Source organism: Capilliphycus salinus ALCB114379, from assembly GCF_047276495.1.
GTDB classification, from domain to species: Bacteria; Cyanobacteriota; Cyanobacteriia; order Cyanobacteriales; family Microcoleaceae; genus Capilliphycus; species Capilliphycus salinus.
Window position 1 is genome coordinate 5,174,083 of sequence record NZ_CP178543.1, and the last position, 115,343, is coordinate 5,289,425.

Below are 115,343 nucleotides of genomic sequence, written 5' to 3' on the forward strand. Positions count from 1 at the left end.
ATTTGAAGCCACGGAGAGCGCTTTTCACGTAGAAGGCTACGAAAAAATCGAATTCAGTTTAGTTTACGTTGACGGTGCTTTCGACATCAAAAACCCTCAACTGGCTGAAACCTACCAAAAATTCGGACGCTGTTTGGCGGTTGTGGATGCAAATATTAACCGTCTGTATGGCGAACAGATGCAGGCTTACTTCCAACACTACAATATCGATCTTCGCATCTTCCCGGTATCCATCCCCGAACCTGCCAAAACTATACAAACCTTTGAAACCATCATCGACGCCTTCGCCGACTTTGGCTTAGTTCGCAAAGAACCCGTTTTAGTCATCGGTGGCGGTTTAACTACCGACGTTGCGGGTTTCGCTTGTTCAACCTATCGTCGCAGCAGCAACTACATTCGCATCCCCACAACCTTAATTGGTTTAATTGATGCCAGCGTCGCCATCAAAGTTGCCGTTAACCACAAAAAACTGAAAAACCGTCTCGGCGCCTACCACGCCTCCAAACAAGTTCTCCTCGACTTCTCCTTCCTGCGTACCTTACCTGTGGCCCAAATTCGCAACGGAATGGCTGAACTCGTGAAAATTGCCGTTGTTTCCGAAGCCGAAGTATTTAAAATGCTTGAAGAACACGGCGAACAACTGTTATACAGCCATTTTGGGTTCGCTGACGGTACGCCAGAACTCCAAGAAATTGGTCATCGCCTCAACTATAAAGCGATCAAACGGATGCTAGAGTTGGAAGTTCCCAACCTCCACGAACTCGATCTCGATCGCGTTATCGCCTACGGACACACCTGGAGTCCGACGTTGGAACTCGCCCCCGAAATTCCTTTGTATCACGGTCACGCGGTTAATATTGACATGGCATTATCGGCCACGTTAGCCGCCAAACGGGGTTATATCAGCAACGAAGATCGCGATCGCATTCTCAGCTTGATGAGTCGTTTGGGACTGTCTCTGGATCACCCCCTGATGGAAGCGGACTTGATGTGGAAAGCCACCGAGTCGATCATTCAAACCCGTGACGGTAAACTGCGGGCTGCCGTACCTCGCCCCATCGGAACCTGCCACTTTATCAACGATCTCACCTACGAAGAACTCGAAGAAGCGATCGCGGATCACAAGCGCTTATGTGTTGATTATCCCCGTTCTGGCGACGGTTTGGACGCCTACATTCAAGTGGAAACCGAAAAACCTGCTTTGGCTGCAACTCGTTAGTTGATCCCCCCTTCCCCCCTTAAAAAGGGGGGTTGAGGAAGTTGGGGGAGAGGTTCAAACATCTGTTTTCTGATCACCCCCACCAACCTCCCCCTAAAAGCAGGGAAGAATTATCCGTTTTCTTTCTCCCCTCGCCTTACCCCCCCCTTTCAAAGGGGGATCAAGGGGGGATAGAGAGGGGTTGGGGGAGAGGTCGAAAAACCCCCCTCAGTCCCCCCTAAAAGGAGGGAAGAATTATCCGTTTTCTTTCTCCCCTCGCCTCGTAGGAGAGGGGTTGGGGGAGAGGTCGAAAAACCCCCACCAACCTCCCCCTAAAAGGAGGAGGCTAAAAACTTCTCTTTTCTACAACTCCCCTCGCCTCGTAGGAGAGGGGTTGGGGGAGAGGTCGAAAACCCCCCACCAACCTCCCCCTAAAAGGAGGAGGCTAAAAACTTCTCTTTTCTACAACTCCCCTCGCCTTACCCCCCCCTTTCAAAGGGGGGATCAAGGGGGGATAGAGAGGGGTTGGGGGAGAGGTCGAAAAACCCCCACCAACCTCCCCCTAAAAGGAGGAGGCTAAAAACTTCTCTTTTCTACAACTCCCCTCGCCTTACCCCCCCCTTTGAAAGGGGGGATCAAGGGGGGATAGAGAGGGGTTGGGGGAGAGGTTAGAACTCCTTTTGTAACACTATCAAACTATCAAAATGACCAGTATTTTAGACCTTCCCAAAGCCAGACCGGTTACACCTTTAGGAATATTAGCCGAAAAACTCGAACAGGCGGTTAAACTTATTGAAAAAGCGGATATTTCCCCCGAAATTGCCGAGACGGTTCAACAGGCTTATCAACTCGCTTCCGGTTTAGATCCTTACTTAGAAGACTGTACAACTCCCGAGTCGGAAGCTTTAGCAAATTTGGCGGAAAAAACCCAAAAAGAACCCTGGAATTTGCGCTTTTCCGATGGCGAAACGGTTCGTCAGTTGGAACAGGAAATGTTATCGGGACACATCGAAGGACAAACGTTAAAACTGTTTGTTCACATGATGAACGCCAAACGCATTTTAGAGGTGGGAATGTTCACCGGATATTCGGCTTTGGCGATGGCGGAAGCGTTACCCGATGATGGGGAAATTATCGCCTGCGAAGTTGATGAATATGTGGCAAATTTTGCCCGAGATTGTTTTAATGCTTCTCCCGATGGCAATAAAATTAAAATCGAAGTCGCCCCCGCTTTGGAAACGATGCAAAAATTGGCTGATGCGGGTGAGTCTTTTGATTTGGTTTTTATTGATGCGGATAAAAAGGAATATGTTGATTATTTTAATCTGCTGTTAGACCGAAATTTATTAGCCGAAAATGGCATAATTTGTGTTGATAATAGTCTGTTGCAAGGACAGCCTTATTTACCCGAAAATCAACGCACGCCCAACGGACAGGCGATCGCGGAGTTTAATCAAGTTGTGGCAAATGATAGCCGGGTTGAACAGGTTTTGTTACCCTTGCGGGATGGGTTAACGGTGATTCGACGCAAGTAGAATTTAAGAAAAACCTCTCCTTAACCCTTTTTGATCCCCCCCAACCCCCCTTAAAAAGGGGGGAGAGTCGGAAAAATAACCCTTCTTAGAAAGGGGGAAAGTCGGAAAAATAACCCTTCTTAGAAAGGGGGAAAGTCGGAAAAATAACCCTTTTTAGAAAGGGGGAGAATTAGAAAAGGATGTTCAAAAACAACCTCTTTTTTAAGCAGGAGGTGAAGTTTTTATTCATCCCCCCCTTGGAAAGATTTATCCCCCCCAACCCCCCTTAAAAAGGGGGGAAAGTCGGAAAAATAACCCTTTTTAGAAAGGGGGAGAATTAGAAAAGGATGTTCAAAAACACGCCCCTTTTTAAGAAGGATATTCAAAAACACACCCCTTTTTAAGAAGGATATTCAAAAACACCCCCCTTTTTAAGGGGGGAAGGGGGGATCGGGGGAGAGGTAAAAAATTGATCGCGATTAATTAATAGGTTTAGAATATGTCACAAGTTTTGTTTATTCAACCGAAACGGACATCTGCTTTTTTTCAAAATATCGGAACGCTGCTGTTATTATTGTTTGCTTTTCCGTTTAATTTAACGGTCGTTTTGATTGCTTTTTTGGTAAATTTCATTCAAAAACCTTTTCAGAAAAAAGTGATCGCCCAAAACCCAAAAAGGATTTTAATCACGGGCGGAAAAATGACCAAGGCGTTGCAACTCGCCCGGTGTTTTCATGCTGCGGGACATACGGTTTTTTTGGTGGAAACTCACAAATATTGGCTGTCCGGACATCGGTTTTCTAACGCGGTTAAAGGGTTTTATACCGTTCCCGCACCCAAACAAGATAAAGAGGGTTTTATACAGGGGTTGGTTGATCTTGTTAAACGGAAAAACATTGATGTATTTATTCCGGTAACAAGTCCGGTGGAAAGTTACTATTGTTCTCTGGCTAAACCCTTACTTTCACCCCATTGTGAGGTGATTCATTTTGATGCCAATATTACCGAAATGTTGGATAATAAGTTTAGCTTTATCGACAAAGCCAGAGAATTTGGCTTATCGGTTCCCAAGTCTTTTTTAATTACCAAACCGGAACAAGTTCTCGAATTTGACTTTGCCAAAGATGGAAGCCAATATATCCTCAAAAGTATTCCCTATGATTCGGTTCATCGTTTAGATTTAACGAAATTACCGATGAATTCTCATGCAGAATTAGAGAAATTTGTTAAAGGATTACCCATCAGCGAAGATAAACCCTGGATCATGCAGGAGTTTATTCGCGGACAAGAATTCTGCACGCACAGCACGGTTAGAAAGGGTAAAATTCGATTACATTGTTGTTCAAAATCTTCGCCCTTTCAGGTCAACTACGAACAGGTAGAAAACCCGGAAATATTGGCTTGGGTGCAAACGTTTGTTCAAGCGTTAAACCTTACCGGACAAGTTTCTTTTGACTTTATTCAAGCCCCGGATGGTAAAGTTTATCCCCTAGAATGTAACCCGAGAATTCATTCGGCAATTACCATGTTTTACAATCATCCCGGTGTTGCGGATGCCTATCTTACCGACAGTCAAAACGATAACGAACCGCCCATTACACCCTTAGCCGAGAGTAAGCCAACTTATTGGTTATACCACGAACTCTGGCGGCTGTCGGAGGTGGACTCCGGGGAAAAACTCCAAGCCTGGATCGGAAAAATTACTCAGGGAACCGACGCCATTTTCCAAGTCAAGGACCCGCTACCCTTTTTGATGGTACATCACTGGCAAATTCCCCTGCTGTTGCTGGACAACTTACGCAAACTAAAAGGCTGGATTCGTATTGACTTTAATATTGGAAAGTTGGTAGAATCAGGAGGTGATTAACATTTCTTAAAACAATCACCCTAACCCCTCAAATGTTTTACAGAGTTAGACTGCGCCAACAGTGGTCTGCACCAGTAGAGCTTGGAGTTATTCTCTCACTCGTTATTGGTCTAGTTGCCATCTCGTTTTCTCCGATTTTCATCCGTTTAAGTGAAGGGGAAATCAGTCCCTATTCCACGATTTTTAATCGCTTTTGGATAGCAACAGTTGCTTTGGGACTGTGGAACGGAATCTCAACAAAACGCCCTGAAGATTCTGTTTCTTTTTTAAAAAAGCAACCGGTTTATTCGGTTCAAACCCTCGGGCTATTATTGGGCTTGGGAACCCTCTTGTCAACATCATTAATCGTCTGGGCTTGGTCTTTAACTGAAACCAGTGTAGCCAACTCAGCGATTATTCACAGTTTAACTCCCATATTTACCGCTTTATGGGGATGGTTATTCCTAAAGCGGCAAATTGATGGTAAGTTTTTAATGGGAATGGCGATCGCAGTGGGTGGAACCTTGGTGATTGGATTCCACGATCTTTCCCACAGCGATAGCCGTATTCAAGGGGATTTGGCGGCGCTATTTTCCGCCCTATTACTGGGAGGATATCCCCTGATTGTCGAACAGCTTAAAAGTCGAATTTCTCCAAAAGAAATTATCAAAGGCTGTTCTATCGTGGGAATGTTGATCACGTTACCGGTTGTTATTCTCACCGGAGAACAACTGTTTCCTCACACAATTCATGGCTGGTTTGCTGTGATTTCCCTGGCTGTAATTTGTCAAATTATCGGCTTGGGATTAGAAGCAGTTTCCTTGAAACGATTTTCGCCAGAATTCATCTCAACTTGCCATTTAGTCACCCCAATTTTGGGTTCAATTGCAGCTTGGGGAATTTTTGGAGAAATCTTAAGCCCCGATAACTGGATCGGTTTTACCTGCGTATTACTCGGGATTTATGTCACCCTATTGAGTCGATCCGCAGTCAAACCCCAGGATGCTGTCAATCCTTTACCATTGGATTAACAATCTGAGATTTTGGCGATCGCCAAAAATTTACCCATCAATTAAAAGTGATCGCCATCAAAAATCACCCAAAAATCAACAAAATAATTTTTTTAAATCAAAATCATCTCTAACCCCGACCCCGTAAAGGATTCCCCAGTGTTTTTTCACTCTTATTTTATCAAGATTAACTCCAAAAATTTGGTGAAAATTTCATTTGCTGGTATACTCTCAACATTAGAGACTTAAACTTCATCAGTTTATGGCCGATCAAGTTTTAATTGCAATAACATTCGTTTTATTCCTGCTGTTATTTACCGGCATCGGGATTTATTCCGCCACTCAAAAACAAAGTACAACCTCAGATTACTTGTTAGCGAGTCGCAGTGTTAACCCCTGGTTTACAGCCCTTTCAGCAATGGCAACGGGTCAAAGCGGACTGTTATTTATCGGACAGGTGGGGTTTGCTTATACGGCGGGAATCTCTGCGTTGTGGTTAACCTTCGGTTGGGCGGTGGGAGACTATATGGCTTGGCTGTTATTCTTCCGCAAACTCAGAGAAATGTCGGAAGAAAGCAACAACGAAACGGTTTCCGCATTCTTGGGTCAAAACAGAAAAAATAGAGGAATTACGATCGCCTCTGCATTAATTACATTAGCATTTTTAGGGTCTTATGCGGCCGCCCAACTCGTCGCCGGAAGTAAAGCCCTCAATGCCGTTTTTGGCTGGAATTACAACTTAGGAATTATCGTCGGTGCGGTTGTGGTTGTCATTTACTGTTTTTCCGGGGGAATTAGGGCTTCCATTTGGACCGATGCGGTGCAAGCCACAATTATGATCGGCTCTCTAATTTTACTCTTTATTATAGCAATTTTCAACTGCGGAGGTTTTGGCGAACTTTGGACCCAATTAGAAGCCATCGATCCCAATTTAGTCAGTTGGAGTCCGTCTGAATTACAGTTTGGTTTATTGCCGTTTTTATTGGGTTGGGTGGTTGCCGGCTTTGGCGTTGTCGGTCAACCCCATATTATGGTCCGGGCGATGGCTTTAAACTCCCCCGCCAATATGGGAAAAACCCGCAATATTAAGATTACTTTTGGGTTAACAAATTCTTGTTGTGCGATTGGAATTGGACTGGCTGCTAGGGTTTTACTCCCCAACTTGCTAACCGAAAGCGACCCCGAATTAGCCCTACCTTTCTTGGCTTTAGAATTATTACCCGTTGTCTTGGTTGGGTTAATGTTGGCGGGATTATTTTCGGCAACAATTTCTACAGCAGACTCTCAAATTTTATCCTGTTCTGCCGCTTTAACTCAAGATTTATTTCCCGCCGCCGCCAAGTCCTATCGTTGGGCAAAAGTAGGAACATTGACGGTAACGGCGATTATTTTGGCGATCGCATTAAGCGGAAATGATAGTGTATTTGCGTTAGTAACCTTTTCTTGGTCGGCGTTGGCGTCGAGTTTGGGACCGTTATTTTTAGTGCGAGTATTACAAAAACCGATCACAACTCCCGTTGCAATTGTTATGATGATTGTCGGGATTTTAGCCGCTTTAATTTGGAATGTCGGACTGAAACTTTCCGGTGCAGTTTACGAAGTATTACCCGGAATGTTGGCGGGAATTTTAGTTTACATCATCTCTCAATTTTTTATATCCAACCATCCCGAAAGCGATCAAATTTCTTAACTGAATCAAATCCAAGCGACCCGCGAGTTAAAAAGATGGATTAAAAACCCGTTTTCTCTGAGAAAGCGGGGTCTTGGGATGGCAATCATTAAAAGTAAAAATTATTTTTAATTTAATCCTTTGAAAACGGTGAAAACATGATATAATCGTAACAGAATTTACAAAAACAGAATTGATTTTATTCAATTTGATTCAAATTGCAGATGTTTTTTGAATCCCGTTTTTGCTGCGAAAAACTTCTGCGCTTCCGGCTTTCAAATTGATGTCAAATCAGCAAATTAATACAAAGTAATACCCGATGAAATTAGAAACAATAGATCACAGTCAACCCTTATCTTCGGCCCCAATATCCAAATTGCGAGTCTTGCATCTGGCGGGTTCGAGTGTCTCAGACTTTTATTACAACCTATCATTAATCTATGCCAAAGAAGTCGTCCAACCCGTCGGCGTCAGTAGCTACTACGCCGTCGTTCACCCCGACGGTTTTTGGCAGTTGGGAACATCCTTAGACGCCCTCTCCGAAAAAATGTCACTTCAGGAGATGATTTTCCGCCTCCCCGAAGTCGATGTGGTCGTCCCCCATATGTTTTGTTTCCCCGGAATGACCAGTTACCGGGCGTTTTTCGAGGATATCCTGGGTTTACCCGTCGTCGGTTCGCCGTCCCATTGTACGGCCCTGGCCACCAACAAAGCCCAAACCCGAAGCGTCGTGTCTGCATCCGGCGTGCGTGTCGCCAAAGCCCAACAACTCCGCCAGGGGGACACCCTAACAATGGAACCCCCATTTATCGTGAAACCCAACTCCGAAGACAACTCTTTAGGCGTAACATTAGTTTCCCATCCCGATGAAATAGGACCTGCTTTGCGGGTTGGTTTTGAACTCGACGACACGCTATTAGTCGAAGAATACATTCCGGGACGGGAACTGCGGGTCGCCGTGGTCGAACGGGGCGGAGTATTGGAGGTGCTGCCGATGATAGAATATTTGTTTACCTCTGACCACCCGATCAGAACGGTACAGGATAAATTACAATTGCAATCAAACGGAATGCCCGAAAAGCAACCGGAAAAACCCGTCGCCAAACCCGTGTGTCCGGCTACTGTTGACCCGGAACTGTTTGAGAAACTCGCCGACGCCGCAAAACTGGCTCATGTGGCTTTGGGTTGTCGGGATTATTCATTGTATGATTTTCGGGTACACGCCGAAACCAACGAACCCTATCTGTTGGAGGCGGGTTTGTTTTGGGCTTTTAGCAACATTAGCATGATTTCCCGAATGCTCATCGCCGACGGACAAAACTTAGAAGAAGTGACCTTGGAGTTGTGGCGGACAGCAGCAAGACGGACTCGTGTGGCTTGCGGTTCGCTGTTTAAGTATTCTACAACTCAACAGTAACCCGTTAGCAGTGAACAGGTGTCAGGTGTCAGGTTTCGGGTGTCGGGTTTGTAGGGGCGGGTTCTGACTTAATTTATCATTCTTCGCAATAACTGATATAAACCCGCCCCAGAGTCTAGAGAAGTCACAAGTCGTGATGTCAGTCGTCAGAAGTCGGGGAAAAACTGATCACTGACAACTTTAATAAGTAGGTGGGCGGAATTAAACGAACAATGCTAAACGCTGTAAGTCTCTTGTTGCAAAGGATGCGCGGTTTTCGGATTTAACGTCTATTTATCACCACCTACCTAACTGGTGACTGGTGACTCTCTTGCAAACTTTGCTCTCTTGCGAACTTCGCTCTCTTGCGAACTTTGCTCTCTTGCGAACTTTGCTCTCTTGCGAACTGTGCTTCTGACGGAAACCGCAGGGCCGCAAGGAGCGCGCTGGTGACTGGTTAAGGCGGGTTTATAGAGGTTGTCGGCAAGGACATGATAAATTAAGTCAGAACCCGCCCCTACATCACCGTTGCCGACCATCAGTTCTCAAAATCTTCCCTTTGGGAATACCTTACCCCTGTCCTGGCCGACTATGATTAAGGCTGACAGAATGACCGCAGTTTAGCAATAGATGTTACCAATCAGCAACAGCACTTTTGAAAGCAAATCTTCCTTTAATTCTCCTACTCTGGGTATAATCGGTTGTGGCAATATCGGAGGACGACAGGCCGCTAATTTTCTCGCTCACGGCTACTCCGTTTATATCTATGATATCAATCGCGATCGCATGGCCGAGTTGCAGTCTTTAGGCGCTCACATCACCGAAAGTTGTGCCGAACTTGCTACCCATTGCGACATCATCTTTACCGCCCTCCCGACACCAAACGACGTGATCGAAGCGGTACTCGCAGGAGAACAAAACCTCACTCAAGGCCTGCGACCGGGCAGTATTTATATCGATATTACCACCAACTCTCCCGAAACCGTACTCAGACTTCACCAAGCCATCACACCGCTTGGGGTTGAGATGTTGGACGCCCCTTTTAATGATTGTCCAGAAGGGGCAAAAAGTCAGGGGGGAATGGGTTTGGCGGTTTTGGCGAGCGGTTCCAAAGAAACCTTTGAGCAAGTTCTGCCTATTTTACAACTGATGGCCGATCATGTTCTCTACTGCGGAGATATTGGTTGTGGAACTCGATGTAAACTGATTCATAATGCAGTTAATGCCGTCGCCGTTCAAGCCGTCAGCGAAGGAATTACCTTGGGTTTGGCTGAGGATATTCCCCTAGAAATTATTTGGGATGCGCTGCGTTTTGGGTCGTTTGGACAGAACCCCGGAGACATTCACGGTTTACCCTACTATTGGTTTTCGCGGCGCTGCGATGACCTGTCCCAACCCCCCGCTTTTACTGTTAAACTACTCCATAAGGATTTGCGAATAGCCCTAGAAATGGCGACTGAGCAGAACATTTCCGTTCCCCATCTCAGCTTGACCGTCCAAGACTATCAAGAAGCCGAACAACGGGGTTTATCTGACTATGCTGCCACCAAAGTTCGCTCTCTGCAAGAAGAACGAGCAGGCGTCATCGCTAAAGCCACTCAACCGATAATTTCTAGTTCTAACCGCTCTACTCCCAAACCGACAGCAAAATCGGTTAGCAAGAAAAGTCAATTTTCTCTGTATGTTGTGTTGATGCTGGTGTTAGTTAGCAACCTATTTGTATTTGGATTAAACTGGCTTTTCCGCAGTCATCATGTATTTTGAAACCGTTATACCGTTTCTCTTTAATCATGCAACTTTTTTCATCCCTCCAGGCGCCACCCCCCTTTTTAAGGGGGGCTGGGGGGGATTAAAGGGGGGCTGGGGGGGATTAATTAGATACAACTTCATAAAGAAATGGTATTACAAGTCAAACCGTTATCGAGTTTAGCGTTAAACAATAAGCCGAGAAAATTCAGGGTAATTTGATCGCTTCCCCGTTTTTGAAAATCAACGGTTCATCGAATAATAACGGCTGTATACCGACGATAAACTGAGTTTTTTTATCGGTTCTTCTGGCTCGGGGTGCGGCTAAATTTTTATCGAATCGACTCGCATTTATACATGATTTTTGCTATCTTAAATAATGAAATTGAAACTCATGCCATCAGTTGAGCCGGGGTGCAAACCTTTTCGGGTGATTTTTTATGGTTGTTACGGTGATATGTCTTAATGTATTAATCTCAATAGTCTGCCTGTATGTGGCTCGTCGAGTTTGGCAACTGCGTAGAGGATTAGCCCGAATCGATCGCATATTTACCCGCCTCGAACATCGGGCGAATATGTTACTCTATAGAACCCGCACCTTTGTAGAACGGGGAAACTCAGCCAGTTCTCAACTCAAACAGAGCTATAATTCCCTACAAGAAAAAATACAAAAACTTGAGAAACTTCTCGCCATTGTTCGCCTAACTCAATTCATTCTGTGGCGACAGAGATATCGAACCAAGAAACAGTAACTCGCGATCGCACGGGGTTAAACTCTACTTAGCGCCAAAATTCCTATAAATTTCAGGAAACAGCTTGTGCAAATCTGTCTACAATAATTGTAGGGGATATTCAATTCTAGTTTATGTCAAATAATCGCTCTGGATCGTTTGTTGGAGGTTTGATACTCGGATCGGCTGTGGGGACAGTGCTAGGTTTGTTAGTTGCCCCCCGCTCCGGTAAGGAAACTCGACAAGTCTTGAAAAAGTCTGCCCAAGCCCTTCCCGAGTTGGTTGAAGATCTCTCCACCAGCGTACAACTGCAAGCCGATCGACTCTCAGAGTCCGCCTTGCGAAACTGGGAAGATACTTTAATCAGACTCAAAGAAGCGGTGGCGGCGGGCTTAGAAGCCAGTCAGCAGGAACGTCAAGTTCTCTCGGAAAAGGTACAAAATACGGACTCATCCTATCCGCTTGGCGATCGCAATTAGTTCAGGGTTCGAGTCGGGTGGGTGAGGAGATGTTAACACCACTCCGGTTAACCTACCCCGACCTGAAACTCAAAGACCAATTCAGAGCATTTTCGGGCCGATTCTCTGAGATTTGTAAGACTGACCTTAGGGATGAAATTTAACCCCGATTCCCTACAGAAGGCATTTAATTAAGCATGATAGAATAATAACGCCATCTGTTTTGCAGTTGTGGCTAATATCCAGCTTTTTGGGGTTCGCGATCGCCACCTCAAAACTAGAAAGAGTAAATTGTTCTCAACTGCTCAACTCCGTCTGATTAACCTCTTGCATCCTGGATTTTATTCCCGTGACCGACCCCGTGTTTTGGCTTGGCTTGTCTATCCTACTGGTTGCGGCCAGTCTGAGCGCCGTATTAATTGCGGCTTTACCGGCTTTGCAAGCTTTAGCCCGAGCCGCTCGCAGTCTCGAAAAGCTTGCAGATACGTTATCTCGGGAATTTCCCCCGACTTTAGAAGCCATTCGGATGACCGGACTCGAAATTAGCGAACTCACCGATGATGTCAGTGAGGGTGTCCAGAGTGCGGGTCAAGTCGTCAAACAAGTTGATCGCAGCATAGACAACGCCAAAAAACAGGCTCAGAAAGTACAAAGCACGACCGGCAGTATTTTCACCGGGTTTAAAGTGGCCTGGAACACGTTTCGCCGCTTAGATCGCCGTCAAGTCGATCAACTTCCGCCCCCTGCCAACCCCGTTTCTGAGATCGAAAACCACTCCAACTCCGATTTAGAATCATCCTACAATTATCCTAACCCAGAAGATTTTTATCAGGAATCGGGCAGGGAACCGCAAACACCGCCCTACCCCCAACCCGAATATAAAACCCTCAACTCTAACCGTCGCGAAAGTTAGCCAATTTTAAGATAAAAACTCCGAAGCCACTAACATCGTCCCAATCCCCGCATCGGTGAAAATTTCTTGCAGTAACGCATGAGGCGTGCGACCATCAATAATATGAGCCGCCCGCACCCCTTGAGCTAAACTGCGAACACAACAGTTCACCTTGGGAATCATTCCCCCGGCAACAATTCCCTTTTCAATCAAAGATCGGGCTTCTTGAATATCGAGTTTGGCAATCAACGTTTCCGGCTTGTGATAATCTTCCAAAATTCCCGCCGTATCCGTCATCAAAATCAGCTTTTCAGCGCCCAACGCCGCCGCAATTTCCCCGGCCGCCGTATCCGCATTAATATTATAAGCCTGTCCGCTATCATCGGCCGCCACACTGGAAACCACCGGAATATAGCCGCTATCAACCAAAGACTCTACAAGCTTGGTATTAACACTGTTCACCTCTCCGACAAAACCAATTTCTTGTTCAGTTTGAGGTCTAGCCACAATTAAGTTAGAATCTTTTCCACACAGCCCCACCGCCGAACCGCCGGCTTGGTTGATCAAAGCCACAATTTCTTTATTGACCCGACCCACCAAAACCATTTCGACGACATCCATCGTCGCCGCATCCGTCACCCGCAAACCGTTTTTAAATTGGGGTTCAATGCCCATTTTTCCTAACCAAGTGTTAATCTCCGGGCCACCCCCATGAACCACCACCGGACGAATACCGACGCAAGAAAGCAACACAATATCTCTGATCACCTGCTGCTTTAAGTGACTTTCCTTCATGGCCGCCCCCCCATATTTAACCACAATGGTACGGTTGGCAAACTTTTGGATGTAGGGAAGGGCTTCGCTGAGAACTTTTACCCGGCTGACTTCATCAGTTTTGTCAAAATCACTCTGTTTGAGCATAACGAATCTGTTCTCTAAACTCAAAGATCAAATTTTAGCAATTTCTGTCAAAATTTCCCGATTTTAAAGAGTATTTTAACGTCTTGAGTGAGCGATTATAGAAATTCTCGGATTGGTGAGGTACAACACTTTATGAAGCACGGCAGGAGGAAAGATTAAAAATCTGTACATTCCAAAAGCCCGGTCTCTCAATAGAAACCGAGTTTTTAATCAAAAAATAAGTATAAATTTACTGTAACATATTCCTTCTGCCTTTTCCCCTCTAGCCCCGCCTTTTTTAATCAAAATAATTGATTGAATTGGAGGGTTTCATCAATTCCCACCAGCGATTTAGGGGCAAGTAAAGAACCGGTGCCCACAAACTGCTTAAAATCGCCGAAGATAGGGCGACCTGTTGTTGATAAACCCACAAATCCACTAAAGTATTATCGCCCATTTTACTAAACTGCAACGCTCGAATCGTCTCGACTAAAATCGCCATTCCAAACACAATTAAAGCCACAGAAACAAAGTCTTCCTGCATCTTTTTTAAAATTTTATTGTAAATCAAAACCGTGAGAATTCCCACCGACATAAACGAGAAAATATGAGTCGGATCGGAAGCCGTTAATCCATCTAAAATTAATCCACAAACCAACCCGGCAACTGCGGCAGATAATAGACTTCGCTTCAAACTCCAAACCACCAACCAAATTAACAACCAATTCGGTTTAATGCCAAACAAAGCCAGACCCGGTATCGGTGCCAACACCAGCAAAACACAAATAATGATAGAAATAACAGTAACAATACAGTTAAGAATTTGACGAGTCAACACAGGCATCACTCCGATACAATCAAAGATCAATCAATTTCGGGGAAGCAATAGCCACTCTTGCCAAAGGGAAAAGCTTAGAGAGAAAAGTGTTTCAGAGTTTTTATCTGTTTTTCTATCTTTGACAAATCATTAACAACTGCTAGAATACAATGTCCTAATTTCCTACGGTTTGAACCGTTTTCGGATTCGGATAAACCACAACCCATTCTAGCGATCCCAAAGGCACAAAAAACTCAATCACCGCTTCGGGTGCCGGGGCTTTGTTGAGATCGACCGAAACCACCTTACCCACCGGCCAACCCGCCGGAAAAATTTGGCTAAACGCCGAAGTCACGACCACATCATCGGGCTTCACCTTGGGAACATTATCAAAAAACTCCATCACCCCTTGATTATTCCCTTGACCCTTGAGATACCCCATTTGACGGGTGCGACTCACCGCAATTCCAACTCGACTGGTGGGATCGCTCAACAGTAACACCTGACTGGTATGGGGCGTAACGCTGACAATTCGACCGACAACCCCTCCGGGTCCCATCACCAAATCATCGGCTTTGATGCCATCTTTGCTTCCCCGTCCCAAAGTCACCTGTTGCCACCAATGTTCGGCACTGCGGGCAATGACCGGAGCCACAACCCCTTGATCATTGGGTTTAGAGGAAACATAACCTAACAACTTTTGCAGGTTTTGATTTTGGCTTTCGAGATCCTCAATTTTCGCTTCCAATCCCTCAACCTTAGCATTCAAAACCCTCGCCTGTTCGTGAACCACCAGCGCCTGTTCCTCAGACTGATGAAACGGGCGACTCACCCAATAATAAATTTCAAACAAAGCCGCTCCCTGAGTTTGTCGCACCAGCCAAGCTGTAACCACCGCCAAACCCAACAGGGTCAATTGCGATCCGTGTCGATTCCACCAACTCCTTGTATTCATCCTAGATTCTCCCAAATCTCAGCCACTATTGTCTAATCTTTAAAACAGATATCAATCACCATTCAACCGATCAACTCAACAATCCTTTTTTCTGTCATCATCCCTCAAGTAGAGATCTCACGAGCGTCTCTCTACTTGAAGCCTCGATCAATTACACATTACGCGATCGCGCCGTAAATACCCGTTCAAGCTGCTTGGGATTTTCCAAAACCCGTCCGGTACCCAAAACCACACAGGAAAGCGGATCGGCGGCAATATGAGTCACAATGCCGGTTTCGTGACTAATTAAAGTATCGATCCCCTTCATTAAAGCGCCACCCCCTGCCAACATAATTCCGCGATCGACAATATCGGCCGCCAATTCCGGTGGAGTGCGTTCTAGCGTTCGTTTAATCGCGTCTAAAATAATCGAAAGGGGTTCTGACATACTTTCGCGAACTTCCGGGGCTTTAATCGTCACCGTGCGGGGTAAACCCGATAACAGATGAATTCCCCGCACCTCCATGATGCTTTCATCATCCTCATAGGTTGGATAAGCCGAACCCATATTAATCTTAATTTCCTCGGCGGTTTGTTCCCCAATCACCAAATTATGAACCTTTTTCATATACTGGATAATCGCCTGATTGAGTTCATCTCCGGCAATCCGAACCGATTCACTCAGCACCGTTCCCTGTAAACTGATAATGGCGACTTCTGTCGTCCCGCCGCCGATATCAACGATCATGTTTCCGGTGGGATCGGCCACCGGCAATCCCGCACCAATAGCCGCCGCTATGGGTTCATCTATCAGGCGGACATCTCGGGCGCCGGCTTGTAAAGCGGCTTCCATCACCGCCCGACGTTCAACCCCCGTGACACCGCTCGGAATGCCAATGATAATTCGAGGCGCGATCAAGGTTTTACCCTGATGCACCCGCCGAATAAAATATTTCAACATTTGTTCGGCATAGTCGAAGTCGGCGATCACGCCATCGCGCAAAGGTCGCAGGGCGATCACGTTATTGGGGGTGCGCCCGAGCATTTTTTTGGCATCCGTTCCCACCGCCAAAGGAATTTTTTCCTCCTGATCGACAGCCACCACAGAGGGTTCTTGTAAAACAATACCCTGGCCGGAAACATAAACTAAAGTGTTCGCAGTCCCGAGATCGATACCCATGTCCCGCGATAAAGAAAAGCGATTTAGAAGACCCACCGTTTTTTTGCCCCTCTAGTTAATATCAATAAAATTTTCTACAGACCCAACTCTCGACTCGATCTCAGCCCACCACAACCGATCATGGCGAATGCGGTCGCGTGATCTCAACCGCAACAGATGCTGGCACGCGGATGTGGGTTGGATCAAAAATAAACGAGCTTCACCCCAACTGCCTAACGGAATTCCCTTGACTTGCAGAGTGCGATCGCTTTTTCTGCCATCTAAGTTTCTACTTCTGTGGTCGCTCTGGCGATACCGGAAGCTAACAACACAACTTGAGGGAATCGATGTGGATTGTATTATGTTTTGCAGTTGCAGTCTAGTCCCTCCGAAAGGAGTACCACCCAAGCGGACTGATGCCGGAAAAACAGCGATCGCGATCTTTGGCAGACAACTTCAGTAAAATAGATCTACAATCATCAAATGTCGAAAAATTCAAGTTAAAATCCAATTGTCAAATGAGTCTGAATATTGTTACCCTTGTGGGTCGAGTCGGTGGAGATCCCGATGTTAAATATTTTGAGTCGGGTGCTGTGGTTTGTAAACTCACCTTAGCCGTCAACCGTCGTACTCGCCGCACCGATGAACCGGACTGGTTCAATTTGGAGATTTGGGACAAAACCGCAGAGATCGCCGCGAATTACGTTCGTAAAGGCAATTTAATCGGGGTTAAAGGTGCGCTAAAGTTTGAATATTGGGAAGATCGCAACACGGGCGTCAGACGCTCTAAACCCGTGATTCGCGTTTATGAACTGGAGTTACTCGGTTCCAAACGGGATAACGAATCTATGGCAGAAAGCGGTTATGAAGAATTTTAACTCAAAATACGGGAAGTTGGGAGTTTGACCGACCATCCCAATCTCTTGGGTAAAAATTGTCTTTGTTGCTCAATGTATTGATTATTGGCGTGAGTGTAGATCCCTTAGAACAAATTCAAACAGAGTACCGATCCGGTCGCAGTGCCTTTGAACGAGGGCGTTATCGTCAGTCTGTCCAGCATTTTGAGACCGCTCGCGATTTGGTCGAAAAAAACACCCGTTTGGGTGGAGAAGTCCAAATTTGGCTGGCAACCGCTTATCAGGCTGTCGGTCAACCGCAAAATGCGATCGCCCTTTGCAGACAATTAATTCATCATCCCAGTTGGGAGACCCGCAAGCAATCCCGGCGTTTGCTGGAAATTCTGCAAGCACCAGAATTAAAAAGTAATCTGGAGGGATTGATCGAAATTCCCGATATGAGCGGGATCGAAGACAACGATCGCCCGATGAAAGTGGTGCAACCGACTCGTTCTTCAACTTCCCGTAAACCCTCGAAAGTCGAGTCGTTACCCGAACCCATTGATCTGACTCAGGTGAACACTCAAGACAACGGCTTTCTGTGGATCAGCTTAATTGCGATCGCGGCGATCGTCGGTGGATTATTCTTTTTCTATTAAAATCGCCCGGATACAGAATCAGCATGGAACTGGGATAGACTTAATTAGTATTTGAATCGTCACGTCAGTATCAATGGAACGTGAAACTCCAGACCTAGAGACTATCAAGCGCCAGCTAATGAGTCTAAATCGACCGAAAAAACCGAAAATGCTGGTCGTCGATGATGAGCCAGATAATTTAGATTTGCTCTATCGTACTTTTAGACGGAACTTTAACGTCTTTAAAGCAGAAAGTGGCATTCGCGCCCTAGAAATTTTAGAAGCTGAGGGCGAAGTGGCTGTGATCATCTCCGATCAAAGAATGCCGGAAATGAAGGGGACAGAATTTCTGAGCAAAACCGTCCGCTCGTTTCCGAACACGGTGCGAATTATTCTTACAGGGTTTACCGATATCGAAGATCTCGTTGATGCGATCAACTCCGGCCAAGTCTACAAATACATTACCAAGCCTTGGGACCCGAACGAACTAAAAACCGTTGTCCAACGAGCCGCAGAAACCTATGAACTGTTAAACCAACGCACCGCCGAATTACAACAAGCCCAAGAACAAACCCGACTCTTGGGAACAATTATGCAAGTCGCCCAACAGTCCCAAAGTTTAGAAGCCAGTCTGAGATCCATAGCAACGGCGATCGGCGAGAATTTTCACGCTGATGTGTGTATTCTCCAACAGGCGAGCGAAAACACCTTAACGACGGTTGAGGGAAGCTATAGCCCCAGTGGAAGCGGGGAAAATTGGTTGGCTGATGACCCTCTGGTGAGGGAAGCGTTATCGACCCAAACGGTACAAGCTTCTCTCAATGTTCCCAAAGATCCCGCAGTCGCCGAGGTGCAACATTACCAAACCTCAGAAATTCAAGCCCATATCTGTGTTCCGGTGAGTTTTCGAGAAAAAAATGTCGCCCTGGTTTCCCTCCAGTGGAAACAACCCTGTCAACTGACTCCCGAAGATCTCGATACCCTGCATTGGGTAGCCGGGGCGATCGCTTTGGTGATCGTCAGCATGGAAGCTTGAGGGGAAAATGGTAGTTGTGATGATTGAGTAGCCAAGCAGAAACAGATGATGGATCAAAAAGAGCGGATACAAACCATTTTTAACCGCATCGCTCCGGTTTACGATCGCATGAACGACGAGTTCAGTTGGGGAATTCACCGCATTTGGAAAAAAATGGCTCTCGACTGGAGTCAGGCTCAACCGGGACAGACCGGGTTAGACTTATGTTGTGGGAGTGGAGATCTGGCTTTTCTGCTGGCCCAACGTCTGGGAAGCCAAGGTCAGGTGTTTGGGGTCGATTTTTCTCCCGAACAACTGGCTCTAGCCCAACGCCGAAAAAAACCCTTTACCTTTCCTTTGGCTCCTATCGCTTGGATAGAAGCAGACGCCCTGCATTTACCCTTTGCAGACGAGACTTTTGACTGTGCGACGATGGGCTACGGTTTGCGAAACGTCACCGATATTCCCCGCAGTCTACAACAACTGTATCGGGTTCTCAAACCGGGCGCAACTGCGGCAATTTTGGACATGAACCGTCCCGGCGATGGGGGGCTGAGAAGTTTCCAGCAGTGGTACTTAAATACGGTGGTGGTCCCCACAGCAGAACGTATGGGTTTTAAGGAAGAATACGCTTATATTAATCCCAGTCTCGATCAATTTCCCACAGGTCGCCAACAAGTCGCCTTGGCTCAAGCAGCCGGCTTTGGGCGAGCCACCCATTATGCGATCGCAGGCGGTATGATGGGAGTATTGGTGGTCACAAAAACAGTTATCACCTCAGCAGTAATCAGTTAGTTGTATCACTTTTATGAAGCAAATAACCGATCGCTGATCGCGGATAACTGATAGCGAATATGGCAAACTCGTTTGAACTCTGGGTTTTAATTGCTCCGCCCGTTTTAGGCGGAATTATTGGCTATTTCACGAATGATTTAGCCATCAAAATGTTATTTCGTCCCTATCGCCCCATTCGAGTGGGGGGACGGACGCTTCCTTTTACACCGGGTTTAATTCCCCGAAACCAAGAACGGTTAGCCAAACGAGTTTCAGATACAATTATGAGTTCTCTCCTCACCCCGGAGGAGTTACAAAATTTAGCCCGTCGCTTGTTACAACTCGAACGAATGCAAGCGGCGATTAATTGGTTATTACGGTTAGCTTTAGATCAAGTTAAAGCAGATACCGAACAAAAAACCGCCAAAATTTTAGCGGGTGTTTTACATGATTTATTGGGGGAATCTTTTCCTCGGGTGTTGAAAGCTTGGGCGAGACGAGAAGATTTTCTCGAACCCCAACTCAATCAAATTTTCGATCAAATTTTACTCGAATTTCAGCTAACAGACAAACAAGCCCGTCAGCTTTCCGACTGGTTATTAGAAGTTGTCATTCCCCCGGAAGTCATCCGACAGGCTTTAATTGATTTTCTCACCGATCGCAATATTGCCATTATTGATGAAGGCTTCCGAGAACGCAGCAGCGGCACCTATTGGGTGGTTGCAAATTTATTCGGTCTGCGAAATACTTTAACCCGTTTGCGGACGTTTTGTTTGGATGAAAGAGAGGAAACAAATCGTCGGTTAACGGAATTAATTATCGCCTTGGGAATGCGAGAACGCTTGCAAGAATGGTTGCAAAATTTATCGCTGCAAAATTTACCGGTTTCGACGGTACGCCAACTACGCAAAACGTTGCGAGATTCAGTTCGCCATTATTTACAAGATCGAGGAATTGATGTTATTCAAGGTTTAAGTTTATCGATTGATTGGGAAAATGTTTCCAGTTTAATTTTAAAGCGACTCCAAACCTCTCCGGTTGTTAGTAATTCTTTGGACGTGGTGAGTAAAGAACTGGCTCTTGTATTAGAACGTTATCTCGAACGAGATTTAGAAAAAATTGTCGCCCAAGTGATTCCAATTTTAAATATCGATCAGGTGATTATTGATCGGGTGATGGCGACTTCTCCGGCTGAATTAGAAGTTGCGGTGAATGGGATTGTTAAAAGCGAGTTACAAGGCATTGTTAATTTGGGGGGAATTTTAGGGTTAATTATTGGGTGTTTGCAAACGGTATTGTTATTAGTTCGCTAAACGGAAATGCTAGAAAAAACCGATAAATTTAATCCCAGAGATGATCTCAGTTCCTCACACCTAAACAAGCGAATTTGAAACAACTTTAACTGAGTCACCCCGAGGAAATAAACAGCTTAATCCCTTGAAATTCAGTTAGAACTTTTGAGAACTTTTGCTGTTGCGAGAACGGTTGATTTCAAAATCTTCAACCTCCGAATAACGAACATATTCCGGTTGGGGTTTCTCTTGATAAGAAGTGACTTGAGAAGGATATTTTTTAGAATCACTTTTCTCAAAACCCCGATCATCTCGTTGAGAAGAGGGAGAAGATTCATTTTCAGTCCAGATTAAAACAAGCGCGAGGATCAGATAAACTAAAATCACTTCCATGCTCACCGTTTCTCCTTGTATGTGTGAGGTCTTGAGGTTTCATCCAAAAGTATTACTTTTAGAATACTTAACTGTTGCTTATCCTACTCCGTATGATGAAAGTGATAATGAGTGCTACTCTACAGAAATTTAAGTTTAATTGTAGTAAGCTGTTCTCAACTTAAATAAACCTTAAAAAAAACGGGTTTTTGTTTTTTGTTCGTTATCCTGTTGAACGTTATAAATTAAAAATTTAATAATATTTCAAGACAAATTCTCATTTTTTTCTGTATCATTGGTGCTATGAATCTCACCAAGCTTCCCGATAAATACTTAAGTAAATTTACGGGTGTATCGAATGGCGTCTATTTTACCAAAGAGTTGACCCCGGGTTACTCAATGCCATAAACATGAAGACCACCAACTATTTTGATAATTTTGCTTCTCAAAAGCATCCTGAAGTCCAGCGAGAATGGATAGGGCGTGTATTAGCCGATCCGGTTAAAAAAGAAGTGCAAACCAACAATCGCATCTCTTACTGGGGTAATATTGAAGAAGCAGAAGGTCGAGTTTTACGAGTAATTACCTTAGAGGATGGGGAAACTGTTCACAATGCTTTCTTCGATCGTAACTTTTATAAACGACAACAACGAGGGGAAGAACCACAATGAAGATTCAATATTTTTCTGATACTGATACATTGGCGATCGAGCTAACCAACAAACCCGTCGTTTCTACCGATCCAATTACAGACGATCTGATCGTAGATTATGACGACGAAGGTAAAGTTGTTGCCATTACAATAGATAACTGTTCAAAAAATGTAGATTCTCTCAATCTTCAGCCTCTCAATTTACCCGTTTTAAGTCTATAATTTTCAAATATTAGGTAAATGATGAATGGTAATAATTGTGACGGGATTGAGAGGAGAAAAACGGGTTAAATTGCTAATGGGAACCGAACGGGATAACTGAACTTGCAACAACTGATAACGCCAAGTGGGTTCAACTTTAATTCGTTCTTGTAGCCAACTAAAAGCCAAATTCAAATGTTCTAAAGTCGCCAACGCCAACACAATAACACCCCCGGAAATTAACCGCAAACTACACAGCCCTAAAATCTCCTCTAAATTCCCCCCGCTTCCTCCAATAAAAATCCGATGAGGGGAGCGCAAATGATGCAAAATAGCGGGTGCTTCCCCGTGAATTGAAATCACATTATGCGCCTGAAATCTCTCCCGATTCTGCTCAATTAACGCCGTACCCGCAGCCGTTTTTTCCACCGCATATAGCGTAGAATCGGGAAATAAACGGGCAATTTCGATAGAAACCGAACCCGTACCCGCCCCAATATCCCAAATAATTTGTTGGGGTTGTAACGCCAATTCTCCTAACACTAACGTCCGCACTTCCCGCTTGGTCATCAGTCCCGGGCGATCGCTAAAACTACAAAACAAAGAGTCCGGTATTCCCAAAAACGGAACTTGAGATAAATCCAAACTCGGAGAAAAATTAGACTCTTTTAACAAAATAACCACGTTTAACGGGGCGAATTTCTGAGTCGAAACATCCGCAATAGACCAGTGTTGAACCCGCTCATCCGTTCCCCCCAAATTTTCACAAACCCAAAACTGATAAGCCGTCGCCAAATCCAAAGAAGACAGTAGACAAGCGATCGCATTTGGGGTATGATAAGTAGTATCAGTTAGAATGGCGATTTTGTCTGCACCTTGCTGAAGGGCTTGAGTGAGTTGGTCGAAAGAACGGCCGTGCGTGCTGATAATTCGAGCATCCTGCCAGGGAACTTTTACCCGATTAAACGCCAATTGAATCGAACTCACATGAGGATGAAACGTCAATTTGTCGGGGGGAAACTTCGCCAACAGTAACCGTCCAAACCCAAAAAACAACGGATCACCCGAAACCAAAACAACAACCGCAGGATCGACATTCGGCTTATTCGTTTCAAACGCAAGTAAATATTGCTGAATATCAACCAAAGTTTCCGTTAAATCCCGTAAAATAATCCGAGATGCGGGATGATTAGGGAAATAACCCAGATGGCGATCGCTTCCCACCAAAACCGTTGCTTGATCGACAATATGTCGCACAGACTCACCCAGTCCCGCTTCTCCATCCAAACCAATACCAACTACCTGTATCGTCAATTTATCTCACTTAATCGGGTTTACAAAAACGGTTTAATTTCTGTTAATTTATTCTGCGAAGGGGGGGCGGGTTTAGTTAGATTTATGTTATGATATTATAGATATTGCATAACCCGACCCTACAGAGTAATTTCATCAGTTTCCGAAATACAAAAACCCCACTGGTAACGGATTCAATTGTGGTGGAGACTGGTAACGGATTCAATTGTGGTAGAGATAACTAAAATAACGCTAAGATTAAAACGGATAGATAATCTGAAACCACCCAAAGCCATCCATTTCCATATCCGTTTCCAAAAGCATAAATCCAAAAAACCCACAATTAACTCATCCGTTTCCATATCCGTTTCCAAAAAGCATCAACCTCAAAAACCCACAATTAACCCATCCGTTACCATATCCGTTTCCAAAAAGCATCAACCTCAAAAACCCACAATTAACTCATCCATTACAAAACGCCAACACCATTAAAGCATTTAAAATAGCCGCAGCCACAGCAGAACCCCCTTTTCTTCCCTCAATTCTAATTTGAGGGATAGGAGTTTGAGCGAGAAGCATCTTTGATTCTACAACAGAAACAAACCCCACAGGAACCCCAATAACTAACGAAGGTTGAACCAAACCTTGACCGACTTGTGAACACAACGATAATAAAGCAGTCGGAGCATTACCAATCACAAAAATTCCATCGGGAAATTCTTCGGCTACCTTCAACAGTCCGGTTTCGGTGCGAGTTTTGCCGGGGAGGGGGGTAGAAGCGTGTTCGATAGCGCAAATGAGGGGGTTTTGAAAGGTTTTGGCGATCATTGTTGCAACCCCTTGCTTAACCATACCCACATCTGTAATAATAGGTTTACGATTAGCTATGCTGGCGATTCCCTGCTCAATTGCACCCGGACTGAAGCGAATCAGTTGGGCGAGTTCAAAATCTGCGGTGGCGTGAATGGCTCTACGAACGATCGCGTATTCCTCGGCTGTAAAGGAATGTTTCCCGATTTCACTATCTATTATTTCAAAGGATTTTTGAGTTATTATTCCATCGAGTTGTTCAACCATAGTTCAGTTAAATATTCAGTAGGGGCGGGTTCCGACCAAAGTTATGTCTCCAACAAATAACATTGATAAACCCGCCCCACCCATTACCAGTGACCTATAATCTAGGGGGCGGGTTCGGCAAAATTTATAATATCACTATGTTTATAATATCACTATGTAGGGGCGGGTTCGGCAAAATTTATAATATCATCTCAAAGATTGAACTCAACCCGCCCCCTCACCGTAAAAATCTACAAGATCACAACATTAATTGAACTCAACCCATCCCCCGAATCGAATTCATTTATAATATCATATGATCTTCGGTTGATCAATTCTATTGGCGGTGCGGGTTTATCTAAATCTTTCAGTAATCGTTAAAAATCTTTTAGAACCCGCCCCTACGCTTGGAATTATTGATGGGTTGGATCTGATATGATGTCCGGTTGATTAATACGTGTTATGGGGGCGGGGCGGGTTTACCTTAATCTCGGAGTTGTAGTAAAGATCGTAGGCGTAACCCGCCCCTACAGAAAGAATGATGATTGATTAGCCGGACATGATATGAGATCAGAAATTCATCTAAACCCATCCCCCGAATCGAATTCATTTATAATATCATATGATCTTCGGTTGATTAATTCTGTTGGTGGGGCGGGGCGGGTTGATCTAAATCTTTGAGTAGTCGTTAAAAATCTTTTAGAACCCGCCCCTACGCTTGGAATTATTGATGGGTTGGATAGGAGATCATTTTTCAAGTTTAGATAACTCTAACTGACTGTTTTCTAGAGAATCAATTATACATTTTCCCACAAATTCAGCCAATTTAACCGGAACAGCATTTCCGATCATTTGTTCGATATCGGTTTTGGAACCCTCAAAAATAAAAGATTCGGGGAAAGTCTGAATATAGCTTCTTTCTATCGTGGTTAACGGACGAATATTCGGGGTAATTTCTACCGGATCATTGGGATGTTTTTGATAGGTTTTCGGAATAGGACGGTTAACCCCCCTAACGGTTGGACTGGGTTCGTCGATGCTAAAAATTCCCCGACGCTGATAACTTCGGGGATGTCTGTAATAATAGTTTAATCCCAATTTATCGCCCAAATAATCTCGAACTGTTGTTGGTTTTGAGGATAATTTTGATTCAAAATCACTCAAAAAGCGGTCATCTTTTCCGCGAAGTTCTCCCACCCAAAAAAACCGCTTTCGTTTTTGGGGAACCCCGCACAAACTCGCATCAAAAACCTTTTCGGTGAGTCCGTAACCCGACTGTTTAAATAATGCTTTGGCTTGGGTATATTGGCGGCTTTTTTTGAATAAGGCTACATTTTCGAGGATAAACCATTGGGGTTGAATTGTGGTAATAATATCAGTAAAAGCGAGAGTCAAATCACCCCGTCCTAAATTTTCGTCCCGCTTTCCCGCACTGGAAAAATCTTGACAGGGAGGCCCGCCAACAATTATATTAGGGGTAAAGGGTTTAATTAAATTAATCGCAACTTCCACATTTTGAAGATCGCAAGCCAAGATGGGATGGGCGAAATTTTGTTGATAAACTTTAATCGCACTTTCCCAATTTTCAAAAGCGGCGACAACATTAAAACCTGCTTGTTGTAAGCCGAGTGATAGACCCCCACACCCGGCGAATAAATCAACGACTCTCATTAAAAATCATCTGGGCTTTAAAACTCTAAAACCGGCCAATTTTCCTCCCGATAATAGCGAGTCATATCATCAAACTTGCGAAGTTCAGCCCGTTTGATCACCAATTCTTCGGGTGAATCTATCCATTGAGAATTAAAATCGGATAAAATCCCGCTGAGATGGTTTCGATCCAAATCCGATGGAATTGTACCAAAATAGCCAAAAGTAATATGAGCGGTAAAATGATATTGTTGCTCAATACCCAAAGCCATAAAACTGGGATTTTGATAAATAGCCCGTCGAAATTGTACAATTTCCTCGTAGGACTCTTGATCTCTGGGGACCAAACAAACAGCGATCGCCCGAGTCATCACAATCATACCGAAAACTTGCCAACGAATGGGCTGATCGATTAAATTCCCTTTAAAAGCGGAAAAAGATTCAGCGATCGCGGCTTGTAACTTTTGTTCAAACTCAGGATCTTGACAAGCATCCCGATAGGCATCATTCCAGATCAAATCGGCCAAAGTCAAGTGTAGACTATCGGGGGGAACCGGAACCCAAAACTGGGGATCTAATTTTTCCCCGAGTTGCTGCTGACAAGCTTGTAAATTGGCGTAAAAATCGCCATTGTCAGGATCATCAGGGACAGGAGGTGCAATAATGCTATAACCGGGAAACCGAACCGCTTGACGTCCGCCCTCAGGAAGTGGTTTATACTTAGGAGACTCCTGGATGTGATCTAACTGAGAATTATAGGTTTCTGGCAGCGTCATACGCGCCACCCGATTCACGTAAACTTGGTAAGTATCGTCCAATCTATTTCGCCTCTTTTTCGGAAACCGTCACCAATGCCAGTTTACCTCTACTGGGGAGATGATGAATTTTCTCTTGCCAAAGCTGTTGATGCTCTGCGCGAGTCCATTCTCGATCCTAGCTGGTCTACCTTCAATTTTGACAAAATTATGCCGGATTCGCCAAATCCTGTGATTTCCGGCCTAAATCAGGCCATGACCCCCCCGTTTGGGTTGGGAAACCGTTTGGTCTGGTTGGTCAATACGCCCGTGACTCAACAGTGTTCACAGGAGTTGTACCAGGAATTAGAACGAACCCTTCCGGTAATACCAGAAACCACAACCCTGTTACTGACAACGGCGAACAAACCCGACGGTCGTCTCAAGTCTACCAAATTACTGCAACAGCACGCCACCGTCAAAGAATTTTCGCGGATTCCCCCCTGGAACACCGACCAACTCGAACAGCGAGTCAAACAAGTCGCCCGAGAAGTCGGAGTCAACCTCAGCTTACCCGGAGTGCAACGGATTGCAGAAGCCGTCGGCAACGATACCCAACAACTATACAGCGAATTAGAAAAATTAAAACTCTACGCCGGCAACGACCCAAAACCGCTAAAATTAGAAGCGATCGCCAGCTTAGTGCAATCAAATACTCAAAACAGCCTAAAACTCGCTTCTGCGATCAAAGCCGGAAATACCCATCAGGCCTTAGAATTGATCGCAGCATTGATCGATCACAACGAACCTTCGCTGAGAATTGTCGCCACATTGGTGGGTCAATTTCGCACCTGGTTATGGGTAAAACTGATGATAGATCGACAAGTCAAAGATGAGCGAGAAATCGCCAAAGCCGCAGAAATTAATAATCCTAAGCGGATTTATTATCTGCGTCAAGAGGTGCAATCGCTTTCGGTTCAACAACTGCAACGAACCCTACCGCTATTGTTAGAGTTAGAAACCCAACTCAAACGGGGTTCCGATCAAATCTCAACCTTACAAACCCACGTCATTGCCCTTTGTAACCTGTTTCAATCTTCTCATCCCAGGAGAGGTTAAATCCTAAAGTCCGGTTGACGTTTCCCGAAGGATTCAATCCCCAGAGCATCTTGCCAAATTAGGTTACACAGCTTGCAAAAACAGATAGTATCATTGAATTGCCAGTTACCCCAACAAGGGGGTTAGCCATGCCAGAAGAAAACCAACGCGATCTCGCTAAACAACTCGCCAAACAAGGTGATCCTAAAGCGATCGCCAGTGCGATCAACCATTCCCTCAAACCGAAAGGCATTAACGCAGATGTCATGCGGGATAATGGCTGTCTTCATGTCATGCTTGAAGGCGAACAAGTCCCCCATCATCAAAAACCCCTAGTCAATTTTATTGAGAACGGGATGAAAAGGCTTGAGATCGAGTCAATTTATACCGTCAAAATTTACGGGCGAGACTTTGGGGATGACCTAGCGGTATGGGAAGATGAAATTATTCTCAAAAGCCCTCCCGAAGATTCCTTCGACTTTGAACAAGAACCCCTTTCTCCAATGCCGGAGTTTGAAGTCGATGACCATGACGACGAGATGGGCGACGATGATATTCCCGAAGAAGTGCTTCCCGACTACGCGATCGTTTCCGATGAGGACGCCGAAGAGTACGACTTTGATGATGATGAGAGTATTGACGAAGATGACATCGACGACGATATACCCGCCGACTACAACCCCGAAGAAGACGACGACTTAGAAGAAGAAACCGAAGCGGTCAAGCAAGACAACAAAGCTAAAATACTGCTGTTTGTGGTGTTGCTGATTCTCTTGGCGATCGCAGCGGTGGCCGGTTTACACTTTAGCGGGATTTTGACCCTTCCGTTTCTCAGTGGCGGCACTTCTGACCCCGAAAATGTCGAACCCTTAACCGACGAAACAACCCCCGAAACCGCAGGAGAAACGCCCGCAGAACAAGCGCCCGCCGATCCCTGGGCCGAAGCGGTTCGGACTGCAATTAGTGCGGCGAACCTCGCTCAAACGGCCCAATCTCGAACCGAGTGGGAGAATGTCGCCAGCCAATGGAGACAAGCCTCGGAACTGATGGGACAAGTTCCTGAGTCGAGTGAGAACTATCAAACCGCCCAACAAAAAGCGACGGAATACCAAGCCAACCGTGAAATTGCCCTTCAACGCGCCGCCAGTGCGCCCCAATAGGGCTTTGTGGACAAGTGAACCTCGAAACCCTACTTAAACTCAATCGTGTCATTCGGGTAATTGGTTTTGATGATGCTCCCTTTAACCGTCATAGCGGCGAACCGGTTTCCGTCGCCGGGGTGGTTTGTGGCGGAACTCGCGATCGAGGGGATGGTTTGGGGTCAAGTGCAACCGGATGGGTGGGATGCGACGGATACGCTTTGTAATTTGCTGATCGGGAATAAGTTCTTACCCCAGTTGCACCTGGTTTTGATTGATGGGATCGGCTTTGGCGGGTTTAATTTGGTCGATTTACCCGAGTTGGCGGCGAGACTGGAAAGGCCTTGTGTCGCCGTGATGCGCCGTCTGCCTAATTTCGATAAAATTGAACGGGCGTTACAACGTTTACCGGATGCGGAAAAACGCCTGGAAATTCTCCGCCGTGCGGGTCAAATTCATGCTTATCCGCCCTTTTTTTTTCAGGTTTGCGGTGAAGAACCGATATTGATCGCGATGGCTTTAGATCGGCTCACAGATTGTGGTAAAGTTCCCGAAGCTTTGCGTTTGGCTCATTTAATTGGGGCGGCGGTGATCAAAGGAGAAAGTGGCCGTCAAGCTTAAATATACTTTCGCACATATTGCCAGTGCTGTTCTCCGCAATGGGCTTTCAACATTTCTCGGGTTTTTAAATCAATCACTAATTCTCCTTCGGGTGTATAAGAAAAGTCTACGCCTTCTGAAATACTCTCATCGGGGGTTTGCTTCAAATCACTTAAAGTCCGGGCGACACAAGCCAAGGAATGATGTTCCTGTATCCAGTCGTAGGGATCGGGAATTTCATCGGATGGGGATGGACTCTCGTAGGTCTGATCTCTGGGAGAAGATGGGGAAAACATTGGAATTATTAACCTCAGATCTGCAACCGAAGTTGCAATTGACAATAGGATATCTATTGCTCATAATGACTAAAATCAGAGGAAATCATCCGTGATTTATCCCCCCTTCTCGATTGATCTCAACTTGAGTTTTTGCCGATCGAGATCACAATTTTTCAGGAGATTTTGACTAACTACGTCCGAAACTCGGATTTTCCCACTGGTAATAATTGGGAAAAACAAAGTTGGTAAATGACACGGAAATACTGATATCTAATGCCCTGACATGGTGCCACCAACCGACGGGAATAAAAATCACTTCTCCGGGTTCTAAAATGACTTCTATCGGTTTAATGTTTTGATAAAGCGGATATTTATTATAGTCGGGATTTTCCGGGTCAACTTTGCTGAAAACCCCCACGTGATTGTAGAGGTATGGTGTTTGACGGGGCGGTATTAATAAAATTCGTTTCCGACCGAAAACTTGAGCTAACATTAAGTTAACCGGATCGTGATGTAATGGCGTAATTGTTCCGGCCGAACCCAACCAGAAAAACACTCGCCTTGATGTATCTTCCGGGTTGAGATATTCCGGGAAAACTTCTAAATCATTCATTAACCCTTTCATTTCTTCTCGGTCTAAATTCTTGTTATTGGCGACCATATAACAGTCATTGCTTTCGCCTTTTTCAACGATCCAATCTACATAGTCTTTCATTAACACGCTTTGACGGTGTTTTTCGACATTCAATTCATATTCGGTATCGCTGTTGCGATTGGCTTGAATTTCTACGGTTGCCGTCCCATAATGCTGTTTGATATACTGGGGATTCCACAGATTTAAGGCTTTCCAGTTGTTCATTACTCCCGTTAAAACAACGGGTTTATTTTGAGAATAATATCCTTCTAAAAATTCGCTTCTCGACAGATTAACTTGACGTTCAACCGTATCAGATTGACTCGAAAGCAGGGAAAGTTGCTGTTGAATTTGAAGAATCGACTCCAATTTTCGCAACTGTTGAACAAATTGATCGGCCGCTTGATAATAGGGATTATTTTGAATTTTGGTGACTTCTTCTAGGGCTAATTTCACATCAACGCCTTTTTCAACCATCCGCTGAACCAAAATATTATCCGCTTGTTTCAATAATTTATTAACCGCCACCCAAGTTTTCCAAGACTCAGAAAGTTCGGGTTGAGGTTGAGGCGGTAAATTCAATTGTTCGGCCAACCATTGAAGACTAACTTGTTGTTCATCTTCCAATGTAATCTGTAAAGGGGGGAGCGTAATCCGCAGGGGTTTAGAATCTGTCATTTTGGCTAAAAAATTAGAACTTGAAAACCGATAAACGGGATGGATTGGTTAAAATTAAAGTACAATAACTGTTCGTCTATTTCGGGATAGATCGATGAATTTTAAGAAACTGTATAACTCAAGTCTTTTTAGATTATACTCGCAGACACCCGAGCAAACAAGTCTTAAAAAATTTTAAACCAACGGGTCAAATCATTGCATCCACTGACGAGTTCCAAAAGATTGACAAGAACGGCCGGCAATTTCAGCAGCAGCCGTTAACGCATTGACAAAGGAACTTTGTAAGATAAAATGACAAAACGCCCCGTGAAACACATCACCCGCCCCCAACGTATCGACAGCGTTAATGGGTGGAATTGAAATTTCTCCTTCGCGGTTGGGGCTGCGATATTGAATGGGTCGATCACCTTGAGTGCGGGCGATATATAAAATATCCATGTCGTAGAGATAGGCAAAAATATCGGCCTGATTTTGACAGTGGGGAGGATAAAAATTTGCCGAACAAATGGCATAATCAATATAGGGTAAAACCGTTTCTAAGCCCGGTTTCCAACTTCCTCCATCCAAAACAACCGTGATTTCCTGTTCTCGGGCGAGTTTGGCTAGGTGTTGACTGATGGGGATTTGATGGCCGTCAATTAAGATAATATCAACCCCATCTAAACAATTTTCGGGTAAACTTTCTACAGATGCTTGGGATTTAACGGCGTTAATGGAAACCACCGTGCGATCGCCCGTTTTTGGAGTCACTAAAATCGAAGAAACCGCAGGAGGTTCGAGGCGGGTGGGGTCTAAATCGGTTAAAATAACATTTTGTTGGGTTAAATCAGCCCGAATTAATTCAGTAACCGGATGATGACCAACCACTCCCAAGAGTTTAGCCTGATTTTGAAGATAACTAAAAGTAACTGCCGCATTAGTTGCAGGCCCGCCTGCGGCTACCGTATAATCAGAAGCGACAACTTTTTGGTTTTTAGCCGGATATTCACTCACCCCATAGAGGAAGTCTAGCGTTACTAATCCAACAAATAGTCCGTTGTGAGTCATATTAACACCCCAAAATATTTTCCCTATGTCAGTGTTTAGCACTTTTGTAGAAATTTAGCTGTTTATTTGTTACGAATTTTGATTAATTTTTAATTATGGATGTAAAACCGGGAACGCTGTATGTGGTGGGGACACCAATTGGAAATTTGGGCGATCTGACTTTTCGAGCGGTTCAAACCCTAAAAATGGTTGATTTAATCGCCGCAGAAGATACCCGACACACGGGTAAACTTTTACAACATTTTCAAATCGAAACCCCACAAATTAGTTACTATGAACACAATCAACATCGTCGCATTCCCGAAGTGTTAGAAAAGTTGCGTCAGGGAAAAGCGATCGCCATTGTTACCGATGCGGGAATACCGGGAATTTCCGATCCGGGATACGAATTGGTAAAAGCTTGTATTGAAGCGGGAATTTCGGTGATTCCCATTCCGGGGGTGAGTGCGAGTTTGACGGCGTTGAGTGTTTCCGGGTTGCCAACGGATCGGTTTGTATTTGAGGGATTTTTACCGACAAAAAATAAACTTAGACAGGAACGTTTGCAAGCATTGCGATCGCAATCTCACACGATGATTTTATACGAATCGCCCCATCGATTGCGCCAAACGTTACAAGATTTAGCAGAAACTTTAGGAAGCGATCGCGATATTGTCTTAGGCAGAGAGTTAACCAAACTTCACGAAGAATTTTGGCGGGGAAGCCTGAAAGAAGCGGTGGAATACTATCAAAATAATGAACCGAAAGGGGAATTTACCCTCGTTGTAGCCGGAAAAATTCAAGAAACCCCAAATCTTTCAGAAAGTGCAATTAAAGCCGAATTAGAGGCATTATTGCGCCAGGGATTAACGCGATCGCAAGCAAGCCGTCAACTGGCTGAAAACACCTCCCTTTCCCGACGGGAAATTTATCAACTCGCACTGACGTTAGACGAAGTGGGAAGGTAGGGAGTCGGGTGTCGGGTGTCGGGTGTCGGGTGTCGGGTGTAGGGGCGGGTTCGGTCTTAATTTATCATTCCCCGCAGACAACGGATATAAACCCGCCCCGGAGTCGGGAGTCACCGAAAAACTGTTAACTGACAACTGAAAACACTCTATGCGCGAACCCGAAGGGTGACTGATAACTGCCTATTCCCTATTTCTATAATTTTTCGGTGATATATAAACTATATTTGGTATATTTGAAGATAATTATCCGGCGATAAAAATAAAAAAATTTAGTTTAATTTTCTTGATGATTATGTTTATAAAGACGAGGCAATCGCACAATTTCGACCTTTATTTTTAGCTTGATAAAGGTTTTCATCGGCGGCTCGAATGAGAGTCTGTACGGAAAGTTCTAGATGAGGAATCGTCGTCGCCACCCCCAAACTAACCGTCACATAAGAATCGACAGTAGACTGGACGTGAGGAATTTGGAGTTTTTGAATTTCCTCGCGAATTAAATTAGCAACTTTTAAACCTCCCATGAGACTCGTATTCGGTAAAATAATCACAAATTCTTCGCCTCCATAACGGGCGACCAAATCCGCCGGACGCCGTGCGGATCGAGAAATCGCTTCAGCAATTTCTTTTAAACAGCAATCACCCGCTTGGTGTCCGTAACAATCGTTATAGAGTTTGAAACAATCTACATCGCACAAAATGACAGATAAAGGTTGTTTTTCCCGAGCGAGTCGTTTCCATTCTCGTTCTAAATATTCCTCGAAATAGCGACGATTAGCAATTTGAGTGAGACTATCAAGTTTTGCTAAACGTTCCAATTCGACATAGGCTTCTCTGAGGGCTTCTTCGGCTTTTTTATGTACCATTAACGCCCCCAATTGATTGGCAACTCCGGTGACTAATTCGATCACGTGATCGTTGGGTGAGAGGGCTTGTTTTTTGAAAAAGACTAAAACCGCCAAAATGCGATCGCTAAAAATAATCGGGACTGCTAAAGCGGCTTTTAATCCCGTTTCTTGAGCCTGTTTATAGCGGACAAGTTTTTCTTCGGATTCTAAGGAAATATCCTCAATCCATTCGGTTTTTTGAGACAGCCAAACTCGCCCAACCAATCCCACATTTGGGGGAAACTCTAACTGGGTACTATAATGATAGAAATCTTTCACCAACAAGTCTGGACAACAATCGATTTGACTGGCTTTGTGAACCATGACAGAATCATTAGGAATCCAAGCCTCTCCGTAGTCCCAATCAATCGCGTGACAGACTTCACATAGGGTCACTTCTAAAGCGGTTTCAAAGTCCCAAGCTTCGCCGATGGCTTGTGTCATTTTCAGCAATAATCGAATTTCCGCTTCGGCTTGTTGGCGATCGCGAATTTCTTGTAAAAGCTGTTGATTCTGCTCGATTAAAAGTTGTTTTTGTCGTAGAATTGTCAGTTGATTTTCGACTCGAATTAGCACTTCATCCATCTCAAAAGGCTTGGTAATGTAATCGCTTCCTCCGACTTGAAAGCCTTTGACTTTATCAAAAGTGCCATCGAGCGCACTGATAAAAATCACAGGAATTTCACAGCTTTCGGGTCGGGCTTTCAATTGACGACAAACCTCATAACCGCTCATATCAGGCATTTTGATATCGAGAATAATCAAATCCGGCAAACAGACCTTAACGGTTTCTAATGCAATATGCCCGCTTCGTGCTTTTCTGACTTGATATCCTTTTTCGGTAAGTAAAGCAGATAGCACTCTGAGATTATCAAGATGATCGTCAATGATCAGAATATTTACTGAATATTTGGACATATTTTTGTTTTATTTATACCTAAAAGAAAGAGTCTCTTATCAATATTTTCTCAAACAATCTCCTTTTGTTCACACCCAGCAGAACCATTACCCCTCGTTCGCCAAGTTTGATGAGTTTTGCTGATTCTACCGTTGAGAGATGATGATTGATCCAATTTTCTTTAAAATGTTAAGTAAGGTTAAGATACCCTGTAAACAGAGAGTTAAGACTTATGGGACTATTCGGATTTAACAAAAAAGTTGCTATGCCCAAGCCGGAAGAGGCTCTACCGGGACGTTCGGAGGCGATGCCGGTACCGGAGAATCACTTTGTCAATGGCAACCCCCTGCAACCGCCTTATCCCGAAAATATGGAAAAGGCAATGTTTGGGATGGGTTGCTTCTGGGGCGCCGAACGCAAATTTTGGCAGCAACCCGGGGTTTATATCACCGCTGTCGGTTATGCGGCCGGATATACCCCCAACCCGACTTACCAAGAGGTTTGCACGGGTTTAACGGGTCATAATGAAGTTGTGTTTGTGGTTTATGATCCGAAAGTAATCAGTTATGAAAAGTTGCTGAAAGTGTTCTGGGAAAGTCACGATCCGACTCAAGGAATGCGTCAAGGAAATGATGTCGGCACTCAGTATCGTTCGGGAATTTATATTTATTCCGACGAACAACGCAGCGCCGCTGAAGCTTCACGGGATGCCTATCAACCGCAGCTTTCTCAGGCGGGATACGGAAAAATTACCACTGAAATTATTCCGGCACCCGAGTTTTATTTTGCTGAAAGTTATCATCAGCAATACTTGGCAAAAAATCCCAATGGATATTGTGGTTTGGGGGGAACAAAAGTTCAGTTACCTGAGAGACAGTTTACAGTGACCAGTGACCAGTGACCAGTGTTTTCAGTGAACAGTTATCAGTTATCAGCGCGCTCCTTGCGACGGGGGCGGAATAGTCGGTAGCAAAGTTTGTAAGAGAGTAACCAGTGTTTTCAGTTATCAGTAACCAGTTGTTTAAGCGATCGCTTGTAAACTGTTCACTGTAACCTCTTAACTGTTCACTGCTAACTGTTCACTGGTCACTGTAAACTGCTAACTGTAAATGATGGGTTAGGAAACAGGCTAACCCATCCTACAAATTCCGTACAAATTAAGCACAAGTTAACGCCGCAGATAAATTAAATTATCGTTATTAAAATCATCATCATCGTCATCATCGTCGTTGAAATGGTGGTGTTCGGGAATATGAACCGCTCGCAAAAATTCTGCACTTTCTTCGGGTAAAGCGGTATTAATATACATTCCACTGCCCAATTCAAAGCCGGCGGAAAGGGAAATTCGCGGGACAACGGCAATATACCAATGAAAATAATCGGCGTATTTATCAGAAGTGGGAATGGAACGAATGGTATAGTTATAATCGGGATTTTGCAACCCATAATAAAGTTTAGCTAAAACGACTTTTAAAGTCAAGGCTAAGTCGGTAATTTCTCCATTGGTAATTTCATCAAAAGAGGAGGAATGACGGCGGGGAAAAATCCAAATATGAAAGGGAGAAAGAGCGGCGTAGGGAATAAAGGCAACAAAATGTTTGCTCTCGAAAATAATCCGTTCTTGGGCGTTTAGTTCCTCTTCTAACGTGCGGCAAAAAATACATTCTCCGGTATCATCGTAGTAGCGAATTGCTTCTTGAGTGCGATCGCGCCATTGAAAAGGTACTATGGGTAAAGCGGCAATTTGAGAGTGAGGATGTTCGAGAGATGTACCCGCACCTCGCCCATGATTTTTAAATATTACAATGGTTTCGATGCGCGGATCTTGACGTAAATCCGAGTATCTTTTTCGATAAACTCTCAGAATATTTGAAAGGTCTTCTACCGTCATTAAAGCGGTGGTTAAATCGTGGCGAGAATGTTCGATAACAACTTCGTGAAATCCCACACCTGATAAGGATCGAAAAATGCCGTCAAGATTTCTAATTCGTTCTCCGGTTTGGGATAAAGCGGGATATTTATTACCAACAACTCTCACTTTCCATTCACTTCCTATTCCTTCACAAAGTCGCAAAGATTCAGGCGTTCCGGTTAGATGTTCGTTACCCAAACAAAAGGGACAATCTGGACGATACACCGGAATTTTAACGGTGGGAATTTCATTTTGAGCAAATTCATGGGGACGTTTTGCCCGTTCGGTTGCAATAATCACCCAATCCCTCGTAATCAGATTTTGTCTTAACTCAGTCATAAAATTACAGAGATAAAAAAGTCTTTAAATTTTAATTCTGCGAGCGAGCTTGAGTTTCAGAATTATTTTAAAATATTAATTTTTGTGCATCGATAATCCTCGCTTTGTCATTAGATAAACGGCAAAACTTCCCAGCCAATGACTGCCACTGTAGTCAACCGCAGAGACTAAATTTAAACCCTTTTCTCGATGCACCAAGGCGACAGCTTCTAGGGCGGGTATACGAGAATCATTATGAGGTAATTTGGAAATGATACCTTCTAACATCCAAGCCCGACTCAAGTTTAAACCATCAAAATGAGATTGGGCATAATCTTGAGGATTTTCTACAGAAACAGGCTGCAACCAATCTGTTTGTTTTTCTGTGGGAAGTTTCGGCAAAAATTGAGTTAACCAAGGGGCAAAGTCTTCGGGAGAAAGAAGGCGCCGCATTAAGTCCGCTTCGGCCAATGTGGGCGAAAGAAAATCATATCCCCAGGGTTCTAAATGGAGGGGATGGTTACAATCATTGAGATAAAATTGACGGATTTTTTCTTCTATTTCTGGGGTTAAAGTCGGATGATGGGCGATGGCATAATCCCAAATTAAACCCAAAGCAAAGGCGGTTTGAGAATGGCTACCTGTCCGGTTGGGATAGGATATATTTTGCCACCATTGTTGTAGATTTTGAACGGCAACGGCTTCTAACGGTTGGAGAATTTCCAGCCATTTTTTTGCTTGAATATCTTCCCATTCTCTTAATTCCCCGGTCAGTTGCAAAAGCCATGCTAAACCGTAGGGACATTCAAACCGAGGTTGAGATTGCAAATGAACAACTTCGGCGCTAATATTTTCACAAGTAATATTTTGGCTAATGACTTCTCGGGCTGTATTGTTAAATGAAGCATGACAGAATAAGCGCATTAACCGCACCAGCATCCAATGGTTATGAACCGCAGAATGCCAGTCTAAACAGCCATAAAATGCCGGAGTGAGTTGACGAGGTGGGATGAAATCTTCGCCCTTCTCCAACCAGTAGAATTGAACGTGTGGATATTCTCGCAAGACACATCCCAGGGCTAACTGGGAAAATTGGCTCGCCATTTTGAGGTCAAGTTGATCGGGTTTCACAGCAGAAAATTTTGTAACTTAATTTGTAACTTGAACTGAGAAACAAAAAATTAGAGGATTTAAGTTTAAATCCTAACCTAAAATTTCCAAATCACAAACAATTGTCACACTTCTTTTCAAAAATCAACCCTTAATTTAAAGGATTCGCTGCTTTCGCGGCTTTGGCTTGTTCGACATTCACACCCGCTAAAATGATTAATCCCAGGATAAAAAAGACAATTAAAGATAAAATTGAAGTGCGGGCGGTTCCCGTAAATTGACGAATTAACGCAAAAACTAACGGCCCAATAATTGCCGATCCTTTGTTGAAAACCGAGTAAAATCCATAAAATTCTGCCGAGGCATGAACGGGAATTATCGAAGCATAAAAAGAACGACTCAGCGATTGAGAACCGCCCTGAACTAATCCCACAATTCCCCCCAAGATAAAGTATTCGGTTGGGGTGGTTAAAAAGTAGGCATAAATCACAACAAACGACCACCCCAATAAACTCACCATTAGGGCTTTTTTGGCTGAGATTTTCTCGGCCAACTTACTAAACGCCAAAGCACCCGCCACACTCACAAACTGAATCACCAACAATGTGATCATCAAAACATTGGTTGAAAAGTTTAATTCTTCTGTTCCATAAATGGTTGCCATTGTAATCACGGTTTGAATGCCGTTATTGTAAATCATGTAGGCAATTAAAAAGTATAATAACTGTTTAAAGGCTTGTAATTTTCGCAAGGTGATCACTGTTCTAATCAAGCCGACTTTTAGATAAGCCAGCCCGGAAGGAAGATGGCGATATTCTGCGGGTAATGTCTCCACTGTTGGGGCTTCTTTGAGATACAAAAGTGTAAAAATAGAAAACCCTCCCCACCAGAATCCCGCCATTAAAATCGCTAATCTTGCCGCAAGTTCGGCGGAAATTCCTAACCCTTGATGTCCGGCAATTAACCCCAGTGAAAGGGCAAATTGTAAGCCCCCTCCGACATAACCATAAGCAAATCCTTTCCCCGAAATCCAATCGATTTTATCTTCTGAAGCAATACTGGGGAGAAAAGCATCATAAAAAATATTAGCGCTCACAAAACCAATTTGAGCAATCAGAAATAAAATGATAGTTTGAACTAAATCACCGGCTTGGCAGAAGAATAACAAACAGGTTGCCAAACTGCCACTATAGCAAAAGGCTGTGAGAAACTTCTTTTTAGAAGCGGAGAAATCTGAAACCGCTCCCATCACCGGAGCAATTAAAAAAACAATAAAAGCTGATAAACTAATGAGAAATCCCCAAATAGTGGTTGCACTGTAAACGGTTCCGGCAAAGGTTAAACCCCCTTTCGGTACGACAACACCCGCAAAATAGGCGGGTAATACGGCGACAACAACGGTGGTGATATAGGCAGAATTTGCCCAGTCATACATCAGCCAACCGAAAATTTCCTTTTGATTGTTAGACATCGTTTAAATTAGTGTTACTCGTTAAAATAGATGTTTGAGTCAACTTTTGCACCCTTAACCAATAGCAACAAAACTTATGCCACGTACTCCAATTTTATCCTTTGATCGCGGTACCCTGATTTTACATCCTCCCGCAAAAGCTAAAGCTTGGATTGACTTTGCGACTTGGGACGATCGCATCGAAAAGTTTCGCATTCCCGCGATTTATTATCGTTCTTTAATCAAATCATTACAGGCGGAAAATGTCAATTTTATTGATGAGGCGGAGGATTTTAAAGCCTTACAATTTGTTTCGAGTGTGGAGATGGAACCCTACCCCCACCAACAAGAAGCTTTAACCGCATGGCGACAAGCCCGAAGTCAAGGGGTGGTGATTTTACCGACAGCTTCCGGGAAAACTTATCTCGCTCAAATGGCGATGCAAGCCACATCAAACAGCACGTTAATTGTTGTTCCGACGTTGGATTTAATGCACCAGTGGTATGCTCATTTAAAGGCGGCTTTTCCCGATTTAGAGATTGGTTTATTGGGCGGGGGTTCGCGAGATAAAACCCCGATTTTGGTGGCGACTTATGATAGTGCAACCATTCATGCTGAGACAATTGGTAATAAATATGGGCTGTTAGTTTTTGATGAATGTCATCATTTACCAACGGATTTTTATCGGGTTATTGCTGAATATGCCATCGCTCCTTATCGTTTGGGTTTAACGGCAACTCCGGATCGTTCCGATGGAAAACATAGCGATTTACATTATTTAATTGGGCCGACTGTTTATAGCAAAACACCCGAACAACTGGCCGGAATTGCCTTGGCCGAACATAAAACCGTTCAGATTTTGGTGCGTCTTTCTCAACAAGAACAGAAATCTTATCAGGACAATATTAAGATTAGAAATGATTTCTTGAAAGACAATAAGATTAGGTTGGCAAGTTTGGAAGGTTGGAAAACTTTTGTGATGGTGAGTTCGCGATCGCCAACGGGAAGACGGGCGATGTTAGCCCACCGTCAGGCGAAAGAAATTGCACTCTGTACCGATGGAAAACTGCGGGTCTTAACGAATTTACTGGCTCAACATTATCCCGAAAGAACCCTAATTTTTACGGCGGATAATGCTACGGTTTATCGCATTTCTCAAGCGTTTTTAATTCCCGCCATTACCCATCAAACTCCCGTTAAAGAACGTCATCAAATTTTATCTAAATTTCGCCAGGGAGAATATAAAACGTTGGTGGCTTCTCATGTGTTGAATGAAGGGGTTGATGTTCCTGACGCTCGCATTGCGATTATTTTATCGGGAACCGCTTCTGAGCGAGAATATATTCAACGTTTGGGGCGAGTTTTGCGAAAGGGAAATCTAGCCAATAAACAGGCGATTTTGTATGAAGTTGTCACCGAAAATACAGCCGAAGAACGAACCTCCCAACGGCGAAAAGGCGAGAACAAATATTCAGCAGCACCGAATAAATCTCAACCCGAACAATTAAAACTGTTTAAATATGGAACGAAATCACAACCGACAAAACGAGCCGCCGAATCTTCCGGGAAATGGGGAGAATATTCTTCAAAACCATCTGACTCGAATGAAGAAGAATAAATCGAGAAAATTTTAAAAATAGGCTTGTGTTTTCAGCGTTGATGAGATAAAATAATGTTGAATCTTAAGGCGTTATTTTTAATCTCACCGTCTCAAATTTAAGTCAAATTGTAACCGCAAACTGAAAAACGATGTCTATCACAAAAGAAGAAGCAAAACAACAACTTGAACGTTTAATTTTTTATGATGAATCTTCCTCGGAGTGGGTTCAGGATGTGTGGGATATGAGTTCAACCTTGGGAGAAAGTGCGGCGAAGTTGGTGGAAGCTTTTGATGCTTTAATTGAGTATTGTCCCGAAGATCAACTCGAAAAAATGTTGCAAACTTTGTATAAAGATCATTTGGAGTAATTGAACTCCAATGCTATCTAAAAGATTTGAATGATTTGTGATGGCGAACCGGATGATAACATTCTGAAAAATTTCGATAATTCAATACAAATGGTCAACGCAGAACTTGGATATTCAAAGCCAACTCAATAGACTGTTTTCCGATTTAGTTGAGTTGGCTGACTGTGCATTTTTTCAAGTTCAAAAAAACCTCATCAAAACCCAAATTTAATTTAATTTTTCGATGAAAGCATTTGAGACAATTCAGCGTGCATAAAAGCAATATCTGGGTCACGTTGAATCGCTTCAAAATAGCGTTTTTCCCGAGCGTTTCCATTTTCGGAAGGGCGAAGCAAAAGTCGGGCTTCTTCTAATAAATGATTCACTTGTTGTAGGGTTACGGGTTCTTCTTTCGCCGCCATAACCTCATCAATTTGAGCGATTAACTGAGAAAAAGGACGCAACCAACTAAACATTTCGTCTCCGATTACCAGTTGAAAAAATTCTCCGCGAGAACGAATCGGACCATGAAATTTTTCATACTCAACTTTTTCCGACTCTAGCAGTGCTTTATGAAGGCGCAGGAGTTTGGTTCGTACATCACGCAAACGTTTAAAGGGAAAATCGAGAGATGTAGGATTTGAAGACATTGATTAAAATTGCGATCGCGACTTGATCTATTGTGTCACATTGAGTTGCACTTTTGAAGACAACCTCGCTACTCATTGCGAAAAATCGCCAGAAAAAGGCAAAACTAATGTATCTAGACAGAAAATATTCTTTTATTCTAACAACCAATAAAACAATTGACCTAACGTAAGTTGTAGTTCGTTTGCAAATTCAGGAACCGGAAGCTGTTGAGAGGGTTCATCAAAAACTGCGGGGGCTGCTGTGGGAAGATAAACAAATATTGTTTTTTCTTCGGGGTCAATTAACCAGCCCATTTTTGTTTCAAATTTAAAGCAGTTTAATATTTTTTTCGTGACTTTTGTTTGACTTCGAACGGGTGATAATATTTCAAGAATCCAATCGGGGGCGGATGTAAATCTATTGGCGATTTCTCCAGTTTTATCGCGAGGAATTATAGGATTTGTAAATACAGCGACATCGGGAACAATTGATTTTCCGCCAAAGGTACACTGTAATTCTATAAAAGCTCTTGCTATTTTTGTAGGTTTAACAACTTCATTAATGGCGATAATTAATTCACCTTGAATGATGCTATGTTTTCCCTGTGGCATTGGTTTTTGAATAATCTCCCCATCAATATACTCGCTGGCGGGTTCAGTTTCTTCTAACTTTAGGAATTCGTCTAAGGTGATTTTTTTTGTCGGTGCTTGTACCATTTGAACTATTTTTATTCTGTAAAAAAACGGGCGGGCATTGCCCACCCTATTTTAACACTAAGCCTTAAACTTCTCCGTAATTCGCTTCATCGCCTCGTTGACATTTTCCCGACTATTAAAAGCAGAAATGCGGAAATATCCTTCACCCGCAGCGCCAAACCCGGAACCGGGTGTTCCAACAACATTACAAGTTTGCAGCAACTTATCAAAGAAATCCCAACTCGACAAACCCTGAGGCGTTTTCACCCAAACATAGGGCGCATTTACACCCCCATAAACCGATAAACCTGCCGCTTTTAACTGTTCGCAAATAATCCGGGCATTTTCCATATAAAAATCAACTAACGCCCGAACTTGCGCCTGTCCTTCTTCGCTGTAAACCGCTTCTGCGCCCCGTTGAACAATATAAGAAACGCCGTTAAATTTAGTAGACTGACGGCGGTTCCATAACTTCCAAAGTTCAACATCGGAACCATCAGATGCTTTCGCTATTAACGTTTTGGGAACCACAGTTAAAGCGCAACGAGTTCCGGTAAATCCCGCATTTTTAGAAAAAGAACGAAACTCAATTGCACAATCTCGCGCCCCGTCTATTTCATAAATAGAATGGGGTAAATTTGAATCGGTAATAAACGCTTCGTAAGCCGCATCAAACAGAATAATGGCACCGTTGGCTTTGGCATAATCAACCCAAGCTTTTAGATGTTCTTTACTCGCGGTTGCGCCCGTCGGGTTATTGGGAAAACACAGGTAAATTAAGTCAACTTTTTGACTGGGAATTTCAGCGGTGAAGTTGTTTTCTGCGGTAATGGGGAGATAAACTAAACCGTCGAATTCTCCCCGATCATTTGCCGAACCGGTATGACCCGCCATGACATTTGTATCGACATAAACCGGATATACGGGGTCAGTAACCGCGATGATATTATTCTTACCAAAAATGTCAAGAATGTTGCCTGTATCGCATTTTGAACCGTCGGAAATAAAGATTTCAGACGCATCAATTTCGCATCCTCGGGCTTGAAAATCCTGTTGGGCGATTTTTTCCCGCAACCACCCATAACCCTGTTCCGGGCCATAACCTTTGAACGTGCTGCGCGCGCCCATTTCTTCGACGGCTTTGACCATCGCCGTGCGACAGGCTTCGGGTAGGGGTTCGGTGACGTCGCCAATGCCGAGTTTGATGATTTTGGCGTCAGGATTGGCTTCGATAAAGCTATTCACCCGTCGGGCGATTTCTGGAAAGAGGTAGCCTGCTTTGAGTTTGAGGTAGTTGTCGTTAATCGTTGCCATTTTGAATCTTTACAAATGCTGTTAAACAGCTTACAACCAACTGTTGCTTATTCATCAAAAATCTCGCTTTTTCCGCAACTCGGCGGTCAGTTGGGTGCTGATTCATTCTATGTCCGCCCAAGCTACCTCGGGTTTGAGCGATCGCCTATTTATCCAAAAAATTTCTCTAGAAAAAGCGATAAAATCAGCGATCGCCTCCTCTACAACTCCTTAAAAGTTAGGCAAAATCCCTTAACATTTTTTTGATTTCTATCGTATGCAATTCTTCTTGACCAATCAAGGTTCGAGCATATTCTTCGATATAAATGCTGGCATTTTCTACCACATCCAGTAAGTCTTTATAGAGTCCGAGGGCGGTTTTTTCATGGCTGAGGCTTTCCTGTAAAATATCTTTTACGGTGTGCTGATATGTTTCTTCAATGGGAGCAATTTTTTGGCTGGGATGTCCTTCTAAACCCGTAAGAATTTCTCCCGCTTGTTGAGCATGAAGTAGAGATTCTGTGGCTTGTGCTTGGAAAAATTGTACAATAGACAAACGATTAGGCCCCGTTACCATTAAAGAATAATGGGTGTAGCGGACAACTCCTGCTAATTCAAATTCCATGATGGTATTGAGCAGGTTGATTGTTTTTTCGGTGTCAAGTTCTCTCATCAGTCGTGTTTGGTGTTGGTGTACTGCAAGTTATTGCAAATATTTTTCAATTTTAGGCTGAATTTTTCCTCGTCAGCAGTTGTCTATGATACGAGCAGAAAAAATCAGCAGTAGAGCCTCAACTTGCTAGACTCAACCTGTTAAAATTATTTATCACGCTTTGAGATTATTTGCTCAAAATATAATAAAGTCTTAATAGAATTGATCGCCCTTCAACTTTTTGACAACCAATAAGTGGTCATTTCTCCCCGACCTTTAACTTGAACTTGTCCGCGTTTTTCAAAGGAATATTTATCTTTTAAGTATTCGTAAGTGTTTTGTGTAACTTGAATTTTATTAGGTAAACCTGATGACTCCATCCGAGAAGCAATATTAACCGCATCTCCCCAGAGATCATAAATAAACTTTTTCACCCCAATCACACCCGCCACAACTGTCCCCGTATTAATTCCAATTCTAATTTGTAATTCTTCATTGTATTTGGCATTAAAAGCGGTGATTTCCCTTTGCAGATCTAGAGCCATTTCTGCGATCGCTTCCGCATGATCGACTCTAGGAATTGGTAATCCACCCACCACCATATAAGCATCCCCAATTGTTTTGATTTTTTCTAAACCGTGTTTATCGGTCAATTCATCAAATCGGGAGAAAATGTCATTTAATAAACTCACCAAATCATCCGGTGTAATTCTTGCATACAAGGGCGTAAAACCCACAATATCTGCAAATAATATGGTCACTTCATTGTATTTTTCTGCGATAGAACGGGGATCTTTTTTTAAGCATTCGGCAATCGTTACAGGTAAAATATTGAGTAATAATCGTTCGGATTGTTCTCGACTCTCTCGCAAGGCGTTATCTGTAATTTTACGTTCTAACTCTGCACTGGCTCGGGCGGCAAAAATCTTTAAAACTAGCTCTCGGGTTTGATCATTAACCATCGGTTGGCTATCTAATACCGCAATATGACCGATAACATTACCCGTCGAGTCAATTAATGGAATTCCTGCATAACTATCGGCTTGCAAATCAACTAAATCTTGATCGTCTGGAAAAATTGTCGTAATATTTTTCTCATGGCAATAATATTTTTGATTAAAAATGACTTCTTCGCAGGGAGTTCCTTTGAGATCATACTCAATATTTTGAGCAAAATCTTTTTCTAGCCAAAAGGCTAAGGTGCGAACTCTTGTTTTTTGAGTGTTGGCGCATTCGGTCACAAAAGCATAACGAATTCCTAAAATTTCGGCCAAATACTGAACACAGGCGCGAAAAAATTCATCACCGGTTTTAGAAGCAGTCCCTTCTACAATTAATTTTAAAGCTTCTTCCCGACGTTTGCGATCGCTAATATCCCGGACAACACAGAGAACCGAGTTATAAGAAAGCGGTGAAATATTGGCACAGAGTTCGGTTTTTCCGATTGGTAATTCTAAGCTATATTCAACTTCAACCCTTTGCTGAGTCGCCAAAGACTTTTGAATCGCCGCCTGTAATAAATCGGCTATATTTTTCGGTAAAATATCATGTAGAGTCTTGCCTATGTTTTCCTCGGGAGAATTGTATAATAACTTGGTATTGGGGTTGGCAATTTTTAGATATTGTCCTCGACTATCAAACACAATAACCGATTCAGTCATCCCTTGAAATAGGGCGCGAAGTTCGGCTTCCGATGCTTCTAAGTTGGCTTGCGTTTTTTGTAAAGTCGCTACGGTTTGCTCTAACGCTTCATTTTTAATTATCAGTTGTTTCTGAAGATTTTTAACTTGTAAATGGGTTTGAACCCGAATTAAAACTTCCTCCAGTTGAAAAGGTTTTGTAATATAATCTACACCCCCGACTTGAAACGCTCTAACTTTATTATCAACTTCATCAATTGCACTTAAAAAAATAATCGGAACCGAACAAGTTTCTGCATCGGCTTTCAAGTGTTGACAAACTTCATAACCTCCCATTACCGGCATATTAATATCTAAGAGAATCAAATCCGGCAAACGAGTTTTAGCCGCAACTAACGCCGCTTTGCCATTAATAGCTTTGCGAACTTGATACCGCTTTTTAGATAAAAAATCGGATAAAAAACGAAGGTTTTCAAGCTTATCATCAACGATGAGAATGTCAGCTTGAGAGTTGGGAGATTCAGAAGCAGTTTTTTCCGGCATAAACGTTGGGTTTAAGTCAATCGTGCAGGTCATAAAAAAGCTATTGAGGTTCAATTAAAACTGGATTTTTGAGGGGATTTTAATCAACCATAGGAAGATTCCACAATCTGATAGCAAGCTTTTCCTTGTGATTTCGCTTGATACATTGCTCGGTCGGCATGATTTAAAATTTTGTGGGGATCGCAATAGAGTGATAAATCTAAAATAATACCCACGCTAAACGAGATGATAACATCTAGATTTTGAATCACAAAAGGAGACTGAAAACTTTTTACAATTCGCTCGGCAATAGCCAGAGTAACGCAAGAACTGGCAATATTAGGAAGTAAAATCACAAATTCATCACCTCCTAAACGGGCAATAAAATCATGTTGACGTACAGCATCTTTCAAACGTTTAGAAATCGAAATGAGCAATTGATCGCCGACCGCATGACCGAAAGAATCATTAATGTTTTTAAAGCCATCGCAATCCAAATAAAATAAAGCAAATTGAGTATTGGGATATATTTGCTGTTGCTTTAAAGCTTCTTCGAGTCGCCGCATCAAAAAAGTTCGGTTTGGAAGCTGAGTTAGGGGGTCGTGAAATGCCATTTTTAACAGTTGGGAATGAGAAAATTCTAAAGCTTCAAGACGTTCTTTGACTCGTTCTTCTATTTGCCTGTTCAGTTCATCGATAGTTTTTTCAGCCCGGATCAGTTTAAGCTGATTTTCTATTCGGGCTAACACTTCCTCGACATAAAAAGGCTTGGCAATATAATCTGCACCCCCAACTTGAAAAGCCTTTGCTTTATCCTCAATCTCATCGGTTGCACTCAAGAAAATAATCGGAATATGAGCGGTTTTGGGATTGGATTTCAGGTGTTTGCAAACTTGATAACCACTCATATTCGGCATTCTGATATCGAGTAAAATCAGAGTCGGTTGAATGCTTTCAACCGCTCTGAGTGCCATCACACCATTTGTGGCTTTTCGAGTTTGGTATCCGTTTTTCGTCAAAATACTGGACAAAAGACGAATGTTTTCCGGTCGATCATCAACAATCAAAATATCCACAGTTTCTTCTAGTAAAGGTCGCTGATTACCAATGTTGATCTCATCATAAATTTCTTCGGAAATCAACGACAATACATCCGGGTTAATTGGATTTGAATGTTGCATGAATTTTCCTCAAAAAGGTTATGGGTTTTGGGAGGGAATTAATAACAGAATTTTGTCAAATTGATAGGTTTCCACTAACTCAGTCAACGCTTGAATGAGCCTTGACTGTTCGCCGGGAATTTCCTCGAGCAGTTGTAAGCAGAGAGCATCGCTACCTTGAGCGGCTGCCTCGTAGAATTGAGCGATCCATTCTGGCGGCATAATCGCTAAATCTGCCGTCTCTAACTGGTGATTAGATAAAGGCTTTGTAGAATTTATCGCATCTTTTTCTGTCTGGTTATAACAGTATATTACTCCCAGATAAAGGCTTAACGTTTCTAAAATTTCTTCTCGACGAAAGGGCTTGCTTACAAAGTCATCACAACCAACAGTTAAACATTCCTGTCGCTGTTCAGCAAATGCACTGGCGGTAATTGCAATGATCGGAACGGGTAGGTTTTCGGGTGTCAATTTATTCTCTAATTCTCTAATCGTTTGGGTGGTTTCATAACCGTTTAAAATTGGCATTTGCATATCCATGAAAATTAAATCTGGATGCCATTGTTCCCAAATTTTTATCGCTTCTTTTCCATTGGTAGCTTCTTTCACCTCATCAAAGCCAATCTCCTGTAATAAGGTTAACAAAAGAAGACGATTGACCGGATGATCTTCAACAATCAAAATTCGATAATTCGGTTGTCCGGGTGCTAAACCCGATACCTGACTAATATCAGCCGATGTAACCGTTGGCTTGGTTTCGATAACAGCAATGGGAATCGCAAATGTAAAGCAACTGCCTTTTCCAACTTCACTCTCGACGGTAATTTCACCGCCCATCATCTGCACAAACTTTTGAGAAATCCGCAGTCCTAAACCGGTTCCTTCTTGAGATTCTCGCCCGACTTTTGTCTGTTGAAATGCCTTAAATAAATTCTGCATTTCTTCGGGTGCAATACCAGGCCCGGTATCTTCGACCACAAAAATTAGACTGTTGAACTGTTCGGATTCGGAGTTTCTAACTTGCAGGGTAACACCGCCTTGAGTTGTAAATTTTATCCCATTACCCAACAGATTAATTAAAACCTGGCGGAGTTTATTTTCATCAGTTCTAACGAATTGAGGAACATTTGAATCGATCTCAAACCTCAGAGATAAACCTTTTGATTTTGCCTTAATTTGTAGCAGGGCTTCTAGGGTAGAAAGCAACTGATATAGATCGAACTCCGTTTCATTTAACGTGGTGCGTCCGGCTTCAATTTTAGACAGTTCTAAGACATCATTAATTAAACCGAGTAAATGTTCGCCACTTTTATTCACAATTTTGATGTATCGTTGATGGTCAGACCTTAAAGATACATCTCGCTGCATCAGTTGAGTAAAGCCCAAAATCGCATTTAAAGGCGTGCGAAGTTCGTGGCTCATATTGGCTAAAAATTCGCTTTTGGCTTGATTGGCAGCATCGGCCGCTTCTTTAGCTTCTTTGAGTTCTTCAGCTTGCTGTTGAGTTCGAGCAAACAGTTCGGCTTGTTGTACCGCGACGCCAAGTTGATTGCTAATTTGAGTGATAATTTTTACTTCTTCTTCTTGCCACGCTCGCGGATGACTATTTTGATAAACCCCTAACAATCCCCAGAGTTTTTCGCCACAAAAGATCGGTGTAATCGTATAGGCTCGGGCTTGGAGTTGTTCTAAAAATTCCAGATAACAGGAGTCAAATCCCACTTGATAAATATCGGGAACCCAGCAATAACTATCTTTTAAACGATAAATTCCGCCTTCGTTGTTTTGCAGATAGGTGTCTTGAATGACTCCCTCGGAACTTCTAAATTGACCCGCCACACAATCGGTTTGATTGACGGTAACTTGAGTCAGTTGGGGACTATTGATCTGTGTGGGAAATAAGTTCTTCCAACCCGGGGCCACGGACTCGGAAACAATAATCCCACTCCAGTCCGAATTAAAGCGATAGATCAGCACGCGATCGCAAGCAATTGCCTGCCGCAATTCTGCCGTAGTTACATGAAAAATGGTTTTTAAATCTAACGTTTGACGCATTTTTTGGATTATACGAGTAGTTGCCTTCTCCCGTTGTACCATTAATCGGATCGATGCTTCTGCTGCAATTCTTTCTTTTATTTCGGTTTCGAGAGCAATATTAGCGGCGACCAGTTCCCCGGTTCGTTCTTCTACTCGGAATTCTAACTGTTCATAAGCACGGCGTTTGTCATCTGATGCCCATTTGCGTTGCAATTCAGCAGCAGCACGAGCGGCAAAAACCGACATAATGGCTTGAGTTCGTTTATCTATCTTTAAGGGGTTGACATCAACAATACACAAGTTACCAATCACCTTTTTATCCGCATCAAATAAGGGAACACCCATGTAACTTTCGGCCTGGAGTTGTTGTAATAGGGGATTATTCGGAAAAAAACCTTGCAGATTTTTTGGACAGTAACAAAACTGTTGAGTTTTGATGACAATATTGCCGGGTGTATCGTCTAAACTGCATTCAAAATTATTCCTGAGATGATCCTTTGACCAAAACGCAAGGCTGCGTAATCCCGGCCGAAGCCCGTCAACTTTCTCGCAGACAAACACATAGGGAACATTCAACGCCGTTGCTAAGTTCTGTACCAATGCCTGAAAAAAATCTTGTCCGGTTACTGAGGCGGTTCCTGATAAAATCGATTGTAGAATTTCTTCGGTTCGTTGTCGTTCGGCGACTTCTTCTTCTAACTTTTGATTAATCGCTTCGAGTTGTTCCGGCGATCGCAAAGCTAAGAATTTCGGTAACAATTCAACTAATCGTAAAGCCGTATATACAGAAACAAAAGCGGTTAAAGCCCGTTCAATTCCCGAGATCCAATAATAGGGATACCAAAGCGTCCAAATATCAAGTAAATGACCCAAGCCGCAGAGAATGATAAAGGCACTGAATAAGACGAAAACGTTGGAAAAAGGCAGATCGCTACGTTTTCTGACAAAGTAGATTAACATTGCCGGAATCGAAAAATAGGCGATCGCAATTAGCGCATCACTTATTAAATGTAATCCGACTAAAGGAGTTTGCCAAAGATAACAATGGCCGTGTGGTATATAAGAATGGCTAGATACAAGATTTTGCAACCCTTGTAACACCGTTGTTTTCTCCTGAAAGATTTAAAAAGTTTTTTTGATGCAGACTGCGGAAACCTGTTTACGTTCGCACGCCTCTAGATTTCGGTCTAGAATTGAGGTTATTGTTGTTCTATGGTGGCATTGAACATTTTGAATGACCATCCCAGATAGAACTTTAAGTCGGAAACTTAAGATGTTCTCAGTCTATTTTGCTAAGGTGGCTTGACAATATTGATAAAATTAGTCTGATTATCCATCGTTAATAAAACTCTGAGTGTAGTGCCTGTGGCTCCTTCTGAAAATTTTCCTGAATCTTCCCCCAAGCGTCGAAGAGGTGTCATCCTGAGTTCTAAAGGTTGGCAACGCCTACAAGCGGCTGAACTTCTCTCCTCTGCGCGAAACAATGAGGGTAACAGCTACACTTTAGAACAGTTGAGCGATCGCACGGGATTGAGTACCAAAACCTTAACAAAAGTTCGTCATCGTCAAAGACCTGTCGATCAACTCACTTTGGTAGACTATTTTAAAGCCTTTGGGCTGACCTTGGAACCAGACGACTATATTAGCCAAGAACCCGATCCTGAAGCATCAATTGCAATTTTGACGAACTTGCTACAAACAACTTTGAAAGGACAACTTTCCCTCGATTCTCCATTTTATATCTATCGCCCTCCCGCCGAAAAATTTCTGATTCAAGAAATGATGCAACCGGGAGCATTAATTCGAGTTCGCGCCCCCCGACAGTTTGGCAAAACCTCTTTAATTGCCCGGGGATTAAATTCTGCTCAAGAACAAGAATTTCGCACCGCCGTTGTCAGTTTGCAATTGGCAGATAGCGGTATATTTGAAAGTTTAAATCAATTTCTTCAATGGTTATGTGTAATGGTCAGTCGCAGTCTGGGCTTACCGCACAATTTAGAAGAATATTGGAATCCGATGTTTGGAAGCAGCTACAGTTGTAGTGAATATTTTGAAAGTTATTTGCTTGCGGTTAGTGACCGTCCGTTGCTTTTAGTTTTAGATGAAGTTAATATTGTTTTTAATTATCCCCAGATCGCCACTGACTTTTTTGGAATGCTGAGGGCTTGGTACGAACAATCCCGACATAACGCTCCCCTCAGTGAACTCTGGCAAAAACTCCGATTAATTATTGTTTATTCTACAGAAGTCTTTTTACCGTTAAGTATACATCAATCTCCGTTTAATGTTGGATTATTGATTACATTACCGCCCTTTACAAAAGAACAAGTGGCTGAACTTGCGGTTCGTTATGGTTTGGGCGACCCCGAGTTTTATGCCAGCAAATTGATCGATTTTGTTGCCGGAAATCCCTATTTAACTCAATTGGCATTATTTCACCTCAGTCAAAATCACGTTACCCTTGATGAATTACTCAAAACCGTCACCACACCCGAGAGTATTTTTGAGAGTCATTTAAGACAACAACTCGGATATTTAGAAGAACATCCACCCCTCAAAGAAGCCATGCAACAGGTTGTTTTAACTCCCAATGGTGTTGAACTACATCCCACAGTTGCCTTCAAACTACAAGGGTTGGGCTTGGTTCGGTTTGAGAATAAATTAACCCTTCCCAGTTGTGAGTTATATCGAGTGTATTTCTCTAATTTTTTAAAATAGATTACTTTAAACCGTTTAAAATCAGATGAAATACTTAAATCTTTTGAATCTCATTTCCCCTTTTATCCCCCCTAGCCCCCCTTTGATCCCTCCGCCTACGGCACCTCCCTTAAAAAGGGAGGCGGGGGGGGGAAAAGAAGGGGAAAAGAAGGGGAAAAGAAGGGGAAAAGAAGGGGAAAAGACCGGGGAATAAAATAAAAAAGTCCCCCTTTTTAAGGGGGATTTAGGGGGATAAATTCCGCCGAAATCCCCCAGGATTTGGGGTCGCGGGGGCGGGGAATTTCGGGGGATGTTTAAGATGGATATGTACACTGAAAATTACATCTAAAATAATTACTTTATGCTAACCTTTAAAAATCCCAATTCATCCTATCAAGTCGGGGGAAGTCTCCCCTTTAACGCTCCGACTTATGTACAGAGACAAGCCGATGAAACTTTATATCAAGGACTGCTGCGGGGTGAATTTTGTTATGTGTTTAACGCCCGACAAATGGGAAAATCGAGCCTAAGAGTACAGACAACCCACCGTTTACAAACTCAAGGAATTCGCTGCGGAGTAATTGATATTACCGCCATTGGAACTCAAGAAATTAACCCCGAACAGTGGTATGGTTCTATTCTCGGACTCTTGACGAAAACCTTTAAACTACAACTCAATTTATTCAGTTGGTGGAAAGAACGAAACCATCTATCTTTTGTGAATCGATTGAGCGATTTTATCGATACAATTTTATTAGATCAAATTACAGAACCGATTGTTATTTTTATTGATGAAATTGACAGCGTTCTCAGTCTAAAATTTTCAAGCGATGATTTTTTTGCCCTAATTCGTGCCTGTTATAACCGACGTGCCGAACAACCCGAATATCGCCGTTTAACCTTTGCATTATTTGGGGTTGCAACTCCGGGCGACTTAGTTTCCGATACCACTCGCACGCCCTTTAATATTGGTACGGCTATCGAATTAAAAGGCTTTAAACCAACAGAAGCCACACCTTTATTATGTGGATTAACAGAAATTCCCCATTCAGAAACCATCCTGAAACGGATTTTATATTGGACGGGCGGACAACCGTTTTTAACCCAAAAACTCTGTAAACTCGTCGCCGAATACGCCGTTAAAACTCAACCCATTACACGCTTATTTGTTGATGATCTGGTCGAAACTTATATCCTAACAAACTGGGAAGCCCAAGACGAACCCGAACACCTAAAAACCATTCGCGATCGCATTCTTTACAGCGAACAAAAAGCCGGGAGATTACTCGGATTATACCAAAAAATCCTCCTCCATTCATCAAACGAAATCACATCTTATCGCGAATTAGAAGGAATAGCCGTCGATAACAGTCCCGAACAAATCGAACTCATTTTAACCGGGTTAGTCGAAAAGCAAGATGCAATTATTCGCGTCAAAAATCCCATTTATCAACAGATCTTTAATACCGATTGGGTTGGGCAACAACTGGCAAATTTACGCCCCTACTCGCAAGCCATTAATGCTTGGATTGTTTCGGGATATCAAGATGAATCTTGGTTATTGCGAGGAAAAGCATTACAAGATATTCTAGCTTGGTCGCAAGGAAAAAACCTCGGTAATATTGACTATCAATTTCTCGCCGCCAGTCAAAAATTTGATGCTGGCGAAACCCGCAAAACCCTAGAAGCCGAAAAGCTTAAAGAAGTCGAAACCCGATTAGAATTAGAACGACAGCGATCGCTAGAACAACGACGAAATTTAAGGCGACAAAAACTATTATTAGGAATCGTCAGTTTAATGATGATGATAGCAGTTGGACTCGGACTATTTGCCAACCGTCAATATCAACAAACCGCCCTTAGCGAAGTCAAAGCCATTCTCCTCTCCTCAAAAGCTTTATTCGCCTCCCATAAAAGCTTTGATTCTCTTTTACAAGCGATAAAAGCCAAAGAACGTTTACAAGATTTAAGCAATATTGATCCCAAATTAGAGGCGAAGATCGATGAGGCGTTGTGGCAAGTTTTATTAAGCATTCAAGAATCAAATCGCCTCAACGGTCATACGGCTGCCGTTATGACTGTTGATGTCAGTCCAGATGGTGAAGAAATTGCGACTGGAAGCGTTGATACCACCATTAAAATTTGGAAACGGGATGGAACATTAATTCGCACGTTAAGCGGACATCCATCAATTGTGCGATCCGTGAAATATAGTCCCGATGGAGAACTATTAATTTCGGGTGGCGACAACGAAACCATTAAAATCTGGAAACGGGATGGCACCTTATTAAAAACTTTAAAAGCCAATTCTTCAGGAATTTGGAGTCTTGATTTTAGTCCCGATGGTTCAACTTTTGTTTCCGGCGGTTACGATAGCCTGGTTCAATTGTGGGATAGAAACGGTCAACTTTTAACCTCTTTTGGCAGTAAAACAACCGGAATTCGGGCCGTTGCCTTTAGCCCAGACGGTCAAACTATTGCGGCTGCTAATATTGATAATACCGTTCAATTGTGGAATATTGACGGCAGTTTACCCGAGATTGTGCTTAAACATAATGCACCCGTTTATTCCGTTGCTTTCAGTCCCGATAATCGTTTAATCGTCTCCGGTTGCGTTGATGGTTCGATTTATATTTGGAACCGAGACGGTAAATTAGTCAAAACTTTAGAAGCCCATGAAGCCGCAGTGATTGCTTTAAGATTTAGCCCGGATAGCCGTTCATTTGCTTCGGGAAGTTGGGATAAAACCGTTAAACTTTGGAAACCAGATGGAACAAAAATAGCAACTTTAAGCGGACATGATGCTTCCATTTGGGGGATTGCCTTTAGCCCCGACGGAAAAGAAATTATTTCTGCGGGGGCGGAAAATATTGCGATGATCTGGAAAACTGCCAGCCAATTTCAGAAAAGATTCTATGGGTTAAGTGGGTTAATTTTCGGATTAGATTTTAATAAAGATGGGACAGTAATTGCAACCTCTGGAACCGAGAAAACTATCCAACTTCGACAACTTGATGGAACTTTACTCCGAACGATTAATGGCCACGATGCGGCATTAGGGAAGATTGCTTTTCACCCAAAAAGTAATATTCTCGCTTCGGTTAGTGAAGACAAAACCCTCAAACTTTGGCAGTTAGATGGAAGATTGATCCGCACTTTTACCCAAAATTCTAGCTCGTTAATTGCAGTAGACTGGAGTCCTGATGGTGAGACACTTGCAGTTGCGGGTACAGATGGACGGGTGTGGTTGTGGAAGCGAGATGGCACCTTAATTAAAACCTTAGAAAAGAATACCGCATTGATTTGGACTGTTGCTTTTAGTCCCGATGGAGAAATGCTCGCTACTGCTCGGGACGATAGCACAATTGAATTGTGGAATAAACAGGGTAAACTGTTAAAAATTATCGACGATCATCAAGCAGTGGTTTGGAATGTGGCATTCAGTCGGGATGGTGAGATTTTAGCCTCTGGAAGTGGAGACACGACGGTGAAACTTTGGACGCGAGAGGGGATTTTACTCAAAACTTTAACCGGACACCAAGCCGCAGTTTGGGGAATTTCTTTCAGTCCCGATGATTCTTTAATTGCCACGTCTAGCATCGATCAAACCGTTAAAATTTGGACGAGAGAAGGGGAATTATTAACCACATTAACCGGTCATACTTCGGGGGTGCGAACGGTGGCGTTTCATCCCAAACTGCCGATTTTGGCGTCGGCGAGTGATGACCAAAGTATTATTTTATGGAATCTCGATGAAATTCTCGATCTCGATTCATTTTCCTATGCTTGTAATTGGGTAAAAAATTATTTAAAAACCAATATTGCAGTCGAAGCCGATGATGTTAAACTGTGTCAAAGATCGTTTCAAAAAACTGAGTTATTCCCCGAATTTTTCATTAATATGTTAAGATAAACAATGAGAGGAATTATTTCCGTGAATTCCGCCCACCGCCGATAGAAAAATTTTTTGATGATACCTTGGGCAGACTTCGTGAGACAATGGTGAGGGAGAAAACTGGAAACTGTTCAAATGTTGAAACGAATTACAGCTATACTTTTTGTCATTGTCAGTCTTACCCTCGGGGGTTGTGTTTCAATCGGTGCAGCGGGCTTGAACTCTTTTGTCGATACGACCGATGGCTACGAATTTCTCTATCCCAACGGTTGGGTTGAGGTGAAAGTCTCTGACGGCCCGGATGTGGTTTTTCACGATATGATCGAACAAACTGAAAATGTCAGCGTCGTTATTAGTCCGATTCCCGACCACAAAACTCTCGATGAAATTGGCACCCCGACCGAGGTTGGATACAAACTTAGCAAAAATGCGATCGCACCTCCCGGATCGGGTCGGGAAGCGGAATTAGTTAATGCAGAATCCCGTCAAAAGGGCGACAAAACCTATTATTTGTTGGAATATGCGGTGACACTTCCCAATCAAAAACGCCATGATTTCGCCAGTGTTACGGTTAGTCGAGATCAACTGTTTACTCTCAATATTTCAACGCCTGAAAAACGTTGGGAAAAAACCCACAACCAACTCGAACAAGTTGTAAAATCCTTTAATGTTTATTAATCAAGGATTGTTCATTGATTAGACGTTCCCCGCGAACGTCTAAACTCTTTCTTTAATCTTATCAGAAAATTTTGAAGTCTACTTTTCTCTTTCTTATATGATCTCCGGTTGATTAATGCGTATTATGGGGGCGGGGCGGGTTTACCTTAATCTTAGAGTCGTAGTAAAGATCGTAGGCGTAACCCGCCCCTACAAAATAATAATTGATTAGCCGGACATGATATTATATGAAATTGAAAAAATCATGCTACACCTCTTTATCCCCACTTCCGGGGCGGGTTGATTTAACTTATTTCTGGGAAAAGATAGATTTAGGAAGAACCCCCGCCCCTACACTAACTTCTGTGCTGGTTTATGTCAGTTATTGGTGGGAAACATAGATTCTCGCGGAACCCGCCCAATCACTGACTTTAGCAAACATTTAACGATTTTAGATTAGGCAGATGGAAACGGAAAATTTAATCACATTTATTTTGGCTTCTGCTTCCCCTGCCCGGCGCCGTTTGTTAAATAATATTGGCATTGCGGCGAAGGTTTTACCCAGTGGTTTTGATGAGTCAAAAGTTGAACTTAACGATCCGGCTGAATTGGTGAAAACTCTCGCCCGTTGTAAGGCGGAAGCTGTCGCCAATCAATTAAATACAACCCCTTCCGATCAACTTCAAAATTCTCAATCTGCTTTAATTTTAGGCTGCGATTCGGTTTTAGAAGTCAACGGGGAAATTTACGGCAAACCCGCCAACCCAACTGAAGCGATTACTCGTTGGAAAACCATGCGATCGCAGTGTGGTAGACTGTTTACAGGTCACGCTTTAATTGATATCGGACAACAGAAAACCATTGTTTATTCTCAGGTGACAACGGTTTATTTTGCAGAAGTTAGCGATCGCGAAATTGAGGCTTATGTCGCTACGGGTGAACCGTTAAATTGTGCCGGATGTTTTGCAATAGAAGGAAAAGGGGGCGTATTTATTGAGAAAATTGAAGGTTGTCACACCAATGTTATAGGATTGAGTTTGCCTTTATTGCGAAAAATGTTGCAGGAATTAGGACATGATATAACTGAATTTTGGCAACCTAAAAATGAGGGTAAATTTTACACCTCCAATGGTGATGCGAAGTTTGATTAATGATCGCTGTCGGGGCGAGTTTGTACGGCGAACAGTCATCCTTAACCCCTAATGTAGGGGCGGGTTCCCCCAGAATTATCCATCTCAAAAATAACCTTGATAAACCCGCCCCGTCAGGTAGAATATATGATAATCGATTAATCGGACATGATCTTATCCCAACAAACAAGCCAGGGGAAACATTAAATATTCCAAGAAAAACAGCTTCCAAATAAACTGATAAAAACTCGCAATTTCTGATTTTTTCTCTAAATCAACTTTTCCACTCCGCCACCACATCAGACATAAAATAACCAGATGACTAACCACTAAAAAGATCGGGTTCACCCAAGCTTGTAAAAACACCGCAGCAACCATCATCCCCAGATAACATCCCGTTAACACCCAACGGGCTAAATTAAACACCGCAAGCGTTCCCAAACGAATGGTAAACGTGGTAATATTGTATTGGCGATCGCCTTCGATATCGGGAATATCTTTGAAAATCGCGATCGCAAAGGTGAAGACCAAAATAAACAGCGTTAGCGCCAAAATAGAAGGGGTTAAACTGGGGAGGTTTCCCGGCATTTTCTCGGAGAATACCCAACTAAAATGCAGGTACAGCCCTAAATTTACAATCACACCCCGCACCGTGAAAATGCACAGCGCCGCCCAAAACGGAAAGCGTTTGAGGCGAATGGGGGGTAAAGAATAGGCGGTTCCCAGCGCCAAACTAATTCCCACCGTTGCTAACAAAAATTTGCCTTGTAACGCGGCTAAAATAATCGCGAGTATTCCCGTTGTGATGATAATTGCTTTGGCTTGAAAAGGGGAATATTCACCGGATGCTAGGGGTAAATGAGGCTTATTGATGCGGTCTATTTCAATATCTTCGAGTTGGTTGAGTCCCACAATATAAACATTGCCACACAGACAAGCCAACCAACTGATCAGGAGGGTTATTAGGGCGGTAGCCACAATATCCCCATCTTGCCATGTGGCATTAATTTTATCACTCCAGGCGACGAGAGTCAATCCCAACACACTAAAACTTGTTCCAAATATAGTATGAGGGCGGGAAAATTTCCAGAAGGAATAAAGCCAAGGCGTGTATTTTTGGATAAGATTAACTGTAGAAATAGTTAAGGTTTGCTTGGAACTCTCGGCCATGATTGAGTTAGAATTTAAACAACTGAACTTAGATACTATACCTCATGTTTTACTTGGTGTATACTGAACTTGAGAGTGGATTATAAAGATTAGCAGTTGATTGTAATTTGGCCAAAACGTTGAAGAATGCGAATAGCCCGATCAAGTTCGTTACTGAAATTCAATCTGAAAAATAATTTTGAAACGGCATATTAACATCCTTGAACTTTGGAGAAAATCAACTATTCCGCCACCGCCCCCAAAAACATTTCCTTAACCTGATTATTTTCAAACTCAAAAATCAACCCGCCATAAACCGAACCGGCGACAAAAAAATCGGAAGAAATGGGGGCGGCTTCGTCTTCTTCTGCGGCATAGGCTTGTTTAACCTTCGCCGAAGAATCACCAATTGCAACGCCTCGCTTGGTGGTCAGTTGAGAAGGGGCTTTAACTCGAATAGAACTAATCATAGCAGACCCTTCTTCAGTTTCGGAAGCCATATCTAAAGTAATTCCTTGTTGGGGATAATTCCATTTTTGATGATACAAACCATCGGCACCCCAAAACTGTTGCTCTCCTTTGCTTTCTGCTTCTCCGAGTATTTGAACAACTTCGGTTTCGCTCAAACCAATTTTTAAGTCTCCAAACCCTTCCGAGTGGAGCAAATCAAAATTCTGAGAAATTTGAAACTCTAAACGGGGGAATATCTCAACCTCATCTAAACTTAACGCCGTCGATAGTTTCTCAGAAAAACTGATTTTACTTAGCAAAATAGCAGTCATTAAAGCCGGAAATTGTTTCATGTTAACACCGTTCAAATAAAACACGATAAACCGGTTCACCCCGAGATATAGTTGAACGTTCTCGCTCGGAAGGAAGGGGAAGGGGATTTTCCGCACCGAAATCTTTTGTTAAACGTTGAAAGGAGGGATTTTCTGAAAATATATCGGACATTTGTTTGATAACATCTTTCACATCCGACTGAAGAAACACCTCACCGCCCATCATAATATAGTCGGCAATTTCTGTAACCAACTCCGGTTGAACAATGCGGCGGCGTTGATGGCGTCGTTTGAACCAAGGATCGGGAAATTGAATGCTAACTCGCTTTAAAATTCCGGCGGGTAATGTTTCGAGGATGGGTTTTAAGGAATTATTGGCATTACAAAATAGATAATGTAAATTCGTTAATCCTTGTTCATCCCGCCATTGATTCGCTTCCTCGACTAACGGTTCTCTAATTTCCAAACCGAGATAATTCCAACTGGGTTCAATTTGCGCTAAATTCCACAGTAACCGCCCCCGACCGCAGCCGAGATCGAGATGTAAGGGTTGGTGAACTTTAGCATAGATTTTATTCCAGTCGGGCGGATCGATAGGAACTTGATATTTTTGCGCTAAAGGGTTAACGTGTTCACGAACTCGAACTCTTCCCAATGGTTATACCTCCAAATAAAAAAGGGCAAAAGGGGAAAGGCAAAAGGCAGAAAGTAAGAGAAAAGAGTTTTTAAAACTTCAGTTTGTTAACAAGAGTATAAATCATCCGAGTTTATTCTTGAAGCAAATAAATGATTGATTCAATATCTTTGTCTTCGCAAAGCCCCACCCTTTGAGATAAGAGAAGATGCGTTTTCAGTTCGTTAATCGAACCTTGAGCAATATTTAGGAATCTAGCATAATCTCCCGAGCTTCGTCTTTCATAACCTTCCGCAATATTGGCGGGGATGGATGCTGATGATTTTCTAATCTGTTGAACCATACTATAGAGTTCTTCTTTGGGGAAAGATTTAGTAAGATAATAACACTTTTCAGCAATCTCCATGCCTTTTTGCCAAATGATAAGGTCTTGAAAGTCTTTGATTTCTGACATTTTTAATCCCTCTATTTTCTAGATTTTATCTTCTACCTCTTACCTCTTGCAAGATTGCCTCTTGCCTGTTCCCTACAAAAAAGCGGAATGCAAAACATCCTGATGAATTTGCGCTCGCTCGATTAGAAATTCTATTTTACCCGTTGAGAGCGCATCCCCATTAGCATAACATTCTAGCCAAGTTTTACTGATCAGGTTCGCATCTAAAGGAAGTTGAGAAAGTTCCCAACCGGGAAAATCTAATTCTTCCATTAACTGGGAAACTTTCGGATCGTAACTCAGCGCAAAACATCGACATTCTTCTGTTGCAGCCATAATTAAACTATGAAATCGCATTCCGATAACCATTTCCACGCCCCGAAATACACCCTTGAGTTGACGGGGATCTTCTAAGGTGAGAATTTGACTGTGATTCGGAATAGCCCGGTGAAATAATTGGGCGATCGCTAAATCTTGACTCGGTTGAAAAGGAAGTAGTAAAATAAAAGCGCGAGTTGCTTTTTGAAAAGAAACCAAAGCTTGAGTTAAAACGCTCAAACGTTCGGGAGTTAATTGTTTATGAGGGCGCAACGTTAAAGCCACACGGGGAGCGGGTAAATCCCACAAACCGGGAACAGGTTTAGAGTCCAACGCCCAAACCGGATCGGGCGCCAAAGTAAAGGGAATTTGCCAATCCGATAATAACTGAGCCGAAGCGCGATCGCGAACACTAATCGTGGTACAATTAGAAAAGCAACGTTGAGCCAACTTGCGGGTGATCGGACGTCGTAAAGGGCCGATTCCTTGCGACCAAGCAATGGTTTTTAAGCCCATTTGTTGCGCCAAACCCATTAATCCGCCATAATAAAAAGGGCTAATGGAACTGGTGACATCTTGAATTAAACTGCCACCGCCCCAGATGAACGCATCGGCCCCCCGCAGAACCTTTAAAACTTCCATTGCATTCATGCGATTATAACTCGCCACCTGATAACGGCTTTCAGTTTCGGCGGGGTTTCCCGAAAGCACAAGCGGTTCAACCGAGCGAGGTAACATCTGTAAAAGCGAGGCGAGAAGTGCTTCATCTCCTCCATTTCCTTTACCGTAGTACCCACAACAAACGACCTTTTCCATATTGAAATTGATGAGTGCGAGATTTTAGACCAGAACTTAATTCTCAACAAAAAACCGGTTAACGTATCGGGGTAAAACGAAAAAAACCAGCAGTTGAGAATTAGATGTTAGACTACCATAAAGGAAGCCTTGATAGCGCAGTAAATCGGTTGGAAACTCAGGTAAAATTCTATTATGCACGCACTTTCAATTCCCACTTGGATCATTCATGTTTCCAGCGTTATCGAATGGATGGCGGCAATTTGGTTTATTTGGAGGTACGGAGAAGTGACTCGGAATCAAGCTTGGTGGGGACTTTCGCTTGCGATGTTACCCGCCCTCGTCAGCGCCATGTGTGCCTGTACGTGGCATTATTTTGATAATCCCCCTTCCTTTGAGTGGCTCGTCACCCTGCAAGCGGCGATGACGGTCTTGGGAAATGTTACCCTATGTATTGCGGCTTGGTACATCTGGCGAAGTCTGCGATCCGTAAAAGAGTAACAATATCTAACAAAATGTTATCAAAAGACACCCTCTTTGCCGTTTCTCTGTTTCCCTACTTGGGGTTTCTCTGGTTTCTGACTCGTTGCGGACAGACACCCCGCTTGGCATTAATCGGATTTTATGGCACCTTAGTATTTGTTGGGGTAACGATCCCGGCTGGAATCTATGCCAAAATGGTCTATCACGAGGCTTTGGCGAATATTGATTGGTTACATGGCGGTGCAGAAGTTTTCTTGACCCTATCAAATATTCTGATTGTGTTAGGCTTCAGACAAGCGGTTATCAGCAAACAATCCCCTCGATAATGGACAATCTTACCTTAAGTGGTCACGCCGATGGTGTCAAATCAGTTGCAGTCAGTCCCGATGGCAAAATTCTGATTAGTGCCTCTGAAGATGGTAAGATTAAAATTTGGAATTTCAAAGCCGGAGAGTGTTTGCTCACTTTGGGAGGTCATCCCTTTGGGGTGAAAAATGTCGCCGTCAGTCCCGATGGTGAATTTTTTGCGACCGGTGGCGGAGATGGAACCATCAAAATTTGGAGTCTGAAAAACGGTAAACTGCTGCGAACTTTGATAACCGGTTATTCTCGCCTCGACTCCGGGTTTATGCCTGTGGCAATTGTTCCCAACGGTAAAACCATTATCAGCCATAGCAGCAGTTACAGTCAAACCGTGCGGTTGTGGGATGTGGAAACCGGAGAGTTGAAAGGGACGTTAACCGGTCACGCGGGTTCGGTGAAAACCTTTTGTATCTCTCCCAAAGGGGATATCCTCGCCAGCGATGGTGCTGATAATAGCATTCGGCTGTGGAAATTGCAAAATGAAGAATTAATTGGCATCCTCGAAGGACATACGGGGGGAGTGTTGACGTTAACCATGAGTCCCGATGGCGAAACCCTCGTTAGCGGTGGGAAAGACGAAACCATTAGAATTTGGCAAATTCGCACCTCAAAACTATTACGAACCCTCTCCGGTCATTCCTATGCGGTAAATTCGGTTAAAATTAGTCCGAACGGTCATATTCTCGCCAGTGGCGGTTACGACAGTTTGATTAAATTGCGCGACTTAAACACGGGAGATTTACTCAATTTGCTGTCGGGACATACCGGCGCCGTCAATACCGTTACCTTCAGTCCCGATGGTAAAACCTTGGTCAGTGGGAGTGAGGATAAAAGCATTAAACTCTGGAATTTGGATGAGATTCTGAATTCTCATTAGATTTTTACTAAATTATACCATTTGAGGTACATATTTGTCATCTGATCTATTACCTATTTTATGAAGTGCCTGTTGCCTAAACCATAAAGTTTTGTACCTCACAAGCCGCGAGAACTGCTATATACTATTAAACTGGGTTGATTTTTGTGTCTGAGAAACTCAAAAGAACGCTAAATAATCCTTAAGATTTTTATCGATTGCACTCAACAGCCTTCATACTAGAAGACAGAAATTGAGTGATAGACTGCTCATGCTGCGCTTATGAGCTACTGCTTTAATCCCGATTGCCAAAAACCAGATAATGGTCAAGAAATCGATACTTGTCAAACCTGCGGTTCAACTTTGCTGCTGCAAAAACGTTATCGGGCTTGGCAAGAAATCGGCATAGGAGGAATGAGTCGAACTTTCTTAGGCGTTGATGAGGGAAACCAAAAAACGCCCTGTATTATCAAACAGTTTTCATCTCACGGACACAAAACCATTCGACTCGAAAAAGCGATCGAATTATTTCATCAAGAAGCGATGCGGTTGCAAGAATTGGGAGAACACGATCGCATTCCTTCTCTGTTGGCTTCCTTTGAACAAGAAGGCTGTTTATATTTGGTCGAAGAATACATCCCCGGACAAAATTTAGCCGAAGAATTATCCGAACGGGGGCCTTTTACCGAAGCCAAAATTCAAGAACTTTTAATCGATATTCTCCCGATTTTAACCTTTCTGCACAACCATAATATCATTCACCGGGATCTCAAACCCGAAAATATTATTAGACGTCAAAAAGACGGGAAATTCGTCTTAGTTGATTTTGGCATAGCCAAACAAAACCAGAATATTTTTCAACCCCAAACCGGGACCCTTACCGGAACCGTCGGCTACGCACCCCTCGAACAAATTCGGGGCGGAAAAGCCTATCCCGCCAGCGATCTTTACAGCTTGGGCGTCACCTGTATTCATCTGTTAACCCAAGTTCCTCCCAATCAACTTTTTGACTGTTTTACCGGGGAATTAATTTGGCGATCGCATTTGCTCAAAACCGGAAAAACCATCGGCGATCACCTCGGTCAAATCCTCGACAAACTGCTTCAAGATTTAGTCCAAAACCGCTATCAATCCGCCCAAGAAGTCTTACAAAAACTTACAGAATCCAGCCGAATTTACTCCCGATGCTGTCAAGAAGAAACCGCCTTAGAAATTATTGTTAATAGCGAAATCGAAGCCGAAAAACAAGCCGTAAATTTTCAAGAAAACTGGATCGAATTGGCGTTAAAATCCACCGCCGAACATCATCCCTGTTTTTCAAGTTTAATCGCCAGTCAATCGATAAAATTTCTTCCCAACGCCCCCGCCCAAACCCATTCTATCGTCTCCTTAAAATCGGGAAAACCCTTAGAAAAATATTCTCCCGAAACTCCCGAAAAAATTGTAAAAAATATAAACCGTTTACAAGGTCATTCCGCACCCGTTAAAGCCATTGCGATCGGTCCCAAAGGTTATATTTTAATTAGCGGAAGCGAAGATTCTAGCATCCGACTTTGGAACTTGAAAACCGGACAACTTTTGCATCGATTTTTAGCCCACCGAGATACCGTTAATACCATTGCAATTCATCCCAACGGTCATCGGTTAGTGAGTGGAAGTTTGGATCGAACTATATTAGCTTGGAATTTGAAAAATCGCACAATGGCGGATCGGTTTTTCAGTCATTCCGGTTCACCCTACAGTCATCGTTGCGGGGCGGTTTATTCGGTTGCTTATAGTCCCGACGGTCGGATTATTGCCAGTGGAAGCGAAGATAGAAGTTTAAAAATTTGGAATCAAAGAAATGGGGAGTTACTCTATCGTTTGTGCGAACATTTTGGCGAGGTTTTATGTGTGACTTTTACCCAACCCGAACCGGATTTAATCTCTTTAATGACGAATTCTGACGCACATCCTCAAAATAGTTTATTCGCCAGTAGCGGGACGGATGGATTGATTAAAATTTGGCAATTTGGTAATTTAAAAAGTCTCCACACTTTAGAGGGACATTCGGATGCGGTTTATAGTTTAGCCTTTAGTCGCGATCGCAAAATATTAGTTAGCGGAAGTGGCGATCGCACGATAAAATTATGGAACTTTTACACCGGAGAAACGCTAAATACACTCAAAGGACACGACGATCAAATTGTCTCAATTGCGATTAGTCCCGACGGTCAACTCTTGGCAAGTGCGAGCCAAGATGGTATCGTTAAACTGTGGGATATTAGCGATCGCCATCCTCTCGGACGGTTATTAAAAACCCTCAGGGCTTATCCTCCCGTTGTCTTTACTCCCGATAGCCAAACTTTAGTTACCGGTGGCGAAAATGGCGATATATTAGTTCAGCAATTCATCTAAAAAATCACATCAAAAAACAATGCAACTCCAAACCGAGCGTTTAATTCTTCGAGAATATCAACCCGATGATTTAGATAACATTCTCGGTATTTTATCCGACCCGAAAACCATGAGTTATTGGCCGCAACCGTTCACTCTATCTCAAGTGGAAGCCTGGATAAAACGCAGCTTAGAAAGTTATAAAATAAACGGATTTGGTCGTTATTTAATCCAACTCAAACCCACAGCAGAAATCATCGGAGATGCGGGAATTTTAAAGTCAAACGTTGCCGATGAACTTGTTAACGATTTGGGTTATATTATCCATTATCCCTATTGGGGAAAAGGATATGCAACCGAAGTCGCGACAGCCCTCAAAGATTATGCGTTAACCGTTTTAAAATTAGAAAGTCTACACATCAATATGCCCCGAAAATCATCCCGCATCTCGCCGAGTAGCCGAAAAAATAGGGATGAAATTTATTCGAGAATTTAACAACGAAAAAAATCGCCATATCAAAACCTTGTTCTATGGAATTTGATCTCATCTCCGACTAATCAAGAATTATTCTGTAGGGGCGGGTTCTATAAGATCTTTAACGACTACTCAAAAATTGAGATAAACCCGCCCCACCCATAACAAAATTATTAATCAAACGGATATCATATGAGATTATTTTTGAGCGTTTGAAGTGAATTCTATGATAACATCATATCGAAAATCATTGGCTAATTGAGTTAACATTTTAGCCAAAGAACCGTGATTTTCGGGAATTTGATCGATGACTTCACCCACCAACTTACTATTGAGTTTGCTGGCGGCTTGATGTAACTCTTTGATCCAACTTTCAGGCATAACCGCCAACACTTCCGGCGTCAGTTGAGAGGGGTCGGTGATTTCCGTTTTTTGAGGAATTTGGGGATTTCCACATTCATTAATGGGAGAATTTTCATCATACAAAAACTTCACCCCCAAATGTTTGGCGATTTTTTCAAACAACATTTCGACTCGAAAAGGTTTGCGAACAAAATCATCACACCCGGCTGATAAAATAACGGTTCTATCTTGTTGAAAAACACTCGCCGTTAAAGCAATAATAACCGTCGCCTGACCCTGCAAATGTTGTTTAATGTATTGAGTCGCTTCGTAGCCATCCATCACCGGCATTCGCATATCCATAAAAATCAGATGCGGTTGCCATTTTTCCCATTTTTCTATGGCATCCTGACCATTTTCTGCTTCTTGAAGTTCAAATCCGAGCGGCTTCAATAATTTTACCACCAATTGGCGATTTGTCCAGTTATCATCAACCACCAAAATTCGATAAGTCGGTTGGTTTTCCGCCAGTCCAATCACCTGTTTTTTGAGAGTTTTTGAGGGGATTTTAGCAGCGTTGGCGGGTTCAAAATTAATCTTAAATTTAAAACAAGTTCCCTGACCGTATTGACTGCTAACGGTAATTTCTCCGCCCATCAGGTTGATAAACTTTTTGCTGATGGATAAACCCAAACCCGTACCCTGTTGGGATTTTCGTCCCGTTTCGGTTTGGATAAAGGGTTCAAAAACATATTGAAGTTCTTCTGGAGAAATACCCGTTCCCGTATCTTCCACTTCAAAAATTAGCCTGTGATTTTTTAAAGTTTTACCCTTTTTAACCCGTAAAATAATACAACCTTGTTCGGTGAATTTAATCGCATTTCCGAGCAAGTTAATTAAGACTTGACGCAGTTTACTTTCATCGGTTTCTATCGATTGAGGAACATCGGAATCAATCTCAAATATCAATTCTAATCCTTTTGATTTGGCTTTCAACTCCAACATATCTCGGAGACATTGCAGCAGTTTCAGCAAGTCAAACGGAGTAGAATTCAGAGTAATTCGACCCGCCTCTATTTTCGACATTTCTAACACATCATTAATCAGATTTAATAAATGTTCGCCGCTGCGACTAATGATGTCTAAATGGTCTTGATGTTCAGCCAGTAAAACGGATTTTTTACGTTTTAAATCCCGGTTCATTAGTTGAGTAAAGCCCAGAATTGCATTTAACGGCGTGCGGAGTTCGTGACTCATTCGGGCTAAAAATTCACTTTTAGAATGGTTGGCGGCTTCTGCGGCTTCTTTGGCTTGTTGTAGGGCGATTTCAGTCTGTTTTCGTTCGCTAATATCTCGCACCACAGCACAACCATACTCTTTATTATTGTACTCTAAATAACTTAACGTAATTTCAACGCTAATATTTTCCCCCATCTTGGTTTTATGAGTAGATTCAAACGTAAAAGAACCCTGTTGTCTTAAATTTTCCCAAGAAATCGGCCAATGATTTTCACAGGCATTGGGATCGATATCCTTGACTTGCATTTGTAGGAATTCATCCCGAGAATATCCGAGGGTTGTTGTGGCGGCTTCATTGGTATAAAAAAAGCGGGCGTTGATATCTGTCAACAGTACATAATCCATCGATTTATCAATGGAAAATTGAGTCAGTCGCAGCTTTTCATCAATCTCTTTTTTTTCGGTAATATCCTCCAAAACCCCAATAATTCCAATCACATATCCGTCAGCATCCAGCATCGGCACCCGACTGATATCTAACCAAATTTGTCTACCGTCTGCGGTGAGTTTTTGTTTGGGTGCAATCACATTTAATTCGGGTTCTTTGGAAGCCATAACTCGGCGGTCTTGACTGCGATAAAATTCGGCAATTTTTGCATCTTTAAACAGGTCGTAGTCTGTTTTACCGATTACAAATTCTGAACTTTCTAACTGGGCGGATTCGGCCCATTTTTTGTTGCATCCTTTAAAGACTAAATTGGTATCTTTCCAAAAGACTTGTTGGGGAATGTTATCTAAAACCAAACGTAAATATTCTTTCTGTTGTTTGAGATCGGCTTCAATTTTTTTATATTCAGTAATATCTTGAACTTGGGTAATCACCGAAAGCGGATTTCCATTTTTATCCAGTCGGAGATAGCAGTGCAGAATTCCATAAACCCAATGTCCTTCTTTGTGGCGATAACGTTTTTCAAGCTTATATTGCTTAAATTCTCCCCGAATTAATCGATAAAAATAATCCATACTTAAATCGCGATCGTGGGGATGGGTTATCTGATTAAATCCCCGACGCATCAGTTCTTTTCGCGTGTACCCAATGAACTCACAAAAAGAGGTATTAACTTCTAAAAATTGTCCGTCTAGTGAAACTTCCGCCATCCCAATGGGGGCTAAATGAAACAAATCTCGAAAGTGGTTTTCACTTTCTAAAAGGGCGGTTTCTGTTTGTTCTAGCTTTTCGGTGAGGGTTTGAATGGTTGAATTTTTGGGGTTCATAGTCAGTTTTAAATCAACTTAGAAAGGAATAGTAAAGTAAAACGTTGTTCCGACGCCAAACTCAGATTCAAGCCAGATCCGTCCCCCGTGACGTTCAACAATTTTCTTACAAATTGCCAACCCAATTCCCGTACCTGGGTACTCTTGAACCGTATGTAAACGTTGAAAGATTTGAAAAATTTTATCGAAGTAATCCGGTTTGATTCCAATCCCGTTATCTTGAATCGCAAACAGCCATTCTCCGGGTTTTTCTTCCACAGAAATCGTCACTTGAGGAATTACACCGGGACGACAATATTTAATTCCATTCCCAATCAAATTTTGAAACAATTGTCCGAGTTGAATTCGATCCGCTTTTACCGTTGGTAAGGTTTGATGGGTGATAATCGCCTGAGTTTCTTCAATACAATGATGGAGTTGTTTTCGAGTTTCTGCTAAAATAAGATTACAATCAATCGGTTGCAGTTCCCGACGTTTGGTTCCGACCCGACTATATTCTAATAAATTTTTGATCAACTCCTGCATCCGAATTCCTTCTTCTAAAATCGGAAGCACATATTCGTCGGCTTCTTCTTCCAAATTAATCTCGGATTTTAAAGAGAGAACTAATTCGGCAAAACCGGTAATGGTTTGTAGGGGTTGTTGTAAATCGTGGGAAACAATATAGGCAAATTGTTCGAGTTCTTGGTTGGAATGGGCTAAATCTTGATTGAGTTTATGCAGCTTAAAATTTTGGCTGTGGAGTTGTTGCTGTAGCCGACAAATGGTTAACTGATTTTCCACTCTCGCCAACACTTCTTCAACTTGAAAGGGTTTAGTAATATAATCGACTCCGCCGACATTAAACGCTTTAACTTTATCAAAAACATCATCTAAAGCGCTGAGAAAAATTACCGGAATTTTGGCTGTACTTGCTTGGGACTTGAGTTCGGTACACACTTCATAGCCATCTAATCCCGGCATTTTAATATCGAGTAAAATCAAATCGGGGGGCGCATTTTGAACCGCCATTAATGCCAGCTTTCCATTAATTGCACATTGCACTTCATAGCCCCGTTCAGTTAACGTCTCCGACAACAAACGCAAGTTATCCGGTAGATCGTCAACAATTAAAATATTGCCCTTCTGTTCGCTGAAAAAATGGCTGTTCATAGGATGATCTGATGTTCGGGTTCGACTCAAAACCCCTCTATTTTCCTGCCAAGAGTCGTTTATGAATCTAATCTATTGTAACGGACAGCAGACGACTTTAGCCAATTTTTCTATATTAAGAAATTTTTCAGATCCTCCTCAGAATTTTGCCGATTACATCAGACGTCGTACCACCTCCTGATAAGCAGCACTATTCATTCCCACTCCTCTTTCAGCCAGACGGGGATCGAGGTATTGTTGCAACATATAAATTCGATCTGAAGTCGCCGGATGGGTGCTTAAAATTGTCGGGGGAGAACCACTTCCGAGCAATTTTTCCATAAAATCTAAAGCGGCTTTTTGAGCATATCCGGCCCGTCCTAAAGTGATAATTCCTAAGCGATCTGCTTCATACTCCGCCTCTCGACTTTTTGGGCGTCTTAATGCCAATTCTACCCCAATTTGTACCGCAACATTATTATCTAATCCGGCAGCAGAAGCCAACCCTTGAGCAATTGCAATTTGCCGCATTTGTTTGAGAGAATGTTCTCCGACAATATGAGATATTTCGTGAGCAATAACACTCGCTAATTCTGCTTCATTATCGGCGGCTAAAATTAACCCTTTATGAATATATACAAAACCGCCCATTGTCGCAAACGCATTAACTTTATCATCATCAACGACTTGAAACGTATAAGGAATATCAGGACGTTCACTAACTTTAACTAATCGCTGACCAATTAAATCAATATACTGAGTTAAAGCCGGACTGGGATATAATTTAAACTCCCGACCGACCATCCGATCATTAATCTGTTTTCCCAGTGCAACTTCTTGGCGATCTGAAATCGTAGAAAGCTGAAGAATTCTCACCCCATGAAAAATCAATTTTTCAATCGGAATCGCTTGGACAGCCGGAAGTGAACTCATCCAAAATGTTAACGCCGTACAAACCGAGAGTAAAGGATAAAACCAGCGACGATGAAACCATCTGGGCTTGAATAATAAAAGTTTAGACATAATTAATCCTTGAATCTTAAACTTTAATATTGGAATTAATAAAATCTAAAAAATATTTGATTTAGAAGGGGTGAACGAGACGGATAAAAATCTCGACTCGCTCAGATGTGGATTGGTGTGTTATCCCCGTTTGAAGTTCCCATTAATTGGCTACATTCCCGTTTTTAGACGAATCGATTTAAGTTCATCGGTTGAGGTTTAGAGAGATAATAACCCTGAGCATAATCCAAACCTAACGCTTTCACCTCATTCAAAATTTCTTCATTTTCAACCCCTTTGGCGATCACCTGCAATCCCATACTCTGACCCAGATAATTGATCAGTTCTACAATGGCTTTTTCTGTAATATCTTCACCGATATTTTTGACAAAGCGCTCGGAAATTTTTAAATAATCTACGGGCAGATATTTGAGATAGTTAAAAGAGGACATATTGCCGCCACAATTATCTAAAGCACAGCAATAACCCCGAGTTTGTAAATCAGTAATCACATCGGAAGCTAGCCTTAAATTTTGCAGAGCTACCCCTTCGGTAATTTCAAAGCAAATGATGTCGGGAGATAGCTCAAACTCGCTCACCTGAGCGTGAATCGACTCAAATAAGCCTTCATCTTTTAAGTGAGAAGCGGATAAGTTGATTGAAAAACGATGGTTCTCTAAAATGTCAGGGGGAACTTGAGCTAACTGTTCCAATAAACGGTTAATTACCCACCGTTCGATTTGATAACTGAGATGATAACGTTCGGCAATCATCATAAAATAAGCGGGTAAAATCAGTTGATTATTCTCGGTTTTTAAGCGAAGTAAAACTTGAGAATATTGGCGATCATCTAAGGTGGCCAGCGGCGTCAGTTCTTGCAGATATAAACAAAAACGATTTTCTGCTAACGCTTGCTTAATTTGCTTAACCCATTGCCAATCACTTAAAAAATGAACATTTTGATAAGTTCGGGTTCGAGGGGAAGTCCGTGTTTTTTTCCGGGTGATCGAAACCATTTCTTCAACTCCTGTGAATAAGAATCATTTTTGGTTGTCTCTATCTCCCAGATTAACCCCGGACTGTAAGCTAGCTATGAACGTTAAATGAGAATTTTCTTAAGAAGGCTTTTTAAACAAACATCAAAAAATCATGCAGATAGGTTAAGATCTGCACTGAAGCGAGAATTGCAAGGATTTCCACCCTCAAAATTGTCAAAATTGAACCGTTTAGCGGACGTTTAGATTTTGAAACATCACCATTCTCAACAGTTCAACTTGAGGCGCTTGTACTCGCAATTGTAACAGATTAATCGGATTAGACCACTCAATCTTCGCATTGAAATAAAGACAGAGTGTGATGATTGCCGCCAGCAGTAGCTTTTCAAACATAATCAACTCCTCCCCAAAAATTTTTCTCTGCTGCACCGAACTTTGGTGTACACTAAAATAGTATGAAAAATCTAAAAAATTCTATGTGATTTAAGACAATATTTAGGATGACCTCATTAACCCATTGCTTGTGATAGGGGTCACACCGATTGCCGATTGACTTGACTTGCGAGCCAACAAAAGGGACAATTTCCAGTGAATTTCTGTTGTAGAAAACCGAAATAGTTGTTAAAAAAACAAAATTATTTTAATCAAAAGCTCACGGGAGCGACCTCCGCCCTGTAAAATATTCAGTAGAGATTTGTTGATAGGCTGGAGGATACAATGCTGGCACATATCCTGGCGATCGCTGTGGGTTTTGGGAGCTTCGCCGTTTACATGGCCGCTTTCTTTTTTCCAGAAGTTCATCGCAAAAATGACTTCTTCTGGAGTGGTGTAGGATTCTTTTATGCGCTGATTTTGTGGGTCTGTGCCGGACGCATCACCGGAGCCGTCCTCCTGGGTCAAATGGCCAGCGTCGCCTTGCTGGGTTGGTTTGCGCTTCAAACCCTGTATTTGCGGCGTGTCGTGACTCCCGAATTCGGGAAAACCCCGGTTCCCGCCAAACTGCAACAACAAGTCAGCAGTTTACTGGCCGTTCAAGCAACGCCACCTCAGGTCACAGCAAGCCCGACAATAAACGATATCAATCAAGATACCACTCCCCCGGTCGCCGTGCAACCTCCGGCCGAGTCTGTGGCTGTTGAACCCGCACCCGAAACCGTCGAAACCCAACAGGAAACCGAAGCCGAAGTGCCGATTTCCGCCGAAGAAATTCCCGCAGAAATTCCCGCAGAAATTCCCGCAGAAATTCCCGCAGAACCTCCCGAACCGATCGCAGAAATTCCGCCAAATACCGAAACCGTTTCGACATCTGAAACCGAAATGGCCTGGGAACCGCAACCCGTCGCGAAACAACCCGAACCCGAACCCATTTCAGCAACAGAAAACCTCGAATTTGAAGACAAATTCGATGAAGTAATAGAGGCAAAAACAGAACCCCCGGCTCAACCCCAAGTTACAGCAAAAGCCGCACCCAAACCCAAACGATTATCCCGAGTTTTTCGGACAATTGCGGGTTTATTTAATCGGCGGAAAAATCAAGCAGAACCCACCATTTCACCAGTAGAAACCCCGGCAGAAACCTCCGTAGAAACCCCCGTAGAAAACCAACCCAAAACCGAAGAAACACCAACCCTAGAAACCGTTGTTGCTCAAGAAGACGTCATTCCCAAAACGCAAACCGAATCCCCCGAAGTCGAACCCAAAACCGCAGAAACACCAACCCTAGAAACCGTTGTCGCTCAAGAAGACGTCACCCCCAAAACCGAACAAGCCGAACCCGAACCCGTAGCGGAAACCGAGACAATAGATCTAACAGAAATTGATCCTTCTGCGATCTTAGAAACACCATCAGAAGGCGAAGTCCAAGAAATTACCGTTACCGTAGAACCGGATATTCCTTCAGCGAGTCCCTTTGAAAAAATGGCATCTGCTTACTCAGAAAAAGAGGAAAACTCAACCGCAATTTCCGAAGAATCATCCGAAGAAATTGTCTTGGAACCCGTTGAAGAAAAAGCCTCGCAAGCAGAAACTACCGGGGAAATTGAACCCCCTCCCGCTGAGGAAAATCCCGCTCTCAAACGTCCAAATCCACCCGATGAAAAGTTAAAACAAGCGTCTAAAAAACCCAAATCCTCAACGGATTCCGACCAATAAACCTCTAGAATTCCCCAACATTTTTATCGATCCTTATGGCAACTTGGCAATGTGTTAAAAACTGTGGAGCGTGCTGTTATCTCGAACCCTCAGAACGTCCAGAATTAGATGAATATCTCGACTCGGAAGACTTAGAATTGTATTTGAGTTTAGTCGGGGAAGATGGATGGTGCATTCACTACAACGCCGAAAACCGAGACTGTAGTATCTACCCCAACCGTCCCCGCTTCTGTCGGGTTCAACCGGATGTATTTGAGGAGATGTTTGGGATAGAATCCGAGGAGTTAAATGATTTTGCGATTGATTGTTGTCACCAACAAATTGAAAGCGTTTATGGGGATGACTCCCCGGAAATGAAGCACTTTAATGATCAGGTTGGTTTTGATGAGGAAGCGGAAAATCTCACCTATTGAACCGACAGACTTGCATCTTCTGGGGAAATATGAAAATATTATGATTGTATCAGTAGAATAGACTATTTTTTGATAAAATTACTGTGACACCATCTTCTGAGTTACTCCCGTCGTCTAACCAACCCTCAAATTTTTCCCAAGAGAGTTCTCCTGAACTCCCCACCGATGAAACAACAGAAGCAAAATCTCAACCTCAGGAGTCGCCCAATTCCCAACCGACTCAACCCCGCAAACCTAAAAATTCTTGGGCGATTTTTGTTTCGACCTTTATCACGATTTTTTTAGCAGAAATTGGCGATAAAACCCAACTGACAACGCTGTTAATGACGGCTGAATCTCACAAACCTTGGGTGGTTTTTGCCGGTGCGGGAAGCGCCCTCGTTCTCACCAGTTTACTCGGGGTTTTAGTGGGGCGGTGGTTGTCGAATCGGATTGAACCCAAAACCCTAGAACGGGCTGCCGGAATCACGTTGTTAGTGATTTCCTGTTTGCTATTTTGGGAAACGTTTCAATAATTATACCGCAATTTTACACCAAAAATCAACACTTTAAAAGATGGATTTACAACTGTTGGGATTGAGTTTTATCGCCGTGTTTCTCTCGGAGTTGGGAGATAAAAGTCAAGTGGCGGCGATCGCGTTGAGTGGGACCAGTAAATCACCCCGGGCGATTTTCTTTGGGACGGCTTTGGCGTTAGTTTTAGCGAGTTTAATTGGCGTTTTAGTCGGACAGGGGATCGCAGAAGTTTTACCGACTCGTTGGATTAAAATTTCTGCGGCTGTCGGATTTGCGATTATGGGCGTGCGGTTATTGTGGCCGAAATCTGAAGAAAACGAAGAATAAGTGAAAAAGGGGGAAGACGTTTAATCTTTTCCCCCTTTTTTAAAGAAGATATCTGAAATAAGTTAACATTGTTAATTACTTCAAACCGAATAGAATACTCAAAAATTATTGATTGACTGCTTCGCTACGAGTCGCCCGAATACACCAACCTAAAACTACACCCACAACCGTTAATTTAATCAGTTCTAAACTCCAATAACTGAAATGGAGTTGATTCATTCCGGTGGGAACTTCTACAACCGGATTAAACAGGTTTAGATTCAGCCCCAACGAAGCCATTTGAGGCGTTAAAGCATAGGTGTAAGTTAACGCGATCGCCAACAAACCCACCGCCAAAACGCTTAACGTGCGAATGCGATTGCTAAACCCTTCCGGTAACGTAATTCCTAACGCCATCAAGCCCGTTAATCCGACTGCGGCACAAACAACTTCCACCCGATTAAAAGCAGAAAAAATCATCGCACCGGCTGAAACAAACTCGGATTCATTCATCATGCCGGTCATATACATACTCGGCATAATGACGAAATCTAACATTAAGCTTCCCCCCAACCACAGGGCGAGAGTCACCAAAATCACCGTTAACCAACGGGAAGGATTGTATTCGACTTTAGATAATGCTGCCATGAGATAATACCTCAACACTGCTATTGTGTCTTATTTGTATTTTAACGAACATTCCCCCCAAAAAATATGAAGTAATCTTTCAATTTGTACGGCAATCCGTAAAAAAGATTCGTCAAAATTTAACTACGTTGTCTTCCGTCAACTAGATTAATTTTTGTTAAAATCACGGGCAGAAAAGCGAAAATAAGGACAATAACAACAAAAACCTAAAATCGTGAAAGCTGTTATATTACTATCGGGGGGATTGGATTCCTCAACCGTTCTCTATCAGGCCAAAGCCGATGGCTGCCAGTGTTACGCCATTTCCTTCGACTATCAACAACGCCATCAACGGGAACTTCTGTCCGCCCAACACATCGCCGAAAGTGCCGGCGTCGTCCAACATCAGGTGGTAAAATTTGACTTGAGTTTGTGGGGCGGATCGGCCTTAACCGATGGTAAAATCGACTTACCTCGCGATCGCTCACTCGATCAAATGGGCGAAAATATCCCCATTACCTACGTTCCCGCCCGCAATACCATTTTTTTAAGCTTTGCTTTGGGCTACGCCGAAGCTGTTAACGCCAGTCGAGTGTATATTGGAGTCAATGCTTTGGATTATTCCGGTTATCCTGATTGTCGTCCCGACTACATCGCCGCCATGCAAGAGGTGTTTACACTGGGAACCAAACAAGGCCGAGAAGGAAATCCAATCTCGATCTATTCTCCATTAATTCATCTCAAAAAAACAGAAATAATTCAACTCGGAAATAAATTAGGAGTTCCTTGGGAAAAAACCTGGTCTTGTTACGCGGGAGAAGAAAAAGCCTGTGGCGTTTGTGATTCCTGTAAACTGCGGTTGGCCGCGTTTCAACAACTAGGATTAACCGATCCCATTCCCTACGCTGACGGGGTTCTGTGATATCCAGTTGATTAATGCCTGTTCTGGTGATTGCGGGGCGGGTTTAACTCTATCTCGGAGTGGTCGTCAAGATATGGGCAGAACCCGCCCCTACATCACAATCATTAAATAGTGCTAGGAACTAAAATCAAATCGGTTTCTCGCACAATTATACTCAATCTAAATCTGTGATTAGTTCTGCGGGAGTAGTAAATCTGACATCGTTGAGTTATACAAATTCTGCACCTCTAAATTTTGGTTCAGAATAATCGATGGTTTTTTAGCTATATCAATAACCAGCAACCTCGTAAACGAACGTTGATTTGTATATTCTTGAACCACCAAGAATAACAGTTGGTCAATTGGCATTATCCTCGCCTTCAGGTGATAGTAATCTTTCAATTCCCCCAAGTCAAGTTTATTTTGAAAGTTAATTTGATGATTATCAGTTTGAATTTCAGCCAAATAAAGCCGTTTTCGTTTCTCATAAATCAAACCCCAAATAGGAGGTAAAGACGTTACAGCTATTAAATTAAATCCCCACTCCTCTGAATAATCAAACGAAGCATAACGAATTGATTGATAACCTAAAATCGATCTTTCGTTCAAGTAGCTCCTTTGAAAGGGAAACTGTGATTTTCTAAGGTCTACAGAACCCGTATCTAAATTAAGAGGAAGAATGATAATATTTTCTCCCGAACCCGCCTGACTTCCATAAGATTGAAGAATACACCACTGATTCAAATCCGGATTGATCCATTGTCCTGTGAGATGATGGTTAATTCCATGAATATCAAAGGTAGCCAGAATTTGTAGATGACTAGGATTAGAGATATCAACTCGAAGAATATAAGTAGGTTCAATGATATTATCGAGCAAATAAGCAATTGATCGATCAATCAAAATAGCATGGGCATTTTTATTCGTTCCCCGTCGTTCACTTTCAAGGTTTAAATTCACTTTTCCCAAACATTCTAAGTCTGAGTTCAAAGCAACCAGCTTTCCTTCAGTGCAGATAAAAATATGATTTCTATCGACAGCCATTGCTGCAATAGGAGAACATTCATAAACTTTAAGTTTGGCTAGAGATTGTGATATTTTTATAACTTTTGATTCAGATTGATGGGTTTGCTCTTGATTGAGCCTGCTGTCAATATTTTTCGCTAAAATAATTGAATCGGACAAGGCTATAAGCTTGCTAAACCTTCCATGAGAAGGAGTTTCTTCTAAATCAACTGTAGTTTGGGACTCATATTTTTGGGTTTGATTATTATAGGCAAACTGAATCAGTTGACCGCTACATTCAATCAGAAGGTTTGGCAACGAGTAGGATAATGCTTTTTCTTGAGATAGGCTAACATCAGTAAAAAAGTCTTCAGGCATGATGTAATATGAGATCCGACTAATCAATCAGCGTCATGTAGGGGCGGGTTCCGCATTGATTTTGAGGACCACTCCGAGATTGAGTTAAACCCGCCCCGGACCGAGAACTCAACGCATTAATAATAGGTCTGAATGGGTTACAAGTGAATTGTAACTCCTTTGTGTGATCCGTTTAATCTTCCTCCTAAACTTTGATGACTAGCATAACCCAACATTTGCCAAAATTAATAGACTTGCTATCCTTAACTTGGCTAAAATGCGATCGCTTTGGTAATTTGTGGACGGTGTAACGCTGAGTTTATTCTCTTTATCATCATAGGAAATAGAAGGAGGACTCACCATTGGGAATAGGACCAAATTCATAGAAGTCTCCATCCCATCCATGACCAACAATGTGTACTGCATGAAGCCCAGCCTCAAGTTCCGGCATAACTTCCATTAAATAGTGAGACGAGTTCCCATTACCAACCGGGAGATTGATATCATAAAGCTGACATCCAGGAACAACATAAAGTTTACAAATAATATCGCCAGGATGGTCGATACGATGCACATCCGTCAGGTCTATCCAAGAGTCCAAGGGTTCCGACTCCCTCCACACACGACCATGCAAGCTCAAAGCAGTTCTTACGGCAACTCTCAGGGAAATAGGTGCAGTTTCTAACGACTTTCCATCATCTATGTAGAGATAATGAATTGTTTTTTCTACCATCGAACCAAATAGCTGTTCAAGAAAGTCAGGCATCCAACGTTTATAAACATCAAACTCTGGCTGCGAGAACACTGCTGAGGAGAACCGATGCGGTGCATCAACAACCCAGATTTCCTGTTTGGATAATGGAGGTGTTGGACGGAACAAACAAGTGATTTCACGGTCTAGACTAACGATGAAACTTCGGTAACAAAGATTTTGACATAGCCATTCTGCTTCTAGTAGCTTAGTCTTTCCGTAGGTTGGCCCATGCCGCGAGAGTGCATTCGCAACAATTAACGCACGTTGAGCTTCATCATCAAGAACCCCGTTCGGTTGTTTTTCATCGTTAAGCAGGACTCGCCATGTAAGAGTCATAACAAACTTTTGCGATCTTGTATTGTCAAATTATAGCAATTGGATTTAGTCTCATTTTTCCCATCAATAAATGTTCTTGCAATTGTTCTCCCAGATTCCCATTTAAGAATAAGGAGACTTTATCTATAAAATTAGCGATCGCTTAACAGTAATAGTAACAAAAACCTAAAATCGTGAAAGCTGTTATATTACTATCGGGGGGATTGGATTCCTCAACCGTTCTCTATCAGGCCAAAGCCGATGGCTGCCAGTGTTACGCCATTTCCTTCGACTATCAACAACGCCATCAACGGGAACTTCTGTCCGCCCAACACATCGCCGAAAGTGCCGGCGTCGTCCAACATCAGGTGGTAAAATTTGACTTGAGTTTGTGGGGCGGATCGGCCTTAACCGATGGTAAAATTGACTTACCTCGCGATCGCTCACTCGATCAAATGGGCGAAAATATCCCCATTACCTACGTTCCCGCCCGCAATACCATCTTTTTAAGCTTTGCTTTGGGCTACGCCGAAGCTGTTAACGCCAGTCGAGTGTATATTGGAGTCAATGCTTTGGATTATTCCGGTTATCCTGATTGTCGTCCCGACTACATCGCCGCCATGCAAGAGGTGTTTACACTGGGAACCAAACAAGGCCGAGAAGGAAATCCAATCTCGATCTATTCTCCATTAATTCATCTCAAAAAAACAGAAATAATTCAACTGGGAAATAAATTAGGAGTTCCTTGGGAAAAAACCTGGTCTTGTTACGCCGGAGAAGAAAAAGCCTGTGGCGTTTGTGATTCTTGCAAACTGCGGTTAGCTGCGTTTCAACAACTGGGATTAACCGATCCCATTCCCTATGCTGACGGGGTTCTATGATATCCGGTTGATTAATGCCTGTTCTGGTGGTTGCGGGGCGGGTTTAACTCAATCTCGGAGTGGTCGTCAAGATATGGGCAGAACCCGCCCCTACATCACAATCATTAAATAGTGCTAGGAACTAACATCGAATCTGTTTCTCGCACAATCATCTTCCCCGTTAATAGATATTCTCGCAATTGATATCCCTGTCTCCAAGCCAATAATTTCGACAAACTCCAATTCAAATTCACCGGATAACCTGCAAAGCCCAACCGCAAAAGCATAATATTTTGTTCGCCAATATCCGTATAGATTTTAATCCCCTTAGACAGTTCCACAATTCGCCCGACACGATCTTTAGTTGGGGTGGATCTAATCAACATCAATTTTACCCCTCTCCTGCCCAGTAGAACTTAAAAATATGCTTCCAGAGTAACTCAAAACCGCCGATAACAACTTCATCCTAGAGGGAGATGTTATATATAAAATTAGCGATCGCTTAACAGTTTAGCACAAATATTATACAAATTTTGAGCAAATAAAGTCGGATTCCATAGCGACGCCAAATTTCCTGAGGTTTTCGCCTCGATAAGCTTATTTTTCACCGACATTCGCAACCCCTCATCTTCTCCCAATTTAACCGCCCAATCAATATAATCTTCCCAAGACTCAGCAACTCCCGCTTCTACCCCCACCCCTTGCAAAAAAGAATAGCCCATTCTCGATAAAAATTGTTCGCCTTTGCGAGTCACAACCGGAACATCAAACCACAACGCCTCTAACGTGTGAGTTCCCCCATTATAAGGATAAGAATCTAACAGCACATCCGCCAACGCATACACCTGACGATGTTCTTCTTCGGTGGGAAATCGAGCAATAAATTTCACCCGATGAAAACTCACCCCCGCAGCTTCACAAGCCTGTTGATAAGCACTTTTAAAAACCTCTTGATCTCCGGCCGCTTTATGAATTAAAATACTGTTGGGAACCCGTTTGAGAATCGCCACTTGAGCCTCAACTAACTCCCGATTAAACTTCCGCCCCGGCGCCACGCACAGATAAACAATTTGATGGGAAGAAATGCGATAAGCTCGGCGAAGATTTTCCCGATTAACCACTATTCTTTGAAATCCAGAAACCGCAACAAAACTATCCGGCATTCTCACCAATTTTTCGGTATAATAGTTTTCGCGTCCTTCCGGGTGAGTGTGGCGATCGCACAAAAAGTAATTTTTTTCCGAAAGATAAGGCGCATCAAACCCGAGCCAAGATAAACAAACCGGAGCGGGTTGAGCGTAGAGAATTTCCGTGTGAATGGGCATACTGATCGCATCCAAATCGATTAAAATATCAATCTCATCTTGGCGAATTTCTTCGGTAATTTCCCTCGCATCCGGTAAACCATTGGGATAACGTTTGGGTTCGTAAAGTTTGCGAGAAATGTGTTGAAAAAGAGCCGTGCGATCGTCAATTTTGGGTCGGTCGGTAAAATAGAGATAAATTTCCGGGGTAATTTGAGATAAAGCCCGAATCACATCCAAACTGCACCAGCCGACGGCGTGACGGTTAAAATGACTGGAAATGATGCCAATTTTTAACCCCTTTTCCGGGTTGGGTTGAGAATATTCTAAAAAGTAAAAACTGCGGTTGGCTTGCAGAATTTGTTCGATATATCGCCCGGACACCTTTTGAATTAAACCCGTATTTTCGGTTAAATTATCCCGCAAATAGGGCAAACTAAATAAGAAATTAGAATACAGCGAACGAATTTCTATTTCTGTCGTGCGGTTGAGGAGGGTATCGAGTTGGGATTCTAACTGCAAAAATTGATCTTTGGCAATCTGATTTAAACCCGAGACTTGATGGGTACTAATCGAATAAATCGCCGTCATAATCGGGTCAGTCTCGCTACACAATTGTCGATAACGATTCACCGCTTGACGAGCCGCAGCCAAATTAGAAGAATCTCGAAAAATACCGCACAAATGCTGATGAGCCGGCACCAAATTCGGCTTGAGTTCCAGAGCCTTTTCAAACCGAGAAATCGCTTGCTTTTGTTCACCCCGATAACGTAAAATCATCCCAATTTGACAGTAAGCTTCCGCCAGATTGGGATCGAGAGCGATCGCAGTTTCCCAAGACTTTTGAGCCTGATCTAATTTTCCCTGAGCGGCGAACTTATTCCCTTGATTAAACAAGAAATTGGCTCCCGCGAGTTCGGGTTGATATTCAACCGCTTTTTGTTCACAAATTTGGGCTTCTTGTTCATTTCCCTGCTTGCGTAACGCGATCGCCAAATTCCAATAAACCGCAGCAAAATCCGGCTTTAATGCTAACGCTTGACGATAACAAGTGATCGCCTCCTCCAACAAGCCCTGTTTGTAATACATACTGCCCAAATTGGCATGGGCGGGCGCTAAATTGGGATCGAGATCGATCGCCTGAGTGTAGGACCGAATCGCCGCATCCAGCATTCCTTGAGCTTGTCGGACATTCCCCAACGTTACATAAGCCGGCGCCCAACTCGGTTGTAACAAAATCGCCCGCTCACAGATCGCGATCGCCACAGCAAAGTTACCCTGAGCGTAGCTAATTTCAGCCTGTAGAGTCAACGCTTCGGGGGAATTATTAGAATTGGGGTCAGCCGACGATGAACTGAAATCAGAAGCCATCAGCACAGTCTTGATCGGGAGGTCAAATAAAAGTTTATCTGGATTTGGGTTCGCCTGACCAGATCTTCAGGATATTTACTCATAGTGTAGGCAAAAGTCCCCAATTCTGTTATCTTAGGCGAGAGTTTTACAAATTTTGCAGCCCGTACCAGCCAATCTGTAAGTTGGACGAACTGAACCCCAAATACTCTACCATTGAAACCGAAAGTTTTACCATGAACTTGATTCAACCTAACGGTCGAAAATCTCTCAAATCTAACCTGATTCGCGCTATCGTGTTGTTAAGCTTGACGGTTGCCGTACCTCTGGGGCGCTTGGGCGTGGCACAGGCTCAAAACAACTACGAAAAACGCTTATTTGATGCGGCTTTAGCGTTTACGCTGTATTTTGAAGGCGGGTTTAGCGATCATCCCGCCGATCTCGGGGGTCGTACCTATCGGGGAATTATCCAAACCGAGTACAATGCTTATCGAGCCAGACGGGGTTTACCTCCGCTTGATGTTACCCAAATGTCGGAAGCCGAACTGTTAGAAATTTATCAGGGATATTGGGATGCTTCCCAGTCGGCTAAAATGCACCCGGCTTTGGCTATTGTTATGTTTGACACTGCGGTGAATTTTGGCATTCAAAACTCGATTACTTTTCTCCAACAATCTTTGGGTTTACCCCAAACCGGTGTTTTTGATGCTGCAACCATTGATGCGCTCAGACGCGGAAATAACAAATATACCGCCCTACAAATGGTTAATGAACGCATTCTTTATCGCTACAAACGGGTGCAAGAAAATCCCAGTCAAATGGCATTTTTTCACGGTTGGTTGAGTCGTGATTATAGTCTCTGGGGTTACGTTGAAAAAATTCAAAATTAATTAAAACAGGCAACACTTTTGTAGGGGCGGGTTCCGCAAAGATGTATGTCTATTATCAATAACCTGTGTAAACCCGCCCCCACCACAATCTGGGGCGCTCCTCCGCGAAGATGTATGTCTGTTATCAATAACCTGTGTAAACCCGCCCCCACCACAATCTGGGGCGCTCCTCCGCGAAGATGTATGTCTGTTATCAATAACCCGGGTAAACCCGCCCTTACACCGATTTTGGGCGGGTTTATATCAGTTATAGCGCTCTTGCAAAGGTACATCCCAAAAACCCGGTTTCTATTGAGAAACCGGGTTTTTAATCGAACACTGGCACTAAACATAAGCGATCGCGGGTATAATAATTAACAGCGATCGCGATCATTTGCCTGTTGTAACGCTTTTTGATGCCGAGGTGTGGTCGGTTCCAAACTTCATCTTTGAGAAAGACATTATACCCCGTATCAGGATAAAGTTGTTGTAAAGCTTGCAGGCCGAAAGCCGAATACACTTGAATTCCGCCTTTCAATTCAAAAATCTTCGGAAAAAATTAGATAAAAATGCCCCGGATTAGGAAAATACATTTACACTTGATATTAACATGGCAATTGCCCGTTTAAACTAGACAAAATTATAAATACTAACTAGAGTAGCAAATCCCAAAATTTTCACCCTTGCACTGAGGTAGTTCCCCGAAACCCATGTTTTTGAATCCCCTTTCTCTTGATTCAGCCAGTCTCGATGAGATCGTTGTTCCGGTATCGTTGAGCGTGACACCCAGTCAGTCGGTTGAGCAAGCGGTTACACTGATGGCAACTCCCACAAACCCGCAAACAGAGTTATCTGACGATCGCACAGCTAATATGATCGCAGATTCTCGGTGTATGCTGGTAATCGAAGCCGACCGCTGTGTGGGGATTTTGGGAGAACATCAAATTATTCAAGCGATCGCCACCGGAAAAAATTTAGCCGATCTCAAAGTCGCCGAGGTAATGATCGCACCCTTACTGACAATCACCGAAGATCAGGCTAACAATATTTATAACATTTTATCACTTCTGCAACAGCATCAAATCAACCAAATCCCCGTGTTAAATTCTCAAGGAAAAATTCGGGGAATAATTACAGCCAACAGTATTTTAAAAGTTCTCAAACCGATTAATTCCCCAAACAACATCGAAGCGATCCGGCGATGGATAGAAGACGGGAAAACCTCAGATTATGCCCAAAATTCCCCGTTTGAAGACAACCGTTGCGAAAACCAATTAAAACGAGAACTCTTTGAATGCAAAACCCAACTCAACGCCGCCCATCAACGCATTCAACAAGCCATCAATCAACGCCAACTCATCCAACGCATCGATCGCAAACTCCGCTCATCCCAACAAGAAATTCGAGCCTTTCTCGCCGCCCTAACCGATGTGGTTTTAATCGTTCACCTGCAAAACGAAACCCTGGAAATTACCGACACACCGCCGAGCCGATTTTGTCCGACCCATCCCGAAATCATTGCCGAAACCATCCGACTCTTTTCTCGAAAAACTGAAGCCGAACGCTTTATTCATCCCGTTCAACAGGCGCTACAATCCCAAGAAGTGATCAGCTTTGAATATAGCCTCAACAGCAAACAAGGCGTATTTTGGTTTAGCGCCAAGATTTCCCCCCTCTCAGAAGATACAGTCGTTTGGGTCGCCCAAGACATTACCCAACGCAAACGAGCCGAACTCGCTTTACAACAACTGACCTCCGCCCTCGAACATCGGGTCGTCGAACGCACCGCAGAACTTCAGAAAGTTAATACCAATCTTAGACAAGTTTTGCGCGAACGGGAACTCACAGAAAAGCAACTGCGCGACAGCGAACAAAAATTTCGCCAGTTAGCCGAAAGCATTCGGGAAGTCTTTTTTATTTGGTCCGTCGATGGGTTTGAACTGCTTTATGTTAGCCCCGCCTTTGAACAAATTTGGGGAATTTACAGCAACAGTTTAGATGAAAATCCCCGCCTGTGGATCGAGATGATCCATCCCGAAGATCGACAGAAAGTTGAAAATACTCTGTTAGAGGAATTTCAGGAGGGGAATTTTAATCAGGAATTTCGGATTATTCGCCCCGATGGAGATATCCGCTGGATTTGGACCCGCAGTTTTCCCGTACAGAATGACTCCGGGAAGGTTTACCGCATCGTCGGTTTAGCCGAAGATATGACCGAGCGCCGACGGGTTGAAGAAGCGTTACAAGAAAGTGAGGGACAGTTGGCGACCTTGGCGGATATCTCCCCTGTGGGGATTTTTCGCACCGATATCGCCGGTCATTATCTTTACGTTAACGAACGCATGAGCGAAATTGTCGGACAACCTTTTCGCGAGTTTCTCGGAATTGATTGGCTTTCGATGATACATCACAGCGATCGCCCCAGTATCGAAGAAGCTTGGTTGATGACTCGCAATCATTATCAACCTCTGGAGTTGGAGTATAGATTAAACCGTTTGGATGGAATTACCACTTGGGTTTTTGCACAGGTAATTCCCGAATTTGATGATTGGGGTATGATTAAGGGTTTTGTGGGAACGTTGACCGATATTAGCGAACGCAAGCAAATTGAAACCGAACTTCAACAGCTTAATCAACAGTTAGAGGCGATGGTTGAACAACGTACCGCACAATTGCAACAAACCAATGAAAAATTGCGCCACGAAATTAACCAACGCCAGCAAATTCAAAATCAAATAGCAGCCAAAGCGTACCAACAGGCGATTATTGCCGATCTCGGACAAAAAGCGCTCTCGGGAATTGATTATAATCAGCTAATTGAACAGGCGGTGTTGCGAGTGGCTCGCTGTTTAAATGTTGAGTCCGCCCAGGTGCTAGAGGTTCCCATTCAAAATCCGGCTTTACTTCAATTATTCACCGAAACTTTACCCCCCAATCCTCAACTTAAAGATTCACAAGCGGGCGAGAATACAACATCAGAAGATCTTAAAATAGACTTAGTTGAAGCGCCGATTGCTTTTCCTCGGGTTGATCGCCATTCTAATTTTTATGGTTTGAGTATTGCTATTGAAAGTCGCACGACTTGTTTTGGAATTTTGGCGGCTTATACTTCCAAACAGCGGGTTTTTAACCGGGATGATGTTTATTTTCTCCAAAGTGTGGCTCATATTTTAGCGACCGCTATTGAACGCAACGAAACGGAAAGCCGACTGAAGACTTCTCTTAAGGAAAAAGAAGTTTTATTGAAAGAGATTCACCATCGGGTTAAGAATAATTTGTTGGTGGTTTCTAATATTTTGGAGTTTCAAACCGATTATACAGAAAATCCCGAAGTGATTAAAATTCTGCAAGAAAGTCAGAAGCGGATCGAGTCAATGGCGTTGATTCACGAAAAGCTTTATCAATCGACGGGATTGGATAAAATAGATTTTGGCGATTATATTCAAGATCTCGTTAGTCAGCTTATGGAATCTTATGATTCGGATTCAAATTTAATAGAATTGGAGGTTGATGTTGAACCGATTTCTTTAAATTTGGAAACCGCTCATCCCTGTGGGTTGATTGTGAATGAGTTGGTTTCTAATGCTTTTAAACACGCTTTTCCTGATAATCGTTCCGGGAAGATTTGGATAAAATTGCATCAAAATTCAGATTATATTGTGACTTTAACTGTTGCTGATGATGGGGTTGGTTTTCCTACCGATATCGATTTTCGTCAGGTTGATTCTTTGGGAATGGAATTGGTTTGTACGTTAATTAATCAGCTTGAGGGGACGATAGAATTGATTCGGGATAATGGTACGACGTTTGAATTGACCTTTCAAGAATTGCAGTACCGTCAGCGCTATTAATTAATTTTCAAGACTTTTCAATAAGATTAGGCTTCTTTGATGATGGGTTAAACTCAGTTAACCCACCCGAAAAACGGATTAACCTTCGCCGCCTTCGCCGCCTTCTCCACCTTCTTCGGTGTCTTCGGCGTCTTCGTCGTCTTCGTCGTCTTCAGGGTCTTCGGCGTCTTCGCCCGCAGGTGCGATTTCTTCGGTGGTGTCTCCGGCTTCACCGCCTTCGCCCCCTTCTCCCCCATCGCCGCCAACTTCACAACCGGCCAGCGGACCCATCAAACCCAATAATAACGCTAAACTAATCGCTTTTGTGGTAATTTTTTTATCGCTCATTTTAACCTCACAATGAAAGCTCGTCAAGTCCGCGATCGCCAACGTCTGAGTCTTTCCTCAAAAGCGATCGCAGGCTTACAAGAATTTAGCACATTTTCCTGAAATGTCTACTTTTTCAAGGGAATTCACAGGAGTTTCACAATCTGGATTGATTTTTATTGAACTTAAAAATAAGAGATAGCAATTGTAAAGAACATTTGAATCCTTGGGGACGTTAAACCCATACTATATAATAAAAATTAGTTGAGACTCCAACCCTTTCCTATCGATAAGATTTGGGTTGATGGTCAGAACGGGTCAAGAAATTGATAAAATAGATGGCGTTGTTTCTGTTTCTGCTTTTTAGCTTAAAAGTTTCAGTATAGTAGGGAGAGAAGCCTTGAATCTGAGATCGGGGTTAAAGTACGTTATCGCACACAAGATAGGACAGGAATCTGTGTTAGTTCGAGAAAAAAAGAGCAAAAATTTATCCTCACCTCGCCTAAGGTTTGGGGTACAATGGTTTGAGAATTTGCCCATTCTCAGCAAGTTAGTGACCGTGTTATTAACCCTCGATATTCTTGTTTTTATGGGCTTTACCGTCATCGAAGTTTATGTCGAGCGAGATGAAGCCGGAGAGTTACTCGGCGATCAAGCGAAAGCTGAACTGGCGACCGTCGAAAATATTTATATTAATAGCATTGAGCAGGCTCAGTCTGTTGCTGAAGCCCAAGCCGAGAACATGGCAATTATTAATGCGGCGGAACAGTATAATGAGAACCTCACAATTAATCCCGAATTACAGGAGCGAGTCAATCAAATTCTCCAAAATACTGAACTGAATTCTGAAACCGCACAGAAAGCTTTTTTAGTGGGAAAAGACCTCAATATTATTGCGGGAAGCCAACCGGAACGCATCGGGGACATTTTTAATCCTTATAACCTCGTCAGATCGGTTTTTTCAAGCTCGGAAAAAATCGCCGTTAATCAAGTCGTTAATGCTCAAGAAATTAAGAATAAATTTCCAGATTTTTCCTCTTTATCTCCCTCAAAAAATATACTCGTTCAATATATATTTACTCCCGTCACCACCTGGGAAACTGAAGAAGTTCAAGGGGTTTTGGTGTCGGCGAAATTAATCACGGGGAAAGATTCAATTCTCGATAGAAGTGTATTTACCATTGGAGGAGGATACCACGCCATTTATTTACAACAACCCAACGGTGAATTTGTCCTCGCCGCTTCTTTACTCGACTTAGAAAGTCACGACTTTGGTCAGCATCACAATCATAATCCTGATAACCATCTGAACAATATTTCCCTTCCGAATACCGACATTTTAAGCGAAGTCATTGCGGGGGAGGGAAAAACCGTCACCCAACGGATGTTTATCGAGGGAAGTCAGTATACAGTAGCCGCGAAAACCCTGACGAATACTCGGGAAAACATGACCGTCATTTTAGTTCGAGGAACACCCGAAGTAGAAATTTTAGGTTTAATTAATCGGTCAATCAAGCGACAAATTTCGCTGTTTGTTTTAATCATTCTGTTAACCTTATTTTTTTCGATAACATTGGCGCGGCTTATTGCCAAACCCCTAAAAGATTTGCAAAGAAAAACCCAAGAATTTTCTCAAGGGAATTTAGAAGTTAGAGCGCAGGTCAGCAGAACCGATGAAATTGGTCAACTCGCTTTGATGTTTAATCAGATGGCGGATGGAATTTTAGCCGCATTTGACCAAGAAGCCGCAAATACTGAAACTCAATTGCGTTTAAATAAAGAACTCAAACAACAAATCGAAGAACGGCATAAAGTAGAAAATAAACTCAAGATTTCCCTGCGAGAAAAAGAAACATTACTAAAAGAAATTCATCACCGAGTCAAAAATAATTTATTTGTGGTTTCCAACCTCTTGGAATTTCAGACGGATTATTTTGACGACCCGAAACTGATTCAAGCTTTAGAGGACAGTCGCAACCGCATTTATTCAATGGCATTAATTCATCAACAGTTATATCGTTCAACTAATCTTCATCAAATAGACTTTTCCAGTTATCTCGAACAATTAGTTGAGAATCTTTTTGAGTCCTACAATCAAACCGAAGATGAAATTAAATGTCATCTAAAAATTAAACCGGTTTTCCTAAATGTGGAAACCGCCCATCCTTGTGGTTTAATTGTCAATGAATTAATCTCGAATGTGTTTAAACACGCTTTTCCCGAGACTGGAGGGGGCGACGTTTGGTTAGGACTTCATCAAGAACGTTCCGGTGAAGTGGTTTTGAGTGTCAAAGATAATGGTGTGGGTTTTCCTAAAGGGGTAAATTTTCGTCAAGTCAATTCTTTAGGAATGGAGTTAATTTGCACCCTGACTCAACAATTAGAAGGAACAATTGAGTTGAAACGCAAAAGAGGAACATTATTCACCGTGAGATTTTATGAACTCAAATATTGTCCGCGAATTCCCGTTTAAGAATTTCCAATTAAGAATTTATAATTAAGAATTTATAAGTTTAGCCTCAAACTTAACCCGCTGTTGGGAGTTCAACTCGCACCGTTGTTTCTTGATTCGGTTCGCTTTCAATCATCAATTTTCCGTTGTGTAAGTCCACCAAACGCTTGACAATACTTAAACCCATTCCGGAGCCTTGTTGTTCATAAAGTTTGCGTTCAAACTGTAAATGAGCGCCGATTTGTTGAATGTCTTCCGGTGTCATTCCCCGTCCTTTATCGATAACAAACAGAATAAATCTATCTTTTTCGACTTGACTTTTCACATCAACCGGTGTACCGGGTTCGGAGAATTTAAACGCATTATTTACCAATTCTTCGACCAATTTAGCCAGCCGAGTGGCGGCCATTTGTACCGGAGAATCTTGCAGTTTTAGCTGTAAATCCCCTGCTCGCTCAAACTGTCGCGCTTGTTCTTTTGCCGCTTCAGAAATCAGGGAATCGACCGAACTCGCCGAACTTTTTTGTAAGGCTTGAATTCGCTGATTATTTGTTGCAATGAGTTCCAAGTCAGCATAGAGTAAAAAGTTGATAATCAGACGATTCAGGCGTTGACCTGAGGCGCGAATATCTTCTAACATTTTTCGCATTTCGTCAACGTCGAGGTCTTCTAATTCTAACAATAAGAGTTCGGCATTTCCCAGAATCCCATTTAGGGGCGTTCGCAGTTCATGGGGTAAAGAATGGGTAATACTGCGCCGCAATTCATCCAGTTTTAATTGAGATTGCTTCTCAAAGAGTTCCTGCTTTTTTAGGCGTGTTTTCACGGCCTCCAATAATTCTTCAGCCGAGCAAGGTTTAGTTAAATAATCATCTGCTCCCAAACCCATTCCTTGACGAATATCGGAATGTTCGGCTTTAGCCGTCAGGAAAATAAAAGGAATGGTCGCCGTTGTTGGGTTAGACCGTAAGGCGCTTAAAACCCCATAGCCATCAAGTTCGGGCATCATCACATCGCACAGGATTAAATCCGGTAAATGTTCGCTTGCCTGTTGAAATCCAATCCGGCCATTCTCGGCACTGAGAACTTCAAAATCTTCAATTTCTAACAGTTCAACAATGTTTTCTCGAATGGCAAATTCATCTTCTATGACTAAAATTTTACTCATAATTGTTTAGATTTGCTCTGAAAGACACCGCGAAAATTTCAACGTGTAGACAACCGAAACGGCTTCTACTGATTCTATTATATCAGCACTTTAACTCTGATTTTCAGAAGATTCAACCCTCGGGATGATGACAGTAAAGGTGGTTCCCATTCCCAATTCACTTTCAACGGTAATTTGGCCTCCGTGCAGATCTACCGCTTGTTTGACAATCGACAAACCCAATCCGGTTCCTTTGATATCACCCACATTCGCGGCCCGTTCAAAGGCTTGAAACAGTTTATCTTTATATTCGGGGGGAAGTCCGATCCCCGCATCTTTGACGCGAAAGACGATTTTTTCCGTTTCTTCAGTAATATCAAAGTTAACGGTACCCCCATCGGGAGAATATTTGATCGCATTAGAAAGTAAGTTTCCCAAAATATGATTGAGGAGCTTTTCATCTAACATTAATTCTGCCCGATTGTCGCCGTTATAGTTAAACTCCAGACTGTGTTTTTCGGTGAGTATCGCTTGAAAACTTTCAGCCAAATTTGAGGCGTACTCTTTCAACGGAACGGGTGCGGGTTTGAAGACCATTTTCCCCGATTCGGTGAGGCTCAACATCAGCACATCTTCAAGCAACTGATTCATGTTTTTAATCGCCGATTTGATGCGTTGAAAATGTTTGATTTTTTTATCAGTTGTTAATTTTTGGTCGTAATTTTCTAACAGATCTGCCGACATCTGAATCGCCGATAAAGGCGTTCGCAAATCGTGAGAAGCTATCGATAAGAGTCGCGATTTTTCTTCTTTGCTTAACTGCACCTTTTCTAAGTTTTTTTCCACCTCCAATTGGGCTTGATGTTTTCGCAGCGCCAGCTTGATCGTTGCGTGCAGTTCTCGCTCTTTGTACGGCTTTAATAAATAGCCATAGGAACCCGTTTTTTCGGCCCGGTCTAGGGTGCTATCATCGGCATAAGCGGTGACATAAATGACCGGAATATTATAACGTTTGTGTATCAGTTCCGCCGTCTCAATGCCATCCATATCGCCTTTGATGACAATATCCATTAACACTAAGTCGGGTTGGGTTTCGGCGACTCGCTCAATGGCTTTGTCACCCGATGACACAATATCAACAACCTCGTAGCCCAACTTTTGCAATTTTCGAGCTAATCCTTTGGCAATGAGTAGCTCATCTTCGACAATCAAAATTTTAACTTCGCTCATGGGAACTCATTTTTATGTTTTTTGTGAAAACTTGAAATTTATATCTCTATTCTATGATACAATTAGTGAAGGTGAAAAAAACAATAAGCCCTCATAAAATTGACCATTTTTTTGAGAGTTGCTGAAGCTCGGAAACCGAAACCAATGAAACCTGCTGGCTTTGATCACATTTTTGTTTTTTTAACAGGCTGAGTTGTTCGTCGGTTTCAACTCCATCTGCTATCACTTTCAGTTTTAAACGTTGAGCAATAGAGGCGATCATTTCAATTACAGTTGATTTGATGGAAAGGGTTTGTATTAAGCTAGAATCGAGTTTGATGCCATCTAAAGGGAGTTCTCCTAAATAGCTAATCGTTGCGTGTTCTAAATTAAACTGACTGATGATCGTTTTAATTTGCAGTTGTTGGATGTTCATTAATTGAGCCGCCAGCGCATTCAAATTTTTAGTTTTTGCAATCACATCGGCAGAAATTTCTAATTCTAAACCCGTCGGATAACCGCCCAATTCTTCACAGAAATTCGACAGCTTTTGCATCAGAGAGTTATCAGTAAATAACGGTTCGGGACAGGGAACACCAACCTGCAAAGAAAGTCGCGACTTTTGCCAAGATTTGATTTGTTGAACTGCGGTTTTTAGCATCCATTCACCGACCGTTAGAGTTAAACCGGATTCGGCGATTAAATCAGAAATTTGGCGTTGAGAAATCTCTCCCAACTGGGAATGATTCCAATAAATAGCCGTTCCCGCACCAATAACTTTTCGTCTGCGAAGATCGACTCGGGGTTGATAATATATTTTTAATTCCTGACGTTCCCACGCTTGGCGAAAATCAGCCACTAATTGAAATTGTTGGGATAGATCGGAACCAAACAGGGGACGAGTATAAATTTTATAGCGGTTTCCGCCGAGTTTTTTGGCTTCTCCCATCGCAATACCCGCCTGTCGTCGCAACTCTTCTAAACTGGAAGCATGGGGATAAAAAGCAATCCCAATCGTTGCGGTAATCGGAATCAGTTTTCCGCCAATTTGAAAGGGTTGACTGATTAAATTGAGCAGAGATTGAGCAATACTATCTAACTCAAAATTTTGAGAAACGGGAGGTAAAATTATTCCGAATTCATCCCCGTTCAAACGGGCGACAACCGTGCGATCAACCGACCGTAAAAATTGATTAAAACGTTCGGCTAACTGTTTAAAAATAAAATCCCCATTCTGATAACCAATGGCTTCATTGACCCGCTGAAATCGGTCTAGACCCAGTAACAAAAACGGCACCAAACTTTTGGAATTGTCCCGTTTGGCGATCGCTTGTTGTAAATAACCGTTGGTTTCGCTTAAAGCCAATAAGTTGGGTAAACCGGTGAGTTGATCGTAACGTTCTAACTGTTTAACTTGTTCTTGTTGTTGAGCATTTCTTTGCAGTCGAGCCGCAATTGCTTCTAATAATTCCTCGCTACTACAAGGTTTAGTTAAATAATCATCTGCACCCAAATTCATCCCCTGTCGCAAATCGGTTCGTTCCGCTTTGGCGGTCAGGAAAATAAAGGGAATATTGGCGGTTTCGGGATGTTTTCTTAATTCCGTTAAGACTTCATAGCCATCGAGTTTTGGCATCATTACATCACATAAAATCAAGTCAGGAATGATATGTTTTGCCCGTTCTAATCCCTGCATTCCATTGCTAGCCATCTGAACTTCAAAATTTTCAATTTCTAGTAGTTCAGCAATATTTTCTCGGATCGCTTCTTCATCTTCTATGATTAAAATTTTAGTCATTTTGTTAAAGTCCTTAAAATTCAAGAGTTCGTTTTATTAAATGATTAAGTATTTATTACTTTCGACTAAGTTTTGAAAGTCCTGAGGAGGTAAGGGACGGCTCAATAAATAACCTTGAATAATATCGCATTGATATTGTCGCAACAACTCTAATTCGGCTTGAGTTTCTACCCCTTCAGCCACCACCTGCAAGTTAAGCTCGTGAGCCATTTTAATCACCGCTTCTACAATCACTTGATTTTTTTGATTTTGATTAATATCTTGGATAAAGCACCGATCTAACTTCAACACATCAAAGGGAAATTGTTGTAAGTAACTCAATGAAGAATACCCCGTTCCAAAGTCATCAATGGCAATTTGTAACCCCAACGCCTTGAGACGGTTTAGCTTTTGAATCGAACTATCTTCATGTTCTATTAAAAAACTTTCGGTTAACTCTAATTCCAAACAAGAAGGGGGTAAACCTTCGCTCAGTAAAACTTCTAAAACCCGTTGGCGAATATCGGGGAGATTGAACTGACGCCCGGATAAATTCACCGCAATTTGCATTTCTTTTAAACCCAGTCTGTGCCATGCTTTTGTTTGTTTGCAAGCCGTTCTCAGCACCCATTCTCCTATCGCTTCTATCAAGCCGATTTCCTCGGCTAGCGGAATAAAAACACCCGGAGAAACAAATCCTCGTTTGCTGTCTATCCACCGAATTAAAGCTTCTGCACCTATGATTTGACCCGTTTTCAAATCCACTTTTGGCTGATAATAAAGCTGAAATTCATTTTGTTCTAACGCCCGTCTGAGGTCATTTTCTAAAGCGATTTGATCGTCATCTTTCCTCTGCCAAGTTTCCTGATAACATTCATAGCGATTTCCGCCCTGTTGCTGAGAGTAATAGACCGCGAGTTGACTTCGATGCAACAGTTGATCGATTTCATCTCCATCTCTCGGATAAAAAGCGATACCCAGACTAAAGCTTACGCCAATTTCTTTGTCATAGATAAAAAAGGGTAAAGACAAGTTTTTGAGAATATTTTTACTAATCTGAAAAACCTGCTCCTCATCGGCTAGGGCTTCTAAGATCAGAACAAATTTTTCTTCATTTAAGTGGGCGATTTTTGCCCTCGAACCCAACTGAGAAGTCATCCGTTCCCCGACGGCTTTTAGAAGACTATTACTCGCTTCATATCCCCAAGCTTCATTAATTCGTCTGAACCGATCTATATTGACAGCAATTACCCCGATGATTTGACGTTTTTCATCACTAATGCTTTCTTTAATTTGCTCAAATTTTTCTCGCAGCGCCAAACGATTGGGTAAATTGGTGATCGGATCGATGTAGATTAATTTCTGGAGTTCTTCCTGAACTTTCTGAACTTGACTTTCGTAGTGCTGTTTGACCTGTGAATGTTTTTCTAGGCGGACTGTAATTGCTTTTAAAAGTTCTGTAGCGGTGCAGGGTTTACTAATATAATCATCGGCGCCGAGTTCCATCCCTTTTCGGGTATTGCTTCGATCCGTTAAAGCGGTCATAAAAATAAAGGGAATTGTTGCGGTGAGCGGATGACGACGCAATTGTTCTAACACCCGATATCCATCTAAAATAGGCATCATCACATCGCATAAAATCAGATCCGGTTGATGGTGTTGAGCCAGCTTAATTCCCACTTCTCCATTTTCGGCTTCCCACACCTCAAAGTCTTCGACTTCCAGCAACTCTTTAATATTGATTCTGATCAGTTCTTCATCTTCTATGATTAAAATTTTTTTCATTGTTTTTTTTCAGATAAAGGGCCTAAAATTAACCATCGATTGAGCGTTTTTTTTCCAACTTAAAGGGTTTTCAATTTAACTACAGTTAAAAACTTTATTGAGTACAGAGCTTTCTAAAGGAAGCGTTACTCGGATTTCTGTCCCGACATTTTCTTCGCTCTCTATCGAAATTTCACCCTGATGTAAATCGACGATTTTTTTGACCAAAGATAATCCCAAACCCGTCCCCGAGATCGTCCCGATATTGGTGCCTCGATAAAAATTGGTAAACACGCGAGACAGATCTTTTTTGGGAATGCCAATTCCTCGATCTTTAATTCTAAAGATTGCTTGATTATTTTCACAGATTAGGTTCAATTGGATCTCGCCCCCATCCGGTGAATATTTTATGGCATTAGACAGCAGGTTTTTGAGCAATTGCCTGAGTATGTTTTCATCAAATATTCCCTGAAAATTCAAACCCTCTGAATTAAAAACAATCGAATGTTTATCGGTTTTTGCTTGCATTTTTTCGGCCAGAGTGCGACAAAACTTTTCGAGATCAACGGGTGTTAAACTGATTTCTAAATGGCCGGATTCGAGTTTGCCGACAATCAAAACATCTTCGAGTAAATTGGTCATTTGCTCTATTCCCTGCTTAATTCGCTGAAAATGAGTCTGTTTTTTCTGCTCGGAGATTTTATTACTGTAGTTTTCCAGGAGTCCGGCCGAAAATGAAATGGTGGTGAGCGGCGTCCTAAACTCGTGAGAAACTGTGGTAATAAAGCGGGATTTTAACTCGTTTAATTCCTCCTCTAATTGTTTCATCTGGTGATGATGTTGTTCGAGCATTTCTTGTTTTTCAGCTTGGAGTTGAGCTATAATTTGTAGTAAATCCTCTCGGGATGGTGAGGAAGGATCAACCCGGTCAAAATATTTTTTTTCCACAGTCATAGTCTCATCAATGATCAAGTTTTAAAATTTAATAAGTTTATTGCAGGATTTTGAACAAAACTGGAGTTGAATTTGAAGAAAACGCCGGGGAGAGAAATCCAGAACCCGATCTCCAGACAATATAACATTCGAGAGATTTCCGGACTCAATACCTCTCGGGCAGGCTACCTCAAACTCTTATTTCTATTTTAGTTCAATACCCTCGCCTTAAATTTAAAATTTGTAACCCGCCTAAATTCCTGAATAACTCAAGTCTGTTAGGTTAGGGTAAAGTTAAACTAGATCGAATAATATAAGCTCAGTTTCAACTCACCGATACTATAGCGATAGCAATGGTCATACAACCCGATCCTTTGCCGATTTATTCCATAAACTTAGAAGAAATTCTAGAACGCAGACCCCTTCTGGTCGCGCCAGACACTTCGGTTTTAGAAGTTTTGGCTCAAATGAATCAGAGTGCAGAGGGCGATCGCAACATCAACCCATCAACTTCTTCTGAAACTTCTTTCGGTGCGGGGAGAACCCGTAGCTACGCTTTAGTTACCGAAAAAGATCGGTTAGTTGGTATTTTAACAGAGCGAGATCTAGTCCGGCTAACCGCTTCTAGAAAAAGCCTTTCTCAAGCCCCCGTTGCGGAGGTAATGACCCCACAAGTTCGGGTATTGTCTGAAGCGGAATACCAGGGGATTTTCACAGTTTTGTCACAATTTAAAACCCATCAAATTCGTCATCTTCCCGTTGTCAACGATCGAGATCAACTTTTAGGTGTAATCACTCAACAAAGCCTGAACCAAGCCCTCAAACCGGCCAATCTGCTAAAATTGCGCTCGGTCAGCGAGGTCATAAATTCTCAAGTCATCGATGCACCTCCCACCGCTTCCCTATTAGAAATTGTACAGTTAATGGCTCAACATCGAGTCAGTTGTATTGTCATTACTGAAACTCAAACTGTTTTCGATGTTTCCAATCCCAAACGCTTAAAAATTCCTGTTGGTATTGTAACAGAAAAAGACATCGTTCGGTTTCTGATTTTAGGCTTAAATTTGGATAGCCTACAAGCCAAAGACGTGATGAGTGCGCCGCTTTTTTGTTCAAAAATTAGCGATACTCTGTGGAACGCCCATCAACAAATGCAACAACATAAAATTTCTCAGTTAGTTGTAACCGGAGATCAAGGCGAACTTTTAGGTTTAGTAACCACTAGCTCCCTACTGCAACCCCTCAACCCGGTTGAACTTTATACGACCGTCGAAATTTTACAGCAAAAAGTCGATCAACTCGAACGAGAAAAACAAGAATTTATCAAACAAAAACAAACCGAAACCCAACTAAAAATTCGCACCCAACAACAAGAAGCGATCGCCCAACTGGGTCAACAAGCCATCAGTCAAACTGAACTCGATACTTTACTCAATCAAGCTGTTAGTCTAGTCGCCCAAACCCTAAACATTCAATACAGCGCCATTCTCGAACTTCTTCCCAACGAAACCACCTTATTACTCAGAAATGGAGTCGGGTGGCGTCGTGATTTAATCAAACAAACCCTCTCCGCGAGTCCCCAAACCATCGCAGGTTATACCCTCAGCCAAGGTGAACCCGTAATTGTTAGCGACTTACGAATAGAAACCCGCTTTCGGGGTACTTTTTTGCTTGACAATACCAATATTATCAGCGCAGTAACAGTCATTATTCCCAGAAAAGATCGCCCGTTTGGACTGTTAGGCGTTTACTCGCCCCAAGCGCGAACTTTCTCACCCGACGACATTAATTTCCTACAAGCGATCGCCAATATTATCGCCTCCACCGTCACCCGATTAGACACAGAAAAAGAATTTAATCAATTTTTTAATTTGTCTGTTGATTTATTCTGTATAGCCGGATCGGATGGCTATTTTAAACGCATCAACCCCCAATTTTCCGCCCTACTCGGTTACAGCGAAGCCGAATTATTATCTCAACCCTTATCTAACTTTGTTCACCCCGAAGATCGAGACAAAACCGAATCCGAATTAGAAATTTTAAGCGAAGGAATTCCCTCTCGAAATTTTGAAAATCGCTACCGATGTAAAGACGGTTCCTATCGTTGGTTATCGTGGACTTCAACACCGCTTGAAGAAGGCGTCGTCTATGCAGTCGCCCGTGATATTAGCGATCGCAAACAGTTTGAACAACAGCTACAAACCAGCCAAAGACGCTACGCCACCCTCACCGAAGTTTCTCCTGTGGGGATATTTCATACTAACACTCAAGGGGAATGTCTCTATGTGAATCAACGGTGGTGCGAGATCGCCGGTTTGAGTCCTTCTGAAGCAATGGGGAGCGGTTGGAGTCGAGCTATTCATCCCGAAGATCGAGAACAGGTTTCTCAACAATGGTATGAAGCCGCCCAACAAAACAAACAATTTCAGTGTGAATATCGGTTTCTGCGTTCTGATGGTACCACCGCCTGGGTTTATGGTCAAGCCACAGCAGAATACAACTCCACCGGAATTATTGTCGGTTATGTGGGGACAATTACCGATATTAGCGCACAGCAAGCTGCACTTCGTGAACGCAAACAAGCGGAACTCGCCCTACAAAATCTTAATCAACAGTTAGAAGAAAGGATAGAACGACGCACCGCCCAATTGCGACAAACCAATCACCAACTTTTACAAGAAGTTCGAGAACACCGACAAACTGAAGCCGAACTTCAACAAAGTCAGCACTTTATTCAAAGTGTGGCTGATGCTACGCCAAATATTATTTATATTTACGATATTATCGAACAACGGAATATTTATGTTAATCGGGAAATAGAGATTATTTTGGGCTATACTTGCCAACAAATTCAAGACCTGGGCGATCAACTATTTGCCACGATTATTCATCCCGAAGATTTAGGTAAATTTCCAGAACACCACCTCAAATTTGACGCCGCCAATGATAATGAAATTATCGAAATTGAGTATCGAGTTCGGGATGTAAATGGAAATTGGCATTGGTTGCTGAGTCGAGATACCCTATTTGCTCGCACCGCAGACGGAAAACCCAAACAAACCCTCGGCGCCGCATCGGATATTACCGATCGCAAACAAACAGAAGAACAATTACGTTTGAGCGAAAAAGCGATCGCCGCCAGTAGCAATGGAATTGTTTTGGCTGATGCTCGTTTGGAAGATCATCCGATTATTTTTGTTAATCCCGCTTTTGAACAAATTACCGGATATTCATCCTCAGAAATTGTCGGTAAAAACACCCGTTTTCTGCAAGGTTCGGATGGCAATCAACCCGAAATAGAACGGTTAAGAACTGCACTCAAAAATGAAGAAAGCTGTACGGTTGTTCTTCGTAATTACCGCAAAGATGGAAGTTTATTTTGGAATGAATTAAACGTTTCGCCGATTTACGATGAACGGGGAAATCTTACCCATTTTTTAGGGATTCAAAATGATGTTACCGAGTCCAAACTCGCCGAACAACAACTGCGAAAACAAGTTGAACGAGAACAACTGATTAAAACCCTAACTCAACGCATTCGAGAATCTTTGGATCTCGATGAAATTCTCAATACAACTGTTAACGAAGTTAAGCAGGTTTTAGAAACCGATCGCGCTTTAATTTATCGGATTTATCCCAACGGAACTGGAGAGGCGATCGCCGAAGCGGTGAATCCCGGTTGGACTCGCATCCTCGATCAAACCTTCCCCGAAGAAACCTTTCCCCAAGAAATTTATGACGATTATATTCGGGGTAAAGTGGGGATTATTTCTAATGTTGACACGGAGAATATTTTACCTTGTTTGGTGGATTTTGTACGGCAATTTCAAGTGAAAGCAAAAGTTGCGGTTGGGATTATTCAGCAAAATAAACTGTGGGGATTGTTGATTGTTCATCAGTGTTCGAGTCCGAGAAAATGGCTATCCAAAGACATTGATTTGCTCAAACAACTCGCCAGTCAATTGGGAATCGCCATTCAACAATCTCAACTCTACAAACAACTACAAACCGAATTACAAGAACGCCAAGAAGCAGAAGAAGCTTTATTATTGAGTCAGGAACGACTACAATATTTGTTATCTTCCAGTCCCGGTATTCTCTACAGTATTGAAGCAGAAGGAGATTATCGAACAACCTTTGTGAGCGATAATGTTTCCCAGATTTTAGGTTATAATAAAACCGAAATCCTCAAAGATGGATTCTGGTTTGAGCATCTTCATCCTGAGGATGTTTCTCGCATTTCAAGCATCGGATTAGCTTCTCTATTTCAGCAAGGATATTACAGCCACGAATACCGTTTTCTACACGGGGATGGAACTTATCACTGGATTTATGATCAGTTAAAATTAGTCCGAGATGCTGCGGGTAAACCCTTAGAAATTATTGGGTATTGGATAGATATTAGCGATCGCAAACAAGCCGAAGAACAACTCACCAAGCTTTCTGAACGCTTACAACTGGCGATCAAATCCGGAAACATTGGCATTTGGGAATTAGATCTTGTCAATAACGTTTTAACTTGGGATGAGCGAATGTACGAACTCTACGGAATTCAAGCCTCAGATTTCGAGAATGTTTATGAAGGCTGGAAACAAAGAGTACATCCCGACGATCAAGAGCAAGCTAATTTTGCAATTCAACAAGCCTTGCGAGGCGAAAAAGAATATGATATTGAATTTCGAGTTGTGCATCCTGACGGTATCATTCACTATATTAAAGCCGATGCTCTCGTCGAACGAAATTCAGCAGGTGAACCCCTGAAAATGACCGGAATTAACTACGATATTACCAATCAAAAACAAGCCGAAATGGAGTTGCGCGAACTCACGAATGCGATGCAAAATGCAGTAGAGGGAATCTCTCGACTCGATCCCCAAGGTCGTTATATTACCGTTAACCGTGCTTACGCTCATCTTTGCGGTTATGAACCCGAAGAATTGGTCGGTGTAGAATGGCAAAATACCGTTCATCCCGATGAAATTGAACGTTTAAATAAAGCCTATCAACAAATGTTAAAAACCGGAAAAGTAGAAGTCGAAACCCGGGGAGTTCGGAAAGATGGTTCCTATTTTGACAAGCAAGTGACAATGATCAGCGCCTACGATGAGCGAGGAGAATTTAACGGTCATCATTGCTTTATGAAAGATATTAGCGATCGACAAGCAGCGCTTCGCGAACGCAAACAAGCAGAAATTCAGCTAAAAGCCACAAACGAACAATTACAAGCGGTTCTCGATGCGGTTCCGGGGTTTGTTTCTTGGGTAAATTCCGAACTGCGGTATTTGGGAGTTAACCGTCAACTCGCCAGAGCGATGAAGTTATCCCCAGAAGCTTTTATCGGTCAAAAAATTGGCTTTTTAGATTCTTATTCGTCGGCGTTTAGTCAGTTTTTTGTAGAGTTTTTTAGAGATTTTAATAGTCGGACTCGTCAGCGGACTTTAGAAGTTACCGTCGGGAATGAACAGCGATTTTATTTACTCGTTGCTCAAAAATATAATCGAGATCAAGCGGCGATTTTGGTCGGGATTGATATTACCGAACGCAAAAAGATTGAAGAACAACTTCTCGCCACAACTTCTCGTCTCAGCACCTTAATTGAAAACTTGCAATTTGGAGTTTTGGTCGAAGATGAAAATCAACAGATTGTTTTGGCAAATAAAACCTTTTGTGATTTATTAGAAATCCCGGTCGATCCGAAAACGATAGCCGGACATAATTTTGAAGACTTGAAGGAAAATTATCAATGTTTGTTTCCCGAAGAACATCAGTTTATCCAACGATACCAAGAGATTATTAATCAAGAGAAAATCGTCACCAATGAAGAACTAAAAGCCGCAGACGGACGAACCTTTGAACGGGATTATGTTCCCATCAAAATCGAACAGCAATATCAGGGACATCTGTGGATGTATCGGGATATTAGCGAACGCAAACAAGACGAAATCGAGTTAAAAAACTCTCTGAGAGAAAAAGAAGTCTTGCTCAAAGAAATTCATCACCGGGTCAAAAATAATCTATTTGTAGTCGCCAATTTGTTAGAGTTTCAATCCGATTACTTTGACGACCCTCAACTCATTCAAGCCTTAGAAGACAGCAAAAACAGGGTATTTTCAATGGCGTTAATCCATGAAAAACTTTATAAATCAACAAATTTATACCGCATAAATTTTGGAGAATACTTAGAACAACTCATCGATCATCTGCTAGAATCTTATAGTGGGATTGATGAACGGGTAGAGTTTGTAGCGGAAATCGATCCAATTTTCTTAAACATTGAAACCGCTCATCCCTGCGGGTTAATTGTTAACGAGTTAATCTCGAACGTCTTTAAACACGCTTTTCCCGAGGGAATGACGGGTCAGGTTTGGTTACAACTCCATCAAAATTCTCAAGGCTTAGTGAGTCTGACTGTTAAAGATAATGGAATTGGTTTTCCTGAGGATATTGACTTTCATAATGTTGATTCTCTCGGAATGGAATTGATTTGTACTTTAACCACTCAGTTAGAAGGAAATATCGAACTTATTCGCGGAAATGGAACCACATTTAACTTGACCTTCTCAGAATTGCAATATCGACAACGATATTAATTTATCTATTTAATTCGGAAAATATCAGTCAGAAATTGTAGATTAATCTTGAAGTCTATTAAAAACAGTACAATGACACCTGAAAAAAATTCTCAACAACGCTCACTCAAGACCATTATCTTTCATTTTCTCATCGGAGCATTCGTTGGTTTGTTTCCCCTGTGGCTTCCGTTTTCCTACGGGGGACTCTCGGGAAACTTAGCCGCGTGGAGTCAAACTCAAATTAGTCTTTCTATTATTTTACCCTTAACCGTTGGGCTAATTTCGGCAATTTTTGGAGAACGTTGTTTAAACTTACTGGCGAAAATGTTAGACCAATTACCAATCCTATAAATAATACTTGATAAATAATAATTGTAGCGTGGGCAATGCCCACCCTACTCTAAAAAATCCGTCTAGTCGGGTAGGGTTAAAATATCTACACCAGAATCAGTTACCGCCACAGTATGTTCAAACTGAGCAGAAAGTTTACCATCGATTGTAATTGCAGTCCAACCATCTTCGAGAACTTTCGCTTCCCAAGTCCCTTCATTAATCATCGGTTCAATGGTAAAAACCATCCCCTGACGCAATTTTTTTCCCTTTCCTCGGGTGCCATAATGGGGAATTTGCGGCGCCGTGTGAAACGTCGTATTCACCCCGTGACCCACAAAATCTCGCACCACAGAAAAACCGTGAGATTCTGCATACTCCTGAATGGCGGCGCCGATATCGCCCACTTTCGCACCGGGTTTAACCGCTTGAATTCCCCGCATCATCGACTCGTAGGTGACTTCTACTAATTTTTTCGCCACAGGAGAAGGCGTACCGACGAAAAATGTTTTGGAAGTATCGCCGTGATAACCATCTACAATAGGAGTCACATCAATGTTAATAATATCTCCGTCTTGAAGAATTTGTTTGGCGTCGGGAATACCATGACAAATCACATGATTGATACTCGTACAAATCGATTTGGGAAAGCCGTGATATCCTAGAGGAGCGCTGCGAGCGCCGTGAGCTTGCGTCCAGCGTTCGGCTTCATCGTTGATTTCTAGGGTACTGACTCCCGGTTTAACCATTGGTTCGAGATGATTCAACAGTTGAGCCGCTAAACGTCCGGCTTGACGCATTTTTTCAATTTCACGACTCGACAACAGAACAATTGTTTCGCTTCCCATTTGTGCTAAATTAATGAAAAATTTGTCTCGTTACATTTTCAGCCTACTCCTCTACGGTATCATAACGACATGATTGGGGAGATTTTACCGACAATTATAGCTTTAATGTCGCGATCGCCAAACATCCCCATCCGGCGATGAACGCCACACCCCCAAGCGGTGTAATCGCACCGAGCCACTTAATCCCCGTTAAGCTTAAAGCATACAGACTCCCCGAAAAAATCGCCACCCCGATCATAAATGCGATTCCCGCAATGATGATTAACGGTTGAGGAGATTGAGAATTTCTCAGTAACACTCCGAGTAATAATAAAGCCAGGGCATGATACATTTGATAACGAGCGCCCGTCTCGAAGATTTCTATCGCCCGTTCGCTGACTTTTCCACTCAAAGCATGAGCGCCAAAAGCACCCGCCATCACCGATAAACCGCCTAAAATTGCTGCAATTGTTAAAAAGATTCTATCCATGAGATTTCCTGTTATTGAGTTTAGCTACAATTTAACCTAAGTCTGTTAATAAATCGCTCAAATCTGAATAATCATAGGGAGGACGTTTCCGAATTGCTAAAATAACAATCTGTTGAAACTCATCATCTATCGCATATATAATCCGCCAGGAGTCAACACGAATTCGTCTGGGTTCCCAACTGTCCTCGGTTTCAAAGTCAAGCTGAATGCTATTATATGGACGAGGATCTTGGGCGAGAGCATCAATAATATTTTTAATGCGTTGACGAATGACACCAGGTAATTTTTTTCCATGATTATGAGCAGATTCAGATAGCTGAATCTGATACATTACTTAATCTTTATCCCATTGGGATTTCACCGATTCCCAATCCAGCCATCCCGCTTTTTGGGGGTTTCCTCCTGCTTCTTTTAGCTGGCGCATCGCTTCTTTAAAAATCGCTTCATCTTCTCGATCTTCAATCCAATTCAGCAATGTTTCCCAGTCGGAAATACTTAATTGTGCGGCTGTTTTCTGACCTTTAGCATCAACAACAAACCGAACTGATTTCAAAACATTGATTATTGATTCTACAGTCATAACTCAATGATGATTTTAAATCCTTACCTTTTAATATACAATAGTTTTGCTAAAACGGGGTCGGCAATTACGGAAAAAGAGTTCCCGGTTTGAGCCAGTTAAAGAGTTCTCCCAATTTTAAGTTAAAATCTGACATAAATTCGGGAGTCGGAAGCAGTTGTTCGGGCGCTTGTAAAACCATCGGTTGTTGACCAATCGGATAAACAAATACAGACTTTTCTGCCGGATCAATTAACCAACCCATCTGACAACCGGCATCCAAACAATGTAAAATATTACTGATAACTTTAGTTTGGTTTGGGTCGGGAGAAAGAATTTCAATCGTCCAGTCCGGATGAGTTGGAAAAATATTGGCAATATCACCATTTTCGTCTAAAGGAATTCGATTCCAAGTAAACACCGCCACATCAGGAACAATAGAACGTCCGCCAAAAGTACATCGTAATTCTGGAAAAGCCCAAGCAATACGTTGAGGCTTTACAACTCCGTTAATGACTGTTACCAGTTCTCCTTGAATTGCGCTATGTTTTACTTGAGGCATGGGTTTTTGAATAATTTTACCGTTAATATATTCGCTGGCGGGTTTGGTTTCGGGAAGGTTTAAAAACTGTTCTAGGGTTAAAGTTTTAGTCCGAGTTTGTATCATTGTTTTCTCCAAAAATACAATCAAATAAATTCAAAAAATAAATTAATCTAATAATCTAAAGGGAAATGATAAACGGTTTCACCCCCGGGGTTTTCTTCTCGAACCGCATTAAGTTCTAGGGCTTTATTTTCAATAAAATTCTCCGCATCCTGGGGAGAGAGTTGAGTAAATTGTGCGAAGTGACTCGCCGTGATCGTGCCGCGATTTTGTAGAATTAAATGAAAGAAGATAGAATGAATCCTGCGGGAGCGATTCTCTATCTTCTGACGAGATTGATAATATCCATTCCACAACAACCAACCCCCCATTCCTAAAGCGGGTAAACCCAACGTTAACCCGGCAATTGTGACGCTGATTTTGCTATCTTCCGAAGCATCCGGGTTGATCAATTCCGTCGCGATCGCCAGCAAAAAAAACAGCCCCATAGGAATTAACAAACTTGCAGCGATCAGCTTAATCAACTGCATGGCTTTACCCTCGAATCATTTAAAAACACCGATGACAGATGAGTTTGTGTGCTTGTTCTAAGATGATATCCGACTAATCAATCATCCGCTTTGTAGGGGCGGGTTCCACCGCAATCTTTACTACTACTGGGAGATTGAGATCAACCCGCCCCGCCCCATAACAATATTAATTAAGCGGATATCATATCAGATGGTGGTTGGTGGTAAATTCGTTATATTTTAAGAGCGAACTGCTTCTAACAACCGAGAGAAATAAAAGCGAGTGCTAGTCATTTCCTTTCGGGCTATTGTGAAGCCATTCTGTTGAAAGATTTTAACAATATCCGCTTCTCGATGTAGGTAGGCGCGAGTTGTTTTACTGGGTCCGGGGAAAAACTCACCAATTCTTTTGAGAAGGGTATAAGCCAAGGTTTTGGGTGCGAAACTCAAAATTAAGCGAGATTCGGCCATAGATGCCAAATGAGCAATCATATCCGCCATTTTATCATCGGGATAGTGAATCAACACATCCAGACAAATCACGGTATGATAGCGACCCTCCAAAGCTTCTAGATCCTGAGTGCTAAACTGAACATTACCAGCGCGATCGCCCAAAACAGCCTTAGCCCGTTCTTTGGCCTCGGAGACCATTTTCTCAGAGATATCGCTAGCGTTGACAATCGCACCCGCCTCGGCCAGAGGAATACTCAAACTCCCCACACCACACCCCGCATCGCAAATGGACAAACCCGAAAGATTACCATCTGCTTTTAGCCAGTCTAACACGCGATCGATAGTTTGTTGATGTCCGTTACGGATATCAAGTTGAACCTTGTTCACTTCCCCGTCGCCGTAGATGCGTCTCCAGCGATCAAAGCCTGTAGAGTTAAAATATTCCCGAACAACGGTTTTATCGTCTGCAACGCTCATAAATTTGGTTTGCTGTTAATTGAAGTCCAACAGTTTACCCTAACATTATCCGTTACAATGAGACCAAATTTTCAGCCAATACCACCGACCTTGATTTTGCCAATTTGGGCGGGGATGGGGTTGGCTTACGCAAGCGCTAAACTCCGAGTTGTAGGATTGAATCGGATTCCTTTGGTTTCCCCCGGACTCTCTCCCCTTGCCCTTTTTCCACAGACTCAATCTATCAATTCTTCTTGAAATCGTCAAAACTTTTCCAACACAAGTGTCATCATCACTCCGGATTTGTATAATAGAAACCAACCTCTGATCTACCTAGATTTATCTGAGTTAGTGGCTTTCATTTTCCAGATTTATTTTCCCTCTTGATGCCATTGCATCTACCCGAGCTTCACCATGAAAAATACTCGCTTTTCTGAAAAAACAGAAACAACTATTCGACAAATCTTTAAACCGCTTCCCGCTTTTTTATCGGGAATGATACTCGGCTCTATTTTTACCGTTTATGGAACTTTAACCCACGTTAATTTGTTCAATTATTTGGACTCAAACAATCAAAATGTTATCAATTTTTACGGCGAACTTTTTGGCTTCTCTAACGGCTACATTCAGCAGAAAAAAAAATTTCGCGGTTACATAGACGCCCTTGAGATGACCGTCAACCCCGAAACGCTCAACTTGTACGCCCTGCCCAACTCGTTCTGTGAAAATGCCATTCAAGAAGGAGATAAAATAAGAGTTTTGGTTGCCTCCGATCCGGCTCAAAAAAATACCTTTGAAAGCGTTCAAGAACAAATCGACAAAATCATTAAAGATGGAGTCGGTACCCTAGAAATTATCAATATCAATCAAGAACCCGCCGCCATCGATATCAACCTATTAACCGCCGAAAAAACCTGCATCCGAAAACCTCAAGAAATTCAACAATTAGAGAAACTGCTACAAGAAAGAAAATGGAAAGAAGCCGATCTCAAAACCTACGAAGTCATGCTGAAAGTCAGCAATCGAAAAGCCGAAGGCGACCTCGATCGCGAATCCATTGAAAACTTCCCCTGTTCCGACTTACAAGCCATCGATCAACTGTGGAGAAGATATTCCGGGGAACAATTTGGTTTGAGTATTCAAAAACAAATTTATCAAGAAACCGGAAATATTTTAACAGAAGAACATCTGCGAAAATACGATCCCGATGCCTACATTCATTTTAACGATTTAGTGCGATGGATCGAAACCGGAGACGATGGAAAAGAAATTTGGAAACCCTACGATCAACTCACCTTTTCTCTAGATGCACCCCTCGGTCATCTTCCCCGCTTAGAAAAACTAGAAACCGGAATGGAAAAAGAATTAACTTACCAATTCATCTCCCCCAATTCCTTACCCCTGACCTCTCAAGAAATCCAAGCCCGAAACTTGCTATTTTCTCGCCTAGAAGCTTGTCAACTCTAACATCTCAGTAGCCCAGAATCTCAAACCCCGTTACAATCACAGGAGAAACAATCCATTGTCAACACCTTTTGAAAACCGAAAATGAATCTCAAACGAACCTCTGAAAACGATCCCATTACCGTAGATTTCCTTCCCCCAGAGCAAGTTTCCTATCCCGGTCAAATCGGCTTAACTTTTGCACCCGGAAAAAAACATCAAGGAATGCACTTTATGTGGGATCGGAATTTGGAGCAAGATCTCGATCGCCTCAGAAACCATTATCATACAGATATTTTAGTTTCTTTGATCGAACCGCACGAATTTGAAGCCGTACAAATTCCCGATCTAATTTCCCAAGCCCAAGCCAGGGGAATGCTTTCGATTTGGTTCCCCATCAAAGATATGAGCGTTCCCTCTTCCACAGAGGAATTAATACTTTTAGTCCAGCAAATTCTGCTCAAGGCCCAACAGAATCAAACCGTTGTTATCCATTGTATGGGCGGTTTAGGACGGACCGGCTTGGTCGCCGCTTGCTGTTTGGTGGCCTTGGATTATTCCCCCCAAGAGGCCATTAAAATCGTTCGCCAAACCCGCGAATACACCATAGAAACCCAACAACAAGAAAATTATATCACCGAGTTCGCCCGAGCTTGGGAAACTCACCTGCCCATTTTGTCTCGAAATTTTCGCAATTAACTGAACTGGGCAAAGGTTAATCTTTTGATTGTAACAAAAGTAGCGGAAAATTTTCAGCGCCGAAGACCTGTCAAAGCCGCAAGTCCTTAATATCCAAACTTTTAAGGAAACTTTCAGATTCACTGGCGATCCCTTTTAAACGGACCGAGTAAAAATGTTAACATTAGAACATTTCCAATTTACTCAAACTCTAGCTACACTAAAAAACAGGAGTATGACATCGAGAACAAGTAAAATCCTACTCAGATGATTCTGTAAAGATCCACGATAAAGATTGTCTATATTCCCGACCAGCCAGGAAACGATATGAAAGGTGGACCAGTCAAGGGTATATCAAAGCGAGGGAACTCATGGAATAGAAACTCAATCGACTTGAGCCATCATCAAAACCGAGGAACAGTTGCAAATCCCCAATGCCATATCCCCGTAGATGCTCGGCTCATCCGAGTTTCGAGCGACCATTTACCCCCGACCCAGTTCACCCTTAATTACCTGTTAACTCCAACGGCTCAATACTCGAGCCAGACGGAGATTATCTCTAAATTTCGATTTTTATGGGGTTTATACCCCCAATGTGTTGCATTTTTATCCCCGTGTAGGGAATCAAGCCAGAGGAAGACTAGATGAACGACTACGCAAAAAGCTTTTCTTCAATTTGCCATCGCCTTCTCAGTGGGGCCATCCGCAGTAAAACCAAACGCTTAATGGTCATCGCCGCCATTTCTACCCTCGCAGTTCCGGGTATCAGTAGCGCCGTCCATGCAAGCTTACAAAACAGTCCGAAAGCCATCATTGATGAGGCGTGGCAAATCGTCTATCGAGAGTATGTCGATCCCAGCTTCAACCGCAAAAACTGGAAAGCCATTCGCCAAGAACTCCTCAGCAAAGAATACTCATCCCGTGAAGAAGCTTATCGCGCCTTACGTCAAGCCCTAGAACAGCTAAACGATCCCTACACCCGCTTCATGGACCCGAAACAGTACGAGCGGTTAACCAACCAAACCGCAGGGGAACTGTCCGGTGTGGGAATGCAGCTTTCACTCGACGAAGAAACCCAAACCATCGTTGTCGTCTCCCCGATTAAAAATTCTCCCGCTCGCGAAGCCGGAATTCAAGCCGGAGATAAAATTTTAGAAATAGATGGCATCTCCACAAAAGGAATGAGCGTTGATCAAGCCGCCGAAAAAATCCGGGGTAACGTCGGAACTCAAGTTCAACTGCGAATAGAACGCCCCGGACAACCGGAATTTGATGTCACCCTCACCCGCGCTCGCATCGAACTCGAAGCCGTTTACCATCGCCTCAATACCGAAGGAGAACGCAAAGTCGGATACATTCAACTCCGCGAGTTCAACTCCCACGCCGCAGAACAAATGAAAGAGGCGATGGAAGAATTGGTCGATCAAAAAGCAGAAGCTTTCGTCCTTGACCTGCGCGGAAACCCCGGAGGCTTGCTCCGCAGCAGTATTGAAATTGCTCGGATGTGGATGAATGATGGCGTTATTGTCAGCACCGTCGATCGCGATGGCTCCACCCAAGAAATACGGGCCAACCGCACCGCCATCACCACTTTACCCACCGTCGTCTTAGTCGATGGAAACTCCGCCAGCGCCAGCGAAATTCTCGCCGGTGCCATGAAAGACAATCATCGGGCGGTGATTATGGGCGATCAAACCTTCGGGAAAGCATTAGTTCAATCGGTGTTTTCTTTATCGGATGGTTCCGGTTTGGCCGTTACCATTGCCCATTACTACACCCCCAACGGTACCGATATTAGCAAAAAAGGAGTCACCCCCGACGTCAAACTCCAACTGAGCGAAGATCAGAAAAAACAACTCGCAGGCGATCCCAAATTAATCGGCACTCGCCAAGATCCTTACTATTCTCAGGCGATTACCATTTTAGAAACAGAAGCCGCTTCGCGACCTTTAGCGGTTAGCGAAACTCACAAGCGTTAAGAGAAGCAATTGGGGGCGGGTTTGAGAGTTGAAATTTGCCCCCAGTCTGTTGTCTATCCCCAGAGGAATTGTCACATCGGAAAATAGCAGGTAATCTTGATGGTGATGTTGTGTGGATTCAAGTGTTATTATGTCACACTCAATACCTCCGAATTCATCACCCCAAGGTTCATCCCGAAATAATGACGAATGGATTGCCGTTTTAGTGGCTCTTGTGGCGCTGGGCGGTATTTTCTTTTGGATCTTGGGTAAAGATGCCAAACCCGATAAGCAAAAGTTTGCTACCCCTCCTGTTGTTCCGGTTCCTGAAAGGACCGCTTCCGATGACTTAAATTTATCCCGGGTTTTAGAAGACTCTTTCGCCCGCTATCGGGGTCAAGAAGTTGGCGAGCGAGTTGCTATTCCTCGCACCTCTAACCGAAATTTGTTTCAAGTTTTCTCTGCTGACGATCGCACCATCGCTGATTCTGACTCCAGAGGTGTTGATCGACCTTTGGCTTTTACTCCCTTCTTCTTTGCACCTCCAGACACCGCCGGGTCTGCGGAAAATGTGGGTTCACCCGTAACCATAGCACCCGTTCCGACTCTCGATCCGACTGAAACTGAACCGGAGACTGAAACAACTCCTCAACAAGCCGCTCAAAGCGAGACTGAAGAAACTCCTCAGCCTCAACCCCAAGCCGCTCAAAGCGAGACTGAAGAAACTCCTCAGCCTCAACCCCAAGCCGCTCAAAGCGAGACTGAAACAACGGTAGTACCCATCATTCCGCCTCAAGAGCCAACGGCTACTGAACCGGAAACCCAAGCCAGTCCTCAACCCCAACAACAAGCCGCTCAAAGCGAGACACAAACTCCAGAGGCACCAGTACCATTGGTGCTTGCTGATGTACCGGAAGACTTCTGGGCCAGAGACTTTATTGAGTATACGACTCAAAACGATATTATTGTCCCCTACGCTAACGGTACATTTAAGCCCACTCAACCGATCACACGGGCTGAATTTGCCGCTTTAGTCGAAAATGCCTTTATTCCGGAACAAAGTAAATCCGGTCAACCCAGTTATAAAGATGTAGATCAAAGCTACTGGGGCCGAACAGGCGATCGTTGATGTCACCAAAACCGGTTTTATGACTGGTTATCCCGGCGAGGTGTTTAATCCGAATTTAACGGTGCCTCGGGTTCAAGTTTTGGTGGCTTTGGCGAGCGGGTTGGATCTCAAACTCCCGAAAAATCCTGAACAAGTATTACAACAAACTTATCAGGATGCGGAGCAAATTCCCCAGTGGGCGGTTGAAAAAGTCGCCGCCGCTACCCAAGCGGGACTGGTAGTTAATTATCCCGAAACCAGTACCCTCAACCCCAATCAACCCGCAACTCGGGCGGAAGTCTCGGCGCTCATTTATCAGGCTTTGGTTGAGTCTGACAAAGCCGAACCGATTTCTTCCGAGTATATTGTCAAACCGCAGAAATAAACAATTTTGCAACTTGAAAGGGTTGATTTTAATGCTTACAATTTTCCCGGGATGAACGTTTTTTAACGAAATCGCCTGGGAGTTTTTTTGACTCGATTCCATGAACTTCTCTATGCACGCTCGATCCCGATTGAAATTTTTAAACCTATTTTTGACTTTACTTTTGAGTTTACATCCTCTGGGTCAATCTCTGCGATCGCAACAAATAGATCCCCTTCTCATTCCTAAACCGCCCAAACCTTGTTTTTGGGAAACCGAAACCTTACCTTCTCCTCCCCTGTCTCAAACCGAACTCAGTATTCCCAATTTATGGTTAGCACAGGAACTTTATGGCTATTCGACATTGGAACCGGAGATTGTTGAGGAAATTCAAGAGGAAACCGATATTCAACTTTATGTTGAACAACCCCCAGAAACCCGCCAAC

106 protein-coding genes and 2 pseudogenes (2 of these 108 only partly in view) are annotated in these 115,343 nt (G+C 42.8%); 55 read left to right on the forward strand and 53 right to left on the reverse strand.

Features of this window, described 5'->3' with window-relative positions; translation table 11 throughout:
* From ACL6C3_RS20925 to ACL6C3_RS20970, 10 genes are all read left to right on the forward strand, one after another.
* Window positions 1–1,219, forward strand: the 3' portion of a protein-coding gene (locus tag ACL6C3_RS20925) for a sedoheptulose 7-phosphate cyclase (protein ID WP_413160978.1). 20 nt of this gene lie to the left of the window's left edge; 1,219 of the gene's 1,239 nt are visible here — the last part of the coding sequence; its start codon lies beyond the left edge, outside the window; its stop codon occupies window positions 1,217–1,219.
* 683 nt (window positions 1,220–1,902) lie between these two features.
* On the forward strand, window positions 1,903–2,733 hold the full coding sequence (locus ACL6C3_RS20930; RefSeq protein ID WP_413160979.1) for an O-methyltransferase: 831 nt from the start codon (window positions 1,903–1,905) through the stop codon (window positions 2,731–2,733).
* A gap of 478 nt (window positions 2,734–3,211) precedes the next feature.
* Window positions 3,212–4,579 (forward strand): ATP-grasp domain-containing protein, encoded by a 1,368-nt coding sequence (locus ACL6C3_RS20935; RefSeq protein WP_413160980.1) that lies wholly within the window; start codon window positions 3,212–3,214, stop codon window positions 4,577–4,579.
* 32 nt (window positions 4,580–4,611) lie between these two features.
* Entirely contained in the window at window positions 4,612–5,589 is a 978-nt protein-coding gene (locus ACL6C3_RS20940) for a DMT family transporter (RefSeq protein WP_413160981.1), read from the forward strand.
* Between the two features lie 241 nt (window positions 5,590–5,830).
* Entirely contained in the window at window positions 5,831–7,258 is a 1,428-nt protein-coding gene (locus tag ACL6C3_RS20945) for a sodium/proline symporter (protein ID WP_413160982.1), read from the forward strand.
* Window positions 7,259–7,556: 298 nt separating this feature from the next.
* Window positions 7,557–8,654, forward strand: coding sequence for a D-alanine--D-alanine ligase (locus ACL6C3_RS20950; protein ID WP_413160983.1), 1,098 nt, complete (start codon window positions 7,557–7,559; stop codon window positions 8,652–8,654).
* 609 nt (window positions 8,655–9,263) lie between these two features.
* A complete protein-coding gene (locus tag ACL6C3_RS20955; RefSeq protein WP_413160984.1) occupies window positions 9,264–10,397 on the forward strand; it encodes an NAD(P)-dependent oxidoreductase in 1,134 nt (377 codons plus the stop codon).
* A gap of 476 nt (window positions 10,398–10,873) precedes the next feature.
* Complete coding sequence (locus ACL6C3_RS20960) at window positions 10,874–11,131, forward strand: hypothetical protein (protein ID WP_413160985.1); 258 nt, start codon at window positions 10,874–10,876, stop codon at window positions 11,129–11,131.
* Window positions 11,132–11,244: 113 nt separating this feature from the next.
* Window positions 11,245–11,589: a YtxH domain-containing protein gene (locus tag ACL6C3_RS20965; protein WP_413160986.1), complete on the forward strand. Its 345-nt coding sequence runs from the start codon at window positions 11,245–11,247 to the stop codon at window positions 11,587–11,589.
* Between the two features lie 328 nt (window positions 11,590–11,917).
* Entirely contained in the window at window positions 11,918–12,481 is a 564-nt protein-coding gene (locus tag ACL6C3_RS20970) for a hypothetical protein (protein ID WP_413160987.1), read from the forward strand.
* A gap of 6 nt (window positions 12,482–12,487) precedes the next feature.
* Here the strand turns inward: ACL6C3_RS20970 and argB are convergent, their stop codons facing one another.
* From argB to ACL6C3_RS20990, 4 genes are all read right to left on the reverse strand, one after another.
* Window positions 12,488–13,381, reverse strand: a complete 894-nt coding sequence (gene argB / locus ACL6C3_RS20975) for an acetylglutamate kinase (RefSeq protein ID WP_413160988.1) — start codon at window positions 13,379–13,381, stop codon at window positions 12,488–12,490.
* 277 nt (window positions 13,382–13,658) lie between these two features.
* Window positions 13,659–14,204, reverse strand: coding sequence for a rod shape-determining protein MreD (gene mreD, locus ACL6C3_RS20980; RefSeq protein ID WP_413160989.1), 546 nt, complete (start codon window positions 14,202–14,204; stop codon window positions 13,659–13,661).
* 148 nt (window positions 14,205–14,352) lie between these two features.
* A complete protein-coding gene (gene mreC, locus ACL6C3_RS20985; protein WP_413160990.1) occupies window positions 14,353–15,132 on the reverse strand; it encodes a rod shape-determining protein MreC in 780 nt (259 codons plus the stop codon).
* Between the two features lie 151 nt (window positions 15,133–15,283).
* Window positions 15,284–16,291: a rod shape-determining protein gene (locus ACL6C3_RS20990; protein WP_413168379.1), complete on the reverse strand. Its 1,008-nt coding sequence runs from the start codon at window positions 16,289–16,291 to the stop codon at window positions 15,284–15,286.
* A 497-nt stretch (window positions 16,292–16,788) separates the two neighbouring features.
* Here ACL6C3_RS20990 and ACL6C3_RS20995 point away from each other — a divergent pair, with 497 nt between their 5' ends.
* From ACL6C3_RS20995 to ACL6C3_RS21015, 5 genes are all read left to right on the forward strand, one after another.
* The gene (locus tag ACL6C3_RS20995; protein ID WP_413168380.1) at window positions 16,789–17,148 is read left to right on the forward strand and encodes a single-stranded DNA-binding protein; all 360 of its coding nucleotides are present in this window, start codon (window positions 16,789–16,791) and stop codon (window positions 17,146–17,148) included.
* 56 nt (window positions 17,149–17,204) lie between these two features.
* On the forward strand, window positions 17,205–17,765 hold the full coding sequence (locus ACL6C3_RS21000) for a hypothetical protein (protein ID WP_413160991.1): 561 nt from the start codon (window positions 17,205–17,207) through the stop codon (window positions 17,763–17,765).
* Between the two features lie 73 nt (window positions 17,766–17,838).
* Entirely contained in the window at window positions 17,839–18,780 is a 942-nt protein-coding gene (locus ACL6C3_RS21005) for a response regulator (protein ID WP_413160992.1), read from the forward strand.
* A gap of 45 nt (window positions 18,781–18,825) precedes the next feature.
* Window positions 18,826–19,554 (forward strand): bifunctional demethylmenaquinone methyltransferase/2-methoxy-6-polyprenyl-1,4-benzoquinol methylase UbiE, encoded by a 729-nt coding sequence (ubiE, locus tag ACL6C3_RS21010; RefSeq protein WP_413160993.1) that lies wholly within the window; start codon window positions 18,826–18,828, stop codon window positions 19,552–19,554.
* 59 nt (window positions 19,555–19,613) lie between these two features.
* Window positions 19,614–20,846 carry a DUF445 domain-containing protein gene (locus ACL6C3_RS21015; RefSeq protein WP_413160994.1) on the forward strand — a complete coding sequence of 411 codons (1,233 nt, stop codon included), beginning with the start codon at window positions 19,614–19,616 and terminating at the stop codon, window positions 20,844–20,846.
* Between the two features lie 135 nt (window positions 20,847–20,981).
* On the opposite strand, the gene ACL6C3_RS21020 is transcribed toward ACL6C3_RS21015, so the two are convergent.
* The gene (locus ACL6C3_RS21020) at window positions 20,982–21,218 is read right to left on the reverse strand and encodes a hypothetical protein (RefSeq protein WP_413160995.1); all 237 of its coding nucleotides are present in this window, start codon (window positions 21,216–21,218) and stop codon (window positions 20,982–20,984) included.
* 389 nt (window positions 21,219–21,607) lie between these two features.
* Here ACL6C3_RS21020 and ACL6C3_RS21025 point away from each other — a divergent pair, with 389 nt between their 5' ends.
* Together ACL6C3_RS21025 and ACL6C3_RS21030 are read left to right on the forward strand one after the other, a co-directional pair.
* The gene (locus ACL6C3_RS21025; RefSeq protein WP_413160996.1) at window positions 21,608–21,868 is read left to right on the forward strand and encodes a hypothetical protein; all 261 of its coding nucleotides are present in this window, start codon (window positions 21,608–21,610) and stop codon (window positions 21,866–21,868) included.
* On the forward strand, window positions 21,865–22,071 hold the full coding sequence (locus ACL6C3_RS21030; protein WP_413160997.1) for a DUF2283 domain-containing protein: 207 nt from the start codon (window positions 21,865–21,867) through the stop codon (window positions 22,069–22,071). The genes ACL6C3_RS21025 and ACL6C3_RS21030 overlap by 4 nt, the downstream gene beginning before the upstream one ends.
* 3 nt (window positions 22,072–22,074) lie before the next feature.
* Here the strand turns inward: ACL6C3_RS21030 and cbiE are convergent, their stop codons facing one another.
* From cbiE to ACL6C3_RS21050, 4 genes are all read right to left on the reverse strand, one after another.
* Complete coding sequence (cbiE, locus tag ACL6C3_RS21035; protein WP_413160998.1) at window positions 22,075–23,364, reverse strand: precorrin-6y C5,15-methyltransferase (decarboxylating) subunit CbiE; 1,290 nt, start codon at window positions 23,362–23,364, stop codon at window positions 22,075–22,077.
* A gap of 441 nt (window positions 23,365–23,805) precedes the next feature.
* Window positions 23,806–24,420: a cobalt-precorrin-8X methylmutase gene (locus ACL6C3_RS21040; RefSeq protein WP_413160999.1), complete on the reverse strand. Its 615-nt coding sequence runs from the start codon at window positions 24,418–24,420 to the stop codon at window positions 23,806–23,808.
* Between the two features lie 726 nt (window positions 24,421–25,146).
* Window positions 25,147–26,070 carry a DNA cytosine methyltransferase gene (locus tag ACL6C3_RS21045; protein WP_413161000.1) on the reverse strand — a complete coding sequence of 308 codons (924 nt, stop codon included), beginning with the start codon at window positions 26,068–26,070 and terminating at the stop codon, window positions 25,147–25,149.
* 17 nt (window positions 26,071–26,087) lie between these two features.
* Complete coding sequence (locus ACL6C3_RS21050; RefSeq protein WP_413161001.1) at window positions 26,088–26,867, reverse strand: DUF1868 domain-containing protein; 780 nt, start codon at window positions 26,865–26,867, stop codon at window positions 26,088–26,090.
* 33 nt (window positions 26,868–26,900) lie between these two features.
* Here ACL6C3_RS21050 and holA point away from each other — a divergent pair, with 33 nt between their 5' ends.
* From holA to ACL6C3_RS21070, 4 genes are all read left to right on the forward strand, one after another.
* Complete coding sequence (holA, locus tag ACL6C3_RS21055) at window positions 26,901–27,902, forward strand: DNA polymerase III subunit delta (protein ID WP_413161002.1); 1,002 nt, start codon at window positions 26,901–26,903, stop codon at window positions 27,900–27,902.
* A gap of 128 nt (window positions 27,903–28,030) precedes the next feature.
* Window positions 28,031–29,041, forward strand: coding sequence for a hypothetical protein (locus ACL6C3_RS21060; RefSeq protein ID WP_413161003.1), 1,011 nt, complete (start codon window positions 28,031–28,033; stop codon window positions 29,039–29,041).
* 14 nt (window positions 29,042–29,055) lie between these two features.
* Entirely contained in the window at window positions 29,056–29,247 is a 192-nt protein-coding gene (locus tag ACL6C3_RS21065) for a hypothetical protein (protein WP_413161004.1), read from the forward strand.
* A complete protein-coding gene (locus ACL6C3_RS21070; RefSeq protein ID WP_413161005.1) occupies window positions 29,192–29,641 on the forward strand; it encodes a DUF99 family protein in 450 nt (149 codons plus the stop codon). Before ACL6C3_RS21065 ends, ACL6C3_RS21070 begins: the two co-directional genes overlap by 56 nt.
* On the opposite strand, the gene ACL6C3_RS21075 is transcribed toward ACL6C3_RS21070, so the two are convergent.
* The 3 genes from ACL6C3_RS21075 to ACL6C3_RS21085 form a co-directional block, all read right to left on the reverse strand.
* The gene (locus ACL6C3_RS21075) at window positions 29,638–29,916 is read right to left on the reverse strand and encodes a hypothetical protein (protein ID WP_413161006.1); all 279 of its coding nucleotides are present in this window, start codon (window positions 29,914–29,916) and stop codon (window positions 29,638–29,640) included. The genes ACL6C3_RS21070 and ACL6C3_RS21075 overlap by 4 nt on opposite strands.
* Window positions 29,917–30,085: 169 nt before the next feature.
* A complete protein-coding gene (locus ACL6C3_RS21080; RefSeq protein ID WP_413161007.1) occupies window positions 30,086–31,210 on the reverse strand; it encodes a cupin-like domain-containing protein in 1,125 nt (374 codons plus the stop codon).
* A 192-nt stretch (window positions 31,211–31,402) separates the two neighbouring features.
* Complete coding sequence (locus tag ACL6C3_RS21085; RefSeq protein ID WP_413161008.1) at window positions 31,403–32,257, reverse strand: sugar kinase; 855 nt, start codon at window positions 32,255–32,257, stop codon at window positions 31,403–31,405.
* A 95-nt stretch (window positions 32,258–32,352) separates the two neighbouring features.
* Between ACL6C3_RS21085 and rsmI the strand changes: the two genes are divergently transcribed.
* Window positions 32,353–33,204, forward strand: a complete 852-nt coding sequence (gene rsmI / locus ACL6C3_RS21090; RefSeq protein ID WP_413161009.1) for a 16S rRNA (cytidine(1402)-2'-O)-methyltransferase — start codon at window positions 32,353–32,355, stop codon at window positions 33,202–33,204.
* Here the strand turns inward: rsmI and ACL6C3_RS21095 are convergent.
* Together ACL6C3_RS21095 and ACL6C3_RS21100 are read right to left on the reverse strand one after the other, a co-directional pair.
* Window positions 33,184–33,339 (reverse strand): hypothetical protein, encoded by a 156-nt coding sequence (locus ACL6C3_RS21095; RefSeq protein ID WP_413161010.1) that lies wholly within the window; start codon window positions 33,337–33,339, stop codon window positions 33,184–33,186. The two genes, rsmI and ACL6C3_RS21095, sit on opposite strands and share 21 nt — an antisense overlap.
* A 161-nt stretch (window positions 33,340–33,500) precedes the next feature.
* Window positions 33,501–35,006: a diguanylate cyclase domain-containing protein gene (locus ACL6C3_RS21100; RefSeq protein ID WP_413161011.1), complete on the reverse strand. Its 1,506-nt coding sequence runs from the start codon at window positions 35,004–35,006 to the stop codon at window positions 33,501–33,503.
* A 212-nt stretch (window positions 35,007–35,218) separates the two neighbouring features.
* On the opposite strand from ACL6C3_RS21100, the gene msrA reads away from it, so the two are divergent.
* On the forward strand, window positions 35,219–35,887 hold the full coding sequence (gene msrA, locus ACL6C3_RS21105) for a peptide-methionine (S)-S-oxide reductase MsrA (protein WP_413161012.1): 669 nt from the start codon (window positions 35,219–35,221) through the stop codon (window positions 35,885–35,887).
* Window positions 35,888–36,154: 267 nt separating this feature from the next.
* On the opposite strand, the gene galT is transcribed toward msrA, so the two are convergent.
* The 3 genes from galT to ACL6C3_RS21120 form a co-directional block, all read right to left on the reverse strand.
* Window positions 36,155–37,237 carry a galactose-1-phosphate uridylyltransferase gene (gene galT, locus ACL6C3_RS21110; RefSeq protein ID WP_413161013.1) on the reverse strand — a complete coding sequence of 361 codons (1,083 nt, stop codon included), beginning with the start codon at window positions 37,235–37,237 and terminating at the stop codon, window positions 36,155–36,157.
* A gap of 75 nt (window positions 37,238–37,312) precedes the next feature.
* Window positions 37,313–38,347, reverse strand: coding sequence for a DUF2891 domain-containing protein (locus ACL6C3_RS21115; protein ID WP_413161014.1), 1,035 nt, complete (start codon window positions 38,345–38,347; stop codon window positions 37,313–37,315).
* A gap of 130 nt (window positions 38,348–38,477) precedes the next feature.
* Window positions 38,478–39,797, reverse strand: a complete 1,320-nt coding sequence (locus ACL6C3_RS21120) for an MFS transporter (protein ID WP_413161015.1) — start codon at window positions 39,795–39,797, stop codon at window positions 38,478–38,480.
* A 76-nt stretch (window positions 39,798–39,873) separates the two neighbouring features.
* On the opposite strand from ACL6C3_RS21120, the gene ACL6C3_RS21125 reads away from it, so the two are divergent.
* On the forward strand, window positions 39,874–41,394 hold the full coding sequence (locus ACL6C3_RS21125) for a DEAD/DEAH box helicase (RefSeq protein ID WP_413161016.1): 1,521 nt from the start codon (window positions 39,874–39,876) through the stop codon (window positions 41,392–41,394).
* A gap of 131 nt (window positions 41,395–41,525) precedes the next feature.
* The gene (locus ACL6C3_RS21130; RefSeq protein ID WP_413161017.1) at window positions 41,526–41,744 is read left to right on the forward strand and encodes a hypothetical protein; all 219 of its coding nucleotides are present in this window, start codon (window positions 41,526–41,528) and stop codon (window positions 41,742–41,744) included.
* 212 nt (window positions 41,745–41,956) lie between these two features.
* Here ACL6C3_RS21130 and ACL6C3_RS21135 read toward each other — a convergent pair whose 3' ends face one another.
* From ACL6C3_RS21135 to ACL6C3_RS21145, 3 genes are all read right to left on the reverse strand, one after another.
* Entirely contained in the window at window positions 41,957–42,373 is a 417-nt protein-coding gene (locus ACL6C3_RS21135; protein ID WP_413161018.1) for a hypothetical protein, read from the reverse strand.
* 132 nt (window positions 42,374–42,505) lie between these two features.
* Window positions 42,506–43,069 (reverse strand): Uma2 family endonuclease, encoded by a 564-nt coding sequence (locus ACL6C3_RS21140; protein WP_413161019.1) that lies wholly within the window; start codon window positions 43,067–43,069, stop codon window positions 42,506–42,508.
* A 57-nt stretch (window positions 43,070–43,126) separates the two neighbouring features.
* Window positions 43,127–44,362 carry an LL-diaminopimelate aminotransferase gene (locus ACL6C3_RS21145; RefSeq protein WP_413161020.1) on the reverse strand — a complete coding sequence of 412 codons (1,236 nt, stop codon included), beginning with the start codon at window positions 44,360–44,362 and terminating at the stop codon, window positions 43,127–43,129.
* A 43-nt stretch (window positions 44,363–44,405) separates the two neighbouring features.
* On the opposite strand from ACL6C3_RS21145, the gene ACL6C3_RS21150 reads away from it, so the two are divergent.
* On the forward strand, window positions 44,406–44,576 hold the full coding sequence (locus tag ACL6C3_RS21150) for a hypothetical protein (protein WP_413161021.1): 171 nt from the start codon (window positions 44,406–44,408) through the stop codon (window positions 44,574–44,576).
* A 3-nt stretch (window positions 44,577–44,579) separates the two neighbouring features.
* Here ACL6C3_RS21150 and ACL6C3_RS21155 read toward each other — a convergent pair whose 3' ends face one another.
* The 4 genes from ACL6C3_RS21155 to ACL6C3_RS21170 form a co-directional block, all read right to left on the reverse strand.
* Window positions 44,580–45,014 carry a ferritin-like domain-containing protein gene (locus ACL6C3_RS21155; RefSeq protein WP_413161022.1) on the reverse strand — a complete coding sequence of 145 codons (435 nt, stop codon included), beginning with the start codon at window positions 45,012–45,014 and terminating at the stop codon, window positions 44,580–44,582.
* Between the two features lie 212 nt (window positions 45,015–45,226).
* Window positions 45,227–47,209, reverse strand: a complete 1,983-nt coding sequence (locus tag ACL6C3_RS21160) for an adenylate/guanylate cyclase domain-containing protein (protein WP_413161023.1) — start codon at window positions 47,207–47,209, stop codon at window positions 45,227–45,229.
* 50 nt (window positions 47,210–47,259) lie between these two features.
* Window positions 47,260–48,336, reverse strand: a complete 1,077-nt coding sequence (locus ACL6C3_RS21165; RefSeq protein WP_413161024.1) for a diguanylate cyclase domain-containing protein — start codon at window positions 48,334–48,336, stop codon at window positions 47,260–47,262.
* A gap of 18 nt (window positions 48,337–48,354) precedes the next feature.
* The gene (locus ACL6C3_RS21170) at window positions 48,355–51,453 is read right to left on the reverse strand and encodes a GAF domain-containing protein (RefSeq protein WP_413161025.1); all 3,099 of its coding nucleotides are present in this window, start codon (window positions 51,451–51,453) and stop codon (window positions 48,355–48,357) included.
* Window positions 51,454–51,717: 264 nt separating this feature from the next.
* On the opposite strand from ACL6C3_RS21170, the gene ACL6C3_RS21175 reads away from it, so the two are divergent.
* The 7 genes and pseudogenes from ACL6C3_RS21175 to ACL6C3_RS21205 all read left to right on the forward strand — a co-directional run bounded on the left by ACL6C3_RS21175 (window position 51,718) and on the right by ACL6C3_RS21205 (window position 58,752).
* Complete coding sequence (locus ACL6C3_RS21175) at window positions 51,718–53,070, forward strand: AAA-like domain-containing protein (RefSeq protein ID WP_413161026.1); 1,353 nt, start codon at window positions 51,718–51,720, stop codon at window positions 53,068–53,070.
* A gap of 340 nt (window positions 53,071–53,410) precedes the next feature.
* A pseudogene (locus tag ACL6C3_RS21180) lies at window positions 53,411–55,390 on the forward strand (AAA-like domain-containing protein); the annotation flags it as partial.
* Between the two features lies 1 nt (window position 55,391).
* Entirely contained in the window at window positions 55,392–55,463 is a 72-nt protein-coding gene (locus tag ACL6C3_RS21185; RefSeq protein WP_413168381.1) for a hypothetical protein, read from the forward strand.
* A gap of 2 nt (window positions 55,464–55,465) precedes the next feature.
* Window positions 55,466–55,660 (forward strand): annotated as a pseudogene (locus tag ACL6C3_RS21190) (WD40 repeat domain-containing protein); the annotation flags it as partial.
* A gap of 15 nt (window positions 55,661–55,675) precedes the next feature.
* Window positions 55,676–56,962 (forward strand): WD40 repeat domain-containing protein, encoded by a 1,287-nt coding sequence (locus ACL6C3_RS21195; RefSeq protein ID WP_413168383.1) that lies wholly within the window; start codon window positions 55,676–55,678, stop codon window positions 56,960–56,962.
* Window positions 56,963–57,079: 117 nt separating this feature from the next.
* Window positions 57,080–57,622, forward strand: coding sequence for a photosystem II reaction center PsbP (gene psbP, locus ACL6C3_RS21200; protein ID WP_413161027.1), 543 nt, complete (start codon window positions 57,080–57,082; stop codon window positions 57,620–57,622).
* 443 nt (window positions 57,623–58,065) lie between these two features.
* Complete coding sequence (locus ACL6C3_RS21205; RefSeq protein WP_413161028.1) at window positions 58,066–58,752, forward strand: nucleoside triphosphate pyrophosphatase; 687 nt, start codon at window positions 58,066–58,068, stop codon at window positions 58,750–58,752.
* Between the two features lie 153 nt (window positions 58,753–58,905).
* Here ACL6C3_RS21205 and ACL6C3_RS21210 read toward each other — a convergent pair whose 3' ends face one another.
* The 5 genes from ACL6C3_RS21210 to csaB all read right to left on the reverse strand — a co-directional run bounded on the left by ACL6C3_RS21210 (window position 58,906) and on the right by csaB (window position 62,863).
* Entirely contained in the window at window positions 58,906–59,901 is a 996-nt protein-coding gene (locus ACL6C3_RS21210; RefSeq protein WP_413161029.1) for a homogentisate phytyltransferase, read from the reverse strand.
* Between the two features lie 221 nt (window positions 59,902–60,122).
* Window positions 60,123–60,683 carry a hypothetical protein gene (locus ACL6C3_RS21215; RefSeq protein ID WP_413161030.1) on the reverse strand — a complete coding sequence of 187 codons (561 nt, stop codon included), beginning with the start codon at window positions 60,681–60,683 and terminating at the stop codon, window positions 60,123–60,125.
* 1 nt (window position 60,684) lies between these two features.
* Entirely contained in the window at window positions 60,685–61,317 is a 633-nt protein-coding gene (trmB, locus tag ACL6C3_RS21220; RefSeq protein WP_413161031.1) for a tRNA (guanosine(46)-N7)-methyltransferase TrmB, read from the reverse strand.
* A gap of 112 nt (window positions 61,318–61,429) precedes the next feature.
* Window positions 61,430–61,750: a four helix bundle protein gene (locus ACL6C3_RS21225; protein ID WP_413161032.1), complete on the reverse strand. Its 321-nt coding sequence runs from the start codon at window positions 61,748–61,750 to the stop codon at window positions 61,430–61,432.
* Between the two features lie 72 nt (window positions 61,751–61,822).
* Window positions 61,823–62,863: a polysaccharide pyruvyl transferase CsaB gene (gene csaB / locus ACL6C3_RS21230; protein ID WP_413161033.1), complete on the reverse strand. Its 1,041-nt coding sequence runs from the start codon at window positions 62,861–62,863 to the stop codon at window positions 61,823–61,825.
* A 174-nt stretch (window positions 62,864–63,037) separates the two neighbouring features.
* Between csaB and ACL6C3_RS21235 the strand changes: the two genes are divergently transcribed.
* From ACL6C3_RS21235 to ACL6C3_RS21255, 5 genes are all read left to right on the forward strand, one after another.
* Window positions 63,038–63,343: a DUF2499 domain-containing protein gene (locus tag ACL6C3_RS21235; protein WP_413161034.1), complete on the forward strand. Its 306-nt coding sequence runs from the start codon at window positions 63,038–63,040 to the stop codon at window positions 63,341–63,343.
* 14 nt (window positions 63,344–63,357) lie between these two features.
* The gene (locus tag ACL6C3_RS21240) at window positions 63,358–63,651 is read left to right on the forward strand and encodes a DUF3593 domain-containing protein (protein ID WP_413161035.1); all 294 of its coding nucleotides are present in this window, start codon (window positions 63,358–63,360) and stop codon (window positions 63,649–63,651) included.
* A complete protein-coding gene (locus tag ACL6C3_RS21245; protein ID WP_413161036.1) occupies window positions 63,651–64,565 on the forward strand; it encodes a WD40 repeat domain-containing protein in 915 nt (304 codons plus the stop codon). Before ACL6C3_RS21240 ends, ACL6C3_RS21245 begins: the two co-directional genes overlap by 1 nt.
* Window positions 64,566–64,826: 261 nt before the next feature.
* Window positions 64,827–66,941, forward strand: coding sequence for a protein kinase domain-containing protein (locus ACL6C3_RS21250; RefSeq protein ID WP_413161037.1), 2,115 nt, complete (start codon window positions 64,827–64,829; stop codon window positions 66,939–66,941).
* 19 nt (window positions 66,942–66,960) lie between these two features.
* Window positions 66,961–67,416 carry a GNAT family N-acetyltransferase gene (locus tag ACL6C3_RS21255; protein ID WP_413161038.1) on the forward strand — a complete coding sequence of 152 codons (456 nt, stop codon included), beginning with the start codon at window positions 66,961–66,963 and terminating at the stop codon, window positions 67,414–67,416.
* A gap of 177 nt (window positions 67,417–67,593) precedes the next feature.
* Here the strand turns inward: ACL6C3_RS21255 and ACL6C3_RS21260 are convergent, their stop codons facing one another.
* From ACL6C3_RS21260 to ACL6C3_RS21280, 5 genes are all read right to left on the reverse strand, one after another.
* Window positions 67,594–70,251: a PAS domain S-box protein gene (locus ACL6C3_RS21260; RefSeq protein ID WP_413161039.1), complete on the reverse strand. Its 2,658-nt coding sequence runs from the start codon at window positions 70,249–70,251 to the stop codon at window positions 67,594–67,596.
* Window positions 70,252–70,269: 18 nt separating this feature from the next.
* A complete protein-coding gene (locus ACL6C3_RS21265) occupies window positions 70,270–71,403 on the reverse strand; it encodes a response regulator (RefSeq protein ID WP_413161040.1) in 1,134 nt (377 codons plus the stop codon).
* A gap of 153 nt (window positions 71,404–71,556) precedes the next feature.
* Entirely contained in the window at window positions 71,557–72,405 is an 849-nt protein-coding gene (locus tag ACL6C3_RS21270; protein ID WP_413161041.1) for a M48 family metallopeptidase, read from the reverse strand.
* Window positions 72,406–72,569: 164 nt separating this feature from the next.
* Window positions 72,570–73,400 (reverse strand): EAL domain-containing protein, encoded by an 831-nt coding sequence (locus ACL6C3_RS21275; protein ID WP_413161042.1) that lies wholly within the window; start codon window positions 73,398–73,400, stop codon window positions 72,570–72,572.
* 210 nt (window positions 73,401–73,610) lie between these two features.
* Window positions 73,611–73,772 (reverse strand): hypothetical protein, encoded by a 162-nt coding sequence (locus ACL6C3_RS21280; RefSeq protein ID WP_413161043.1) that lies wholly within the window; start codon window positions 73,770–73,772, stop codon window positions 73,611–73,613.
* 324 nt (window positions 73,773–74,096) lie between these two features.
* Between ACL6C3_RS21280 and ACL6C3_RS21285 the strand changes: the two genes are divergently transcribed.
* From ACL6C3_RS21285 to ACL6C3_RS21300, 4 genes are all read left to right on the forward strand, one after another.
* Window positions 74,097–75,530, forward strand: coding sequence for a Ycf66 family protein (locus tag ACL6C3_RS21285; protein WP_413161044.1), 1,434 nt, complete (start codon window positions 74,097–74,099; stop codon window positions 75,528–75,530).
* Between the two features lie 35 nt (window positions 75,531–75,565).
* On the forward strand, window positions 75,566–75,943 hold the full coding sequence (locus ACL6C3_RS21290; protein ID WP_413161045.1) for a YkgJ family cysteine cluster protein: 378 nt from the start codon (window positions 75,566–75,568) through the stop codon (window positions 75,941–75,943).
* 83 nt (window positions 75,944–76,026) lie between these two features.
* Window positions 76,027–76,458 carry a TMEM165/GDT1 family protein gene (locus tag ACL6C3_RS21295; RefSeq protein ID WP_413161046.1) on the forward strand — a complete coding sequence of 144 codons (432 nt, stop codon included), beginning with the start codon at window positions 76,027–76,029 and terminating at the stop codon, window positions 76,456–76,458.
* 40 nt (window positions 76,459–76,498) lie between these two features.
* The gene (locus ACL6C3_RS21300) at window positions 76,499–76,786 is read left to right on the forward strand and encodes a TMEM165/GDT1 family protein (RefSeq protein WP_413161047.1); all 288 of its coding nucleotides are present in this window, start codon (window positions 76,499–76,501) and stop codon (window positions 76,784–76,786) included.
* A 105-nt stretch (window positions 76,787–76,891) separates the two neighbouring features.
* Here the strand turns inward: ACL6C3_RS21300 and ACL6C3_RS21305 are convergent, their stop codons facing one another.
* Window positions 76,892–77,413 (reverse strand): DUF4149 domain-containing protein, encoded by a 522-nt coding sequence (locus ACL6C3_RS21305; protein WP_413161048.1) that lies wholly within the window; start codon window positions 77,411–77,413, stop codon window positions 76,892–76,894.
* Window positions 77,414–77,627: 214 nt separating this feature from the next.
* On the opposite strand from ACL6C3_RS21305, the gene queC (ACL6C3_RS21310) reads away from it, so the two are divergent.
* Window positions 77,628–78,314: a 7-cyano-7-deazaguanine synthase QueC gene (gene queC, locus ACL6C3_RS21310; protein ID WP_413161049.1), complete on the forward strand. Its 687-nt coding sequence runs from the start codon at window positions 77,628–77,630 to the stop codon at window positions 78,312–78,314.
* Between the two features lie 171 nt (window positions 78,315–78,485).
* Here queC (ACL6C3_RS21310) and ACL6C3_RS21315 read toward each other — a convergent pair whose 3' ends face one another.
* Window positions 78,486–79,676, reverse strand: a complete 1,191-nt coding sequence (locus ACL6C3_RS21315) for a hypothetical protein (RefSeq protein WP_413161050.1) — start codon at window positions 79,674–79,676, stop codon at window positions 78,486–78,488.
* Window positions 79,677–79,989: 313 nt separating this feature from the next.
* On the reverse strand, window positions 79,990–80,745 hold the full coding sequence (locus ACL6C3_RS21320) for a hypothetical protein (protein WP_413161051.1): 756 nt from the start codon (window positions 80,743–80,745) through the stop codon (window positions 79,990–79,992).
* 173 nt (window positions 80,746–80,918) lie between these two features.
* Between ACL6C3_RS21320 and queC (ACL6C3_RS21325) the strand changes: the two genes are divergently transcribed.
* The gene (gene queC, locus ACL6C3_RS21325) at window positions 80,919–81,605 is read left to right on the forward strand and encodes a 7-cyano-7-deazaguanine synthase QueC (RefSeq protein WP_413161049.1); all 687 of its coding nucleotides are present in this window, start codon (window positions 80,919–80,921) and stop codon (window positions 81,603–81,605) included.
* A gap of 104 nt (window positions 81,606–81,709) precedes the next feature.
* On the opposite strand, the gene ACL6C3_RS21330 is transcribed toward queC (ACL6C3_RS21325), so the two are convergent.
* Window positions 81,710–81,970, reverse strand: coding sequence for a hypothetical protein (locus tag ACL6C3_RS21330; protein WP_413161052.1), 261 nt, complete (start codon window positions 81,968–81,970; stop codon window positions 81,710–81,712).
* Window positions 81,971–82,075: 105 nt separating this feature from the next.
* Complete coding sequence (locus ACL6C3_RS21335; protein ID WP_413161053.1) at window positions 82,076–84,259, reverse strand: tetratricopeptide repeat protein; 2,184 nt, start codon at window positions 84,257–84,259, stop codon at window positions 82,076–82,078.
* A 215-nt stretch (window positions 84,260–84,474) separates the two neighbouring features.
* Here ACL6C3_RS21335 and ACL6C3_RS21340 point away from each other — a divergent pair, with 215 nt between their 5' ends.
* Window positions 84,475–85,128, forward strand: a complete 654-nt coding sequence (locus ACL6C3_RS21340) for a glycoside hydrolase family 108 protein (protein ID WP_413161054.1) — start codon at window positions 84,475–84,477, stop codon at window positions 85,126–85,128.
* A 307-nt stretch (window positions 85,129–85,435) separates the two neighbouring features.
* On the opposite strand, the gene ACL6C3_RS21345 is transcribed toward ACL6C3_RS21340, so the two are convergent.
* Window positions 85,436–85,645, reverse strand: a complete 210-nt coding sequence (locus ACL6C3_RS21345; RefSeq protein ID WP_413161055.1) for a hypothetical protein — start codon at window positions 85,643–85,645, stop codon at window positions 85,436–85,438.
* Window positions 85,646–85,817: 172 nt separating this feature from the next.
* Here ACL6C3_RS21345 and ACL6C3_RS21350 point away from each other — a divergent pair, with 172 nt between their 5' ends.
* On the forward strand, window positions 85,818–88,958 hold the full coding sequence (locus tag ACL6C3_RS21350; protein WP_413161056.1) for a PAS domain-containing protein: 3,141 nt from the start codon (window positions 85,818–85,820) through the stop codon (window positions 88,956–88,958).
* 78 nt (window positions 88,959–89,036) lie between these two features.
* Here ACL6C3_RS21350 and ACL6C3_RS21355 read toward each other — a convergent pair whose 3' ends face one another.
* Window positions 89,037–89,285: a hypothetical protein gene (locus ACL6C3_RS21355; protein WP_413161057.1), complete on the reverse strand. Its 249-nt coding sequence runs from the start codon at window positions 89,283–89,285 to the stop codon at window positions 89,037–89,039.
* A 436-nt stretch (window positions 89,286–89,721) separates the two neighbouring features.
* Here ACL6C3_RS21355 and ACL6C3_RS21360 point away from each other — a divergent pair, with 436 nt between their 5' ends.
* Complete coding sequence (locus ACL6C3_RS21360; protein WP_413161058.1) at window positions 89,722–91,737, forward strand: sensor histidine kinase; 2,016 nt, start codon at window positions 89,722–89,724, stop codon at window positions 91,735–91,737.
* A gap of 52 nt (window positions 91,738–91,789) precedes the next feature.
* Here ACL6C3_RS21360 and ACL6C3_RS21365 read toward each other — a convergent pair whose 3' ends face one another.
* From ACL6C3_RS21365 to ACL6C3_RS21385, 5 genes are all read right to left on the reverse strand, one after another.
* Window positions 91,790–92,884: a response regulator gene (locus ACL6C3_RS21365; protein WP_413161059.1), complete on the reverse strand. Its 1,095-nt coding sequence runs from the start codon at window positions 92,882–92,884 to the stop codon at window positions 91,790–91,792.
* Between the two features lie 90 nt (window positions 92,885–92,974).
* Complete coding sequence (locus ACL6C3_RS21370; RefSeq protein WP_413161060.1) at window positions 92,975–94,093, reverse strand: ATP-binding protein; 1,119 nt, start codon at window positions 94,091–94,093, stop codon at window positions 92,975–92,977.
* A 91-nt stretch (window positions 94,094–94,184) separates the two neighbouring features.
* Complete coding sequence (locus tag ACL6C3_RS21375; protein ID WP_413161061.1) at window positions 94,185–95,870, reverse strand: EAL domain-containing protein; 1,686 nt, start codon at window positions 95,868–95,870, stop codon at window positions 94,185–94,187.
* Between the two features lie 36 nt (window positions 95,871–95,906).
* Window positions 95,907–97,634: an EAL domain-containing protein gene (locus ACL6C3_RS21380; protein ID WP_413161062.1), complete on the reverse strand. Its 1,728-nt coding sequence runs from the start codon at window positions 97,632–97,634 to the stop codon at window positions 95,907–95,909.
* 75 nt (window positions 97,635–97,709) lie between these two features.
* Window positions 97,710–98,567, reverse strand: a complete 858-nt coding sequence (locus ACL6C3_RS21385; RefSeq protein WP_413161063.1) for a sensor histidine kinase — start codon at window positions 98,565–98,567, stop codon at window positions 97,710–97,712.
* 332 nt (window positions 98,568–98,899) lie between these two features.
* On the opposite strand from ACL6C3_RS21385, the gene ACL6C3_RS21390 reads away from it, so the two are divergent.
* Window positions 98,900–105,136: a PAS domain S-box protein gene (locus tag ACL6C3_RS21390; RefSeq protein WP_413161064.1), complete on the forward strand. Its 6,237-nt coding sequence runs from the start codon at window positions 98,900–98,902 to the stop codon at window positions 105,134–105,136.
* Window positions 105,137–105,208: 72 nt separating this feature from the next.
* Window positions 105,209–105,469, forward strand: a complete 261-nt coding sequence (locus tag ACL6C3_RS21395; RefSeq protein ID WP_413161065.1) for a hypothetical protein — start codon at window positions 105,209–105,211, stop codon at window positions 105,467–105,469.
* Between the two features lie 62 nt (window positions 105,470–105,531).
* Here the strand turns inward: ACL6C3_RS21395 and map are convergent, their stop codons facing one another.
* From map to bchM, 7 genes are all read right to left on the reverse strand, one after another.
* Window positions 105,532–106,296, reverse strand: a complete 765-nt coding sequence (gene map / locus ACL6C3_RS21400; protein ID WP_413161066.1) for a type I methionyl aminopeptidase — start codon at window positions 106,294–106,296, stop codon at window positions 105,532–105,534.
* 94 nt (window positions 106,297–106,390) lie between these two features.
* A complete protein-coding gene (locus tag ACL6C3_RS21405) occupies window positions 106,391–106,765 on the reverse strand; it encodes a DUF423 domain-containing protein (RefSeq protein ID WP_413161067.1) in 375 nt (124 codons plus the stop codon).
* A gap of 31 nt (window positions 106,766–106,796) precedes the next feature.
* Window positions 106,797–107,096 (reverse strand): type II toxin-antitoxin system RelE family toxin, encoded by a 300-nt coding sequence (locus ACL6C3_RS21410; protein WP_413161068.1) that lies wholly within the window; start codon window positions 107,094–107,096, stop codon window positions 106,797–106,799.
* A 3-nt stretch (window positions 107,097–107,099) separates the two neighbouring features.
* Window positions 107,100–107,345 carry a hypothetical protein gene (locus ACL6C3_RS21415; RefSeq protein WP_413161069.1) on the reverse strand — a complete coding sequence of 82 codons (246 nt, stop codon included), beginning with the start codon at window positions 107,343–107,345 and terminating at the stop codon, window positions 107,100–107,102.
* Window positions 107,346–107,412: 67 nt separating this feature from the next.
* A complete protein-coding gene (locus ACL6C3_RS21420) occupies window positions 107,413–107,991 on the reverse strand; it encodes a Uma2 family endonuclease (protein ID WP_413161070.1) in 579 nt (192 codons plus the stop codon).
* Between the two features lie 47 nt (window positions 107,992–108,038).
* Window positions 108,039–108,458, reverse strand: a complete 420-nt coding sequence (locus ACL6C3_RS21425; RefSeq protein WP_413161071.1) for a hypothetical protein — start codon at window positions 108,456–108,458, stop codon at window positions 108,039–108,041.
* 219 nt (window positions 108,459–108,677) lie between these two features.
* Window positions 108,678–109,367, reverse strand: coding sequence for a magnesium protoporphyrin IX methyltransferase (gene bchM, locus ACL6C3_RS21430; protein WP_413161072.1), 690 nt, complete (start codon window positions 109,365–109,367; stop codon window positions 108,678–108,680).
* Between the two features lie 393 nt (window positions 109,368–109,760).
* Between bchM and ACL6C3_RS21435 the strand changes: the two genes are divergently transcribed.
* The 6 genes from ACL6C3_RS21435 to ACL6C3_RS21460 all read left to right on the forward strand — a co-directional run.
* A complete protein-coding gene (locus ACL6C3_RS21435; protein WP_413161073.1) occupies window positions 109,761–110,813 on the forward strand; it encodes a GUN4 domain-containing protein in 1,053 nt (350 codons plus the stop codon).
* 81 nt (window positions 110,814–110,894) lie between these two features.
* Window positions 110,895–111,488, forward strand: coding sequence for a cyclin-dependent kinase inhibitor 3 family protein (locus ACL6C3_RS21440; RefSeq protein ID WP_413161074.1), 594 nt, complete (start codon window positions 110,895–110,897; stop codon window positions 111,486–111,488).
* A 623-nt stretch (window positions 111,489–112,111) separates the two neighbouring features.
* Window positions 112,112–113,446 carry a carboxyl-terminal processing protease CtpB gene (ctpB, locus tag ACL6C3_RS21445; protein WP_413161075.1) on the forward strand — a complete coding sequence of 445 codons (1,335 nt, stop codon included), beginning with the start codon at window positions 112,112–112,114 and terminating at the stop codon, window positions 113,444–113,446.
* A 130-nt stretch (window positions 113,447–113,576) separates the two neighbouring features.
* Complete coding sequence (locus tag ACL6C3_RS21450; RefSeq protein ID WP_413161076.1) at window positions 113,577–114,554, forward strand: S-layer homology domain-containing protein; 978 nt, start codon at window positions 113,577–113,579, stop codon at window positions 114,552–114,554.
* 19 nt (window positions 114,555–114,573) lie between these two features.
* The gene (locus ACL6C3_RS21455) at window positions 114,574–114,918 is read left to right on the forward strand and encodes an S-layer homology domain-containing protein (protein ID WP_413161077.1); all 345 of its coding nucleotides are present in this window, start codon (window positions 114,574–114,576) and stop codon (window positions 114,916–114,918) included.
* 151 nt (window positions 114,919–115,069) lie between these two features.
* Window positions 115,070–115,343: the start of a hypothetical protein gene (locus ACL6C3_RS21460; RefSeq protein ID WP_413161078.1), read on the forward strand. The gene runs 320 nt beyond the window's last position; 274 of the gene's 594 nt are visible here — the first part of the coding sequence; its start codon is at window positions 115,070–115,072; its stop codon lies off the right edge, out of view.

Coding starts and splice junctions, on each gene's coding strand:
- ACL6C3_RS20930 (WP_413160979.1), top strand. CDS start 1,903: ATGACCAGTATTTTAGACCTTCCCAAAGCCAGACCGGTTACACCTTTA.
- ACL6C3_RS20935 (WP_413160980.1), top strand. CDS start 3,212: ATGTCACAAGTTTTGTTTATTCAACCGAAACGGACATCTGCTTTTTTT.
- ACL6C3_RS20940 (WP_413160981.1), top strand. CDS start 4,612: ATGTTTTACAGAGTTAGACTGCGCCAACAGTGGTCTGCACCAGTAGAG.
- ACL6C3_RS20945 (WP_413160982.1), top strand. CDS start 5,831: ATGGCCGATCAAGTTTTAATTGCAATAACATTCGTTTTATTCCTGCTG.
- ACL6C3_RS20950 (WP_413160983.1), top strand. CDS start 7,557: ATGAAATTAGAAACAATAGATCACAGTCAACCCTTATCTTCGGCCCCA.
- ACL6C3_RS20955 (WP_413160984.1), top strand. CDS start 9,264: ATGTTACCAATCAGCAACAGCACTTTTGAAAGCAAATCTTCCTTTAAT.
- ACL6C3_RS20965 (WP_413160986.1), top strand. CDS start 11,245: ATGTCAAATAATCGCTCTGGATCGTTTGTTGGAGGTTTGATACTCGGA.
- argB (WP_413160988.1), bottom strand. CDS start 13,381: ATGCTCAAACAGAGTGATTTTGACAAAACTGATGAAGTCAGCCGGGTA.
- mreD (WP_413160989.1), bottom strand. CDS start 14,204: ATGCCTGTGTTGACTCGTCAAATTCTTAACTGTATTGTTACTGTTATT.
- mreC (WP_413160990.1), bottom strand. CDS start 15,132: ATGAATACAAGGAGTTGGTGGAATCGACACGGATCGCAATTGACCCTG.
- ACL6C3_RS20990 (WP_413168379.1), bottom strand. CDS start 16,291: ATGGGTATCGATCTCGGGACTGCGAACACTTTAGTTTATGTTTCCGGC.
- ACL6C3_RS20995 (WP_413168380.1), top strand. CDS start 16,789: ATGAGTCTGAATATTGTTACCCTTGTGGGTCGAGTCGGTGGAGATCCC.
- ACL6C3_RS21005 (WP_413160992.1), top strand. CDS start 17,839: ATGGAACGTGAAACTCCAGACCTAGAGACTATCAAGCGCCAGCTAATG.
- ubiE (WP_413160993.1), top strand. CDS start 18,826: ATGATGGATCAAAAAGAGCGGATACAAACCATTTTTAACCGCATCGCT.
- ACL6C3_RS21015 (WP_413160994.1), top strand. CDS start 19,614: ATGGCAAACTCGTTTGAACTCTGGGTTTTAATTGCTCCGCCCGTTTTA.
- ACL6C3_RS21020 (WP_413160995.1), bottom strand. CDS start 21,218: ATGGAAGTGATTTTAGTTTATCTGATCCTCGCGCTTGTTTTAATCTGG.
- ACL6C3_RS21025 (WP_413160996.1), top strand. CDS start 21,608: ATGAAGACCACCAACTATTTTGATAATTTTGCTTCTCAAAAGCATCCT.
- ACL6C3_RS21030 (WP_413160997.1), top strand. CDS start 21,865: ATGAAGATTCAATATTTTTCTGATACTGATACATTGGCGATCGAGCTA.
- ACL6C3_RS21040 (WP_413160999.1), bottom strand. CDS start 24,420: ATGGTTGAACAACTCGATGGAATAATAACTCAAAAATCCTTTGAAATA.
- ACL6C3_RS21045 (WP_413161000.1), bottom strand. CDS start 26,070: ATGAGAGTCGTTGATTTATTCGCCGGGTGTGGGGGTCTATCACTCGGC.
- holA (WP_413161002.1), top strand. CDS start 26,901: ATGCCAGTTTACCTCTACTGGGGAGATGATGAATTTTCTCTTGCCAAA.
- ACL6C3_RS21060 (WP_413161003.1), top strand. CDS start 28,031: ATGCCAGAAGAAAACCAACGCGATCTCGCTAAACAACTCGCCAAACAA.
- ACL6C3_RS21070 (WP_413161005.1), top strand. CDS start 29,192: ATGGTTTGGGGTCAAGTGCAACCGGATGGGTGGGATGCGACGGATACG.
- ACL6C3_RS21075 (WP_413161006.1), bottom strand. CDS start 29,916: ATGTTTTCCCCATCTTCTCCCAGAGATCAGACCTACGAGAGTCCATCC.
- ACL6C3_RS21080 (WP_413161007.1), bottom strand. CDS start 31,210: ATGACAGATTCTAAACCCCTGCGGATTACGCTCCCCCCTTTACAGATT.
- ACL6C3_RS21085 (WP_413161008.1), bottom strand. CDS start 32,257: ATGACTCACAACGGACTATTTGTTGGATTAGTAACGCTAGACTTCCTC.
- rsmI (WP_413161009.1), top strand. CDS start 32,353: ATGGATGTAAAACCGGGAACGCTGTATGTGGTGGGGACACCAATTGGA.
- ACL6C3_RS21100 (WP_413161011.1), bottom strand. CDS start 35,006: ATGTCCAAATATTCAGTAAATATTCTGATCATTGACGATCATCTTGAT.
- msrA (WP_413161012.1), top strand. CDS start 35,219: ATGGGACTATTCGGATTTAACAAAAAAGTTGCTATGCCCAAGCCGGAA.
- galT (WP_413161013.1), bottom strand. CDS start 37,237: ATGACTGAGTTAAGACAAAATCTGATTACGAGGGATTGGGTGATTATT.
- ACL6C3_RS21120 (WP_413161015.1), bottom strand. CDS start 39,797: ATGTCTAACAATCAAAAGGAAATTTTCGGTTGGCTGATGTATGACTGG.
- ACL6C3_RS21125 (WP_413161016.1), top strand. CDS start 39,874: ATGCCACGTACTCCAATTTTATCCTTTGATCGCGGTACCCTGATTTTA.
- ACL6C3_RS21130 (WP_413161017.1), top strand. CDS start 41,526: ATGTCTATCACAAAAGAAGAAGCAAAACAACAACTTGAACGTTTAATT.
- ACL6C3_RS21135 (WP_413161018.1), bottom strand. CDS start 42,373: ATGTCTTCAAATCCTACATCTCTCGATTTTCCCTTTAAACGTTTGCGT.
- ACL6C3_RS21140 (WP_413161019.1), bottom strand. CDS start 43,069: ATGGTACAAGCACCGACAAAAAAAATCACCTTAGACGAATTCCTAAAG.
- ACL6C3_RS21145 (WP_413161020.1), bottom strand. CDS start 44,362: ATGGCAACGATTAACGACAACTACCTCAAACTCAAAGCAGGCTACCTC.
- ACL6C3_RS21155 (WP_413161022.1), bottom strand. CDS start 45,014: ATGAGAGAACTTGACACCGAAAAAACAATCAACCTGCTCAATACCATC.
- ACL6C3_RS21160 (WP_413161023.1), bottom strand. CDS start 47,209: ATGACCTGCACGATTGACTTAAACCCAACGTTTATGCCGGAAAAAACT.
- ACL6C3_RS21165 (WP_413161024.1), bottom strand. CDS start 48,336: ATGCAACATTCAAATCCAATTAACCCGGATGTATTGTCGTTGATTTCC.
- psbP (WP_413161027.1), top strand. CDS start 57,080: ATGTTGAAACGAATTACAGCTATACTTTTTGTCATTGTCAGTCTTACC.
- ACL6C3_RS21205 (WP_413161028.1), top strand. CDS start 58,066: ATGGAAACGGAAAATTTAATCACATTTATTTTGGCTTCTGCTTCCCCT.
- ACL6C3_RS21210 (WP_413161029.1), bottom strand. CDS start 59,901: ATGGCCGAGAGTTCCAAGCAAACCTTAACTATTTCTACAGTTAATCTT.
- ACL6C3_RS21215 (WP_413161030.1), bottom strand. CDS start 60,683: ATGAAACAATTTCCGGCTTTAATGACTGCTATTTTGCTAAGTAAAATC.
- ACL6C3_RS21225 (WP_413161032.1), bottom strand. CDS start 61,750: ATGTCAGAAATCAAAGACTTTCAAGACCTTATCATTTGGCAAAAAGGC.
- csaB (WP_413161033.1), bottom strand. CDS start 62,863: ATGGAAAAGGTCGTTTGTTGTGGGTACTACGGTAAAGGAAATGGAGGA.
- ACL6C3_RS21235 (WP_413161034.1), top strand. CDS start 63,038: ATGCACGCACTTTCAATTCCCACTTGGATCATTCATGTTTCCAGCGTT.
- ACL6C3_RS21240 (WP_413161035.1), top strand. CDS start 63,358: ATGTTATCAAAAGACACCCTCTTTGCCGTTTCTCTGTTTCCCTACTTG.
- ACL6C3_RS21245 (WP_413161036.1), top strand. CDS start 63,651: ATGGACAATCTTACCTTAAGTGGTCACGCCGATGGTGTCAAATCAGTT.
- ACL6C3_RS21250 (WP_413161037.1), top strand. CDS start 64,827: ATGAGCTACTGCTTTAATCCCGATTGCCAAAAACCAGATAATGGTCAA.
- ACL6C3_RS21255 (WP_413161038.1), top strand. CDS start 66,961: ATGCAACTCCAAACCGAGCGTTTAATTCTTCGAGAATATCAACCCGAT.
- ACL6C3_RS21260 (WP_413161039.1), bottom strand. CDS start 70,251: ATGAACCCCAAAAATTCAACCATTCAAACCCTCACCGAAAAGCTAGAA.
- ACL6C3_RS21265 (WP_413161040.1), bottom strand. CDS start 71,403: ATGAACAGCCATTTTTTCAGCGAACAGAAGGGCAATATTTTAATTGTT.
- ACL6C3_RS21270 (WP_413161041.1), bottom strand. CDS start 72,405: ATGTCTAAACTTTTATTATTCAAGCCCAGATGGTTTCATCGTCGCTGG.
- ACL6C3_RS21275 (WP_413161042.1), bottom strand. CDS start 73,400: ATGGTTTCGATCACCCGGAAAAAAACACGGACTTCCCCTCGAACCCGA.
- ACL6C3_RS21280 (WP_413161043.1), bottom strand. CDS start 73,772: ATGTTTGAAAAGCTACTGCTGGCGGCAATCATCACACTCTGTCTTTAT.
- ACL6C3_RS21285 (WP_413161044.1), top strand. CDS start 74,097: ATGCTGGCACATATCCTGGCGATCGCTGTGGGTTTTGGGAGCTTCGCC.
- ACL6C3_RS21290 (WP_413161045.1), top strand. CDS start 75,566: ATGGCAACTTGGCAATGTGTTAAAAACTGTGGAGCGTGCTGTTATCTC.
- ACL6C3_RS21300 (WP_413161047.1), top strand. CDS start 76,499: ATGGATTTACAACTGTTGGGATTGAGTTTTATCGCCGTGTTTCTCTCG.
- ACL6C3_RS21305 (WP_413161048.1), bottom strand. CDS start 77,413: ATGGCAGCATTATCTAAAGTCGAATACAATCCTTCCCGTTGGTTAACG.
- ACL6C3_RS21315 (WP_413161050.1), bottom strand. CDS start 79,676: ATGCCTGAAGACTTTTTTACTGATGTTAGCCTATCTCAAGAAAAAGCA.
- ACL6C3_RS21320 (WP_413161051.1), bottom strand. CDS start 80,745: ATGACTCTTACATGGCGAGTCCTGCTTAACGATGAAAAACAACCGAAC.
- ACL6C3_RS21330 (WP_413161052.1), bottom strand. CDS start 81,970: ATGTTGATTAGATCCACCCCAACTAAAGATCGTGTCGGGCGAATTGTG.
- ACL6C3_RS21335 (WP_413161053.1), bottom strand. CDS start 84,259: ATGGCTTCTGATTTCAGTTCATCGTCGGCTGACCCCAATTCTAATAAT.
- ACL6C3_RS21340 (WP_413161054.1), top strand. CDS start 84,475: ATGAACTTGATTCAACCTAACGGTCGAAAATCTCTCAAATCTAACCTG.
- ACL6C3_RS21350 (WP_413161056.1), top strand. CDS start 85,818: ATGTTTTTGAATCCCCTTTCTCTTGATTCAGCCAGTCTCGATGAGATC.
- ACL6C3_RS21355 (WP_413161057.1), bottom strand. CDS start 89,285: ATGAGCGATAAAAAAATTACCACAAAAGCGATTAGTTTAGCGTTATTA.
- ACL6C3_RS21365 (WP_413161059.1), bottom strand. CDS start 92,884: ATGAGTAAAATTTTAGTCATAGAAGATGAATTTGCCATTCGAGAAAAC.
- ACL6C3_RS21370 (WP_413161060.1), bottom strand. CDS start 94,093: ATGAGCGAAGTTAAAATTTTGATTGTCGAAGATGAGCTACTCATTGCC.
- ACL6C3_RS21375 (WP_413161061.1), bottom strand. CDS start 95,870: ATGACTAAAATTTTAATCATAGAAGATGAAGAAGCGATCCGAGAAAAT.
- ACL6C3_RS21380 (WP_413161062.1), bottom strand. CDS start 97,634: ATGAAAAAAATTTTAATCATAGAAGATGAAGAACTGATCAGAATCAAT.
- ACL6C3_RS21385 (WP_413161063.1), bottom strand. CDS start 98,567: ATGACTGTGGAAAAAAAATATTTTGACCGGGTTGATCCTTCCTCACCA.
- ACL6C3_RS21390 (WP_413161064.1), top strand. CDS start 98,900: ATGGTCATACAACCCGATCCTTTGCCGATTTATTCCATAAACTTAGAA.
- ACL6C3_RS21395 (WP_413161065.1), top strand. CDS start 105,209: ATGACACCTGAAAAAAATTCTCAACAACGCTCACTCAAGACCATTATC.
- map (WP_413161066.1), bottom strand. CDS start 106,296: ATGGGAAGCGAAACAATTGTTCTGTTGTCGAGTCGTGAAATTGAAAAA.
- ACL6C3_RS21405 (WP_413161067.1), bottom strand. CDS start 106,765: ATGGATAGAATCTTTTTAACAATTGCAGCAATTTTAGGCGGTTTATCG.
- ACL6C3_RS21410 (WP_413161068.1), bottom strand. CDS start 107,096: ATGTATCAGATTCAGCTATCTGAATCTGCTCATAATCATGGAAAAAAA.
- ACL6C3_RS21415 (WP_413161069.1), bottom strand. CDS start 107,345: ATGACTGTAGAATCAATAATCAATGTTTTGAAATCAGTTCGGTTTGTT.
- ACL6C3_RS21420 (WP_413161070.1), bottom strand. CDS start 107,991: ATGATACAAACTCGGACTAAAACTTTAACCCTAGAACAGTTTTTAAAC.
- ACL6C3_RS21425 (WP_413161071.1), bottom strand. CDS start 108,458: ATGCAGTTGATTAAGCTGATCGCTGCAAGTTTGTTAATTCCTATGGGG.
- bchM (WP_413161072.1), bottom strand. CDS start 109,367: ATGAGCGTTGCAGACGATAAAACCGTTGTTCGGGAATATTTTAACTCT.
- ACL6C3_RS21435 (WP_413161073.1), top strand. CDS start 109,761: ATGAAAAATACTCGCTTTTCTGAAAAAACAGAAACAACTATTCGACAA.
- ACL6C3_RS21440 (WP_413161074.1), top strand. CDS start 110,895: ATGAATCTCAAACGAACCTCTGAAAACGATCCCATTACCGTAGATTTC.
- ctpB (WP_413161075.1), top strand. CDS start 112,112: ATGAACGACTACGCAAAAAGCTTTTCTTCAATTTGCCATCGCCTTCTC.
- ACL6C3_RS21450 (WP_413161076.1), top strand. CDS start 113,577: ATGTCACACTCAATACCTCCGAATTCATCACCCCAAGGTTCATCCCGA.
- ACL6C3_RS21455 (WP_413161077.1), top strand. CDS start 114,574: ATGACTGGTTATCCCGGCGAGGTGTTTAATCCGAATTTAACGGTGCCT.